122 protein-coding genes, 1 tRNA gene and 3 other annotated features (2 of these 126 cut by a window edge) are annotated in these 115,343 nt (G+C 36.0%); of the genes, 9 read left to right on the top strand and 114 right to left on the bottom strand.

The window, feature by feature from the left end:
- The 16 genes from infB to EKM66_RS01965 form a co-directional block, all read right to left on the bottom strand.
- On the bottom strand, positions 1–1,219 hold the start of the coding sequence (gene infB, locus EKM66_RS02040) for a translation initiation factor IF-2 (protein ID WP_125761177.1). The gene continues 1,751 nt to the left of window position 1, outside the view; the window shows 1,219 of its 2,970 coding nt (coding positions 1–1,219); its start codon is at positions 1,217–1,219; its stop codon lies off the left edge, out of view.
- 13 nt (positions 1,220–1,232) lie between these two features.
- Positions 1,233–1,532 carry a L7Ae/L30e/S12e/Gadd45 family ribosomal protein gene (locus EKM66_RS02035; protein ID WP_125761175.1) on the bottom strand — a complete coding sequence of 100 codons (300 nt, stop codon included), beginning with the start codon at positions 1,530–1,532 and terminating at the stop codon, positions 1,233–1,235.
- Complete coding sequence (gene rnpM / locus EKM66_RS02030; RefSeq protein WP_125761173.1) at positions 1,529–1,837, bottom strand: RNase P modulator RnpM; 309 nt, start codon at positions 1,835–1,837, stop codon at positions 1,529–1,531. Before rnpM ends, EKM66_RS02035 begins: the two co-directional genes overlap by 4 nt.
- Positions 1,838–1,850: 13 nt before the next feature.
- Positions 1,851–3,026 carry a transcription termination factor NusA gene (gene nusA / locus EKM66_RS02025; RefSeq protein WP_125761171.1) on the bottom strand — a complete coding sequence of 392 codons (1,176 nt, stop codon included), beginning with the start codon at positions 3,024–3,026 and terminating at the stop codon, positions 1,851–1,853.
- A gap of 23 nt (positions 3,027–3,049) precedes the next feature.
- On the bottom strand, positions 3,050–3,517 hold the full coding sequence (rimP, locus tag EKM66_RS02020; protein WP_125761169.1) for a ribosome maturation factor RimP: 468 nt from the start codon (positions 3,515–3,517) through the stop codon (positions 3,050–3,052).
- Positions 3,518–3,641: 124 nt separating this feature from the next.
- Positions 3,642–7,940, bottom strand: a complete 4,299-nt coding sequence (locus EKM66_RS02015; RefSeq protein WP_125761167.1) for a PolC-type DNA polymerase III — start codon at positions 7,938–7,940, stop codon at positions 3,642–3,644.
- A gap of 39 nt (positions 7,941–7,979) precedes the next feature.
- Entirely contained in the window at positions 7,980–9,686 is a 1,707-nt protein-coding gene (locus EKM66_RS02010) for a proline--tRNA ligase (protein WP_125761165.1), read from the bottom strand.
- A gap of 12 nt (positions 9,687–9,698) precedes the next feature.
- The gene (rseP, locus tag EKM66_RS02005) at positions 9,699–10,967 is read right to left on the bottom strand and encodes an RIP metalloprotease RseP (RefSeq protein WP_125761163.1); all 1,269 of its coding nucleotides are present in this window, start codon (positions 10,965–10,967) and stop codon (positions 9,699–9,701) included.
- Positions 10,968–10,986: 19 nt separating this feature from the next.
- Positions 10,987–11,781, bottom strand: a complete 795-nt coding sequence (locus EKM66_RS02000; RefSeq protein ID WP_125761161.1) for a phosphatidate cytidylyltransferase — start codon at positions 11,779–11,781, stop codon at positions 10,987–10,989.
- Between the two features lie 14 nt (positions 11,782–11,795).
- Entirely contained in the window at positions 11,796–12,539 is a 744-nt protein-coding gene (locus EKM66_RS01995; protein ID WP_125761159.1) for an isoprenyl transferase, read from the bottom strand.
- Positions 12,540–12,557: 18 nt separating this feature from the next.
- Positions 12,558–13,115 (bottom strand): ribosome recycling factor, encoded by a 558-nt coding sequence (gene frr, locus EKM66_RS01990; RefSeq protein ID WP_125761157.1) that lies wholly within the window; start codon positions 13,113–13,115, stop codon positions 12,558–12,560.
- Positions 13,108–13,839 carry a UMP kinase gene (gene pyrH / locus EKM66_RS01985; protein ID WP_125761155.1) on the bottom strand — a complete coding sequence of 244 codons (732 nt, stop codon included), beginning with the start codon at positions 13,837–13,839 and terminating at the stop codon, positions 13,108–13,110. The genes frr and pyrH overlap by 8 nt, the downstream gene beginning before the upstream one ends.
- Before the next feature lie 165 nt (positions 13,840–14,004).
- Complete coding sequence (gene tsf, locus EKM66_RS01980) at positions 14,005–14,880, bottom strand: translation elongation factor Ts (RefSeq protein ID WP_125761153.1); 876 nt, start codon at positions 14,878–14,880, stop codon at positions 14,005–14,007.
- Between the two features lie 69 nt (positions 14,881–14,949).
- Entirely contained in the window at positions 14,950–15,738 is a 789-nt protein-coding gene (rpsB, locus tag EKM66_RS01975; RefSeq protein WP_125761150.1) for a 30S ribosomal protein S2, read from the bottom strand.
- Between the two features lie 123 nt (positions 15,739–15,861).
- Positions 15,862–16,149, bottom strand: coding sequence for a GIY-YIG nuclease family protein (locus tag EKM66_RS01970; RefSeq protein ID WP_125761148.1), 288 nt, complete (start codon positions 16,147–16,149; stop codon positions 15,862–15,864).
- A complete protein-coding gene (locus EKM66_RS01965) occupies positions 16,136–16,861 on the bottom strand; it encodes a tRNA1(Val) (adenine(37)-N6)-methyltransferase (protein ID WP_125761146.1) in 726 nt (241 codons plus the stop codon). The genes EKM66_RS01970 and EKM66_RS01965 overlap by 14 nt, the downstream gene beginning before the upstream one ends.
- Before the next feature lie 61 nt (positions 16,862–16,922).
- On the opposite strand from EKM66_RS01965, the gene EKM66_RS01960 reads away from it, so the two are divergent.
- Complete coding sequence (locus EKM66_RS01960) at positions 16,923–17,549, top strand: lysophospholipid acyltransferase family protein (RefSeq protein WP_125761144.1); 627 nt, start codon at positions 16,923–16,925, stop codon at positions 17,547–17,549.
- Between the two features lie 62 nt (positions 17,550–17,611).
- Here EKM66_RS01960 and purD read toward each other — a convergent pair whose 3' ends face one another.
- From purD to EKM66_RS01895, 13 genes are all read right to left on the bottom strand, one after another.
- Positions 17,612–18,868 (bottom strand): phosphoribosylamine--glycine ligase, encoded by a 1,257-nt coding sequence (gene purD, locus EKM66_RS01955; RefSeq protein ID WP_125761142.1) that lies wholly within the window; start codon positions 18,866–18,868, stop codon positions 17,612–17,614.
- 11 nt (positions 18,869–18,879) lie between these two features.
- Positions 18,880–20,418 (bottom strand): bifunctional phosphoribosylaminoimidazolecarboxamide formyltransferase/IMP cyclohydrolase, encoded by a 1,539-nt coding sequence (purH, locus tag EKM66_RS01950; RefSeq protein WP_125761140.1) that lies wholly within the window; start codon positions 20,416–20,418, stop codon positions 18,880–18,882.
- Positions 20,399–20,998, bottom strand: coding sequence for a phosphoribosylglycinamide formyltransferase (purN, locus tag EKM66_RS01945; RefSeq protein WP_125761138.1), 600 nt, complete (start codon positions 20,996–20,998; stop codon positions 20,399–20,401). The genes purH and purN overlap by 20 nt, the downstream gene beginning before the upstream one ends.
- Positions 20,998–22,020: a phosphoribosylformylglycinamidine cyclo-ligase gene (gene purM / locus EKM66_RS01940; RefSeq protein WP_125761136.1), complete on the bottom strand. Its 1,023-nt coding sequence runs from the start codon at positions 22,018–22,020 to the stop codon at positions 20,998–21,000. The genes purN and purM overlap by 1 nt, the downstream gene beginning before the upstream one ends.
- 11 nt (positions 22,021–22,031) lie before the next feature.
- Positions 22,032–23,441 (bottom strand): amidophosphoribosyltransferase, encoded by a 1,410-nt coding sequence (gene purF / locus EKM66_RS01935; protein WP_125761134.1) that lies wholly within the window; start codon positions 23,439–23,441, stop codon positions 22,032–22,034.
- Positions 23,426–25,633: a phosphoribosylformylglycinamidine synthase subunit PurL gene (gene purL / locus EKM66_RS01930; RefSeq protein ID WP_125761132.1), complete on the bottom strand. Its 2,208-nt coding sequence runs from the start codon at positions 25,631–25,633 to the stop codon at positions 23,426–23,428. The genes purF and purL overlap by 16 nt, the downstream gene beginning before the upstream one ends.
- Positions 25,634–26,311: a phosphoribosylformylglycinamidine synthase subunit PurQ gene (gene purQ, locus EKM66_RS01925; protein WP_125761130.1), complete on the bottom strand. Its 678-nt coding sequence runs from the start codon at positions 26,309–26,311 to the stop codon at positions 25,634–25,636.
- Entirely contained in the window at positions 26,311–26,559 is a 249-nt protein-coding gene (gene purS, locus EKM66_RS01920) for a phosphoribosylformylglycinamidine synthase subunit PurS (protein WP_125761128.1), read from the bottom strand. The genes purQ and purS overlap by 1 nt, the downstream gene beginning before the upstream one ends.
- Before the next feature lie 9 nt (positions 26,560–26,568).
- On the bottom strand, positions 26,569–27,273 hold the full coding sequence (purC, locus tag EKM66_RS01915; RefSeq protein WP_125761126.1) for a phosphoribosylaminoimidazolesuccinocarboxamide synthase: 705 nt from the start codon (positions 27,271–27,273) through the stop codon (positions 26,569–26,571).
- Positions 27,274–27,281: 8 nt separating this feature from the next.
- Positions 27,282–28,403 carry a 5-(carboxyamino)imidazole ribonucleotide synthase gene (gene purK / locus EKM66_RS01910; protein ID WP_125761124.1) on the bottom strand — a complete coding sequence of 374 codons (1,122 nt, stop codon included), beginning with the start codon at positions 28,401–28,403 and terminating at the stop codon, positions 27,282–27,284.
- The gene (gene purE / locus EKM66_RS01905) at positions 28,396–28,884 is read right to left on the bottom strand and encodes a 5-(carboxyamino)imidazole ribonucleotide mutase (protein WP_164505008.1); all 489 of its coding nucleotides are present in this window, start codon (positions 28,882–28,884) and stop codon (positions 28,396–28,398) included. The genes purK and purE overlap by 8 nt, the downstream gene beginning before the upstream one ends.
- Positions 28,885–29,127: 243 nt before the next feature.
- Positions 29,128–29,355 (bottom strand): YneF family protein, encoded by a 228-nt coding sequence (locus tag EKM66_RS01900; protein WP_125761122.1) that lies wholly within the window; start codon positions 29,353–29,355, stop codon positions 29,128–29,130.
- A gap of 64 nt (positions 29,356–29,419) precedes the next feature.
- A complete protein-coding gene (locus tag EKM66_RS01895) occupies positions 29,420–29,662 on the bottom strand; it encodes a DUF896 domain-containing protein (RefSeq protein WP_125761120.1) in 243 nt (80 codons plus the stop codon).
- A gap of 89 nt (positions 29,663–29,751) precedes the next feature.
- Here EKM66_RS01895 and lexA point away from each other — a divergent pair, with 89 nt between their 5' ends.
- Complete coding sequence (gene lexA / locus EKM66_RS01890) at positions 29,752–30,375, top strand: transcriptional repressor LexA (RefSeq protein ID WP_125761118.1); 624 nt, start codon at positions 29,752–29,754, stop codon at positions 30,373–30,375.
- An 89-nt stretch (positions 30,376–30,464) separates the two neighbouring features.
- On the opposite strand, the gene rplS is transcribed toward lexA, so the two are convergent.
- The 14 genes from rplS to EKM66_RS01820 all read right to left on the bottom strand — a co-directional run bounded on the left by rplS (position 30,465) and on the right by EKM66_RS01820 (position 45,739).
- Entirely contained in the window at positions 30,465–30,818 is a 354-nt protein-coding gene (gene rplS / locus EKM66_RS01885; RefSeq protein ID WP_125761116.1) for a 50S ribosomal protein L19, read from the bottom strand.
- Positions 30,819–30,934: 116 nt separating this feature from the next.
- On the bottom strand, positions 30,935–31,663 hold the full coding sequence (gene trmD / locus EKM66_RS01880; protein ID WP_125761114.1) for a tRNA (guanosine(37)-N1)-methyltransferase TrmD: 729 nt from the start codon (positions 31,661–31,663) through the stop codon (positions 30,935–30,937).
- Positions 31,663–32,181: a ribosome maturation factor RimM gene (gene rimM, locus EKM66_RS01875; RefSeq protein ID WP_125761112.1), complete on the bottom strand. Its 519-nt coding sequence runs from the start codon at positions 32,179–32,181 to the stop codon at positions 31,663–31,665. The genes trmD and rimM overlap by 1 nt, the downstream gene beginning before the upstream one ends.
- 70 nt (positions 32,182–32,251) lie before the next feature.
- Entirely contained in the window at positions 32,252–32,524 is a 273-nt protein-coding gene (rpsP, locus tag EKM66_RS01870) for a 30S ribosomal protein S16 (protein WP_076616149.1), read from the bottom strand.
- A gap of 89 nt (positions 32,525–32,613) precedes the next feature.
- Positions 32,614–34,056: a signal recognition particle protein gene (ffh, locus tag EKM66_RS01865; protein WP_125761110.1), complete on the bottom strand. Its 1,443-nt coding sequence runs from the start codon at positions 34,054–34,056 to the stop codon at positions 32,614–32,616.
- Between the two features lie 12 nt (positions 34,057–34,068).
- Positions 34,069–34,410, bottom strand: a complete 342-nt coding sequence (gene ylxM, locus EKM66_RS01860; protein ID WP_125761109.1) for a YlxM family DNA-binding protein — start codon at positions 34,408–34,410, stop codon at positions 34,069–34,071.
- Positions 34,411–34,412: 2 nt separating this feature from the next.
- Positions 34,413–35,876 carry a signal recognition particle-docking protein FtsY gene (gene ftsY, locus EKM66_RS01855; RefSeq protein WP_125761106.1) on the bottom strand — a complete coding sequence of 488 codons (1,464 nt, stop codon included), beginning with the start codon at positions 35,874–35,876 and terminating at the stop codon, positions 34,413–34,415.
- A 32-nt stretch (positions 35,877–35,908) separates the two neighbouring features.
- On the bottom strand, positions 35,909–39,469 hold the full coding sequence (gene smc / locus EKM66_RS01850) for a chromosome segregation protein SMC (RefSeq protein WP_125761104.1): 3,561 nt from the start codon (positions 39,467–39,469) through the stop codon (positions 35,909–35,911).
- Positions 39,470–39,496: 27 nt separating this feature from the next.
- On the bottom strand, positions 39,497–40,189 hold the full coding sequence (gene rnc, locus EKM66_RS01845; protein WP_125761102.1) for a ribonuclease III: 693 nt from the start codon (positions 40,187–40,189) through the stop codon (positions 39,497–39,499).
- Positions 40,190–40,274: 85 nt separating this feature from the next.
- Entirely contained in the window at positions 40,275–40,517 is a 243-nt protein-coding gene (acpP, locus tag EKM66_RS01840; RefSeq protein ID WP_125761100.1) for an acyl carrier protein, read from the bottom strand.
- A gap of 14 nt (positions 40,518–40,531) precedes the next feature.
- Positions 40,532–41,533 carry a phosphate acyltransferase PlsX gene (gene plsX, locus EKM66_RS01835; RefSeq protein ID WP_125761098.1) on the bottom strand — a complete coding sequence of 334 codons (1,002 nt, stop codon included), beginning with the start codon at positions 41,531–41,533 and terminating at the stop codon, positions 40,532–40,534.
- 26 nt (positions 41,534–41,559) lie between these two features.
- Complete coding sequence (gene recG / locus EKM66_RS01830) at positions 41,560–43,596, bottom strand: ATP-dependent DNA helicase RecG (protein WP_125761096.1); 2,037 nt, start codon at positions 43,594–43,596, stop codon at positions 41,560–41,562.
- Positions 43,597–43,666: 70 nt separating this feature from the next.
- The gene (locus tag EKM66_RS01825) at positions 43,667–45,304 is read right to left on the bottom strand and encodes a DAK2 domain-containing protein (protein WP_164505019.1); all 1,638 of its coding nucleotides are present in this window, start codon (positions 45,302–45,304) and stop codon (positions 43,667–43,669) included.
- A 66-nt stretch (positions 45,305–45,370) separates the two neighbouring features.
- Positions 45,371–45,739: an Asp23/Gls24 family envelope stress response protein gene (locus EKM66_RS01820; RefSeq protein ID WP_125761092.1), complete on the bottom strand. Its 369-nt coding sequence runs from the start codon at positions 45,737–45,739 to the stop codon at positions 45,371–45,373.
- Between the two features lie 177 nt (positions 45,740–45,916).
- Between EKM66_RS01820 and rpmB the strand changes: the two genes are divergently transcribed.
- Entirely contained in the window at positions 45,917–46,102 is a 186-nt protein-coding gene (rpmB, locus tag EKM66_RS01815) for a 50S ribosomal protein L28 (RefSeq protein ID WP_010019437.1), read from the top strand.
- A 107-nt stretch (positions 46,103–46,209) separates the two neighbouring features.
- On the opposite strand, the gene EKM66_RS01810 is transcribed toward rpmB, so the two are convergent.
- The 10 genes from EKM66_RS01810 to gmk all read right to left on the bottom strand — a co-directional run bounded on the left by EKM66_RS01810 (position 46,210) and on the right by gmk (position 56,822).
- A complete protein-coding gene (locus EKM66_RS01810; RefSeq protein WP_125761090.1) occupies positions 46,210–46,869 on the bottom strand; it encodes a thiamine diphosphokinase in 660 nt (219 codons plus the stop codon).
- Positions 46,870–46,871: 2 nt separating this feature from the next.
- The gene (gene rpe, locus EKM66_RS01805) at positions 46,872–47,540 is read right to left on the bottom strand and encodes a ribulose-phosphate 3-epimerase (protein WP_125761088.1); all 669 of its coding nucleotides are present in this window, start codon (positions 47,538–47,540) and stop codon (positions 46,872–46,874) included.
- A 12-nt stretch (positions 47,541–47,552) separates the two neighbouring features.
- Positions 47,553–48,443, bottom strand: a complete 891-nt coding sequence (gene rsgA, locus EKM66_RS01800; protein ID WP_125761086.1) for a ribosome small subunit-dependent GTPase A — start codon at positions 48,441–48,443, stop codon at positions 47,553–47,555.
- A gap of 1 nt (position 48,444) precedes the next feature.
- Positions 48,445–50,412 (bottom strand): Stk1 family PASTA domain-containing Ser/Thr kinase, encoded by a 1,968-nt coding sequence (pknB, locus tag EKM66_RS01795; RefSeq protein ID WP_125761084.1) that lies wholly within the window; start codon positions 50,410–50,412, stop codon positions 48,445–48,447.
- Complete coding sequence (locus EKM66_RS01790) at positions 50,413–51,156, bottom strand: Stp1/IreP family PP2C-type Ser/Thr phosphatase (RefSeq protein ID WP_125761082.1); 744 nt, start codon at positions 51,154–51,156, stop codon at positions 50,413–50,415.
- Positions 51,157–51,175: 19 nt separating this feature from the next.
- Complete coding sequence (gene rsmB, locus EKM66_RS01785; protein ID WP_125761080.1) at positions 51,176–52,498, bottom strand: 16S rRNA (cytosine(967)-C(5))-methyltransferase RsmB; 1,323 nt, start codon at positions 52,496–52,498, stop codon at positions 51,176–51,178.
- A complete protein-coding gene (fmt, locus tag EKM66_RS01780; protein WP_125761078.1) occupies positions 52,491–53,444 on the bottom strand; it encodes a methionyl-tRNA formyltransferase in 954 nt (317 codons plus the stop codon). Before fmt ends, rsmB begins: the two co-directional genes overlap by 8 nt.
- A 16-nt stretch (positions 53,445–53,460) precedes the next feature.
- Positions 53,461–55,875 carry a primosomal protein N' gene (gene priA / locus EKM66_RS01775; protein ID WP_125761076.1) on the bottom strand — a complete coding sequence of 805 codons (2,415 nt, stop codon included), beginning with the start codon at positions 55,873–55,875 and terminating at the stop codon, positions 53,461–53,463.
- A 76-nt stretch (positions 55,876–55,951) separates the two neighbouring features.
- Positions 55,952–56,206, bottom strand: a complete 255-nt coding sequence (rpoZ, locus tag EKM66_RS01770; RefSeq protein ID WP_076616101.1) for a DNA-directed RNA polymerase subunit omega — start codon at positions 56,204–56,206, stop codon at positions 55,952–55,954.
- Between the two features lie 4 nt (positions 56,207–56,210).
- Positions 56,211–56,822, bottom strand: a complete 612-nt coding sequence (gmk, locus tag EKM66_RS01765; RefSeq protein ID WP_125761074.1) for a guanylate kinase — start codon at positions 56,820–56,822, stop codon at positions 56,211–56,213.
- Between the two features lie 177 nt (positions 56,823–56,999).
- Here gmk and EKM66_RS01760 point away from each other — a divergent pair, with 177 nt between their 5' ends.
- Positions 57,000–57,326, top strand: coding sequence for a hypothetical protein (locus EKM66_RS01760; RefSeq protein ID WP_125761072.1), 327 nt, complete (start codon positions 57,000–57,002; stop codon positions 57,324–57,326).
- Here the strand turns inward: EKM66_RS01760 and recN are convergent.
- The 15 genes from recN to EKM66_RS01685 all read right to left on the bottom strand — a co-directional run bounded on the left by recN (position 57,318) and on the right by EKM66_RS01685 (position 69,310).
- Entirely contained in the window at positions 57,318–59,015 is a 1,698-nt protein-coding gene (recN, locus tag EKM66_RS01755) for a DNA repair protein RecN (RefSeq protein WP_125761070.1), read from the bottom strand. The genes EKM66_RS01760 and recN overlap by 9 nt on opposite strands.
- Positions 59,016–59,027: 12 nt before the next feature.
- Entirely contained in the window at positions 59,028–59,861 is an 834-nt protein-coding gene (locus EKM66_RS01750) for a TlyA family RNA methyltransferase (RefSeq protein ID WP_191988024.1), read from the bottom strand.
- 21 nt (positions 59,862–59,882) lie between these two features.
- Positions 59,883–60,728 carry a polyprenyl synthetase family protein gene (locus EKM66_RS01745; protein WP_125761065.1) on the bottom strand — a complete coding sequence of 282 codons (846 nt, stop codon included), beginning with the start codon at positions 60,726–60,728 and terminating at the stop codon, positions 59,883–59,885.
- Between the two features lie 2 nt (positions 60,729–60,730).
- On the bottom strand, positions 60,731–60,970 hold the full coding sequence (locus EKM66_RS01740) for an exodeoxyribonuclease VII small subunit (RefSeq protein WP_125761063.1): 240 nt from the start codon (positions 60,968–60,970) through the stop codon (positions 60,731–60,733).
- Positions 60,970–62,322, bottom strand: coding sequence for an exodeoxyribonuclease VII large subunit (gene xseA / locus EKM66_RS01735; protein WP_125761061.1), 1,353 nt, complete (start codon positions 62,320–62,322; stop codon positions 60,970–60,972). The genes EKM66_RS01740 and xseA overlap by 1 nt, the downstream gene beginning before the upstream one ends.
- Positions 62,306–63,172, bottom strand: coding sequence for a bifunctional 5,10-methylenetetrahydrofolate dehydrogenase/5,10-methenyltetrahydrofolate cyclohydrolase (locus EKM66_RS01730; protein WP_125761059.1), 867 nt, complete (start codon positions 63,170–63,172; stop codon positions 62,306–62,308). Before EKM66_RS01730 ends, xseA begins: the two co-directional genes overlap by 17 nt.
- 43 nt (positions 63,173–63,215) lie before the next feature.
- Complete coding sequence (nusB, locus tag EKM66_RS01725; RefSeq protein ID WP_225426543.1) at positions 63,216–63,623, bottom strand: transcription antitermination factor NusB; 408 nt, start codon at positions 63,621–63,623, stop codon at positions 63,216–63,218.
- 5 nt (positions 63,624–63,628) lie between these two features.
- Positions 63,629–64,048 (bottom strand): Asp23/Gls24 family envelope stress response protein, encoded by a 420-nt coding sequence (locus tag EKM66_RS01720; RefSeq protein ID WP_125761057.1) that lies wholly within the window; start codon positions 64,046–64,048, stop codon positions 63,629–63,631.
- A gap of 23 nt (positions 64,049–64,071) precedes the next feature.
- Positions 64,072–64,635, bottom strand: coding sequence for an elongation factor P (gene efp, locus EKM66_RS01715; RefSeq protein ID WP_125761055.1), 564 nt, complete (start codon positions 64,633–64,635; stop codon positions 64,072–64,074).
- A 137-nt stretch (positions 64,636–64,772) separates the two neighbouring features.
- The gene (gene rpmA, locus EKM66_RS01710; protein ID WP_125761053.1) at positions 64,773–65,045 is read right to left on the bottom strand and encodes a 50S ribosomal protein L27; all 273 of its coding nucleotides are present in this window, start codon (positions 65,043–65,045) and stop codon (positions 64,773–64,775) included.
- A gap of 13 nt (positions 65,046–65,058) precedes the next feature.
- Entirely contained in the window at positions 65,059–65,403 is a 345-nt protein-coding gene (locus EKM66_RS01705) for a ribosomal-processing cysteine protease Prp (RefSeq protein ID WP_125761051.1), read from the bottom strand.
- A gap of 2 nt (positions 65,404–65,405) precedes the next feature.
- Positions 65,406–65,717: a 50S ribosomal protein L21 gene (gene rplU, locus EKM66_RS01700; protein ID WP_025024022.1), complete on the bottom strand. Its 312-nt coding sequence runs from the start codon at positions 65,715–65,717 to the stop codon at positions 65,406–65,408.
- Between the two features lie 10 nt (positions 65,718–65,727).
- Positions 65,728–65,794: a sequence feature (ribosomal protein L21 leader region), on the bottom strand.
- A gap of 44 nt (positions 65,795–65,838) precedes the next feature.
- Positions 65,839–66,939, bottom strand: coding sequence for a hypothetical protein (locus EKM66_RS01695; protein WP_164505007.1), 1,101 nt, complete (start codon positions 66,937–66,939; stop codon positions 65,839–65,841).
- Positions 66,940–67,510: 571 nt separating this feature from the next.
- Positions 67,511–67,774 carry a hypothetical protein gene (locus EKM66_RS01690; RefSeq protein ID WP_125761047.1) on the bottom strand — a complete coding sequence of 88 codons (264 nt, stop codon included), beginning with the start codon at positions 67,772–67,774 and terminating at the stop codon, positions 67,511–67,513.
- Between the two features lie 156 nt (positions 67,775–67,930).
- Positions 67,931–69,310 carry a carboxylesterase family protein gene (locus EKM66_RS01685; RefSeq protein WP_125761045.1) on the bottom strand — a complete coding sequence of 460 codons (1,380 nt, stop codon included), beginning with the start codon at positions 69,308–69,310 and terminating at the stop codon, positions 67,931–67,933.
- Positions 69,311–69,686: 376 nt separating this feature from the next.
- On the opposite strand from EKM66_RS01685, the gene EKM66_RS12825 reads away from it, so the two are divergent.
- Positions 69,687–69,815, top strand: a complete 129-nt coding sequence (locus EKM66_RS12825) for a hypothetical protein (RefSeq protein WP_263854120.1) — start codon at positions 69,687–69,689, stop codon at positions 69,813–69,815.
- 194 nt (positions 69,816–70,009) lie between these two features.
- Here the strand turns inward: EKM66_RS12825 and EKM66_RS01680 are convergent, their stop codons facing one another.
- The 5 genes from EKM66_RS01680 to miaA all read right to left on the bottom strand — a co-directional run bounded on the left by EKM66_RS01680 (position 70,010) and on the right by miaA (position 73,829).
- Positions 70,010–71,068, bottom strand: a complete 1,059-nt coding sequence (locus EKM66_RS01680; RefSeq protein ID WP_125761044.1) for a peptidoglycan recognition protein family protein — start codon at positions 71,066–71,068, stop codon at positions 70,010–70,012.
- Positions 71,069–71,117: 49 nt separating this feature from the next.
- Positions 71,118–71,191 (bottom strand) — tRNA-Arg (locus EKM66_RS01675).
- A 131-nt stretch (positions 71,192–71,322) separates the two neighbouring features.
- On the bottom strand, positions 71,323–71,592 hold the full coding sequence (locus EKM66_RS01670) for a hypothetical protein (protein ID WP_125761042.1): 270 nt from the start codon (positions 71,590–71,592) through the stop codon (positions 71,323–71,325).
- Between the two features lie 64 nt (positions 71,593–71,656).
- The gene (locus tag EKM66_RS01665; protein ID WP_125761040.1) at positions 71,657–72,910 is read right to left on the bottom strand and encodes a methionine gamma-lyase family protein; all 1,254 of its coding nucleotides are present in this window, start codon (positions 72,908–72,910) and stop codon (positions 71,657–71,659) included.
- Positions 72,903–73,829 (bottom strand): tRNA (adenosine(37)-N6)-dimethylallyltransferase MiaA, encoded by a 927-nt coding sequence (gene miaA, locus EKM66_RS01660; RefSeq protein WP_125761038.1) that lies wholly within the window; start codon positions 73,827–73,829, stop codon positions 72,903–72,905. The genes EKM66_RS01665 and miaA overlap by 8 nt, the downstream gene beginning before the upstream one ends.
- 87 nt (positions 73,830–73,916) lie before the next feature.
- On the opposite strand from miaA, the gene EKM66_RS01655 reads away from it, so the two are divergent.
- Positions 73,917–74,111 carry a DUF3042 family protein gene (locus EKM66_RS01655; protein ID WP_076616047.1) on the top strand — a complete coding sequence of 65 codons (195 nt, stop codon included), beginning with the start codon at positions 73,917–73,919 and terminating at the stop codon, positions 74,109–74,111.
- A 72-nt stretch (positions 74,112–74,183) separates the two neighbouring features.
- Here the strand turns inward: EKM66_RS01655 and EKM66_RS01650 are convergent, their stop codons facing one another.
- The 13 genes from EKM66_RS01650 to EKM66_RS01590 form a co-directional block, all read right to left on the bottom strand.
- Positions 74,184–74,588, bottom strand: coding sequence for a rhodanese-like domain-containing protein (locus tag EKM66_RS01650; RefSeq protein WP_125761036.1), 405 nt, complete (start codon positions 74,586–74,588; stop codon positions 74,184–74,186).
- Between the two features lie 11 nt (positions 74,589–74,599).
- On the bottom strand, positions 74,600–75,562 hold the full coding sequence (locus tag EKM66_RS01645) for an ROK family glucokinase (RefSeq protein ID WP_125761034.1): 963 nt from the start codon (positions 75,560–75,562) through the stop codon (positions 74,600–74,602).
- Positions 75,559–75,789, bottom strand: coding sequence for a YqgQ family protein (locus tag EKM66_RS01640; RefSeq protein WP_125761032.1), 231 nt, complete (start codon positions 75,787–75,789; stop codon positions 75,559–75,561). Before EKM66_RS01640 ends, EKM66_RS01645 begins: the two co-directional genes overlap by 4 nt.
- On the bottom strand, positions 75,782–76,456 hold the full coding sequence (locus tag EKM66_RS01635; RefSeq protein ID WP_125761030.1) for a rhomboid family intramembrane serine protease: 675 nt from the start codon (positions 76,454–76,456) through the stop codon (positions 75,782–75,784). The genes EKM66_RS01640 and EKM66_RS01635 overlap by 8 nt, the downstream gene beginning before the upstream one ends.
- 1 nt (position 76,457) lies before the next feature.
- A complete protein-coding gene (locus tag EKM66_RS01630) occupies positions 76,458–77,015 on the bottom strand; it encodes a 5-formyltetrahydrofolate cyclo-ligase (RefSeq protein WP_125761027.1) in 558 nt (185 codons plus the stop codon).
- Between the two features lie 48 nt (positions 77,016–77,063).
- Entirely contained in the window at positions 77,064–77,213 is a 150-nt protein-coding gene (gene rpmG, locus EKM66_RS01625; RefSeq protein ID WP_081776111.1) for a 50S ribosomal protein L33, read from the bottom strand.
- Positions 77,214–77,303: 90 nt separating this feature from the next.
- On the bottom strand, positions 77,304–79,403 hold the full coding sequence (locus tag EKM66_RS01620; RefSeq protein ID WP_404811448.1) for a peptidoglycan D,D-transpeptidase FtsI family protein: 2,100 nt from the start codon (positions 79,401–79,403) through the stop codon (positions 77,304–77,306).
- Between the two features lie 40 nt (positions 79,404–79,443).
- Complete coding sequence (locus tag EKM66_RS01615; protein ID WP_125761023.1) at positions 79,444–79,740, bottom strand: HesB/YadR/YfhF family protein; 297 nt, start codon at positions 79,738–79,740, stop codon at positions 79,444–79,446.
- A 52-nt stretch (positions 79,741–79,792) separates the two neighbouring features.
- Positions 79,793–80,269, bottom strand: a complete 477-nt coding sequence (greA, locus tag EKM66_RS01610) for a transcription elongation factor GreA (RefSeq protein ID WP_125761021.1) — start codon at positions 80,267–80,269, stop codon at positions 79,793–79,795.
- A gap of 100 nt (positions 80,270–80,369) precedes the next feature.
- Positions 80,370–81,521, bottom strand: a complete 1,152-nt coding sequence (mltG, locus tag EKM66_RS01605) for an endolytic transglycosylase MltG (RefSeq protein ID WP_125761019.1) — start codon at positions 81,519–81,521, stop codon at positions 80,370–80,372.
- A gap of 54 nt (positions 81,522–81,575) precedes the next feature.
- A complete protein-coding gene (pheT, locus tag EKM66_RS01600) occupies positions 81,576–83,984 on the bottom strand; it encodes a phenylalanine--tRNA ligase subunit beta (protein WP_125761017.1) in 2,409 nt (802 codons plus the stop codon).
- Positions 83,985–83,988: 4 nt separating this feature from the next.
- Positions 83,989–85,035: a phenylalanine--tRNA ligase subunit alpha gene (gene pheS / locus EKM66_RS01595; protein WP_125761015.1), complete on the bottom strand. Its 1,047-nt coding sequence runs from the start codon at positions 85,033–85,035 to the stop codon at positions 83,989–83,991.
- Between the two features lie 45 nt (positions 85,036–85,080).
- Positions 85,081–85,266: a binding site (T-box leader), on the bottom strand.
- 47 nt (positions 85,267–85,313) lie between these two features.
- Entirely contained in the window at positions 85,314–86,075 is a 762-nt protein-coding gene (locus tag EKM66_RS01590) for a TrmH family RNA methyltransferase (RefSeq protein WP_125761013.1), read from the bottom strand.
- A gap of 120 nt (positions 86,076–86,195) precedes the next feature.
- Here EKM66_RS01590 and EKM66_RS01585 point away from each other — a divergent pair, with 120 nt between their 5' ends.
- Both EKM66_RS01585 and yidC read left to right on the top strand, forming a co-directional pair.
- Positions 86,196–86,471: an acylphosphatase gene (locus EKM66_RS01585; protein WP_125761010.1), complete on the top strand. Its 276-nt coding sequence runs from the start codon at positions 86,196–86,198 to the stop codon at positions 86,469–86,471.
- Positions 86,472–86,531: 60 nt separating this feature from the next.
- A complete protein-coding gene (yidC, locus tag EKM66_RS01580; RefSeq protein WP_125761008.1) occupies positions 86,532–87,554 on the top strand; it encodes a membrane protein insertase YidC in 1,023 nt (340 codons plus the stop codon).
- Positions 87,555–87,601: 47 nt separating this feature from the next.
- Here yidC and EKM66_RS01575 read toward each other — a convergent pair whose 3' ends face one another.
- The 24 genes from EKM66_RS01575 to EKM66_RS01460 form a co-directional block, all read right to left on the bottom strand.
- Positions 87,602–88,717, bottom strand: a complete 1,116-nt coding sequence (locus tag EKM66_RS01575; protein WP_125761006.1) for a sensor histidine kinase — start codon at positions 88,715–88,717, stop codon at positions 87,602–87,604.
- Entirely contained in the window at positions 88,714–89,400 is a 687-nt protein-coding gene (locus EKM66_RS01570) for a response regulator transcription factor (RefSeq protein ID WP_125761004.1), read from the bottom strand. The genes EKM66_RS01575 and EKM66_RS01570 overlap by 4 nt, the downstream gene beginning before the upstream one ends.
- Before the next feature lie 342 nt (positions 89,401–89,742).
- The gene (gene gndA, locus EKM66_RS01565) at positions 89,743–91,164 is read right to left on the bottom strand and encodes an NADP-dependent phosphogluconate dehydrogenase (RefSeq protein WP_125761002.1); all 1,422 of its coding nucleotides are present in this window, start codon (positions 91,162–91,164) and stop codon (positions 89,743–89,745) included.
- A 71-nt stretch (positions 91,165–91,235) separates the two neighbouring features.
- The gene (locus EKM66_RS01560; protein ID WP_125761000.1) at positions 91,236–91,793 is read right to left on the bottom strand and encodes a YceD family protein; all 558 of its coding nucleotides are present in this window, start codon (positions 91,791–91,793) and stop codon (positions 91,236–91,238) included.
- On the bottom strand, positions 91,793–92,896 hold the full coding sequence (locus tag EKM66_RS01555) for a nucleotidyltransferase (RefSeq protein ID WP_125760998.1): 1,104 nt from the start codon (positions 92,894–92,896) through the stop codon (positions 91,793–91,795). Before EKM66_RS01555 ends, EKM66_RS01560 begins: the two co-directional genes overlap by 1 nt.
- Positions 92,897–92,904: 8 nt before the next feature.
- Positions 92,905–93,633: a class I SAM-dependent methyltransferase gene (locus EKM66_RS01550; RefSeq protein WP_125760996.1), complete on the bottom strand. Its 729-nt coding sequence runs from the start codon at positions 93,631–93,633 to the stop codon at positions 92,905–92,907.
- Positions 93,623–93,988: a ribosome silencing factor gene (gene rsfS / locus EKM66_RS01545; RefSeq protein ID WP_125760994.1), complete on the bottom strand. Its 366-nt coding sequence runs from the start codon at positions 93,986–93,988 to the stop codon at positions 93,623–93,625. Before rsfS ends, EKM66_RS01550 begins: the two co-directional genes overlap by 11 nt.
- Before the next feature lie 12 nt (positions 93,989–94,000).
- Positions 94,001–94,534 carry a bis(5'-nucleosyl)-tetraphosphatase (symmetrical) YqeK gene (gene yqeK, locus EKM66_RS01540; RefSeq protein WP_125761302.1) on the bottom strand — a complete coding sequence of 178 codons (534 nt, stop codon included), beginning with the start codon at positions 94,532–94,534 and terminating at the stop codon, positions 94,001–94,003.
- A gap of 55 nt (positions 94,535–94,589) precedes the next feature.
- Positions 94,590–95,228, bottom strand: a complete 639-nt coding sequence (locus tag EKM66_RS01535; RefSeq protein WP_125760992.1) for a nicotinate-nucleotide adenylyltransferase — start codon at positions 95,226–95,228, stop codon at positions 94,590–94,592.
- 28 nt (positions 95,229–95,256) lie between these two features.
- Complete coding sequence (locus EKM66_RS01530; RefSeq protein ID WP_125760989.1) at positions 95,257–95,571, bottom strand: YhbY family RNA-binding protein; 315 nt, start codon at positions 95,569–95,571, stop codon at positions 95,257–95,259.
- A 9-nt stretch (positions 95,572–95,580) separates the two neighbouring features.
- A complete protein-coding gene (yqeH, locus tag EKM66_RS01525) occupies positions 95,581–96,702 on the bottom strand; it encodes a ribosome biogenesis GTPase YqeH (protein ID WP_125760987.1) in 1,122 nt (373 codons plus the stop codon).
- Positions 96,689–97,216 (bottom strand): YqeG family HAD IIIA-type phosphatase, encoded by a 528-nt coding sequence (locus EKM66_RS01520; RefSeq protein ID WP_125760985.1) that lies wholly within the window; start codon positions 97,214–97,216, stop codon positions 96,689–96,691. The genes yqeH and EKM66_RS01520 overlap by 14 nt, the downstream gene beginning before the upstream one ends.
- 69 nt (positions 97,217–97,285) lie before the next feature.
- The gene (gene rplT, locus EKM66_RS01515) at positions 97,286–97,642 is read right to left on the bottom strand and encodes a 50S ribosomal protein L20 (protein WP_125760983.1); all 357 of its coding nucleotides are present in this window, start codon (positions 97,640–97,642) and stop codon (positions 97,286–97,288) included.
- A gap of 32 nt (positions 97,643–97,674) precedes the next feature.
- Positions 97,675–97,872, bottom strand: a complete 198-nt coding sequence (gene rpmI / locus EKM66_RS01510; RefSeq protein WP_025024860.1) for a 50S ribosomal protein L35 — start codon at positions 97,870–97,872, stop codon at positions 97,675–97,677.
- Between the two features lie 14 nt (positions 97,873–97,886).
- Positions 97,887–98,417, bottom strand: a complete 531-nt coding sequence (gene infC / locus EKM66_RS01505) for a translation initiation factor IF-3 (RefSeq protein ID WP_125760980.1) — start codon at positions 98,415–98,417, stop codon at positions 97,887–97,889.
- Between the two features lie 25 nt (positions 98,418–98,442).
- Positions 98,443–98,550: a sequence feature (ribosomal protein L20 leader region), on the bottom strand.
- Between the two features lie 54 nt (positions 98,551–98,604).
- A complete protein-coding gene (gene thrS, locus EKM66_RS01500) occupies positions 98,605–100,551 on the bottom strand; it encodes a threonine--tRNA ligase (RefSeq protein WP_125760978.1) in 1,947 nt (648 codons plus the stop codon).
- A 292-nt stretch (positions 100,552–100,843) separates the two neighbouring features.
- The gene (gene dnaI, locus EKM66_RS01495) at positions 100,844–101,755 is read right to left on the bottom strand and encodes a primosomal protein DnaI (RefSeq protein WP_125760976.1); all 912 of its coding nucleotides are present in this window, start codon (positions 101,753–101,755) and stop codon (positions 100,844–100,846) included.
- Positions 101,756–101,757: 2 nt separating this feature from the next.
- Positions 101,758–103,152 carry a DnaD domain protein gene (locus tag EKM66_RS01490; protein WP_125760974.1) on the bottom strand — a complete coding sequence of 465 codons (1,395 nt, stop codon included), beginning with the start codon at positions 103,150–103,152 and terminating at the stop codon, positions 101,758–101,760.
- A gap of 11 nt (positions 103,153–103,163) precedes the next feature.
- Positions 103,164–103,649 carry a transcriptional regulator NrdR gene (gene nrdR, locus EKM66_RS01485; protein WP_125760972.1) on the bottom strand — a complete coding sequence of 162 codons (486 nt, stop codon included), beginning with the start codon at positions 103,647–103,649 and terminating at the stop codon, positions 103,164–103,166.
- A 21-nt stretch (positions 103,650–103,670) separates the two neighbouring features.
- The gene (gene coaE / locus EKM66_RS01480) at positions 103,671–104,264 is read right to left on the bottom strand and encodes a dephospho-CoA kinase (RefSeq protein WP_125760970.1); all 594 of its coding nucleotides are present in this window, start codon (positions 104,262–104,264) and stop codon (positions 103,671–103,673) included.
- A complete protein-coding gene (gene mutM / locus EKM66_RS01475; protein ID WP_125761300.1) occupies positions 104,261–105,088 on the bottom strand; it encodes a bifunctional DNA-formamidopyrimidine glycosylase/DNA-(apurinic or apyrimidinic site) lyase in 828 nt (275 codons plus the stop codon). Before mutM ends, coaE begins: the two co-directional genes overlap by 4 nt.
- A 38-nt stretch (positions 105,089–105,126) precedes the next feature.
- Positions 105,127–107,784, bottom strand: a complete 2,658-nt coding sequence (gene polA / locus EKM66_RS01470; RefSeq protein ID WP_125760967.1) for a DNA polymerase I — start codon at positions 107,782–107,784, stop codon at positions 105,127–105,129.
- A gap of 217 nt (positions 107,785–108,001) precedes the next feature.
- Positions 108,002–109,201 (bottom strand): metal-dependent hydrolase family protein, encoded by a 1,200-nt coding sequence (locus EKM66_RS01465; protein WP_125760965.1) that lies wholly within the window; start codon positions 109,199–109,201, stop codon positions 108,002–108,004.
- 22 nt (positions 109,202–109,223) lie between these two features.
- On the bottom strand, positions 109,224–110,429 hold the full coding sequence (locus EKM66_RS01460) for a metal-dependent hydrolase family protein (protein WP_125760963.1): 1,206 nt from the start codon (positions 110,427–110,429) through the stop codon (positions 109,224–109,226).
- A gap of 236 nt (positions 110,430–110,665) precedes the next feature.
- Here EKM66_RS01460 and EKM66_RS01455 point away from each other — a divergent pair, with 236 nt between their 5' ends.
- The gene (locus tag EKM66_RS01455) at positions 110,666–111,853 is read left to right on the top strand and encodes a hypothetical protein (RefSeq protein WP_125760961.1); all 1,188 of its coding nucleotides are present in this window, start codon (positions 110,666–110,668) and stop codon (positions 111,851–111,853) included.
- 49 nt (positions 111,854–111,902) lie between these two features.
- Here EKM66_RS01455 and EKM66_RS01450 read toward each other — a convergent pair whose 3' ends face one another.
- The 4 genes from EKM66_RS01450 to EKM66_RS01435 form a co-directional block, all read right to left on the bottom strand.
- On the bottom strand, positions 111,903–113,096 hold the full coding sequence (locus EKM66_RS01450; protein ID WP_125760959.1) for a multidrug effflux MFS transporter: 1,194 nt from the start codon (positions 113,094–113,096) through the stop codon (positions 111,903–111,905).
- 204 nt (positions 113,097–113,300) lie between these two features.
- Positions 113,301–114,635, bottom strand: coding sequence for a UDP-N-acetylmuramate--L-alanine ligase (gene murC, locus EKM66_RS01445; RefSeq protein WP_125760956.1), 1,335 nt, complete (start codon positions 114,633–114,635; stop codon positions 113,301–113,303).
- A gap of 8 nt (positions 114,636–114,643) precedes the next feature.
- Positions 114,644–115,276, bottom strand: a complete 633-nt coding sequence (gene ytpR, locus EKM66_RS01440) for a YtpR family tRNA-binding protein (protein WP_125760954.1) — start codon at positions 115,274–115,276, stop codon at positions 114,644–114,646.
- Between the two features lie 17 nt (positions 115,277–115,293).
- Positions 115,294–115,343, bottom strand: the end of a protein-coding gene (locus EKM66_RS01435) for a thioredoxin family protein (protein WP_125760952.1). The gene runs 277 nt beyond the window's last position; the window shows 50 of its 327 coding nt (coding positions 278–327); its start codon lies beyond the right edge, outside the window — the gene reads right to left on this strand; the stop codon is at positions 115,294–115,296.

The following is a 115,343-nucleotide window of genomic DNA, read 5'->3' as shown; positions in this document are numbered from 1 at the left end:
TCTTTGGTAATGGACGATCTTTTCTTTGTGGCATTGGCTTCTTTGGTTCAGTTCTTTGACGTTGTTGTCTCTTTCTTTCCTTCTTCTTCTTACGACTACCGAAAGGATTAGCTAGATTTTGCTTGTGGCCAAAGTCACGATTGTTATTCGTTGGCTTTGTCTTCTTGTATTCTGGCTTTGGAACTTCAACGCTTGCTGGAGAAACATTTACCTTTGCAGTTTCCTTAGCAGTGTTTTGTGCTGCTGGTCTTCTGCTTGGGTTGTTATTGTTTCTGTTATTAGCATTATTATTGTTATTACTATTGTGGTTATTGTTATTGTAACGACCGTTACTATTATTGTTATTAGGACGGTTATTACTATTACGGTTTGCGCTAGAATGGTTGCTATTGTTGTTACGGTTTTCGTTTGGACGACTACCGTTACTTGCATTATGGTTATTACGATTGTTTCTAGGACGGGAAGGCGTACGACTAGCCTCTTGGATATTTGTCTTAAATTGCTCTAGATACTTATTACCAGCGCTTTGTCTAGGTCTTGGTGCTTGTGATGTTTGTGGACGATCACGTCTAACACTGCCATTGTTACGACGATCACGGTTTTGAGAACTGTTATTTCTATTGTCATTACGATTGTTGTTGCTACGATTATCGTTTGGACGATTGTTCCCATTATTGCTATTACCAGGACGGTTACCGTTGTTAGTAGTATTACTACTATTGTTGTTGCCTCTGTAATTACTGTTTCCATTTGGACGGTTTGCAGTGTTTGATGCAGAGCTGTTGTTACGGTTTCCATTGTGGTTATTATTATTGTTTCCACGATAGTTACTGTTTCCGTTACCATTACCGTTACTATTGTTACGATTATGGTTATTACGATCAAAGTGACCCTTATTCTTGTTTGGATCTCTTCTTACAGCAGTAATTTTGATCTTAGTTTTGTGATCACCACTTTGTTGATGATTCTCACTAGTATTTCCTTTTGGAGCAGTATTACTTGATGTATTATTTGAAGCTGGTTTGGCAGCAGGTTTTGAAACTGGCTTTGCAGCTGGTTTACCACCCTTTAGACTACCTACAATCTTCTTTTCACTTGTCTCATCAACTGATGACATGTGATTTTTAACATCGATACCTAATTTGGCAGCGGCATCTAATACAACCTGGTTTTCAACACTATTTTCTTTTGCAATAGTATAGATTCGTTTTTTGGCCATCCTATCACTCTCCTTAATTTTCCATAATTTCAATTAACCTTCTAGCAATTCCAAGATCCGTAATACCGATAACCTTACGTTCTTTACCGATTGATCTTTTTAGTTCTTGACTTGTGAAGTTATCAATTAACGGCACATTATAAGAATCAGTCTTATTAGTCAAATCCTTTTTTGTACGATCACTGCAATCACTTGCCATTATTACTAATTTAACGCTCTGATTTCGAATCCCCTGCAAGGTTAATTCTGTACCACTAATCATTTTTCCAGCACGCAGAGCTATACCCAAAAAATTTAGAAATGCATCTTTCAATGTTTCTTACCCAAATCTCCGAATAGATCCATTCTGGCTTTTTGATGGTCTACGAATTCGAATAATTCATCATAAAAATCTTCTGAAACTGAGTGTGAGAAAACTTTATCCAATACTTTCTTGGATTTTGCTTCTTTCACGGCATCAGGATCTAGCCCTACATAAGCACCACGTCCAGACTTCTTGCCAGTTGGGTCAATGGAAATAGTACCTTCTTTATCTTTTACAATTCTAACCATTTCTCTTTTAGGGTACATCTTGTTAGTTAGAACATCTTTTCTCATGGGTATCTTACGCGTTGCCAAACCCATCACCCCCTTAATCTTGTGAATCTGAATCTGTATCTGAGTCAGTTTCTGGAGTTGTATCTGTCTTAGGTGTATCTTCTTTAGACTTTTCTTCATCTAATTTTTTCTCAATATCATCTACAGGTACATCTTGGTCGTTATCATCAACAAATTCAACCTGTGATTCAGGTTTAATATCAATTTTATATCCAGTTAATTTAGCAGCTAAACGTGCATTTTGACCCTTTTTACCAATTGCCAATGACAAGTGATAATCAGGAACAATAACAATACATTGTTTTTTATCAGTATCGTCGAATTGAACAGCAATAACTTCTGCTGGGTTCAATGCATTAGCGATAAAGTCGATTGGATCATCAACATAAGGCACAACATCAATGTTTTCACCGTTTAATTCATCAACAACAGCTTGAACACGTGAACCCTTAGGTCCAACACATGTACCAACTGGGTCAATATCTGGATTATCTGATTTAACAGCAATCTTAGTTCTGTCACCCGCTTCACGAGCAATAGAAACGATTTCGACAGTTCCATCATATATTTCTGGAACCTCTTGTTCAAATAATCTCTTAACCAAACCTGGATCGGTTCTTGATACGAAGACTTGAGGACCCTTAGTAGCGTTCTCAACCTTTGTAACATACACACGAATTCTATCACGAGAATTGTATGTTTCTCCTGGCATTTGGTCAGACTTAGCCATAACAGCTTCAATCTTACCAAAGTTGATGTATACAAATCTACTATCACTTCGTTCAACGATACCTTGAATGATTTCGTGTTCATATTGACTGTACTCATTATAAATGATATCACGTTCGGCTTCACGAACACGTTGCATAATTACTTGTTTAGCAGTTTGTGCCGCAATTCTACCGAAGTCTTTAGGTGTTACTTCTTCACGAACATGGTCACCAAGTTCATAACCTTTGCTCTTCTTAGAAGCATCATCAAGAGTAATTTCTAGTCTGTCATCAACGACTTCGTCAACAACTTCTTTAACTGCATAAACATGTATATTACCCTTTTTTGCGTCAAATTCAACCTCAACGTTTTGAGCTTGATTGTAATTACGCTTATAGGCTGCAACAAGAGCTGCCTCCAATGATTCAATAACATATTCTTTTTTGATACCTTTTTCAGTTTCTAACGCATCAAGTGCGTCAACCATTTCTTTACTCATGTTATTCTCCTTCGACGAATTCTCTAGAATTCTATGGCTAAACGAATCTTAGCAATTTTATCTCTATCAATAACGATTGTCTTTTTAAGATTCTTAACTTTTATGTTTAAAGTGATTTGTGCATCGGTTACTTCAGTCATTGTTCCTTCGAAAACTTTGTCACCGTCTTGTTTTTGGTATAAGGAAACATTTACGTATGCACCCTCGTAGTTTGAAAGACTTTCATCATTCTCAATTGGTCTCTCAGCACCTGGCGAAGATACCTCTAAGTAATATGCTGGCTCGATTGGATCAAGTTCATCCAACTTTTCACCATATTCTTCACTGATAACAGCACAATCATCAATACTGATGCCGCCTTTTTTATCAGCATATACACGTAAATACCAATCTCCACGTTCATGAACAAATTCTAGGTCGACTAGAAAGAAATCATGCTTATCCAAAACAGGCTGTAAGATGGCTTTTAATTCATCAATTTTTGTATTCAAAAATTCTCCTCCAAAGTAATCGGCAATAAAAAGAGTGAGCATCTCTGCTCACTCATTAATCAATAATTAACTAGTAGTTAATTTAACATATATTGACATTTAAAGCAACCTCTAACGCTTGAGGCTAAAAGAGAGAGAGCTGATTTTCATCAGGCATCCCATCCAAAACATGATTTTCAGTCATATATTCGACAATAGTTTTGGAAACTTTACCACGAGTTGACAAGTCTTCTTTTGATAAGAAAGGCTGTTCTTCACGGGCGGCAACGATTTGCTTGGCAACATTATCACCCAAACCAGGGATAGCGTTGAATGGTGCCAACAACGTTTTGTCATCGATGATCTTAAATTCAAACGCATCTGATTTTTCAAGGTCAACCATTTTTATTTTGAAATCACGTTCTAGACATTCATTAGCTAATTCCAAAACAGTTAATAAATTCTTTTCTTTAGTAGAAGCATCCATACCTTTATCATTAATTTCTTTCATTGCATTCTTAACGGCATCTTTACCAGTTGTCATTGCAACAAGATCAAAATCATCAGCACGAACAGAGAAGTAAGCACTGTAATAGTATAACGGATAATGAACTTTGAAGTAAGCAATTCGCAACGCCATAAGAATATAGGCAGTGGCATGCGCCTTAGGGAACATGTACTTGATCTTCAAACAAGATTCAATATACCATTGCGGAACATCAGCATCCTTCATTTCTTGTTTCCATTCATCAGGAATACCACGTCCCTTACGAACATGCTCCATAATTTGGAAGGCAGTCTGTGATTTCATACCCCAGTGGATCAAATCCATCATGATATTATCACGACAACCGATAACTTCCTTAAGAGTAACAACGCCCTGATCAATTAATTCCTCGGCATTGCCTAGCCATACATCAGTACCATGTGACAGTCCTGAGATCTGTAGCAATTCAGCAAATGTCGTTGGATGTGTTTTCTCTAACATTCCACGAACAAATCTCGTACCAAATTCTGGAACTCCTAAAGTACCAGTTTTAGAGAAGATTTGTTCAGGTGTTACACCTAATGACTTCGTACTACGGAATAATTCCATAACTTCAGGATCATCAACTGGGATAGTCAATGGATCAATTCCTGACAAATCCTGTAATGTACGAATCATAGTTGGATCATCATGACCCAGAATATCCAATTTCAAGATATTGTCATGGATAGAATGGAAATCAAAATGAGTCGTTTTCCATGCAGCATTTTGATCGTCAGCCGGATATTGAATCGGCGTGAAATCAAAAATATCCATATAATCTGGAACAACGATAATACCAGCCGGGTGTTGACCGGTGGTTCTTTTGACACCAGTCGAACCCATTGCAAGTCGTTCTTCTTCGGCATTACGAATCTGCTGTCCAGTTAGTTCCTCATAATTCTTAACATATCCGAAAGCTGTTCTATCAGCAATTGTACCAATAGTACCGGCACGGAAAACATGGTCTTCACCAAAAAGTACCTTTGTATAATTATGTGCTACTGGTTGATAATCACCTGAGAAGTTCAAATCAATATCAGGAACTTTGTCCCCTTTGAAACCTAAGAAAGTCTCAAAAGGAATATCCTGTCCATCTTTTTTCAACTCAGTTCCACACTTTGGACACTTTTTGTCAGGTAAGTCAAAACCAGAACCAACTTCACCTTTAGTAAAGAATTCAGAATATTTACATTTAGGACAACGATAATGTGGTGGCAATGGATTAACTTCAGTAATACCAGTCATTGTAGCAACGAAACTTGAACCAACGGAACCACGGGAGCCAACCAAATATCCATCTTTATTAGATTTATAAACCAAACGTTGAGAAATTAAATAAATAACGGAGAACCCATTACCAATAATACTCTTGAGCTCCTTATCCATACGTTCTTGAACAATTTCAGGGAGCTTCTCACCATACAATTCATGTGCCTTGTTCATAGTCAAACTACGAATTTCATCTTCGGCACCCTCCATTTTAGGAGTATAGAGTTTATCTTTAACAGGAGAAATCTCATCAATTTCATCCATGATCTTCTTAGGATTATCAACAATAATCTCTTGTTCAGTATCTTTATCCAAGAAATCAAATTCATCAAACATCTCGTCAGTAGTTCTAAATTGCACATCAGGTAATTCCTGACGCGCTAATGGATTACTCTTAACAGCCTTGATAACTATTTCTCGGTAAATCTTATCATGAGGGTCAAGATAATGAACATCACCAGTTGCAACAACTGGCTTATTCAATTCCTTACCTAATTTAATAATATTTTTAAGAATCTCTTCAAGACCTGCTTCATCTTTTATCAACTTGGCATCAAGCAAATGTTGATACACAGGTTTAGGCATAACTTCAAGATAATCATAGTATTGAGCAAGTTCACGAGTATCTTCATACCCCTTTTGCATCATAGTATTGAAGACTTCTCCATCCTTACATGCAGAACCTACCAAGATTCCTTCACGATACTTGTTCAATAATCTTCTCGGAACACGTGCTGTTCGATAATAATATTCAGTCATTCCATAGGAAACGATTTTGAACATATTCTTCAATCCAGCTTGTGTCTTAGCAATCAAAATGGCATGGCTTGGACGTGCCTGCTTATAGGCCTCTTCACCACCAACATGATCATTTAATTGCTCAACATTAGTAATTTGGAACTTATCTTCCATCTCATCGAACAACTTATACATCAAATATCCAGTTGTTTCAGCATCGGCGTTAGCACGGTGATGGTGTTCCAAAACAATATTGTATCGTTTTGCTAATGAATCTAGTTTGTGATTGCGATACTCTGAATGCAATGTACGAGACATTTCTAGAGTATCGATAACTGGTACCGAGATCCTATCTCTACCCATTCTAGTCAAAGCAGAATTCAAAAATCCAATATCAAAAGTAACGTTATGTCCAGCTAGAATATCATTTCCAACAAAATACATAAATTTTTGAATAATTGTTTTTTCATCAGGAGCATTTTGAACCATATCATCTGTAATGCTTGTCAAACTAGTCGTAAACTCAGATAAAGGATGACCAGGATTAATGAACTCATCAAAAGAATCCACTACTTCCCCATCCTTCATCTTGGTTGCGGCAAGTTCAATAATACTGTCATAAACGGCTGACAACCCAGTTGTTTCAACATCAAAAATAACGTATTCCGCAGGATTCAATTCTTCGTCTCGCAAATTATATGCAATTGGATTTCCTTCATCAACTAGATCAATTTCAACGCCATAACCGATTTTGACACCATACTTTTGCCCAGCACTATATGCTTCTGGGAAAGCCTGAAGTGCACGATGATCAGTAATTGCAATTGCAGGTTGTCCCCATTCACTAGCACGCTTGATCAAATCAGTTGCACTTGGAATAGCATCCATTTGACTCATATTCGTATGAGCATGAAGTTCGATACGTTTATTGTCTTCTTCAGCATTATCCTTGCGTCCAGCGTGTTTGATGACCATGATATCATTTGCCATAATTGATAATTCACGTGAGAAGTTGTCTTCTTGAACACTACCACGAGCACGAATCCATGCTCCACTGTCTAAATTATCAAAGAAAGCCTCATCATCTTCACCATTCGAGAATTTTTTAACACTGAATGAAGAAGTATAATCTGTAACCTTCAATAATAATAATGAACGACCAGATTTGAGCTTTTTAACATCCTTATCAAAGATATGACCTTCAACAACTTTGTTTCTATCTTCTTCAGTAATATCAACCATTTGAGTTATTTCTGCATCATCAGGAATTTTACGTCCAATTTTTACAACATTCCCGGCGGGTTTCTTAGCACGCTTTTGACTAACTTCCTGTGCTTGAGCTTGAAAATGTTTTGTTTCTTCTTGCTTAGCAGCTTCAAGTGCTTGTGCTTTTTCTTGCCCTTTAGCTTCATCAACATCGACACGAATCTTAAATGATGGAAAACCCAAGGATGTATACGCATCTTGTAAACTAGAAATTAATTTTCCATCCATAAAGTCAGCAATAAATCCGTTTGAAACAGTTAGAAAGACTTGACCGTTTTCAGATTTTGGCGGATTTTGACTCATAAGTTGCGAAACAACCGGGGAGCGCTCTTCACAGTTTTCCAATACATAATTCCAATATTCACGTATGTTCTTCTCATCCAATTGAGGGGATTCTGTATGAATATTGAAATCCACAGTTGCAATTCCGTCAAATCCTTCTTTCAACGATGCAACAAATACTTGAAAGTCATTGAACGGAATAACATCATCAAAATCAAAGAAAAAGGTCCAACGACGTGACTTCTTATGTACTTCTAGTTTGTCTAATTTTGCATTAGCGAATAACTCATCAGATTCCAATAAATTATCCAGTTTGATTTGTTTAATTAAAATTTTAAAAAGTTGATTTTTATCAGACATAACTTACCCTTCAACAAATAAAAAAAGGCTTAAGCCTCATTACTGATTCTTAAGCAATATTTTTACTGAATTTACCAATTCATCTTTACTTACTTCAATTGTTTCTCCAGTACTTCTGATCTTCAATTCAACTATACCATCAGCAGCCTTCTTACCAACTGTAATTCTGATAGGCATACCCATAAGATCTGAATCTGCGAATTTAACACCAGGACGTTCTTTACGATCATCAAGTAGAACATCGTATCCTTCGTCTTGTAATAATTCAACAATTTCATCACTTAACTTACCTTGAACATCATTGTTGTACTTAATAGGAACAACATGCACTTGATATGGAGCTAATGCAACTGGCCAAATAATACCGTTCTCATCGTTATGTTGTTCAATAATTGCTGACAACAGACGTGAAATACCAATTCCATAACAACCCATGATCAATGGATTGGACTTACCATTTTCATCCAAGAAGTTTGCACCAAGTGCCTTTGAGAACTTAGTACCAAGTTTGAAAATATGTCCGATTTCAATACCACGAGTAAACTTGATCGTGCCATGTCCATCTGGTGACATTTCTCCCTCTTTAACAACACGGAAGTCTCTAAACGTTGGTGTTTCATCTGTAATATCTTCAAAGTTAGCATTGATCAGATGTTTGTCAGCTTGATTAGGACCAACAACAAAGTTAGTTAATCCTTCAAGTGAACTATCAAATAATACTTGAACATCATCAGCAACACCCTTTGGTCCGATGAATCCTGGAACACTCTTAAAGATATTTACAACTTCTTCAGGGGTAGCTTCATTTAAAAAGTCTACTCCTAAGTAGTTCTTAACTTTAACGTCATTAACTTCATAATCTCCACGAATCATTACTAATACAGGCTTTTCATCAGCCATATATGCAACAGCCTTCATGATTGTTGAAGATTCGACCTTCAACAATGAAGCCAAGGTATCAATAGTATGAACATCTGGAGTATCAACTAATTCAGCTGTCTTGTGTTCTGCTTGTGGGTTATCTGGCAACTTACTTGCAGCCATTTCCAAGTTAGCAGAATAATCACTACCATCTGAATAAGCAATAGTATCTTCACCAATATCAGCAATGGCAGAGAATTCCTTAGAATCTGTTCCACCCATGGCACCAGCATCACCGATAATTGAGCGATAGTCTAATCCACAAAGATCAAAAATGTTTCTATATAGTTGTTCCATTTGATTAAAAATAACATCAAGTTGATCTTTATTTGCTGTAAATGAATATGCATCATACATATCGAATTCTCTACCACGTAATAGACCATAACGTGGACGATCTTCATCACGATATTTCATTTGCATTTGATACAAAATAATAGGAAGCTTCTTGTAACTATTTAAACTTTCTTTAACAACACTTGTAAATGTTTCTTCATGAGTAGGTCCTAAAATGAATTCTCTATCATGACGGTCATTAACCTTAAACAATGTTTGTCCATAAGGTTCATAACGACCACTGGCTTTCCATAAGTCAGCTGGAATAATGGCAGGCATGCGCATTTCAGCGGCATCGATCTTGTCATTTTCTTTACGGATCATATCTTCAATTTTACGAATTACAGACCATGCTAATGGTAAGTAACTGTAAATACCAGCAGAAACCTGTCTTACATAGCCAGCTCTCAACATCAACTGATGACTAATAGCCTCAGCATCTGAAGGAGTTTGCTTCAATGTTGGAATATACAGTTTTGATTGTTTCAAATTTTTATCCCCCTATTTTATGAAGAAACGTTGGATATCATTCCACGTTACAGCAACCATCAAAAGAACCAAAATGCCGACCCCAATTAATGTTATGACATTTTCGTATTCTTCCGGTAGTGGCTTTCTTCTTATTGCTTCAACAATATTCAACAAAATCTTACCACCATCAAGTGCCGGAATTGGAATTAAATTAACTATTCCCAAATTCATTGAAAGCATTGACATGAATAAGACGATACTCAACAATCCTTGCGAGGATACTTGAGACGTCATTGAATAAATACCAACTGGACCAGATAATTGATTAATACTAAATCCGCCAGTTACCATTTTACCTAATACGTGAAGAATTTGTACGGTTGTTTGCCAACTATACGTAAAACCAAATTTAATCTTAGCGCCTAAACTATAATCTCGTTTTTGAATAATACCAATTTGACCATATTTTTGACCAGAGGATTTAATTGTCTTCGGAATTAGTTTAACAGTTGAAACTTTATTTCCAGACTTCACTTTAAGTGTTATCTTCTTGCCTGGATTTTTTTGAATATTTTCTGACAAAGTTGTCCAAGAACTAGTTTTGTGATCATTTACTTCTAGAATTGTGTCATTTGCTTTTAATCCCGCCCTTGCAGCAGCACTACCACTCTGGATCTCACCAAGTTGATTAGATCCACTTCCAACTCCATTCATCATGAATGCAGCCAAAATAGCACAAACAATCGCCAATATAAAATTATTAAATGGTCCAGCAAAATTAGTGATCATACGCTTCCAAACAGATACTGATTGTAATTGGACATCTCGAGGTGCAATTTGTACCTCTGTACCGTCTTCTTCAACAATCGTTGCATCATGATCTACTGAGTAAGTTTTAATTTCTGATTCATCACCATTTTCGTATCCTTCAATAGTTAAATCATCAATCAAATCCGACTTAGATATTTGAACTGGAACACCATTAGGATCATACACCTTACTGGATGTAATAATTTTAACAACTTTTCTTGCGTCATTTAAAACCAAAGAGGCCATAGTACCAGGCTGAATATCAGAATCGTCTTCTTGTGCACCGGCCATTCTGACATAACCACCTAGTGGCAATAGTCTCAATGTGTAAGTAGTACTATTTTTACGGTAAGCAAAAATTTTAGGACCCATTCCGACAGAAAATTCACGAACTAAGATTCCAGATTTTTTTGCAGCATAGTAATGTCCAAACTCATGAACAATTACCAATATTCCAAAAACAATGATAAACGTTATTATCGCGGTCATTTTAACCTCCACGAATCGCCTAAACTAGGCCAAAAATGTGTAACAAAGGTAAGACAATTAACATACTGTCAAATCTGTCCAAAATTCCACCATGACCCGGTAAAATATTTCCAGAATCCTTTACTTTATAGAATCTCTTATAAGCTGATTCAATTAAATCTCCAAGTTGCCCGAATGCTGAAAGAACAAATGAAATCATGAGCATAGTGGTTAATGAATATGCCTGTGGTACAAAGTATACATAGATACCTGATAATACCAAGGCTGATACAACACCACCAATTGTACCTTCCCATGTCTTGTTAGGACTGATTGCAGGCCACAACTTATGTTTACCAATCTTACGACCGAATTGATAAGCAAATATATCTGTTGACCAAACAACTATTAAGGCATACATAAGCAATGCAAATCCGCCAGAAGAATTTCTAACAGAAGCCAGATAATGGAATCCGGTACCGATATAAATCATTGATACCACAGATACACCAACATCTTCAAAGTTAAATTTGTTCTTCGAAAATACGGTGATCAATAGCAATAACACGGCAAAAACGTAGAATACGTCTAAACGTGTGAAGCTATCTGGTAACCAACCCTTATAAAAGTTCAGTGGAACTGCAATAGCTAATGTTCCTAAAATTGTAATCAAAAAATCCATTGAAACAATAATTCTTTTTCGCATAATGTATATTTCAAATATACCAATTGATGCTAATACTGCCGCAGCAATTTCAAGCCAAACTCCACCAGCCAGCAGAATTGGAATGAAGATTGCCAATGCAATGACAGCCGTTATTACACGTTGTTTCATATTCTTCCCCCAAATTAAATCGCACCGAAGCGACGATCACGGTCATTATAAATTTTAATATCCTCAGCCAAATTATCCGCTGTAAAATCAGGCCAGTATGTTTTATCGAATACCATCTCTGAATATGCTAATTGCCATAATAAGAAATTAGAAATTCGTTCTTCACCACTAGTTCTGATCAACAAATCAGGATCAGCCAAACTTCCCAAAGGACTAGTTAAGAGTTGATCTGCGAATAATTTATCGTCGATGTCGTCTGGACTAATTGAACCATCAACTGCTTGTTTTGCCAAATTTTTTGCTGCATTAACAATTTCAGCACGTCCACCATAATTGAATGCAAAGTTCAATACCATACCGGTATTGTCCTTCGTGTCATCCATGGCCTTAAAGACAACTTTCTTTGTCTTATCAGGTAAATGTTCGGTAAAACCAGTCACTAATACTTTGATATTTTCTTTAATTAAATCTGGCATAAATGTTCCAAAAAAGTCAACAGGTAAGCGCATAAGGAAGTTGACTTCCTTACTAGGTCTACTCCAATTTTCAGTTGAAAATGCATAAAGGCTAAGAACTTTAACCCCCATGTGGCTTGCAGAAGTAGCTATCCGTTTGACATTGTTCATACCTTCTTTATGTCCAGCAATACGAGGTTGACCACTACGTTTGGCCCATCTACCATTACCATCCATAATAATTGCGATATGTTCTGGAACCCTTAAGTCAGAGCTTAAGTTACTATTTTTAGTCTCTGTCATAAATCATTACTCCAAAGGTTACCCTTCAGTGATTTCCTTTTCTTTGGCTGCTGCAATTTCATTAATATCTGCAACTGCTTTATCAGTAACTTTTTGTACTTGTTTTTCTAAGTCATGCAAGTCGTCTTCAGTAATATCACTGTTCTTTTGTTGTTTCTTAATATCATCCATGGCATCACGTCTGACATTACGAACAGCAATACGTGTTTCTTCAGCTTCTTTACCAACTTGTTTGGCGATTTCTTGACGACGTTCACCAGTAAGTTGTGGGATAACCAATCTAATAACATTACCGTCATTAGCAGGGTTCAAGCCCAAATCAGAAGAATTGATTGAATGTTCAATTGCATCCAAAGATGATTTGTCATAAGGAGTAATCAATAAAACACGAGCTTCAGGAATGTTGATTGAAGCAACTTGATTCAATGGGACGTCTGTTCCATAATATTCAACTTTAACATTGCTCAAAATTGAGGCATTTGCCTTACCAGCACGAATATTAGCCAATTCTTTTCTCAAAACATCAATTGACTTAGTCATGTTCTCTTGAGCTTTAGAAATTGCACTATTAGTCATTACTACCACCCTTTATGATTGTTCCAATGTTTTCACCTTGAACAACCTTTTTAATATTTTCTGGTTCATTTAGATTGAACACAACCAATGGAATGTTGTTATCCATTGATAATGAAGAAGCAGTTGAGTCCATTACACCAAGGTTCTTATTGATAATATCAAGTTGTGATAACTCATCATATTTCTTAGCATTTGGATCCTTCTTAGGATCTGCTGAATAAACACCATCTACATTATTCTTAGCCATCAAAATTACATCAGCTTCTATTTCAGCAGCACGTAATACTGAAGTTGTATCTGTTGAGAAGTATGGATTACCAGTACCACCAGCAAAAATAACTACACGACCCTTTTCAAGATGTCTTACAGCCTTTCTTCTAATGTAAGGCTCTGCAACCTGTCTCATTTCAATTGAAGTCTGTACACGTGTTGGAACATCCAATTGTTCCAAACCATCTTGTAAAGCTAAACCGTTCATTACAGTGGCCATCATACCCATATAGTCAGCTTGTGCACGGTCCATTCCCATTTCAGCACCTGTTTCACCACGCCAGATGTTACCACCACCACAGACGATAGCAATTTGTACTCCAAGATCATGAACACTCTTGATCTGTTCAGCAATCTTTTTGATAACTGGAGGATTAATTCCAAATCCTTTTTCACCAGCTAATGCTTCACCGGAAACTTTTAATATAATTCTTTTATACTTGATATCAGGCATAAGTACTCTCCTTTAATTTTGCTACTAAACATTTTAACATAATCGTATACCATAGATTGTAATAATAGTTAATTTTACACAAAATTTGGTGCAAATTATCCTATATACAAGAAAAGATCGTTTAATTCAAATGAATTAAGCGATCCCCTCTAAAAAAATTAATAACTATTTGATTTGGTTCATAACTTCATCAACAAAGTTATCTTGAGCTTTTTCGATACCTTCGCCGACTTCAAAACGAACGTAAGATACAAGTGAGCTCTTCTTTGATTCAACATATTGTTGAACAGTCATATCTGAATCCTTAACAAACTCTTGATCAGCCAAACTAATTTCTGACAAGTATTTGTTTAGACGGCCTTCAACGATTCTTGGAATAATCTTTTCTGGCTTGCCTTCAGCTTTTGTTTCTTCAGTAAATACTTTCTTTTCGTGTTCCAAAACATCTGCAGGAACAGCATCACGGTTAAGGTATGTTGGGTTGATAGCAGCAACGTGCATAGCAACGTCCTTAGCAGCATCATTATCTGAACCATCAAGAACAGTAAGTGCAGCAATCAAACCACCATTGTGTAGGTATGAACCGAACACTTGTGAATCACTCTTTTCAACGATTTGGAAACGTCTCAAAGTGATCTTCTCACCAATAACAGCTGTCAAACCAGTGATAGCGTCGTTGATTGTTTCGTCACCAGCTTTAAGTGCCAATGCCTCGTCCATAGTCTTTGGTTCACCTTCAACAAGTGCTTTACCGATCTTAGCAACAAGATCTTTGAACTTATCATTTGATGAAACAAAGTCAGTTTCTGAGTTTACTTCGTAGATAGCAGCTTTGTTGCCATCAATAACGATCTCTGCTAAACCTTCAGCAGCAATACGACCATTCTTCTTGGCAGCCTTAGCAATACCTTTTTCACGAAGTTCGTCGATAGCCTTTTGCATATCACCATCAGCAGCAACCAATGCTTTTTTAGCATCCATCATACCAACGCTTGTCTTATCACGTAATTCTTTAACTTGAGCAGCAGTAATTTTAGCCATGAAATATCCTCCAGTCGTATAAATAAAGCCATCTTACTCAGATGACTCTATTCATAACTATTTTAATTTTTAGTTTTCGTTACCATTATCAGTAGATTCAGCAACATCTTCGATTGATTTGTCATCTGATGCAGCTTTGTCATCTTTAGCAAAATCATCAGCAGCAACTGATTCTTCACCTTGTTTACCTTCAACGATAGCATCAGCCATCTTAGAAACAATTAGGCGAACGGCACGGATAGCATCATCATTTGAAGGGATGATAACATCAATGTCATCAGGGTCTGTATTAGTATCAACCATAGCTACGATAGGAATGTTAAGCTTCTTAGCTTCGTTAACAGCAATGTTTTCCTTGTGAGGGTCAACAATGAACATAACATCAGGGATTCTTGGCATATCTTCGATACCACCAAGGAACTTCTCTAACTTAGCTTGTTGTTTTGTAAGCAAAGCAACTTCTTTCTTAGGAAGACGTTCGAAAGTACCGTCTTCTGCCATTGCTTTGATATCCTTTAATCTCTTAATACGTTTTTGGATAGTGTTCCAGTTAGTCAAAGTACCACCTAACCAACGGTGGTTAACGTAGTATTGACCAGCACGTGTAGCTTCTTCTTCAATAGCATCTTGTGCTTGTTTCTTAGTACCAACAAATAAGAAGATACCATCATCACCGGCAACAGCCTTCATATAGTTGTAGGCATCGTCGATCATGCGAACTGTTTTTTGTAAATCGATGATATAAATACCATTTCTTTGTGTAAAGATAAATGGCTTCATCTTAGGGTTCCAACGTCTTGTTTGGTGTCCAAAATGTACACCGGCTTCAAGTAGTTGTTTCATAGAAATAACTGACATAAAAAATTCCTCCTGGTTTTTACCTCCACTTAAGTCGTGTTCAATTGAGACGCGTTAGCGCACCAACAATTGAATCGTTAAGTGTGTGTATTCAATACAAGAAAATATTATAAGGGAATATCTCTACGAAATCAAGAAATCGCGCCAATTAATTCCCATACTTTGCAAAAAAGATTCTTTTTTTGCCCGACTATACTTTTTCAATTCAATCTCACGTCGCAACGCTTCGGACTTATCATGAAGATTTTCAAAGTACATCAGTTTAACGGGACGACGAGTCTTAGTATACTTTGCTCCCTTTCCTGCATTGTGTGTTGCGACTCTCTTTTCAACATCATTGCTTGTTCCAATGTAAAAAGTTTTATCGGAGCACAATAAAATATAAACGTAATAATCACTATAATCCTTCAATTATCTTTTTTGCCTCCGAACTTAGTTGATCTCCGTTATACATAACAAGATCTGGTTCAACTACCAACGATGCAGTTTTCACTGTTTTGATTGCATCAACCAATACTAAGTTAGCATTATCATCATTGTGCGACCGAACGAACTTAATTCGCTTAGGCTGTATTTTTTGTTCTGACATAACATTGAATAGTTCACTCAATCTATCTGGACGATACACAATGTATGCATGAGAATTTTCCTTGAGCAAAACTTTTATACTATAAATAACTTCACTCAAATCCGTTTTAATTTCGTGTCGTGCAATCGCCAATACCGGGTTATTTTTTATGTGTGTCGATTCTTTTGAAGTAAAATAAGGTGGATTGCAAACAATCATATCGATAGAATCATGATGAAGATGCCTCTGAACATTTTTTATACCATCATTGATACTTGTAACCTGATCAGTCAAATCATTGTCTAAGATGCTAGTTTCCGCTAAATGTGACAATTCCTTTTGTAGCTCAACAAGATAAATATGTGCTTTAGTTTTAGATGCTAAGCTTAATCCAATCGCACCGTTACCAGAGCACAAGTCAACTATTTTTCCTTTTTTTACAACTTTGGCAAAATTATACAGTAGAATAGTATCTAGGTTAAATGAATATAAATCTTTATTTTGATTAATCGTAATTCCACTATTGGAAATTACATCTTTGTAAATATTAGACATATGACACCTGCTTTATGGTATTTTAATAAAGTGAAAATTATTTTGGGGAGAATGATAATTAATGTTTTATAAATTTATCCGTGTCGTTGCTCGCTTCATAGTATGGGTATTAAACGGCAGATACAAAATAGTGGGTAAAGAAAACTTACCCGACAAACCCTTCATCATCGTTGCTCCACATAGGAATTGGTGGGAGCCAGTTTTCTTTGCGTTAGCAATTGCTCCACGTGAAGCAACTTTTATGGCAAAAATCGAATTATTTAAGAATCCCATTCTCAGATATATTCTAGTTCATTCACATGCATTTCCAGTTGATAGAAAACATCCCGGACCATCTGTAATCAAGACTCCTGTTAAGGCTCTTAAAAAGAAAGGACAAGTTTTGATTATGTTCCCATCAGGAACAAGATATTCCGAAGATCTCAAAGGTGGAGCATCTTTGATTGCTAAATTGTCAAAAGCACCACTGGTTCCCTTCGTATATCAAGGGCCATTGACTTTCGGTGGATTACTCAAGCATAAGCAAATAACAATTGGCGTGGGTCCAGAAATCGATTTTGACTTCAAAGCAAAATTGGATGAGAAACAAACTAAACAAGTTAATGATGATATGGAAATAGCTTGGAATCAAATAGATAAGAAAATTGATCCAGACTTCAAATATATTCCACCCGTTAAAAAGAAATAACTAATAGATTATTACACGAAAAAAGATGGTTGTGAACTTAATGTTCACAGCCATCTTTTAATTTAAATAGAATTTTTACCGATATCTTTACGATAAAAAACGTTCTCTGTATTTAATTTTTTAAATTCTGAATATAATTTTTCCTGTGCATCAATCAATGAATCAGCATGATCACTTAATAAATATAAGCGACCACCATTGCTGTATAATGACTCGTTTTGCTGAACCACACTAGCAAAATTTAATCTGCAATCAACATTTTCAAACGATTCTACCGTTCCCAAATCACTGTTGAGTATAGGTTTCTCAGGATATCCTTTACTAGAAACAAATACTCCTAAGTTGATGCCATCATCGTCCCATTCAATTTCTGGATCATCATCATTCAAAATTGAAAAGATAACTTCAGACAGATTGTTTTTAAGCCTAGGTAAAACAACCTCAGTTTCCGGATCGCCAAATCTAACATTAAATTCAATAACCTTTATTCCGTTAATAGTCTTAATTAAACCAGCGTAGAGAATACCGGTATATCTAATATTTTCTTCGGCTAATGTTTCAACAAACGGCTTGATAACCTTATCGACTGCCAATTGATATGTAGAGTCCGAAATATTTTGAACTGGACAAACCGCGCCCATACCACCAGTGTTAGGACCTTCATCATTCTCACAAAGTTTTTTATAATCCTGAGCAATAGGCATCGGATAATACTTGCCATTATTTACAAAAGCCATCAGAGAAAATTCTTCTCCATCCAAAAACTCTTCAATAACAACTTTATCAGTTTCAAATTTATGATCCTTTAATAAATTTGAAATTATTTTGTGTCCTTCAGAAAAGTCATGCACTATATAAACACCTTTACCACTAGCCAGACCATCAGCCTTTACAACAATTGGGTAATTTGTTTCTTTACTCTTCAAGAATTTGTTTGCCTCATTATAATCAAAGAATTCTTGATAATTGGCAGTTGGTATATTGGCCAATTTCAGCAATTTCTTTGTAAATGATTTAGAACCCTCAATTTGAGCAGCATTTTTATTAGGACCAAATATTTTCAACCCGTGAGCTTCAAAAAAATCTACAATTCCTGCAACTAAGGGTGCTTCAGGACCAACAATTGTATAGGCAATATTCTCAGCGATCGCAAAATTTACTAATTCATCAAATGCCATTTCTTCTATAGGAACGGTGTTTATGCCTGAAAGTTTCATCCCATCATTTCCGGGAGCACAAAAAATATTGTTTTTAATAGAAGACATCGCATTACAAATTGCGTGTTCACGTGCGCCAGAACCAACTACTAAAATTTTCATCTGACACCTCACTAGTGTTTAAAATGACGTCTGCCAGTACAGATCATCGAAATTCCATATTTATTTGCCATATCGATTGAATCCTGATCATGGATTGAACCACCTGGTTGAATAATTGCCGTTACTCCATGTTCAGCAGCAAATTCAACACAATCATCCATTGGGAAGAACGCATCTGATGCCATTACCAATGGTAGGCGTTTGTCACCAGTTTCTTCCTGCTCAATTGAAATTTTTACAGAACCAATACGATTCATTTGCCCTGCTCCAACACCAAGAGTTTGATCCGTTGTTGAAATAATAATTGCATTACTTTTTACGTGTTTAACCACTTTTTGACCGAATAACAAGGCCTTGATTTCATCTTCAGTAGGTTGTTTTTCAGTTACAACTTCAAAATCATCAATACTATCAACTACTGTATCTCGTTCTTGAACTAATAACCCACCCATTACTGAAACATATTCATGTTTATCAGCATTTTTTGCTTCAGTAAAGTCCAAGGTTAGCAGACGTATATTCTTCTTTGATTCCAAGATTTCTAAAGCTTCGTCTGTAAAACTAGGGGCAATAACAATTTCTAGGAATATTTTGTGTAGTTCTTCTGCAACCTTTGCAGTAACTTCACGATTAAATGCAATGATTCCACCAAAAATGGAAATCTTATCTGCACTGTAAGCTTTTTGCCAAGCCTTATAAATACACTCATCATCCACACCAACACCACATGGATTCATATGTTTCAGAGCTGCAACACAAGGTTCCTCAAAGTCAGCAACAATTCTTAGTGCGGCATCAGCATCTTTAATATTATTGAATGATAATTCCTTACCATGCAATTGTTTAGCTGAAGCTATTGAATATTTTGAAGGTAACGAACTACGATAAAACGCTGCTTTTTGATGTGAATTTTCACCATATCTTAGAGGTTGTTGGAAATCATACGATAATGTCTCTACATCAGGGAATTCTTCACCGTTAAGTCTTGATAAATATCCGGCAATAATACTGTCATATTGTGCTGTATGTCTAAAAGCTTTTGCAGCCAACAATTGGCGATAATTAGCATCTCCATTATTGGCAATGTGAGCTAATACATCTTCATAATCTTTCTGATCAACAACAACATAGACACTTTGGTAATTCTTCGATGCAGAACGAATCATTGATGGACCACCAATATCAATCTGTTCAATTGCTTCAGGGGTAGTAACATCTGGTTTTGAAATTGTTTCTTTGAATGGATATAAATTAACACAAACCAAATCAATAGTATCAATGTCTAATTCTTTTAAAGTCTTCATGTGTTCTGGATTATCACGTTTAGCTAGTAATCCAGCATGTACCTTAGGGTGTAATGTTTTTACTCTACCATCAAGAATTTCTGGAAAACCAGTAACTTCATCAATTTCAATTACTGGAACATCACTTTCTTGTAACTTTCTATATGTTCCACCAGTTGAAATAATTTCGAATCCGTTTTTAATCAATCCTTGTGCAAATTCAACGACTCCAGTTTTATCAGAAACACTAATCAATGCCTTTTTCAAAATTATTATTCTCGCTTTCGTTTTTAATTAAATCAAGAATTACTTTAAGGTACATTTTGTGCTCGTTTTCATGAACTCTCTGTTCCAAAGTATCAACAGTATCAGAACTCAAAATTGGTACTACTTCCTGTAAAATCACCGGACCAGTATCAACACCTTCATCAATATAATGAATTGTTACTCCAGTCTGATCATCTCCAGAATCAAAAGCACGTTCAATAGCATTTAATCCCGAAAACTTTGGTAATAGTGATGGGTGAATATTGATTATTTTGTTGGGGTATCTACTCAATAGAACATTTGTTACAACTCTCATATATCCTGCTAAAAAAATATAATCAAGATCAAGAGGTTCCAGTTTATCGACAATTCTCTGCTCATAATCTTCTCTAGTTGGAAAATCATTTAAATCATTAATAAATACTGGAATATCCAGCTTCTGTGCTTTAGAAATAACTGGTGCACCTGGTTTATCACAAACCAACACTTTTATATCTAAGCCAGCATTAGCCAACTGTTCAGATTGAGCTATCGCCTCAAAATTTGTTCCATTACCTGAAGCAAAAATTGCTACTTTCATTATTCAACCCCCAACAATTCAACAGGTTCGTCTGTACGTTCAATAATTTTTCCAATGCTATATGCTTGTTTCGTCTTGCCATTTAGAATTGACAATACCTCTTGTTCAACATCTGGTGAAACAGCAAGCACCAGGCCTAATCCCATATTGAAAATATGGTACATATCCGCCTTCGACAGATTTCCATATTTTTGAAGCGCATCAAATATTTCTGGCATCTTCCAATTTTGAACGTCTATCTGTGCAGCAATTTTATCAGTGAACATTCTTGGCACGTTCTCAAAGAATCCACCACCAGTAATATGGGAAATTCCATGAACCAAGTTTTTCTCTAGAAGTGGCAATATCTCATCGGAATAAATTCTAGTTGGTTCTAATAAATAGTCACCTAGATTTCCATGCGTTAATTCTGGCAACTGAGAATCCATTTTAAAATTATTATCTTTAAAAAAGATTTTTCGAACCAACGAATAACCATTTGAATGTAAACCGCTAGAAGCAATCCCGATTAGAGAATCTCCAGTTTTGACATTACTTGCCTGTAAAACCTGGCTCTTTTCTGCAATTCCTACAGAAAAACCAGCTATATCGTAGCTAATTTCGGAATAGACATCCGGCATTTCAGCTGTTTCTCCACCGATAAGATCAGCACCAGCCTGATGGCATCCCTCAATGACACCTTTCAGAATTTGCTCTACTTTACCATCAACTTTTCCGGTTGAAATATAATCTAGAAAATATAACGGTTTGGCTCCTTGAGCGAGAATATCATTTACACACATTGCTACACAATCAATACCAATAGTATCCAATTTATTATTTTCAAGCGTCAAAAGCAGCTTAGTTCCAACACCATCATTACTAGATATCAAAACCGGCTGCTTGTAGCCCTCTGGTATTTCATACATTCCACCAAAGTTTCCAATATTATCGGAATTACTGGAAATATTGTTTTTCACAAATTTTGATATTTTGTATCCAGATTCAACATTTACACCGGCGTCCTTATATGGATTCGACATTATATCCTCCTTTAAGCGTCAGTTTCTGCATAATCGTACAAATATGCTGGATAGTTCCCGTCAAAATATGACAGATCCAGGCCTGGGTCTTCACCTTCTGTTTTCAGTCCAATGGCATCGATTAACCCATCTTCACTTAAGAACTTCAATGAATCAGCATCAAACATTTGACGCATTTCTTCTACCGTCTTATGTGAAGCCAATAACTCACTCTTCTTTTGAATATCAATTCCGAAGAAACAAGGGAACTTAAACTGTGGTGAAGCAATTCTAAGATGAACTTCCTTAGCTCCAGCTTCTCGAAGCATATTAACGATATAGGCACAAGTTGTTCCACGAACGATTGAATCATCCACTAGAATCACTCTCTTGCCTTCTACCACACCTTTAACAGCTGCTAACTTCTGACGAACGGACTTTTCTCGAAGTTCTTGTGTTGGTTGAATGAACTCTCTTCCCATATATTGATTCTTGATAAGCCCCATCTCATATGGCAATCCACTCTCCTCAGCATATCCACTGGCTGCGGATAACGAAGAGTTTGGAACACCAACAACAATATCACCGTCAACTGGTTCCTCTTGAGCTAAATTACGTCCCATACGTTTACGTGCAGTATGAACATTGACTCCTAAGAGATTTGAGTCAGCTCTAGCGAAATATACAAATTCCATCGAGCAAAATGCTAATTTAGTGTTTTCAGTCCAATGATCAATTTTCATGCCTGCATCAGAAATAGTAATTAATTCACCAGGCAATACATCACGAACAAATTCCGCTTTAACAGCATCTAAAGCACAAGTCTCACTAGCAACTACATAAGCACCATTTTCCATTTTTCCAATAGATAAAGGTCGGAATCCATTGCTATCTAGAGCAACAATCATGGAATCCTTAGTTAGTAATAAATATGCAAATCCACCTTGAATCTTGTTCAATGCATCTTTGATTTTATCGATTTGCTTATTTTCTTTCGAAATCTTAATCAAATGCATCAAAACTTCAGAATCTGAACTTGATTTAAAGATATGTCCCTTATCTTCTAATTCCTTTTTCAAGGTAATCGAATTTGTGAGATTCCCATTATGTGCTAAAGCAAACTGATCATCAGTGAAATCGAAAACAAGTGGTTGTACATTTTCAATTCTGTTTTCACCTGCTGTTGAGTACCTGACATGTCCAATTGCAGCATTTCCAGTCAGATCATACAAACGTTGCTTGTCATCAAAGACTTGGGACAATAATCCCAAATTACGATAGCTATGAAGCTTACCATTATCATTTGTAACAATCCCTGCGCCTTCTTGACCACGGTGTTGCAAACTGTGAAGCCCTAAATATGTTAAATAATTTGCATTTTCAGCACCCCAGACACCAAAAACACCACATTCTTCATGTAAACTGCTTATTTCATTAAACATGGTATTGCCTCTTTCCAGCTATTAAGCGCCTCGTTTAATTCCAAATCTAATTCACCATCTCTTGCCTTAACAGTAAAGATCGAATCATTAGTTACAAAGCCTAAACATTCGAAGTTATTACCAAACAATGATTCAATTTGGTTCTTGTTTTTACTATCCACAGTTATCAAATATCTAGACTGTGTTTCTGAAAACATTTCAACCGTTGAAATGTTGGTTTGAATATTGAAACCTAATTTATTTTCAAAGGCTGATTCTGAAAGTGCAACTGCAAGTCCACCTTCTGATAAATCATGACAGCTTTTGAGTAATCCTTGTTTAATAGCACTTAAAATTAAGTTTTGATTCTTCTTTTCAATGTCCAAATCAATATCATTTAAGGCTCCTTCAACTTTTCCAAGTTGAAGATTTTGAATTTCAGAACCATTGAAATCACTACTTGTCGAACCTAAAACGTAAATCAAATCTCCAGAATTCTTGAAACAAGAAGTTGTAATATGATCAATATTTTCAATCAAACCAACCATTCCAATCATGGGACTTGGATAAATTGCTTCTTTATTGAATTCGTTATAGAGTGAAACATTTCCAGAAATAACTGGCACATCAAATTTTCGACATACGTCAGCAATCCCTTGAACGCTTCGTTCTAATTCCCAGAATATTTCAGGATCTTCCGGATTACCATAGTTTAGACAATCAGTAATACCAACTGGAATCCCACCAGATGAAACAATATTTCTAGCAGCTTCCAATACTGTGATCTGTCCGCCAATATATGGATCAACATAGACATATCTAGAATTACTATCGTTAGTAGATGTAATTGCCTTTCGTGTACCACGTATTCTGACAACTCCTGCATCTGAACCAGGTTTTACAACAGTATTACTCTTTACCTGTGCATCATATGTTTGATATAAATACGCTTTTGAAGCAATTGTCGGACTTGATAGAACTGACAACCATGTATCTCTGAATGATTCCATCTCAGGAATATATTGTTCTTTACTCTCAATGATTCGCTCAGGCATAATTCCTTGATGATCATATTCAGGAACATCTTCAACCAAACTATCTACTGGAATGTCTACTACAAGTTCGTCATTATGATAAATTCTGTATTGCTTATCAGAAGTGACCTTTCCAATTACAACCGCATCCAAATTGTAGCTTTCAAAGAATCCTAATACTTGTTTTTTAAATTCTGGCTTAATACACAGAACCATACGTTCTTGCGATTCAGAAAGCATCATTTCATAAGCACTCATATTCGTCTCACGTTGCGGAACATTGTCCAAATTCAGCATCAAGCCACTATCTGCCTTAGATGCCATTTCAGCAGTTGACGAAACTAATCCTGCTGCTCCCATATCTTGAACACCAAGAATCCATTCAGAATGTTCATGAATAATTTCTACACAAGCATCCATTAATAGTTTTTCCATAAATGGATTCCCAACTTGAACTGCTGAACGTTGCTTTTTCTTCTTATTTGAGAATTCGTCTGAAGCAAAAGTTGCTCCATGAATACCATCTCTACCTGTTTTGGCACCAACATAAACAATCAGATTATCATTTCCACTTGCCTGACCATGTTTAAATTGTGTGTTGTCCAATAATCCAATACACATGGCATTAACTAATGGATTCTTCTCATAACATTTCTCAAATGCTATTTCTCCACCAATCGTAGGAATACCAATACAATTTCCGTATCCACCAATACCGGCGACAACCTCTTTAACTAGATGCTTTGTTTGATCATTATCAATCGGACCAAACTTCAAACTATTAAGTAACGCAATTGGTGTTGCTCCCATCGAAAAAATATCCCTGATTATACCGCCGACACCTGTCGCTGCACCTTGATATGGTTCAACAGCTGACGGATGATTGTGACTTTCAGCTTTGAAAACAACCGCTTGATTATCACCAATATCAATAATTCCGGCATCTTCACCAGGACCAGCCAATACTCTTGAACTATCATTTGGAAGTTTTCTCAAAACCTTTTTGGAGTTTTTATAAGAACAGTGTTCACTCCACATAACGGAGAATAGCCCTGTCTCAGTATAATTGGGCAAACGACCAAGAATTTTTTCACTGATCAATTCATATTCGGAGTCACTTAGTCCCCATGATCTATAAATTTTTTCTTCTTGCACTTGCTTTGGAGTGGGCTCAATCATTTATAGCTGCACCTCATCTTTTTGTTTTTTTACCATTGATTGGAATAATTTAAGTCCGTCATCAGAACCTAAAATAGTTTCAATTGCACGCTCGGGGTGAGGCATCATCCCTAGTACATTTTTTTGTTTATTGGTAATTCCAGCGATCTCTTCGATACTGCCGTTTACATCATGTGTATATTTAAAAACAATTTGATGATTGTCTTTCAACATCTGCAAAGTTTCATCATCACAATAATATCTACCCTCACCATGAGCAATGGGAACGGTTATTTGTTCGTTCAATTCATATTCACTTGTAAATTGCGTTTGATTATTCTCAACAATCAACTGTACATCTTCACAAATAAATCTATTTTGGCGATTATTGGTAAGAGTTCCCGGTAATAGACCAATCTCAGTTAAAATTTGGAATCCATTGCATATTCCCAAAACTGGTTTACCTAATTCAGCTAATCTCTTTACTTCATTAATTATCGGAGCGTGACTTGCAATAGCACCACTTCTCAGATAGTCACCATACGAAAATCCTCCGGGAATCAAAATCCCATCAAATCCATCAAGTGATGTTTCTTTGTAACTAACTAGTTCGACCTGTTCGTTTACACCATCCTTAATGGCATAATACAAATCCATATCACAGTTTGAACCGGGAAAAACTATAACAGCAAATTTCATTAGTTATCCTCCACAATTTCGTATCGATAACTTTCAATATTGGGGTTTGCTAATAAATCGTCACAAATGGAATCAATATCGTTTTCGAAATCGTCAGTTCTCTTATCAAACTTAATTTCAAAATATTTACCCATTCTTACATCCAACACATTTTTGTAACCCATACTATGAGTAGCATCCTTAATAGTTTCACCTTGAACATCAACAACAGAATCCTTTAAAGTAACATAAACTTTTGCAAGTAACATAGCTCTCTCCTATTCAGCAATTATTCTTTCTAATACTTTTTCGTAAGTGTCGACTAAATCACCTTTTTGCTGTCTAAAAATATCCTTATCCAGCGAATTGTGACTAGTTTGATCCCATAAACGACAATTATCTGGTGAAAATTCATCAACCAAAATAATTTTGTCGTCGATACGTCCAAACTCTAATTTGAAATCAATCAAATCTAGATTGGCTTTACTAAAAAATGGAATTAATAATTTATTGATTTTCAATGTCTGTTGTTTGACAAAATCAATCTCAGACTGTGTCGCAATATGAAGTGACAAAACTTGTGAATCATTGATAAATGGATCGCCTAACTTATCACTCTTGAAATAAAATTCGATAACAGGTTCTTCGAGCGTTTCACCATCTATCAAATCAAATTTTTTAGCAAAACTTCCTGAAACACGATTTCTCAAAACAACTTCTAAAGGAATAACCTCTGTTTTTTTAATCAACTGTTCATGATCAGAAATATTTTGAATAACATGTGTTTCGATACCGTTATCAATCAAATAATCAAAAACTAAAGTTGAAATGCGACAGTTTAAAACACCTTTTCCAGGAATAATTTCTTTCCTTTTTCCATTAAAAGCAGTCGCTTGATCTTTGTACACGACCAATAATTCATTTTCATTCTCAGTTTTAAATAAATCCTTAGCTTTACCTGAATAAATTAAGTTGTTGTCCATAATTGCTCCTATATATCCCAGATTGGATTATTTTTAATTTCGTTAGCCGTTTTTTCAAGATCTTTAGTCAAAATTGTAATATGACCCATTTTTCGATTATGTTTTATTTCATCTTTACCATAGTCATGCAGGTACCATTCTGAATGATTGAACACATCATCCCTAACATTCTCCAAATGCTGTCCGAGGACATTGACCATGATTGCTGGTTTGAACTGTTCTACCTCTGGCATAGGTAAATTACAGATTCCCAAAATATGTGCATCGAACTGAGAAATATTACAAGATTCAATTGTTAAATGACCTGAATTATGTGGTCTTGGAGCAATTTCATTAACAAAAAGTTCGTCATCGTTTGAAATAAAAAATTCTACACACATTGTTCCAACCAATTCTAGTTTTTCAGAAATGCCTTCAGCAATTGAATGGATTCTTTTACTCATATCAGAACTGATTCTTGCTGGGCAAATACTCAAGTGAAGAATATTTTCTCGATGAATATTCTCGATTACCGGAAATAATGAAGTCTGCCCATCAATATTTCTCGAAATTATAACTGAAACTTCTTTTTTTAATGAAATGGTTTTTTCTAGAATACACTCACCCGTAGCAATCAAATTTTGAATCCCGATAACCTTTGTTGAATCAATTCTAATTTGTCCTTTGCCATCATAACCACCACGAATAGTTTTTAAAATCGAAGGTGCTTTAATTTCATCAATTGCTTTCGTAAAGTCTTCGATGCTATTGACAATGGCATGTGGAACAACTGGAAAGTTGTTTTCGGATAAAAAGTTCTTCTCAAGAATTCGGTTTTGCGTGACCGTCAATGCCTTTGTACCTTGAGGAACATGTGTATACTTTGAAACTTCATTAATGGTTTCAGCATCAACATTTTCAAATTCATATGTTAGAACATCAACTTTCTTAGCCAATTGAACCAACGAATCCAAATCGTCATACTCAGCAACAATTTGTTCATCTGAAACTTGCGCAGCTGAACAATTCTCTTGTGGATCTAAAATAATTACCTTATATCCTTTTTCTTTGGCAGATGCTGACATCATTTGTCCGAGTTGTCCCCCACCAATAATCCCAATTGTTGAACCGGATAAAATTTTATTACTCAAGATTCTTCCCACTTTCTACAGAGTTATCATGCATTTCAGCTTGATAACTGATCAGGTTTGCTTGGTATTCCTTGTTTTGCAATGCACATATCTTCGTAGCTAATATTGCAGCATTAGTGGCACCTGCATCTCCAATTGCAACTGTAGCAACCGGAACTCCACTAGGCATCTGTACTATTGAAAGTAATGAATCCAAACCATTAAGTGCTCTTGACTGAACGGGTACACCAATAACTGGGAGAACTGTCGAAGAAGCAATCATTCCCGGTAAATGAGCTGCTCCACCAGCACCAGCAATAATGACTTTAAAATCTCTTGAAAATGCCTGTGAGGCGAAGTCAAGCATCTCCTGAGGCATCCTGTGGGCAGAGATTACCTGCACATCATAACTAACTCCTAATTTTTTGAGCGTTTCAATGGTTTTATCCATTGTTTTCAAATCCGAGATTGATCCCATAACTATTGCAACGTCTTTCATCATTTGTTTACCCTTTCTTATTAGTAAACAAATAATATCAGTTATTTTTTTATCTTTCAACCAAAAGACGTACATTAATATTGATATTTGAAATTATTATTCGTGTATACGTTTTAAAAAAGAATATTTTAAATATAAGAAAATTAATTGTTCGAGATTAACCATACAATTTGTATTTAAAATAAAAAAATAGGTTGTACAAGATTATTAAATTAATCTTGTACAACCTATTTAGTTTAAAATGAATTATTTTTTGTTGCTTTTCTTTTGTTGAGTCTTCATGGAACTCATCAATTGATTTAACTTCTTTTGTGAAGGCTTTTGTCCCATTTGAGCCATCATTTGCTTGATCATATCAGCATTGATTGGTGGATTATCTTCAAAATATTTCTTCATATAATATCTTGCAGCGAAGAAGCCACCAACTGCACCGACTAGCAAAGCTATAATACCGACTGCGATTGTTATTCCCATATCTTTTGTTCACCCTTTCCATACATCTTATAATGATACAAAAAATTTAATGTAATTAAAAGAACTAATCGTTACGTAATCCCTTTTTACGTTGAATTTCTCTAACTTTATTAGGTGTAACTTCTTTTCCTTCTTTATCAAATACACGCATAGTTTCGATCTGTTGTCTAAAACCTGCACGGAAGTTCTCCAAATACTTCTTCCGAAGTACTTCTTGCTGATGTTCTTCCTCATGTGTAATAGTTCCAGCTTTTGCTTTGTGTGCCAACTCATTAATCTTAGCTATGAGTTCTTCTTGTTCCTTCATTACATTATCTCCTAATACCGAACACTTGTTTGAATTTATATCATCATTCTGATACAATCTAAATAAGATATTAACAATGAGGTGTTCTAATGTCAAAAACAGAGGGCTCTAAACAATCCCAAATTTTACAATGTATCCATGATTATTTAGACGAACATGGATATCCGCCTACAGTTAGAGAAATTTGTGAAGCAGTTGATCTTTCTTCAACCTCAACTGTCCACGGTCATTTATCTCGTCTGGAGAAGAAAGGATATTTACAACGTGATCCAACCAAACCAAGAGCTATCGAATTGACAGTTGCTGGTCTTAATTCTATCGGTGTAAAATCAAAGCAGATTCCAATTCTAGGTGCAGTTGCTGCTGGTCAACCAATTACGGCTGAGCGCAACCCTGAGGGTTACTTCCCTATCCCACCTGATTTGAATCGAGATTCCGGTGAATTATACATGCTCGAGATTCATGGTGAAAGTATGATAAATATCGGTATTTTGGATGGTGACCAAGTTATTGTTCACGAACAAAATACTGCAAATAATGGCGAAATAGTCATTGCAATGACTGAAGACATTGAAGCAACTTGTAAGAGGTTTTACAGCGAGGATGGACATTACCGTCTACAACCTGAGAACGATAATATGGATCCTATTATTCTGGATAACGTTGAAATTCTTGGAAAAGTTGTTGGCCTATACCGTTCAGAAATATTTTAACATAAATAAATATATTAAGGATGCCATCTGGCATCCTTTTTTCGTGCAACAAAAAAAGACGCCTCTCAGCATCTTCTTTAATAGAATTATTAGATATCGCGACGACGTTCCTTGATACGAGCAGCCTTACCTTTACGATCACGTAGATAGTAAAGTTTAGCACGACGTACACGACCATGTCTTACAACATCAATCTTTTCAACACGTGGTGTGTTTAGTGGGAATGTTCTTTCAACACCAACACCACTACTGATCTTACGAACAGTATAAGTAGCACTAACACCAGTACCATGTCTCTTGATTACAACACCTTCGAATAATTGGATACGTTCACGTGAGCCTTCAACAACCTTGGCGTGGACACGAACTGTGTCTCCAGGGCGGAAATCAGGAATATCTGAACGTAATTGTTCTGATGTAATATCTTGAATTAATTTTTTCATTTAAAACTTCTCCTCGTTCGACACTCTTATATATCTTTATGTAGTATACAGCGGAATATCGCTAATATGTGTTCAAACACTCTTACAATAATACATTAATTAGTTTTAACTGTAAACTAATTTTCTGATTTTATTTCTTTTAATAATTTTTTTTCTTCAGCACTTAGTTCTACGGTTTCCAACAAATCAGGACGACGTTCAAGCGTCTTCTTTAATGATTGCTTCAGTCTCCACACACGTATTTTCTCATGATTCCCACTAGTTAATACTTCAGGAACCTTTTTACCCCTAAAGTCTGCAGGACGTGAATATTGAGGATACTCTAACAGTCCGTTTGAAAATGACTCATCTTCTGCCGAAACTGAATTACCCAAAACACCTGGTACAAATCGCAATGTAGCGTCAATCATACTCATTGTTGGTAACTCTCCACCAGTTAAAATGTAATCACCAATTGATACTTCATCAGTAACCAAATCCTTAATACGTTCATCAAAACCCTCGTAATGTCCACAAATAAAAACTAATTGATCCTCTTTGGCAAAATCCCTTGCCATTTTAGTATCAAATCTCTTACCTGCAGGGTCTAGTAAAATAATCCGCTTTTTACCAGGCTTTTGAGTTTCAACATAATCCATCGCATCATAGATAGGCTGGGCTTGAAGAAGCATCCCTGCTCCTCCGCCATAAATAGTATCATCAACGTGATTCTGCTTATTTGTTGTAAAATCCCTAAAATCTACAACATCAATATTAACTAGTTCTTTTTCTTGAGCTTTACCAATCAATGATTCATCCAATGATTGAAACATTCTTGGAAAAATACTTAAAATCGTAATATCCATTAGTCTATCAATCCATCCGGAATCTCAACATCAACTCTTTTGGCATCGAGATCCACTTTTTTAACAACATCATTAATATAAGGAACCAATACTTCCTTATACTTTGGCCCTTTTACAACCCACACATCGTTAGGTCCAAGTTCCATTATTTCTTTAATCTTACCAATTTCACCCAAATTAGGATCAACAACGGTTAATCCGATTATTTGACTGTAAAAGAATTCACCGTCATTCAGTTCGGGCTTAACTTCATTATCAGAGAACAATTCTGATTTAACGTATTGTTCAACATCATTAATATTGTCGTAACCCTCAAATTTAATCAAAATAAAGTTTTTGTGTTTTCTTGATGATTCAACAACAAACTTTTTATCTTTTTTCCCAGATTGACGTAAGAATAATTTAGCACCCTTCTTAAATCTTTCTTCTGGAAAATCAGTAATCGGAATAATTCTTAGTTCACCTTTAATACCATGAGTATTAACAATAGTACCCACTCTGTAAAATTCTTCGGCCATTGGCTCCTCCATGATAAATAAATAGGACCTGACAAAACAAAGTTTTATCTGATCCTTATTTAATTATTCATTATTTTGAATATTTGCTTTCATGATACTTTTGCATAATACCATGTGTCTTAAGCAAGTTACGAACTGTATCTGAAGGTTGTGCACCTTTTTGTAACCAGTCCATGATCTTGTCATCATCTAACTTGATTTCTTCTGGTTGTGAGATTGGGTTGTAGTAACCAACTTGTTCGATGAAGCGGCCATCACGTGGTGCACGTGAATCAGCAACAACAATTCTGTAAAATGGTCTTAACTTACTACCCATACGTTTCATTCTAATTTTAACTGACATTTTATGTCCTCCTAAATACTTAACTTTGTTAGTATACACAAAAAAAATAGAAGTGTAAAGTTTTTTTCTTTACACCTCTGCTTTTTAAATTATTTTTTTGACTTGAAACGTTTAATTTTCTTTAAACGCTTCTTTTTATTCTTCTTTTGTTTCTTGACCATGGAATTCATTGCCATCTTACCTAGTTTGCCTTTCATTCCACCACCCATCATTTGTTCCATTCCGGACATATTGCCTTTGCTCATTTGCTTCATCATGTCACGTGATTGCTTAAATTGTTTGATCATACGATTAACTTCTTGAATGTTACGACCAGAACCACTCGCAATTCTACGTCTTCTAGATGGATTCAAAAGATCAGGGTTCTCACGTTCTTTTGGAGTCATTGAATAAACAATGGCTTTCAAATGAGCGATATCCTTTTCACCAATATTAATATTAGCTAATTGTGGATTATTTGCCATTCCTGGAATCATCTTCATGATTTCATCAAGCGGACCCATTTTTTGAACTTGATCCATTTGATCAATAAAATCATTGAAATCAAAACTGTTTTCTCTGATTTTTTCAGCCATTTCTTCGGCTTGTTTAGAATCATAATCAGTTTGAGCTTTTTCGATCAAAGTAAGCATGTCACCCATGCCTAGGATACGGTCAGCCATACGATCAGGATGGAAAACATCTAATTGATCAAGCTTTTCACCTTGTCCAATGAACTTAATAGTTTTACCGGTAACTGCACGAATAGAAAGTGCAGCACCACCACGGGTATCACCATCAAGCTTAGTCAATACAACACCGGTAATGTCTAACTGTTCATCAAAACCATGTGCAACCTTAGCTGCAACTTGACCAGTCATTGAATCAGCAACAAATAAGATTTCATTTGGATGTGCTAGTTCTTTGATACGTGAAAGTTCATCCATCAATTTATCATCAATTTCCAAACGTCCAGCAGTATCGATAATTACATAATCATTCTTATTTTCTTCGGCTTGTTTCAAACCATTTCGAACAATATCAACTGGATCTTTATCGGTACCTTCGTCGTACACTGGCGCACCAACTTGTTCACCAACGACCTTCAACTGTTCAATAGCAGCTGGACGATAAACATCTCCTGCAATAAACATTGGACGGGCCTTATCATTAGCCATCAGATACTTAGCTAATTTACCAGCTGTTGTAGTTTTACCAGCACCTTGTAAACCAACCATCATGATAATTGTTGGAATATGTGGTGATTTGTTCAGTGGAACAGCTTCTTCACCCATTAACTTAGTTAATTCTTCATCAACAATTTTGATAACTTGTTGTGAAGGTGTCAAACTGTCCATTACTTCGGCACCCAAAGCACGTTCCCTTACTTGTTTAACGAAACTCTTTACAACGTCAAAGTTAACATCGGCTTCAAGCAAAGCCATACGAACTTCACGCATTACTGTACGAACATCTTCTTCAGAAAGTTTTCCTTTACCTCTCAGTGAAGAAAAAACTTTTTGTAGTCGTTCACTTAATCCTTCAAAGGCCATCTTCTACTCCCATTATTTTTCATTTATTTTTGAAATACGTTTAACTAATTCTGATAATTCTTTATCGTCTGGATATCTTGTCGTAACAATATTCTCCAACTTACTAGCAATATCATCGATCTCTTGAGTTTTCTTGATCAAACCCAACTCAGATTCAAATGATTCCAGCAAACTAACTGAACGGTGTAAATTATCCATAACCGCTTGTCGAGAAACTTGCAGTTGTTCAGCAATTTCACTTAACGAAAAATCTTCAACATAATACAAATCTACATATTGATTTTGTTTCTTCGTAAGTAATGACTGATAAAAATTATACAACAAATTAATTTTGGTGTTCTCATCAATATTCATAATTATTTCCCAGAACCGATAATTAATTCCTTAAATAATCCATAAATAAATTTCTCTGGGTCAAAGTCACGCAAGTCGTCCATCTGTTCACCTAAACCAACAAGTTTAACTGGTAAATGTAACTCGTTTCTAATTGCCAAAACAATCCCACCTTGGGAACTACCATCAATTTTAGTCAAAACAATTCCTGAGACATTAGTTGTCTCGTTGAATTGTTTAGCTTGACTCAAGGCATTTTGACCAGTTGAACCATCCAAAACTAATAATACCTCTTGAGGTGATTCAGGTAATTCACGGGTAATAACACGTTTGATTTTTTCTAATTCGCGCATTAGTCCTTCTTTGTTCTGAAGACGTCCGGCAGTATCAACTAAAAGAATGTCAAAATCTTCATTGATTGCACGCTGAACAGCATCATAAACAACCGATGCTGGATCAGTTTGAGGTTTACTTGCTTCAACAGGGACATTTACACGACGTCCCCACTCTTGAAGTTGTTCGATTGCTCCAGCTCTAAATGTATCACCAGCGGCCAAAAGAACTTTTTTACCTTCTTGTTGATATCTGTGTGCCAATTTACCAATAGTTGTAGTCTTACCAGCACCATTGACTCCAACAAATAAGAAGACAGTCGGTGTTTTATCAGTACTGAATTTCAAAGAATTATCTTCTTCTTTTCCCTCTTCATCGTACATATCAACTAACTTACGTACAATAACATCAGAAACATCTGAACGTTTCTTAACGTTCTCGAGTTTAACTTCTTCACGTAGTTCGTCAGAAATACGCATAGCAGTCTCATATCCAACATCGGATTCAATTAATAATTCTTCCAGATCATCGAAGAAATCTTCATCAACACTTCTAAAGTTAGCAAGGAAACGATTAAAACGGGCACTAAATGAGTTACGGCTCTTTTTTAGACCTTCATCATATTCCTTAACATCTTTTTCTTCTGATTCTTCCTCATCAGATTTTTCTGAATCAGTATCAGTCTCAGATTCTTCATCAGAAGTCTCTTCAGTAGGTTCAGTAGATTCAGAGCCTTCAACCTCTGGATTTTTTTCAGAAGAAGAATCATTTGTGGATTCATCAGTAACTGTCTCATCTTCGGCTGATTTTTCTTCGGCCTTCTCTGAAACTTCCGGTTCCACATTTGATTCTGGTTCTTTAATAGACTCATCCTCAGATTCTTGTTTCTCTTCAACAGTATCATCTGTCGAAGCATCTTCATTAGAAGATTCAGATTGACTATCTGATTCGTTACCTGCTTCAGAGTCACCGCTTTGTTCATCTTCAGTAGCTTTATCAGTTGAAGCGTCCTCAGTTTTTGATTCTTGCTGATCAGAGCTTACTTCACCGGTATCTTCAGTCGATTCTCCGGTTGCTTTTTCTGCTTCTTGTTTCTTTTCTTCTTCGTCATCTTTACCAGTAAAAGCTTTTTTAATTCGATCAAAAAGTCCCATATACTAATCTCCTTTTTAATTGTTAAATTAAGCTAATCGTTTTTATTCAAATCTTGTACCTTAACTGAAAGCATTCTCGAAACGCCTGACTCTTCCATTGTCACTCCGTACAAACGATTTACCTTCATCATTGTACCCTTACGATGAGTAATAACAATAAATTCAGTATTATAATCATAACGATTTAAATAATTTGCAAATCGATAAACGTTAGCATCATCCAATGAAGCCTCAACTTCGTCCAAAATACAGAATGGAACTGGATTTACTTTAATGATAGCAAACAACAGTGTAATTGCAGTTAACGCCTTTTCACCACCAGATAATAAGCTCAAACGTTGGAACTTCTTCCCAGGTGGCTGTGCAATAATCTCAATGCCTGTTTCTAATAAGTCATTAGGATCAGTTAATACCAGTTTTGCTCTACCACCAGCAAACATTTCGGGGAATATTGCTTCAAATGCAGCCGAAACTTCATCAAATGTCTTTTTGAATCTTGTTGTAACTTCACGATCCATCTCGGACATCGTATCTAACAATTGTTGTCTAGCTTTAAGAAGGTCATTTTGTTGAGTAGTTAAAAACTCGTAACGATCCTTAACCTTATCATAATCGTCAATTGCAGAGAGATTTACTGTACCCAATTCATCGATTCCCATTTTTAGCAATTTAGCTTCACGTTTTAAAGTATCTGGATCTGCATCTTGTGCTTTCAAATTCTTCATCGCTGCTTCGTACGTTAATTGATACTCTTCGGACAAAGTATCCAAGCGACTATCAATTTTATTAGCAATCTTAGTTACAGTAATTGCCAAATTCTCCTGTTCATCCGAGGCAGATGTTTGAAGATCAAAATTACGTTGTGCCGCATCGTTTAACTTAAGCGCAATTGAGTCTTTTTGACTACGTTGTGATTGCAGATCAGTTAATTCAGATTTCAGTGACTTGATATCGTTATCTAATTCAACAATTTTATCTTTTATTTCTGAATTGCTCATATTTAACTGGTCACGCTCTGAATTGAGCTGATCTAGTCGAATCTTTAATTCCTTAATTTGTTCATCATCAGACGCTATTTCTGTATCCAAACGTCGTTTCTGTTCCAGTTCGTTATCACGATTACTTTTGACCACTGCCAAATTTGTTTGATTTGTTTGAATCTCATCATTGATTTGACTTAATTCAGAATCAAAATCCTTCAACATTTTTTGTTTAGATTCTATTTCAGATTGAAGCTTATCAACTTGCTCTTGCAACTTTTTAGCTGTTTCACTTTGATTCTTCAAGTCCTTCTCTAACTGAACACGTTCATCATTATTCTTACTGCTACTATACTGAATTGCATTCTTTTGTTCTTGAAGATGATCTGCTTCATTACGATTGTTTGAAAGTTGATTACTTAATTGACTACGTTCTTGATTAAAGCTTGATAGTTTTTCTCCGACTATCTTCTTCTCATCACGCAAATCAACTAATTTCTTACGCAAATCAACAACCATCTGTTGCTTTTGATCCAAACTTAATTGTTGCTTAGACAATTGTGAATTCAACTGAACCAATTCATCTTTGCGTGTCAGAATACTTGAGTTAACACGTCGTTGCTGTCCACCAGTCATGGAACCTCCGGCGTTAACAACATTACCATCTAGGGTTACAACACGATACTTACGTCCCACTGCTGCAGACACTTTAGTTGCAGCATCAATATTTTCAGCAACTAATAGATTACCCAAAATATTCTTGACGATATTATCAACCTTGGAGTCGAATTGTACCAAATCACTAGCAACTCCGACGAATCCCACAACTTGTTTTGCAGAGTTTAAATCACTTGCGTAAATAGTTCTGGCACGAATAATATTGATCGGCAAAAAAGTAGCACGTCCACCATTACGCTTACGCAAATACGCAATTGCATTCTTAGCCGCAGACTCATCCCTAGTAACGATTGATTGTAATTGATTACTTACTACGGTCTCAATTGCCAATTGATACTTCTGAGGAACCTTGATTAATTCCGCAACCGCACCAATAATTCCACCAATTTCATCCTGATTATTTAAAATATTTTTAGCACCTTCAAAAAAGCCGGCATGTTCCTGTTGCATATTCTCTAATACAGTTTTCCGTGCTTTGATTTCTTGAAGATTCTCCAAAGATTTCAAATATTCCTGATTCTCTTTTTGACCAGTTTCAGTGACTTTTTGAATATTAGTATCCAATTCATCATTCTTCTTGATCAAATCTTGATTATCATCTATTAGCTTTTGAAGTTTCTCACTGGTTTCAGTAACCGCTTGATTGGCAGATGCTAGTTTATTCTTAACATCAGTCAACTGCGTATCGACATCTTCATCAGACAATTTAATCCTATCAAGTTGTCTTTGAGTAAACTTCTGTTCATTACCTGTTGAAACTTGTTCTTGAAGAGTATTGACATACTTGTCTCGAAGTTCAGAAATGTTATTCTGAATTTCCTCAGGTGTTTTTTTCTGTAATTGCTTGATTTCTTTAAGCTTGGCTGTACATTTATCAATTTGTTGTTGATAATCAGCAATTTTAGAATTACACTCTGACAACTTTTTCTCTCGTTGCAATTTATCCGCTGTAACACTTTGTAATTGTTCGTTCAAAGAAGTTTGATTAGTTGTATTGAAGCCATTTCTCTCATCGGAAACAGCTACTTTACCATTCAATATTTCTAATGATTGCGTTTTTCTAACTAGTTCTGACTGATTATCATCAATTTTTTTAGCAATTTCACTAATTTCATTACGATTATCAGCGACTTGTTTATTAGAAATCTTTACCTGATTCTCAATATTCTTCAAGCTAAGTTTTACTTCACGCAATTTTGATTCTGTTTCACGTTTTTCTTTTGATAAATCTTTGATCTCAATAGTTAAAATCTGCTGATAAATATTATCGTATTTACTCTTTTGTTCTTTGTAATCACGAGCAATACTTGCTTGTTCTTTCAACGGTTCAACTTGCTTAGATAACTCTGAAACAATGTCTGAAACACGATGTAAATTATCGGTCGTTTCTGATAAACGACTGTCTGCTTGCGTCTTTTTTTGTTTAAAAAGAGCCACTCCAGCAGATTCCTCAATAATTGAACGTCTCTCAATTGGTTTACTATTGAAGATTGCTTCAACACGTCCCTGAGAAATGATTGAGAAAGATTGTTTGCCCATACCAGAATCCATGAACAATTCTGTAATATCACGCAAACGACATGATTTATTATTAATCGAGAATTCAGTATCACCGTTTCTAAAAAGCTTACGTTTAATTGTGATATTGTCCTGATCTGATTTTAATTCTCTATTTGAATTATCAAATTCTAAGATAACTTCAGCATGATTCATTTGTGCTCTGGTTGCACTTCCGGCAAAGATAACATCTACCATCTTGTCACCACGCAGGCTCTTAGCTGATTGCTCACCCATTACCCAACGAATTGCTTCAGTAATATTTGATTTTCCACTTCCATTGGGTCCTACAATTCCGGTGATTCCACTTGTAAAATCAATCTTTGTTTTATCAGCAAAGGATTTAAACCCATTGATCGTTAATGATTTTAATGGCATAAAATAATAACTCCTATAATTCTTCTACTACTTCAATTGTTGCAATGCTTCTTTAGCTGCCATTTGTTCGGCATGTTTCTTACTGTAGCCGAATCCCTTCGACAAAACATCTCCATTGACAATCAATTCAATTTCGAACTTCTTATCATGATCAGGTCCTTCTTCATCGATAACCTTGTAATCGATCTCAACTTCACCTGATTGTTGTAGCTTTTCTTGCAAGTGTGTCTTGAAGTCAGTATCTTCTGAGAATTCTCCTGAATCAATATGAGGATAAACTACACTTTCAAGGAATTCTTCTACCTTTGTGTTTCCTTGATCCAAATATAATGCACCGTTAAAGGCCTCAAAAATATCTTCAAGTAAAGTATGACGTTGACGAGCACCTTGTTTTTCTTCACCTTTACCAATCAACAAATACTTGTCGATTTGGATTTCTTTAGCAAATCTGGCGAAGCTGTCGGTTCTTACAATGTCTGACCTTAAGCGAGTTAGCTTACCTTCTGGTAATTGAGGATATTTTTCAAACAGATATCTTGAAATATTGATTTCCAGTACTGCATCTCCTAAAAATTCCAATCTTTCATAGTTACCTATTCCTAATTCTTTGTGTTCATTGTCAAAAGATGAATGAGTCATAGCTCGTTCAACTAATTTTCTATTATTAAAAGTAATTTCGTAATTCTGTTGTAAATAATCTAAGAATTTCTGATCTAGCATAACGCGTCCCCTTTCCAATAACTTTAATTATACTAAACTTTCGCACTAAATAATTAAATGGCTAAAAAAATAAGACCAACAGGTCTTATTTTTGATGATCTTTAATATAATCAACTGCTTCACCAACAGTCGTGATCTTTTCAGCATCTTCGTCTGGAATCTCAGCATCGAATTCTTCTTCAAGCTCCAATACAAATTCAACTAAATCGATTGAATCAGCATCCAAATCGTCTGAAAATGAAGTGGCCTTGCTGATTGAATCTGCTTCAACTTCAAACTTATCTGTAATTAAACCAACAATTTTATCGTAAATTTCTTGTTCTGACATTAATAGTTCTCTCCCTAATCCTTTGACATCTGCTCAAAGTATTTATTAGCCTTGTTCACTGTATCGTTAAGCAACATATCATAAATTTGTTTAACTGTATAGAAAACTGTTTCGCTATCAGCTGCACCATGAGCCTTAACTACAGGTGACTTCAATCCAAGCAAAACAGCTCCTCCAGCTTTGGACGTATCAAACATATCTCGAAGACCACGTAACGAAGGAGCAACAATAGCTGCACCCATTTTAGTAAAAATACCGTTATCTAGCAAGGCATGTTTCATTTGCTTCAGCAAAATAGTAGCTGTTCCTTCAATTGCTTTCAAAGCAGCATTACCCGTGAAACCATCAGTAACGATAATATCTGCTTCACCAGCAAGGATATTATTTGATTCAATATTACCAATAAAGTTAATACCTTCAGTATTTTCAAGAAGCTTGTATGCATCCTTATGAGTTGGATCACCCTTATCCTCTTCGGTACCATTGTTCAATAATGCCACACGAGGATTCTTAATTTTTTTGACATCTCGTGCATAAATCGATCCCATTACTGCCCATTGTTGTAAGTAAGCTGGCTTAGCTTCAGCATTAGCACCAACATCAAGCATGTTTACACCTAATGATGAATTGATCACAGGCAAGGTTGGCATCAAAGCAGGTCTATCAACTTGCTTAATTCGTCCAACAATAAAAATACCAGATGCTAATAACGCACCAGTGTTACCCAATGAAAATAATGCGTCAGCTTCTTTGTTCTTAACTGCCTTTGCGGCAAGCACCATCGAAGAGTTTTTCTTGGATCTGATGGCCTTTACTGGTTCATCAGTTCCAAGTATTTCCTCATCAGTATGAACAATTTCGATTCGATCACTGTTTTTTAGATATTTTTTTATTTTACTTTGGTCGCCATAAAGAACAAATTCCAAATCTGTCCATTCATCACGTGCTTTTTCAATTCCCTCAACAACAACTTGAGGTGCATTGTCGCCACCCATGGCATCTACTGCAATTTTCATTAATTAACTCCTCACAAAATTCATTTTTAGTCAAAATTATTTAATTGTTCAAATTCATCATTTAGGAATAATTTTAACACTTTATTTTCTAGATTATCCATCGCTTGTGGATCCTTAAAAATTTGTTCTGCTTCAATCTGTGCCGTTTGTAAAATATTAAAGTCTGCAATTGGATTACCCACTTTGAAATCTGGAAGTCCTGACTGCTTGCTCCCCAATAAATCACCTGAGCCACGCATCTTTAAGTCTTCTTCAGCTAAAACAAAACCATCATTGGTCGAAGTCAATATTTTCATTCGTTCCAATGCGACATCGTTCTTCGGATCAGCAATCAGAATACAATATGATTGCTTCTTCCCACGACCAACACGACCACGCAACTGATGCAGCTGCGACAATCCAAATCTGTTGGCATCATATATTACCATTACTGTAGCGTTAGGAACATCAACACCAACTTCAATAACCGTGGTTGAAACCAATACATCAATCTCTTGATGACTGAATTTGCCCATTATATCTTCTTTTTCGTCATTACTCATTTGACCATGAAGAATACCAATTTTATATTTTGGAGCATATAATTCATTGAATTTGTCATAAATCAATTCAGCATTCTTCAAATCAATTTTTTCTGATTCAGAAATCAATGGTGTAACTACATAAACTTGAGCCTTTTCAGCCAATTGTTTTGAAACAAATTTATACATCTGCTCAACCTTTTGACTGCGAATCCAATAAGTTTCAATTTTTTTACGTCCGGCAGGCAATTCGTCAATTCTAGAAACTTCCATATCACCATAAGTAGTTATTGCCAAAGTTCTTGGAATAGGAGTTGCGGTCATAGCCAATACATCTGGATTATTTCCCTTTTCACGCAACGCCTTACGCTGATTTACCCCAAACCTATGTTGCTCATCAATAACTATTAAACCAAGATTATTGAAATCTACACTATCCTGAATCAGTGCATGTGTTCCCACAATTACATTTGTTCTGCCTTCGCGGATATTTTCAGCGATCGTATCATGTTCTTTTTTTGTTTGCGATCCCGTCAGAATTGCGGTCCTAATTTGTAGCTTTTCAAGTAAGTTAATTATTTTTTCAAAGTGCTGTTGTGCCAATATCTCTGTTGGAGCCATAATAGCAGTTTGAAAACCAGCTGTAACTGAGGCTAACATCGCTATTACAGCCACAATAGTCTTACCAGAACCAACATCCCCTTGCAGCAATCTATTCATATGATGATCTGACTTCATATCATTCAATATTTCATCGACTACACGTGATTGTGCCTTGGTTAATTCAAATGGTAGTGAGGTTCTGAATTGACTAATATATTGTTCATCGTAATCTTCAACTAAACCATCGTTTTCCTGTTCATCTTTAGCTTTGACACTCTGTATTCCACATTCAAACAAGAAGAATTCACGGAACTTAGCACTTCGGCGAGCAGATTCATTCTCATCCTCATTATCAGGAAAATGCATCCCTTTTACCATCGCTTCATCATTCATCAATTGATACTTTTCAGCAATATGTTCAGGAATAATTGAATCAATCTGATCATGATATTTATCAAACGCCAATTTTATCAAATTTACCAAGGTTTTTTGGTGAATATTTTTATTTACGGAATAGACTGAATCAATTGAGCCTTGTTCATTTCCACCAATAACCTTCATTCCGGTTATTGCTCGACGAGCTTCATTCCATTTCCCATAAACAGCAACATCATTTCCAGTTTCAAACTTATCCTTCAACCAAGGTTGATTAAAAAATGTAACCATAATTGATTCATTCTCTACCAAAATTCTGACATTTAAACGATTTTTCTTATAGCCAAAACGTACTACAACTGGCTCACTAGCAACAACGCCTTTAAGTAGAATCTTTTCTTGATCAACCGCATCGTCTAATGACTTAACTTCCATATCTTCATAACGAAAAGGAAAATAGAACAACAAGTCATAAATACTATTGATACCAAGAGACTTGATAGCATCCAAACGCTTAGGACCTACTCCTGGCAATTCAGCAACCGATACTTCTCTTAAATTCATTTTCCCCTCCTTGTACAAAAAAGAGACTAGAAATAAGTTCCAGCCTCATTTTGATTATTCACAATAAAAATTATTCAACAGCAATCAAATATGGATATACTGGTTGATCACCTTGATGAATCTCTGTTTCTAAGTCAGCATACTTATCATCTAAGTAATCTGCAAACTTCTGAGCATCCTCAAGATTACCATCTTCACCAACAAGAATAGTGATAACTTCGCTATCGTCATCGATCATTTTGTCGAGCATTTGTTCAGTACCAGAAACGATATCTGGATCATCAACTAAGATATTTCCATCAACAATTCCCATGTAGTGACCCTTGGTGATCTTCAAACCATCGATTTCGGTATCACGGATAGCCTGAGTAATTTGACCACTCTTAACAGTATCCAATGAATCTTCCATATTTTCTTTATTTTCATCCAAATCAGCTTCTGGATTGAATGATAACATCGCTGTCATTCCTTGAGAAACCGTCTTTGAAGCAACAATTGCGACTGGAATATCAGCTAGTTCAGCGGCTTGTTTAGCGGCCATAATGATATTCCCATTATTTGGCAAAATAAGTGCACGTTTTGCATTAGCATTGTTAATTGCGTCAACAATATCATTTGTAGATGGATTCATTGTTTGACCACCACTAATAACATTCGTAACACCAAGACTCATGAATAGTTTAGACAGACCATCACCAGAAGATACAGTAATTACTGCATAATCAACAGGCTTGTTACTTGTAGGTTCAGCTACAGTCTCTTCGTCATCATCAACAATTGTTTCATGTTGAATCTTCATATTATCAATTTTAACTTTCGTTAAAGCACCAAATTTTCTACCTTCAGCCCAAACTTTTCTTGGGAAGTTAGTATGAACATGGACTTTAACAACTTCATCATCTGAAACAACGATTAATGAATCACCGATTTTACTTAGGTATTCACGCATCTTATCATTATCAAATGTTTCGTCTGAAGTTGGATCTTGGCCTAGTTGCACCATCATTTCAGTACAATAGCCATTGGCAATTTCATCAGTGTTGAATTGACCTTGAGCTGATTGGTGATGAGTGGCGTTGACCATCTCGACCATTTCAGTTTCATCAGGTGTGTATGATTCATCACTTGCTTCACCTGACAATCCTTCAAGGAATCCTTCGTAAATGAATACAAGACCTTGTCCACCAGAATCAACTACACCGACTTCTTTAAGAACAGGAAGTAATGATGGAGTTTTTTCTAGACCAACTTTAGAACCTTTAACAACAGCCTTCATAACTTCAACTGCATCTTTTGTTTCTTTAGCACGTTCAACACCTGCCTCAGCACCAAAACGAGCAACAGTTAAAATAGTACCTTCAACTGGTTTCATAACCGCTTTATAGGCAGTTTTTACACCATCGTCAAAAGCTTTAGCCAAATCATCGGAAGTCAAAGTTTCCTTACTTTCGATACTCTTTGAAAAGCCTCTAAATAATTGAGATGTAATAACACCTGAGTTACCACGAGCCCCCATTAACAGGCCCTTAGCGAGAGCTTTACCTAATGTTCCTACGTGGCTACTTTCTGATTCATTTACGGCCTTAAAACCGCTTTGTACAGTCAAGCTCATGTTTGTTCCTGTGTCTCCATCAGGTACTGGAAAGACATTTAGTGAATTAACAAATTTTGCATTTTTCTCAAGACGGTGTGAAGCCACACGAATCATATCGGAAAATTCAGTTTTTGTGATAAGTTCTTTGCTCAAAAGTTTCCCCTCCAACTAGCGTAATACCTATTTAATGTCATCTAGAACTTTTATTCCTTGAACATATACATTAACAGTGCCAGCTGGTGTTCCAAGCATTGTTTCTAGGTTATATTTTACTTTTTCTTTTAAATTCTTAGCAACTTCGGATATTTTAATTCCGTATCCCACAATTATATAGACATCAACGGCAATCTTTTCATCCTCTTGATGAATAACTACTCCGCGTGAGAAATCTTCACGATTCAAAATTGTGTTCATCCCGTCGCGTAATTGGTTCTTGCTTGCCATACCTACTATTCCGTAGATATCCAATGCAGCTCCGCCAACGATCGTTGAAACGGTATTGGTTGATACATTAATTTCACCATGTTTTGTTTTTATTGTAACTGCCATTTGGGATCCTCCTATCTTGGATCTAACTATCATAAACATTAAAATTCTATCATAGCAAGATTTTGAATTAAAGATTTATGACACATTATTATTCAACTATTGTTTTTATTTTTAGTTTATGGTAAATTAGTCAGGTGATATTTTAAAGAAAACATGTAGCCAAAGGAGGTCGGTCCCATGGCAAAAGATATTATTACAGGCCGTAAGACAGTGTTTGGTAACAAACGTTCTCACGCTCTTAATCAATCAAAACGTTCTTGGAAGCCAAACTTGCAAAAAGTTCGTATTATGGTTGACGGTAAGCCTAAACGCGTTTGGGTTTCAGCTAGAGCTTTGAAGTCAGGAAAAGTTACTAGAGTATAATTATCATATAATTAACTAAAAAAGACTAGCAAATTTATTTTGCTAGTTTTTTTTGTTGCTAAATTAAAAGAGGAAATTCCATTTTAGGAATTTCCTCTTTTTGTGTCTTACTTTTTATCTCTTGATTGAATAACAGCGATAATTCCACTTTCAAATCCGAAATTAATAGTGTCTTTAACGAATTCGTTACTTGCCCAACTAACCGGCTTCATAGCGGTGAAATCGTCAAGCTTATACTTTGCATCTAAAATGTTCAAATGTGTCACAGGACCCAAGTTTACGAACCCTACGTACTTCATTCCCTCTTTATGATAAATTGTATATCTTCCTGGTCGAAAGAATCTGATCGTATTAGTTGCCGATTTAAAATACAACTTATCATAAAAACTCAAAAATCTTTGATCGTAGGGCAAGAACAGATTGACTAAGAAATGATCTATCCTACCACCTGTTCCACCATAAATATAATATTCAGCCGCATTAAATTTTTCTTTTGCTGCCAAAATACAAAGTTCAGAATCAGTATCATCTTTTTCTGGTGGAAATTTTTGGAAATCATGAACATTGTCACGAAGAAGTTTCTGCTCTTTTTTATTAATTGAATCAAAGTCACCAATTGCAATTTCTGGCAATATACCGTGGGAAATCAAATACAGACTACCACGGTCGGCACCGATCCAAGGTCCCGGAATTCCCTTAATACTTTTCGAAAGCTCATCAGGATATTCACTCTTGGGTCCGCCTAATAAAATATTTACTCGTTTCATTATTAGTCTTCCACTAGCTTTTTAAGTGTATCGACACGTTCCTTGAATCCATCTTGACCATTATATAGATATGATCCGGCAACAAAGATATCGGCACCAGCTTTAGCACATTGAACGATAGTTTCATCATTGATTCCGCCATCTACTTCAATTTGAAAATCATCATCAGCTGATGTTTGACGGAGTTGATCCAATCTTTGAATCTTCTTAGTCATACCTGGAATAAACTTCTGACCACCGAAGCCTGGATTAACAGTCATAACCAAAATTTGATCTATAACTGGGAACAATTCTTTGACCTCTTCGAGTGGTGTTCCAGGGTTAACAACGACCCCAGCTTTAGCACCAAGGCTCTTAACCAAATCAATGGAACGATAAATATGTTGTGTGCTTTCAGCATGAACAAGGATCGTATCGGCCCCAGCATCAACAAATGGTTTGATATAGTCATCTGGATTATCCATCATCAAGTGAATATCCAAAGGTTTGTCAGTAACACGTCTCATCCCTGCAACGACGCTAGGACTGAAAGACATGTTAGGCACAAAGTGACCATCCATAATATCGATGTGGAATAGGTCAGCTCCACCCTCTTCGGCGATTTTTACATCACGTTCCAAATTCATAATATCGGCTGATAAAATTGATGGTGCGATTTTCTTTGTTGTCATATAACCACTCTCCTAATATCTTTTTTTATATGAATTAATTTCATTTAAGAAATAAAGATAGTTATCGTATCTGCTTTGCATGATCTTGCCTTCAGCAAGCATCTCTTTGACCTTGCATCCCGGTTCATTCACATGATTACAACCCCTGAACTGACATTCTGAACTGTACTCAACAAATTCCGGAAACAAAGTTGGTAATTCTTCCTTATCAATATTAATCAATTCTAGTGAAGAAAAACCTGGCGTGTCAGCAACTAGTCCGTCAGCGATTTCAAATAATGAAACTTGGCGAGTAGTGTGCTTACCACGATTCAACGTTTGAGAAATTGCAGCTGTAGCAAGCCCCAATTCCGGATTGATGTGATTAAGTAAAGTTGATTTGCCGGCACCTGATTGTCCTGTGAAAACAGTCACTTTGTTGGCAAAAGTTGATTCCAAACGATCAATTTGTTCTTGACCATAACTATCCTCATCATCAAAAACAATGTAACCAGCTTGATGATATCCGGCCATTATCTTTTTTAATTCTTGATACTTATTCTCATCAAGCAAATCCGTCTTTGTTAGATAAATCAAAGGCTGAATATCATTATGTTCAATATTAACCAAGATCTTATCTAACAAATTACTAGAAAAATTAGGTTCAACTGATGAAGTCACAACAATCGCCTGATCAATATTAGCTATTGGTGGGCGAACTAGACTATTTTCCCTAGGAAGTATTTCTAACAAATAACCCAAGTCACCAGTTGCATCGTATTCAACAAAATCTCCAACAATTGGCTTAATACCACGTTTTCTAAAGTTTCCACGTGCTCTAGTACGCACCAATTCATGACTTTCATCATCCAATACGTCATAAAATCCACTAATTGATTTTATAATTCTACCTTTTTTCTCCATTTTACCCACTTACCGAGCCGGACAATACGGTTTTTCCATCACGTTCAATGTTATAACTACCAGTTTGTCCACTCTTTAAATTAAATACTAAAGTTTGTGTTGTGTCTTGTGAAATGCTCATTGTTTTGTAAACAGTATTGATATTGTGTGTTGCATCACCAAGATAAATCGTAATCGTGTTGCTACTATCACTAGAATCATATGGAATGGTTACATCCTTAGTGACAGGATTAGTTGTAGCTGACGAATCATTATTGCTGTCATTGTCACTTTGATTCTTATCATCATCACTTGTATCAGGGTTTTTACCTTTAGAAATGACAACTGAAAGTGTATCACCTTGACTTATAACACTTCCTGGCTCAGGACTCTGACTGATCATAACTCCATCTTCAATGGTATCAGAATAATCATATGAAACATTTAATGTTGCACCAATTTCACTGGCATAATCTTGAATACTCTTCAAGTTATACCCAGATAAATCCCTTACCTTAGTTACTTTATGTTTGATTGTTGGCGTCTTGGCCAATGTCAAAGTGAGTGACTTATTCTTGGTTACAACTTTTTTACCAGCTTTAATGCTCTGATTCATAATAACGCCTGCTTCGTATTCGCTGCTGGATTTATACTTAACTTTTACGGTAAATCCACGTTTCTTAAGATTATCTGATACATCATCGTAATCTTTACCGATAAGCTTTGGCATCTTATAGTAAGTCGCTCCTAAACTAACGACTAGATTAACTTTGGCACCATTTTTAAGCTTCAAACTTTTAGCAGGAATCGACTTAATAACATGACCTGCTTCAACGTCATCGTTATTTTCTTTAGAGATATTTCCAACGTTCAAATTGGAACCCTTTAACATCACATCTGCTTGTTTGACCGTTAAATTGCGAAGATCTGGAACTGTTGTCTCTTCGTTACTCTTAACAACCATGAAAACCAACAACAGAATCAATGCAATTGGAATTAACGTTAATAAAATAATATTTCGTTTCTTATTACTTTTCTTCTTTTTCTTTGGTACTTCTTTTTCTTTATCTTCATTACCAGCAAGTGGTGCTTCACCAATTACCTTTGTTTCACCCAAATCATCTAATGGGATAGGAACAAACTTCGGCTCATTAGCACGTTCTGGTAATAAACATGTATCTAAATCTTCACACATCTCACGAACTGATTGATATCTCTGATCTGGATCCTTAGCTGTAGCCTTCAAAACTGCATTCTCAAGCGGTTGAGGAATATTAGGATCAATTGCTCTAAGGTCCGGTATATCTTCCTTAGAATGCTTAAGAGCAACTGACACAGCCGTATCTCCAGTGAAGGGTACATGTTGAGTCAACAGTTCGAATAAAATAATTCCCAACGCATAAATATCGGATAGAACTGTAGCAGACTTACCTCTGATTTGTTCTGGAGACATATAGTGAACTGAACCAAGCAGCGAGTTAGTTCTCGTTATTGATCTATCACTTAGCGCCAAAGCAATTCCAAAGTCCGAAACTTTTACTTGTATCGGACTTTTTGCCGTGTCCACCAAAATATTCTCTGGTTTCAAATCACGATGAATAATTCCGTGATCATGGGCATCAGCAACAGCCAGACAAATCTGTTCCATAATATCTACAACTTCATGATATGCAATTGGAAAATGTGTCTTAATATATTTTTTCAAGTTAGGGCCATCAACATATTCGATTACGATATATTGAATCCCGTTATCAGTGCCAACGTCCAAAACGTTAACAATATTCGGATTAGAGAGACCGCTAGTAGCCTTGGCTTCACGTCCAAATCTCCTTCTGACAGATTCATCATCTTGAAGATCATATCTTAAAGCTTTTACTGCAACTTTACGATTCAGTTTCGTGTCATTAGCTAAGTAAACATTAGCCATTCCACCTTCACCAAGAGTACCTAGAATCTCATATCGACCACCAACTAGGTAACCTTTGTCCATCTACTCTTGACCTCCATTCTTAGAGGCAAAAAGTAGAGCTGTGATATTATCACGACCACCAGCTTCATTGGCTTTATCAATCAAAATATGGCATTTGGACTCTAATCCAATTTTTTGAGAGAGAACTTCTTTGATTTCATCATCTGAAACCATATTAGTTAATCCATCTGTACACAACAAAATAATAGAATCGTCAATTACATCAAAATTCTTAACTCGTGGTTGTACCGTCTGAGATACACCCAAGGTTTGTGTAATGATATTCTTCTGTGGATGATTTTCAGCTTCTTCAGGACTAATTTGACCAGTTTCCAATAATTCATGAACAAGTGAATGATCCACGCTAAGTTGATCAAGCTCATCATCATGAAAGACATAACAACGTGAGTCACCAACGTTAACGACCATCATCTTATTTTCAACGAAGAAAACTCCAACCATAGTGGTTCCCATACCATTCAAATCGTCAAATTGGTTTGAGACTGAAACGATACGGTCATTTTCTTTACTGATTTCCTTAATGATCCATTCACGCAGATCTTCCAGATCAGTAATTTCTGATTCTTCAAAGTTATGTCCAAGATGAGAGACCGCCATATCAGAGGCAACATCACCACCACGGTGGCCACCCATCCCATCGGCAACAATACCGAAGACGATTCCCTTTTTGTTTTTAAAGACATTTACATAGTCTTGGTTGTTCTCTCGCAATTTTCCTACATCAGTTAATAACGCATAGTCCATATTTCTAAACCTTACCTCATTAGTTTTTTCGTTTAAATGCGGCTACAAAGAATCCGTCAGTAAAGTAGTCGCTAGGCAACAACTTTAAGACACCGTCATTTACATTTTTATCTAGAGATTCTTCATGTTTAACAGGAACTAATTCATAATTCTCGTGTGCATCCAAGAACTTCATTACAACATCTTCGTTCTCTTCAGCATCAAATGTACATGTACTAAATACCAGTTGTCCGCCAACTTTTAATAGCCCAGTGATACTATCCAAAATCTGAAGCTGAATTCTTTGAAGATTCAATAGATCCTCTGGTTCTCTGAAGTACTTCAATTCTGGTTTACGACGAATTAGACCTAACCCAGAACAAGGTGCATCTACTAAAATACGATCAAATTCTGAATCGAACTCATCTTTAGCTTTACGTGCATCGAGAGCTCTTGTTTGTATTATATCGCCGTAGCCTAATCTTTGCCCGTTTTCACGGATTAATTTTGTTTTTGGCTTGTGAATATCAAGTGCCATAACAGAACCAGTAGTTAAATAACTTGCAATGTGAGTCGTCTTACCACCTGGGGCTGCACAAGTATCAAGAACTGTACTATCTGGTTGAATATCCAAAGCGGGAGCAACTAGCATTGAACTTTCATCTTGAATAGTGAACAATCCCTCACGGAATTCTTCTGTGTCAACTAAATTACCACTATGACAAGTTAATCCCACTGGTGATATCAAGCTTGGCTTCATTTCAAAACCTTGTTCTGACAGTTTATCAGTTAATTCATCAGGTGTGATTTTATTAGTATTTACACGAATTGAAATATGTGATGGTTGATTAATTGTTTCAAGAACAGTTTTTGCTTTCTTTAGACCTTGTTGCTTGATCAACATATCAACTAACCATTCAGGAGTACTGAACTTAATACTCAACGCCTTAACTGAATCACCCTTTGGCATTGGACGAACTCCATGACGTTGATAATTTCTCAATACTGCAGTAACCAAGTTACCCAACCCTTGATTACCATTGAACTTGGCAATTTCTACTGACTCATTCAATACCGCGTGATCAGGAATTTTATCCAGATATTGCATCTGGTAAATGGCTGACATAAGTAACGATTTAACCCAATAATCCAAGTTCTTACCAGTAATATAAGGCTGTAATTGATATTCCAATGTCAACTTATGCTGAAGAACACCATAGACAATATTTGTCATTAATCGAGAATCAGCGTCTGACAAATCTGCTTTCTTCAAAATATTATTTATTTCAATATTTGAATATGCCTTATTTTTTAGAACTCTAGTTAATGCTTCTACGGCTAATGCACGTAAATTATTATTCATTTATGTTGACCACTTTCTGTCCTTTTTCTAGGTTCTTACCTAAACCATTCATATAACTTGCGATATCCATAATCTTTTTACCAGCAGGCTGAATATTCTTGATTGATAATCCTTTGCCGTCACCAGCTACAATCACAAGTTTTTTCTTTCCAGTCTCAAATACAGTTCCTGCATCCTGATCAGTCACTATATCAACAACTTCACTCTTGTAGAACTTAGTCCTTTGACCATTAAACATTGACCAGGCACCAGGGTCAGGACTTAAAGCACGTATCTGATTAAAGATTTGTTGTGCAGGTTCGTTAAAGTTCAATTCTTCTTGTTCCTTTGAAATAGTTGGTGAAAATACTACCTTATCTTCATCCTGCTTGATGGGGTGAATATCACCACTCAAGATCTTTGGAATTGTATCCAGCAATAATTCACGGCCAACAACGGAGAGCTTCTCAAATAACGAACCATTATCATCGCTATCTTCAATTGGCAATTTTTCTTGGCTAATAATATCTCCAGCATCCATTGCCTTCACCATGTACATAATTGTTACACCAGTTTCCTTGTCTCCATTCAATAGAGAATATTGGATTGGTGCCCCGCCACGATACTTAGGCAACAATGAACCATGAACATTAATTGCTGCGACCTTGGCTGATTCAAGAAATGATGTTGGTAAAAATTGTCCGTACGCTGCGGTGATGATCAAATCAGCCTGAATATCTTTTAATTCTGCCACTTCTGGACTCCCAGAAAGTTTGGCTGGCTGATACAATTTGATGTTTTCATCTTCGGCAATTAATTTGACTGGGCTTTTTTGCAACTTTTGCTTTCTTCCAACTGGCTTATCAGGTTGTGTAACAACAGCTACTACATTGTATTGTTCTTTGATTAGCCCCTTTAGAACTGTTGCAGCAAAATCAGGTGTTCCTAAAAATATAACATTCGTCATATATGCTTTCCCTCACTTAATCAATATGTTGCGGTTCATTATCAATCGCAATAGTAAATCCCTTTTTTGTATCCGCTTGAGTATCATTCAAAATATCCAATAATTTTTGATGAAGTTGCGGCTCATGTTTATATTTTACAATAACTTGATAATAATATTTGTTTTGTTTACGAGAAATCATTGTTGGACTTGGTCCTAACAAGATTGCGTGATCAGATAATGCCGCTTGTAATTGACGCTTAAGCCAGTATCCTTGCTTCAAAGCCTGACCCTCGTCTTTATGAGCAACACTTATTAAAGTCGTAAAATAATATGGCGTGTAATTAGATTGATGGCGAAGATACATTTCCTGATTATAAAAAGTTTCATAATCCTGTTTCGCAGCATCCTTAATCGCATAATGATCAGGATTATATGTCTGAATGATCACATGTCCCTCTTTATCGGCACGTCCGGCACGTCCACTAACTTGAGTTAACAACTGAAATGTACGTTCACTTGCACGATAATCGGCAATACTCAAAGTAGTATCAGCATTGATGACACCAACAAGTGTAACATCTGGAAAGTCTAATCCCTTAGCAATCATCTGCGTTCCCAGCAATATATCGGCCTTGTGTTGCCCAAATGCCTTAATTATTTTGGCATGTCCACCTTTACGTCTCGTGGTATCAACATCCATTCTCAAAACTCTAGCTTGTGGCAGGATTTCATTTAATTGATGTTCAATATTTTGTGTACCTGTACCATAAAAGCCAATTTTTTTACTTTTACAATTGGGACAAACCGTTGGTACTGGCTCTTCATGTCCACAATAATGACACTTCATTTTAGAAAGGTCCTTGTGATATGTAAGAGAAACATCACAGTTGGGGCACTTCAGAGTGAATCCACATTCACGACACATCATAAATGAGGAGTACCCACGACGATTGAGTAATACAATTGCCTGTTCGCCCCGTTTCACTGCACGATATAAATTATCTTGCAGTAATGGAGAAATATCTCCTTTAACAGCTGAATTTTCAGCATCCCTCATATCAATAATCTGCACATGTGGTAGTGGATGTTCATTAACACGCTTTTTCATATAGATTAAATGATAAACGCCTTTTTGTGCACGTGCACGAGATTCTAGACTTGGAGTCGCACTACCTAGTACAACTGGACACTTGTGATATTTTGCCCTCCAGAGAGCTACATCACGAGCATGATAGCGTGGATTATCGTCTTGTTTATAACTTGCTTCATGCTCTTCATCGATAATGATCAATCCAATATTCTTCAATGGTGCAAAGACAGCACTTCTGGCACCAACAACAACTTGAACGCTACCATTTTCAATTCTGGTCCACTCATCATACCGTTCGCCGCTGGACAATCCACTATGCAAAACAGCCACTTTATTACCGAATCTACCAGTAACACGATTGACCATCTGAGGGGTTAATGAGATCTCTGGAACAAGCATCAACGCTGATTTGCCTTGATTCAACGCCTGTTCAATTGCTTGTAAATAAACTTCAGTCTTACCACTGCCGGTAACACCTTCAATTAGGAATGTATCTGGTTGTGACTTGTCAATTGAATCATTTATTCGATCGACAGCTTTTTGTTGTTCATCAGTTAATTCAAGCTTAGTAGTTTTTTCAGGTGTAATTCCAACGGGTTTTCTACGTTTGGTGATTTCAATAGTTTCCAAAATTCCATTTTTTTCAGCTATCTTAATTGCAGCACGAGAGATACCCTCATTAGCTTCCAGCTCACTCATTTCAATCGGTAAATTATCTAGGTTATCAATTAAATAGTTTATTAGCTTAACTTGTGCTTTTGCATTACTACGTAACTCATTTTTCTTCTCATGAAGTTGAATATTATTCAAATTGGTAGTTACTGCTTGCCTTTTTAACTGTTTAGCTTGATTTTCTACTACATACTCAATTTCAATTTTATTCTGTCTTCTTAAACGATTTATCTTTTGAACTATCTCATCAGATAACTGTGATGAGATTTCCAATGTAATATCATCACCCAATAATTCTTTGACTTCTGGATCATTTTCATAATCAGGAGCTGCTTCAACAAATTGCTTATATTTGGCCCTCATGACACTCGGTAGCATGGTTTGCAAACATGAAATCTGGAATGAGTACGTTTGATCCGCCAACCAATACGACAGATCCAGCATTTCTGAAGTTAAAACCGGACGTAAATCAATAACTCTATCAATGGGTTTGAGTTTCCCGGAAAAACTGCTAGTATCCTTTACTTTCATAACAAAGCCTTGTATTTTTCGCTTTCCTCGTCCAAAAGGAACTTCGACACGCATGCCAGGTACGATAACATCTTCCAAGGTATCTGGTATTGCATACTCAAATGGACGGTTTGTTTGCATTGTTGGTACATCAACGACAACTTCAGCAACTGTCATAACTTCTCACACCACCTTTTAATAATAAAAAAACCTCCACCATCATCTTGCGACAATCAGTGAAGGATATATTGATCTAGTCTTCTTCTTTTTTCTCTTCTTCAATCTTTTCAGCTTCTTTTTCAAGAAGGATTGATTTAGGATCGATTTCAATTTTGTCATCGGCAATTTCTTCAAATGCTTTACCAATAGTTCTTGGTGATTCATACTTGCTCAACAACTCAATGTCACCATTCTCTAATTCATGTGCTCTCTTAGCTGCTAAAACTGCTAGTGAGTAACGTGAGTCCACTCTGTCTAATAACTTATCGATTGATGGATAAATAATCATATTATCATTCTCCTATTATTTTTTTGTATTTGTCAATTACTCGTGGCACTCTTAAGTGTTCACTTCTAATTATACCTTCAATTTTTTTGACCGCATTAGGTATTTTATCATTAACTACGGCATAGTCATAATTTGACATCATTTCGATTTCTCGCTTGGCTTGTTCCATACGTTTGTCGATTGTCTTAATATCATCGGTTCCACGGTGTGTAATACGGCGACGCAAACTAGGAAGATCAGGTGGAGTTAAGAAAATAAATACTCCATCCGGCATCTTTTCACGTACTTGCATTGCACCATTGACTTCGATTTCTAGTAAAACATCGATCCCAGCATCTAACTTCTCATTAACATACTTCAATGGAGTTCCATAATAATGATCAACATACTTTGCATACTCTAGCATACCATCATTGGCAATTTCTTCTTCAAATTCCTCATTTGTTCGGAAATAATAATCGACCCCATCCACTTCACCAGGTCTCATATTACGAGTAGTCATTGAAACTGAGTAATCAAATCTAATTGATGATTTCTTTAACATCGCTTTTCTAACAGTTCCTTTTCCTACTCCAGATGGACCTGATAATACGATTAACATTCCCCTTGCTGACATTTAGCTATCCCTACTTATCTAATTATTATGATATCTATAATGCAATAAATTCATTGTGTTTTCAAGGCTTTGCGCGTGTTCACCAAAAAAATAGTTAAGAAAAATTAAAATATAGTTGCTTAAACGAACAAGGGTTCGTATAATAAAGACACAAACAAGCGTTCGGGGGTTTCTAAAATGCAAGTAAAACAATCACATCTAAACAATACCTTGGCTCAAACAATTATCAATAATACAGCAACGTTCATTGATCGTAATTTTGACTTCAAGTTAGGTACCATTAATAGCAACGACCTAATACAAATGCCTCATAAGCAACTGGATTTCTTCGCTGAACAAAGCTTCCAAAATCAATACTTTATTATTGTAACTATGGTAAACGATGAACAGTTTGATGGCAAGTTGATTAAACGGATTAATAAGAATAAATATGTCCTAAAATCCAGCAATTCTTTCTACAAAATTATTGAATTAGCTCAAATCAAATCCATTAATCTAGTCTAATCTCTTCTGCTCACCTTGTGCCAGCTCAAGCAATTCTTGAGCATGTTCCTTGGTCAAGTCAGTAACCTTAGTACCTGCCAGCATCAATGAAATAGCATCGATTCTCTCATGATCATCAAGTAACGAAACTGAAGTTTGAGTTTTGTTCTTGATGGTCTTTTTTTCGATTTGAAATTGAAGGTCACTCATTGCAGCAACCTGTGGTAAATGAGTAATACATAAAACCTGCACTGCTTGAGCAACTTTATATATTTTATCACCAATCGCTTGAGCAACACGTCCACTAACACCTGTGTCTATCTCATCAAAGATTATTGTTTCAACATTCATCTTTTCAGCAATTATAGCCTCAAAGGCAAGGATAACACGTGATAACTCACCACCAGATGCAACTTTTGCCAATGGTTTGAAGTCTTCCCCGACATTGGTTTTTAAGTTAAATCTAATTTGATCAATACCTTTTTCGGTTATGGAATCTTCATTTAAAGTTTTAAAGCCAACATCAAAACGGGCATTTTTCATATACAATTCTTTTAACTGATAATTAATGGATTTCTCCAAAGTTGCAGCAACTAGATGGCGCTCATCAGATAGCTGTTTACCAAGATCCATTAATTGACTAAGATCTTTTTGAATATTTTCTTGTAGCTTTTCTTCTGTCGAATCGTCTATATCAATCTTTGATAATTCATCATGAGCATCGATACCAAATTTGATAACCTCATCTAGTGAAGGACCATACTTCTTCTTCAAATTATCCAGTGTTATCAAGCGCTTCTGTATTTCATCCAAGCGTTCCTCATCAAAGTCTAATCCGTCTAACTGATCTGAAATAGTCGACATATCATCCTGAACTTGATAGTATGCTCCGCTTATAGAATCATATAATTCTTTGTAAACCTTATCATACTCACTAATGTCATCTAGTTGTTCTCGAACGTTACCAAGTGTATCAACAACCCCAATACCACTCTCAGACAAAATCTGATAGCTTTCCTGTAGTGCAGTACTGATCTTTTCAAAATTGGCTAGATGATTTTTTTCTTCTTCAAGCGTATCATCTTCACCTTTTTTAATCTGGGCACTGTCAATTTCTTCTATTTGAAATTTCAGCATATCAATTCTTTGAGCTAGGTTCTGCGAATCTTTTTGAATCGCACGCAATCTAGCCTTTTTTGACTGATAATCTGCGAAAATAACTTGATATTGTTCCAACAGGTTTTCTAACTTTTCATCCGCATATCTATCCAAAATATCAATATGATTATCCTCATCGAGTAGTTCTTGTTGTTGATTTTGTCCATGTATCTCAACTAAATACTTCCCAATTTCCTTGAGAGTATTGGTATTTACTAATTCATCATTTAATCGGCAGACATTTCTGCCACGTCGATTAATTTCACGTTTGACAATAATGGACTTGTCAGAATGATTGATTCCATATTTATCCATTATAGCAAAAACAGGACTACCTGAATTGACTTCAAATAATCCTTGTACCTTTAAGCTATCTTTGCCGGTTCGAATAAAATCCACAGATGACCGACTACCAACCAAGAGACCTAAAGCATCGATGATAATCGATTTACCCGCACCAGTCTCACCAGTTAATGCAGTCATTCCACTTTTAAAATCAATTTGTAACTCGCTAATAATAGCAAAATTATTAATTATTAATTCTTTCAGCATTTATTTTTTCACCTATTTGTTCAAACTTGAATAAGCAGCTTCCATGGTATCACTAATTGAAACAGTGTCGAGGATTTCGCCTGCCTGTTCATTTTCGGGCTTTTGAATATGCATTAGGAATTCGATATTACCTTCTCCACCCTTAATCGGTGAAAAATCCAATCCACTAACAATAAATCCTGTTTCTTTGGCAAAATTTAAAATCTTTTCAAGAACCATCTTGTGTACTTTGTGATCTCTAACGATTCCATGCTTACCAACATTCTCGGGACCAGCTTCAAACTGCGGTTTAATCAAACAAGCAGCCTCAGAACCGGGAAGGATAATATTAAACATTGGTGGCAATATCAACTCCAGTGAAATAAATGAAACATCTGTCATAGCAAATTCAGGTAGACCTTCGTGAAAGTCCTCAGGCTTGCTGTAACGGAAATTAACTCGTTCCATAACAACTACACGATCATCACTACGAAGCTTCCATGCAAGCTGATTATATCCAACGTCGAGCGCATAAACCATCTTGGCACCATTTTGCAAAGCAACATCAGTAAATCCGCCGGTTGATGAACCAATATCAAGACAAATCTTATCTTTCAAATCAATATCAAATGATTCAACTGCCTTCTCTAATTTGTATCCACCACGACTTACATACTTACTATGTGCACCTTGAACAACGTGAAGAATCGTATCTGGATCAATCTTTTCGCCTGGTTTATCGTATCGTAAATTATCTTGATTATAGACTTCACCCGCCATGATCGAACGTTTAGCCTGCTCACGTGATTCAAATAGGTTTTGTTCAACTAATAAAACATCTACCCTTTTTTTTGCCAATCTTTTCACCCAATCCTTGCCTTTAAATCATTATTTAAAATAATTCAAAAAACTTACCATCAAATTTTTATCAAACTTTTGTTCTTTTAAAACCGCATTCAGTGCATCTTTAACCAAATTACGAAGTCTGTCCTCAGTTGCATCTTTACCAATCAAATTTGGGAATGTATTTTTGTCCTCATCTTCAGCAGTTCCATAATCGTCAAGGTCATCCTTAACTTGAAAAGCCAAACCGACTTTATTCGCATAATCAACCAAATTTTTAGATAAATCATGGTCAGCGCAAAAAGCTCCAATTGTAATAGAAACAACAATCAAATCCGCAGTTTTTTGGCGGTGCAATTCAGTTAACTCTGCTTCTGTTAATTGCCTGTCCTCTTTGGTAATGTCCGTCATTTGTCCCGCGACCATTCCCATTGGACCAGCATTATGAGCTAATATTCTAACCGCAGCCATTCGCTTGCTAGTATCAAGATTAGATTTTGCAATCCAATAAAACGCTTGTGTCAACAGACCATCGCCAGCTAAGACAGCTGGACCAGTTCCAAATTTCTTATGGTTCGACAATTTACCACGACGATAATCATCATTATCCATCTCTGGAAGATCATCGTGAATCAACGAATATGTATGAATTAATTCGATTGCTCCAGCAATGTCAAAATAATCGGATAAATTTTCACGTTTAACACCACACGAGTATACTACTGCCAGCATAAGCATAGGACGGACACGTTTACCGCCAGCATTAACTGAATAAAGCATCGCATCTCGCAAAGTTGGTTGCTTGATTTCTGAGGCTATTTTATCATTTAAAAATTTATTAAATTCGGGTAATAATTCTTCATGAAATTCAGTAAAGTCTTTTATATCCATGACTATTCCTTACCTTCGGTCTTATCATCCGTCAAATTTTCTTCACTGCCATCAGTTTGCATTATTTTTGTAACAGTATTTTCAGCATTACTCAATGTCTTTTCCAAACTCTTACTCAATGCAACACCCTTTTTAAACTTTTCCATGGCTTCTTCCAACGGAACATCACCAGTTTCGAGATTGGTTACTATTTGTTCCAAGTCCGCCAAATTTTCTTCAAAAGTTTTTTTCTTCTCAGCCATCATTTATCCTCGCTTATATCCTGAGTCACTAAGGTAACAGTACCATCAATGACTTTCAAACTGACTTCTTCGTTAATTTTATAATCACTAGTATTCTTCAATATTTTATGATTTTCATTAGTTGGAATTGCGTATCCTCGGCTCAAAGTTTTTAGTGGACTCAGAGAATCTAATGCCGAGACAGTACTTCCAAATTTGTTTTTCTTATAATTTATTATTTGTCTAACAGAAGTTAACATTTCCTGAGTCAGATTATTAACCGTTGTGTCGTAATAATGCAATTTCTCGCGTGGTGAACTTCTAACCAAACGATTTTCTTGATCATATAACAACTGCTTATTATTGTAGATCGTATTTTGCAAAGTTTGATGCAACTTACTAGTCAGCGTATCAACATTTTGCATATATACCTGATAAATTCGTTCAGGATGTTGCAACATCGCGTTTTGTGAATAATTGTTGACCTTATCACGATAATTCTGAATAATCTTATTCTCTGCATTATAAATTCTGGTATTCAAATCTTGCAAATGAAGCAATACATCACGCAATACCGGAGTTGCCAACTCCGCCGCAGCTGTTGGCGTTGCTGCACGTAAATCCGCAACCATATCCGCTATAGTGGTATCTGTTTCATGACCAACTGATGAGATTATTGGTATCTGACTAGAAACAATTGCTTGGGCTACTATTTCTTCATTAAATGGCCACAAGTCCTCAATCGATCCACCACCACGACCAATGATAATTGTATCAAAATTACCCATTTCATTGATCCGCTTCAATTGTTTAACAATAGTTGGTGCTGCTTCGTCGCCCTGAACCTGTGCTGGAAATAGTACCAACTGAGCAATCGGGTATCTTCTAGCAACGGTCGTCATAATATCGTGAATAACGGCTCCCGATTGACTAGTTACAACCGCAATCCTTTTTGGAAACTTAGGTATTTCCTTCTTAGGCAGGTCAAATACGCCTTGCTGAGCAAGCTTCTTCTTCAATTGTTCTAGCGCTAAATACAATGCACCTAAACCATCCGGTTCCATTGATTCAACATATATTTGATAAGTACCACTTGGCTCATACAGCGATATTCTGCCCCGTACAAGTACCTTCATACCCTCTTCAGGAACAAACTTCACTTTACTAAAAGCCGACTTGAACATAATTGCCGAAATTTTGGCTTTATTATCCTTTAAAGAAAAGTACTGATGTGAATTAGGTCGAGGGCGAAAATTGGAAATTTCACCCATCAAATAAACGTGTCCCAAATAAGGATCCACGTCAAATTTTCGTTTCAAATACTGTGTTAAAGCAGTTACTGTTAAATACTGAGAATTATCCTTTTGATCCATTTATTCTTTTTGCTCTTTCTTCGGCTAAAACAATCGTCATATCCATTAACGAAGTAATTGTCATTGGACCAACACCACCGGGAACAGGAGAGATCATGCTAACTTTGTCTTTTACATCATCAAAATCAACATCCCCACACAATTTACCATTTTCATCATGATTCATACCTACATCAACAACCACTGCACCTTGTTTGATGTAATTGGCCTTGATGAACTTGGGATCACCGATTGCTACAACTAAGACATCAGCTTTACTAGCAATCTCAGGTAAATTCTTGGTAAATATATGAGAAATGGTTACAGTGGCATTGCGTTCCAAAAGTAATGCTGCTACTGGTTTCCCTACAATATTGCTACGACCAATAACTACAGCATTCTTACCTTTCAATGGAACATTATAATAATCAAGCATCTTGATGATACCATCAGCGGTTGCTGGTTTGATTGTTGAATCACCGATCCACAAATTACCAACGTTGATTGGAGAGAATCCATCAACATCTTTTTTAGGATCAATCGCTTGAATGACTTTGTCTTCATCGATTTGATCTGGTAATGGTAATTGTACTATAAATCCATCTATAGTTTCATCATGATTTAATTCATCAATTTTATTTAGGATCTCTGTTTCTGTTACGGTTTCTTCATAATGAATCAGTTGAAAATTAAAGCCTAATTTTTCCGCACGGCGTTTCTTATTTCTAACGTATACAGAACTTGCACCGTTACTACCTACTAGTATAACAGCTAATCCTGGCGTAACATCCTGTTCCTTTAATGCTGCAACACGCTTTGACATTGATTCGTCTAATGCACTAGCTACTCTTTTTCCGTCTAATAATTTCATTTATAATTCACCATATAAAAAGACTGGTCAAAAAGACCAGCCTTTACCCTTCAACAAAGTTAGATAAAATTCCATTTATGAAAGCCTTTGAATCTTTATCGCCGTAATCACCGGCAAGTTCAATGGCTTCGTCGATCGCAACCTTTTTTGGAACCTCAAGACTATTTTGCATTTCAAACAAACTGACTCGTAAAATCACACGGTCAATTCGTGAAAGACGCCCAACAGTCCATTTATTCTTCAAATGCTCAGATATTTCTTTATCTAATTCATCTTGCTTTTCACTTGTTCCCGAAACTAAAAACTTCAAATAATCAGGCACATCTTGGTCTTCTAAGTCGGAAAGCTCCATTACTGACGCAATAGCTGTGTCTGGATCATCTTTGGTAGTCTCAATGGAAAAAAGTGTTTGAACAGCAAGTTCTCTAATATTATGTCTATTTATACTCACTAGTATTATTCCTTTTTATCCGTTGTTACACGTTCTAACTCGCCAGATTCCTTCTTAGCGATTAAACCTACAACATGCACGTTAATTTCTTTCAAAGCCAAATCGGTCATGAATTCAAGTTGTTCAATGGCTGATTTTTGTATTTCTAATGATACTTTAGGAATTGATACGCCGTATTCTAAATAGACGAATACATCTGCAGAAATCTTATCATCATCAAAAACCACGTCGACACCTTTCCCATGATTGATTATACCAAAAAGTGAATCAATCCTGTTGGAAAGGGTACCGCGCATTTCATAAACACCTTCTACTTGATTAGTAGCGATGCCTAGAAGGATCTCAATAACTTGATGTGAGATTTCAACATTACCTTTTACTTTTCCACTATCTTGTTGTAGAGAAACATACTTTTGTTCAGCCATAAACTTATCTCCATAATCAAAAATTAGTTAGCACGTGAAATATATGTACCATCTTGAGTGTTGATTGTTAGCATATCTCCTTCGTTAACGAAGAATGGTACTTGAACAACAACGCCAGTTTCCATAGTAGCTGGTTTTGAACCACCTGATTGTGTATCACCTTTAATAGATGCTTCAGTTGATGCAACTTTCAGGTCTACAGTATTAGGAAGATCAACACCAAGTGTTTCACCGCCATACATCAATACGTTAACTTCCATGTTTTCTTTCAAGAACTTCAATTGTTCAGTGATTTCTTCTTGAGGAAGTGAAAGTTGTTCATATGTAGTAGTATCCATGAACACGTAGTTTGTACCTTCAGCGTATAGATATTGCATCTTCTTGTTCTCAATATTAGCTTTTTCAACTTTAGCAGTTGATCTAAAAGTCATTTCTTGAACAGCACCAGTTCTCAAATTCTTTAACTTTGAACGTACGAATGCACTACCCTTACCAGGCTTAACATGTTGAAATTCAATAACACGCCAGATTCCGTCTTTAACTTCGATTGTCAAACCATTTTTAAATTCATTTACTGAAATTGACATTTTCATTCTCCTTGATATTAAACGTTAAAAATACTTCATTTATTATCTTACCAATATTTCACTATTAATGACAATATCTCTAGCTCATTATATAAAAAAAAGAGGACAATGTCCTCTTTTTAAGTAAGATATAAGAATTAGTAAACTGAAACTTTCTTTCTATCTCTGCCAAGTCTTTCAAACTTAACAACACCATCTTTAAGTGCGAACAATGTATCGTCGCCACCACGGCCAACGCCTTCACCAGGATGAATCTTAGTTCCACGTTGTCTGTAGATAATTGAGCCAGTTGATACGGCTTGTCCATCAGCGCGCTTTGCACCTAATCTACGACCAGCTGAATCACGGCCGTTAGAAGTTGATCCACCACCCTTATGGTGAGAGAAAAATTGTAAATTCATTTTAAGCATGAGATTTACCTCCTTAAGCAAGATCTATAATTTTATTTTTTGTTTGAACAGTAATGTTCTCTGGATAACTACCTTGGATATCCTTGAGGATATAAAATAAATTATCCAGTAGTAAAGCAGTATCATGCGATACAGCTTCATTAAAGCGACAGCCCAAATGGCCGCCGTTGACCTCATCAAGTACAACCTGAGGACTGGCCTTAGTAAGCTTCTCCAGATTGTTGATTGTTCCAATTGTTACTGCCGAAACAGCTGCACAAACTAAATCTTGACCATAAGGTCCTGAGTCAGCATGTCCTTTAATCAGAAATGAATCAATCTGTTGTTTGTCATTCTGGTGAAAACTTGCTCTAATCATAATTAACCTTTGATACTGTCGATAAGTACCTTAGTATATGGTTGGCGGTGACCTGTCTTAGTATGTGAATGCTTCTTAGGTTTGTATTTGTAAGTAACAACTTTCTTGTCCTTACCTTGTTTTTCAACTTTACCTGTAACAGAAGCACCCTTTACTACAGGGTCTCCAACTTTAACACTGTCTCCGTCAGAAACAAGAATTACATCGTCAAATGTAACAGCGTCCCCTTCTTTAACATCAAGTTTTTCAATAAAGATTGAGTCATTTTCTTCAACCTTATATTGCTTACCACCAGTTTTAATAATTGCGTACATAGTGTGTACACTCCTTTCTAAGACTCGCCAGTTAGGTGCCGAAGCTTTAACCTAATTTTGAGCGGTTGTAGATGCAATAGTGATTGCAACTAATAAAATATAGCAAATATTAAGATCTTTTTCAACTATTATTAATAAGTTTTCCTATAGACCACTTACCTTTATTGATGATTACCCACAATAATAGCAGCCAACCGAGCAGACTTAATCCCATCGCAACTTTCGCCAAAGTACTGTATTGATAACGTAGTTGGACTATATTGGCTCCAGGTTGTGATTTTATCTTGACCGTACCACGATCAGTATTCGTTGATTTAACATCTTCATTATTTATTTGAACATTCAAGCCGTGACTATAGATAACCGGCACATCAATAGTTGAAGATTTGGAATTATAATACTTAAATTCGAAGAAATTAGAGGTTGTGGTATACGATACTCGTTCTAATTTTCCATCAACCAAAAAGTCTTTTAAGTTATCTTGATGATCAAAACTTTTCTTTGGATAATGTACGATCATTGAATCATTTGATGAAATGGTATCATTCAACATATTTCCAGCTTGTTTTGGAAAATTAACATAAAATACTGCGCAACTTATTATTGTGGCCAATAATAATACAATCAATTTTAGTAGAGGCGACTTGTTTTCAGTCAATTGTGTCAGCAAATAGCTGATCAATAAACAAATCAGAAAACTAAAAATCAACCAAAAATAAACGGTTATTTTACTAAAATCAAAATGTTTGAATAGTTTCCATGGAACCAAATCAGTCGAAAGAATTCCTGAAACCATAATGCCAAATGCAGTAAGTTTATAAATCAGATAACTTCTAGGAATCCACAAAACAACCACAGCTAGCAATAATGCTACCGCTCCATAAATCAAATAAAGATTTTGTGTACCACCGTAATAATTGGATAAATTGAAATTGCTCAATTGAATCATTGGTTTAAAACTAGCTTGGAAAAACTCATTGCGTTGTATCAACGGTATCGTATATCCCAACGTAGATATAATAGTTAAGACTACTGATTCTAACATTGTGATAATCATGTTCTTCCAATATTTCCAACTATGAGTTTCTCTATAAACCGCCGCTAGTATTATCAAAATTAGGCTGACTAACATAATAGCAATCGACATCCACGGACTAGTTAATGCAATCAAAACTATTCCTAGAGTATAAAGTGGCCAATCTGAGAAAAAGCCTTCTAACATTCTAAATAATCCATAAAAAACTAATGGCATAAATATCATTAACAAATAATCTGATAATTTCCCGCTTAATACTATATTAAGCCTTGTCAATGAGAGTGTATAAATCATTGCAAATATAAAAGACTGCAGTGTATCATCGGACAATTTAAAAATGAAATAATACGCACTGAGCATTGTCATCAATGTAATCAGCCCAAATGACAATAAATATCCCAGCAATGGAGATTCAATTTGAAATAACGGCCAAAAGACAATTGATGTTACCCACGGGACGAATAGATTTACCTGACTGCCATTGTGACCCCAAAAATTAAAATTAGTCGGCGAGACAATTATATTGTTCAAGCTATTAATACGCTGGATATCAAAAATCAGATTCCAGCTTACCTTCCCATATACTGAGAGCATAACCGTATAAATAATGCTGATTAAAATAAAAGTTGTTCCTAAGATAGTTCTTTTCCAAGCTTTGCTCGACATTTTTAAAACCTCACAGAGAAGATTATCTCTAATTATACTAAAAAAGGATTGAGACTACACAACTGTCCCAATCCTAAATAATATTCAAATGTTATATGCCTACTGAAGATACTAGTAGGAGTGGACCAAAAATCAATAAAACGAATACTGCTGCTAGAAACGAAAATGCAGTTTTGCCTTTTTTCATATCTAGCTTAGTAAAAATTCTAGTTATTAAAACTAAAAGAGCAATTAACCCAATTCCAGTTGCAACTCCTACAAAAGTGCTAACAACATTAAGTTGAGTCAATACAGATACAATTAAATCAATGATTATAAAAGCAACTGTTATAAAAAACGAATACTCCCTTTTCAAGTACCCCACCTCTAAAATCCTAAGCATTACTAAATAATGCTTAAACTTTAAGCACAACGTGTTTATTGTAAAATGAAAACACGAACATTGCAATATTATTTTTTTCATGTGTTTTCAAAAGGCCTTTGTATAAGTAATTATATACAAAATCTTTTTTTACAACTTATAAGTTTGCCAAGGAAGATTTTTAACCCATTCATGATCGATCAATGAAACACTGCTTATATCATTTGAGTCCAATTTCATAACCAACTGATTATTATCAAAGAGCGGCCATTCAAACTTTATGTCATCATTGTATGGTTTTGAATTCAAAATATAATCCATAATCAATTGACCATAATATTGACGGTTCCTACGGTATTCAATATTCAGCTTATCCTTTTGAATAGATAAGTATCCGATATTACCACCGTGTCTGCCATCAAAGACTGAGAAATAATTTCCGTAAACATCCCCCTCATTATCTGAAAGAAGACGTTCAGTCTTAAATGATGGCAAACTATACATTGCTTCGCCGATCATTCTCACTAAAGCCGCCTTTTGATTCCCAGAATCCGGCAACTGCTCCAATAATATCTTGGCGTTAGATCCAAATAGGTCTTCACATACTTTTGTCTTTAAAGTAGCCAAATCATATTTATTTAATAATACCTGCTCGTTGGTACCGGCGCTGATAAGCGACTTAAAATCAGTCCTTTTAAGTCTATTGACTAGTGTATTAGACCAGTTGTCTGAAATTAAATCATTATCAATTACAGGCCCAAACCAGTTAGTTGGAATATGACCCTTAGTAGCATTAACCTGAACTGTCAACAGTCCATCATCGGTTAAATTAAAAAGCTCCTGATCATTAGAAATACTACTTACATCACAAAATCTTTTAGTAACTTTTTTAGCAGTACTTAAATCTCTAATTGTCTGAACGGATCCACTAAATAAAACAATTTTCTTTATATAATCCGGCAATTCAGAGTTAGAAGCCATCATGGCAGAGATAGATTTTGCACCGGCAGATAAACCTACCAGATTAATATTATCAACATCGCCACCAATTTTTTGAGCATTATCAATTACCCATTGAAGTGCCAATAGCTGATCAGATAACCCAACATTAGTATCGCCACCATCAACTACTGACCAACCAAATAATCCAATACGATAATTAGGCATCACGTGAACAATCGGTTCCTTATCCAGCCATGGCATATTCTTTGTGGCATTGCCACCATTTATGAAACCACCACCAAATAATTCAATAACTATTGGAAACTTTCCATCAACACTTGGAGTTGAGATATCCAAATTAAGACAATCTTCGCCATAAAAAATATCTGACTTTTCTAGAGCACTCTCTTGCATAGGTTGAGTTCCAGTGTGAATTGCAAAATTAACTTTTTTTAAATCATTAGAGATATACTTTTCTGCGCGTTTAAATCGTTTAGCATACCCAAATGGGACACCACGAAAATTAACATGACTGTTTTGTTCAAAGCCTTGAAAAGTGCCTGTAGTAGTTTCAATAACTTTCTTCATTCACAATCATCCCCTTTGCCTATAAATAATATCAATTCATTAATATTGTCTAACATTGTAGACTAATATTTTCTTCATAACAAGAATTGACTATATGTATATTTGTGATGAAATTTGTCATATTTGAGTTTTTGATTTTAGTATTTTAAGTTGATTTTTGTATATGCCTCATTCTTCCGCATAAAATCTCAAATTGAAGTATCAATAAAGTATTCCTTTTTGATCTAAGTAATTGTCGAAATTTCCACGTTTCATTTCTGCAATCATTATTTTTGTATAGATAATTAAATTTGTTATACTTCAAATAGTTAAGATATGTTTAAACATATACTAACTACTGACATAAATTTGACTGTTAATATTGGAGGTTACGATTATGACTTTAATCGAAGTTATCAAATCATTACTATCGCCCCGCAAGAATCAAGAATTATCAGTTCACGAAAAAGAAGTACTATCTGAATTACAGAACGAAAACAAAACACTGTTATTTGGAAATAAGTAACACTTATAAGAGAGTTGTGCCGTAACTACATAATTCACTAAAATTGCAGCGTCAAAGCGTGACACAACCTCTTTCATTTAATTACAAAAATCTGTGCATTTACTATGTAAATACGCAGATTTTTTAGGTTATATTCAGAAGTTAAACATGTTTTATCACGCTATCTTCCTATGATTAGTTTGATACTTGTATGATTACTTGTTCCCTCCACCGATAGTATAAAAAGCATCAATGTATTCATTAACTGAAATTTTGAAGTAATCCCGGTCGGCAATATGATATAGCTTATCGGTCGTTTCCCAGAGCGATAAATCCTTGAATTTGATTTCATCGCCATCGTTTTTTTCACCACTGGACTTAACTGAATTAATTCCACCAATACTATTAATCGTGACAATATTAGCTTGATCAGTATATTTCTTTGGTACGTATTCATTAGTGGCAATTTTGTACATAGGCAATCCATTAATTTGTTTTATTCCTGATGATTTCCAATTTGAGGTATTAACTAATTTAGAATTAGAACCAGGAACAATTTGTCCATCTGCTGTCCATCCGGCAATGCCGGATACAGGACCATCTTTAATAGTTATAACGTTTCTATTGGGCAATTGAGGCGTAGGATTTACTACTGTTTCTCCAATACCGTTAGCAATATCATTTGTTAATTGTTCTTGAGTAATTCCCCAAGTTGGTTTTAAATAACTTTGCACTGGATCCACATGATTGCCCCAAATATTGTTGGATATCCAAAGATGTGTTTTAATTCCGCGTTGATTGGATGTATCCAGTTCGACAGGAATGCCAAACTGTTTTGCCTTTGCACGGGCTAGATTGACAAATGTCGAATAATCTTTTTCAAAAGTTCCCTTGTCATAAGTTCTAGCAAGTTCAATCTGAACTGGTGAATTAGTATTTGCATAACTCCCTGCAGCCCACGCTACATAACCGTCAGATCCTACCTGGTAAATTTTCCCACCATCACCAACAACGTATTGAACATAAGTTTGAATCGTATTCACATTATTTTTAAAATAAATTGCGTTGTTCTTTGCACCAACATTAGTAGTCTCGTGAAGAACAATTAAATTATTAGCAGTTTTTTGATTAGAACCCTCATTCATGCTTAACATATATGTTTTATCTATATCAAATTCCATTATTTGAATTCCTCTGACATCATTATCATCTTTTGAACTCATTCGTGCAAAATAGAATACAAAAAAAGTCGACAAACGTTGTTTTACCAACATCTATCGACCCTTTTCAAATGTTTGCATACACCTTGGTATATGCACAAAATGTCGCAGGTGAGATTCGAACTCACGACCTACGGTTTAGAAGACCGTTGCTCTATCCAACTGAGCCACTGCGACATCACTCGTACTATTATAGGGAATATCCTATATCGTTGTCAACGGAAAAAATGAAAAATTTGATTTTTTTTATTTCCATAGCAATAACAACTTTTAGAACAAAAAAGAGACTGATTAACAGCCTCTAAATATTATACACTACGATATTGAATTCCGACATCATTAATTGGCAAAGATTCTTCCGCATCCTTAACAAGGTCTGTTAGTAAGTTAGAATTCATGGGTGAAATCCCAAATATTTGCTTCTCTATCGTCGTCTGCAAAGTTAAGTCAAAACTACGCATAACGATTGAAGATTGATCCAGCAGACTATTATTAACTACTACCAGGCTTCTATATGTGTTTTTATCATATCGTTTGTTAAACTCACCAATAAAGTTCTTGAGAATTACACTTTGCATAAACTCACCTCAAGAACTATTATACGAACATATGTTCTAATTAGCAAGAATGATTTTTATAAAATTAATAGAACAACTCTTTACATGCGTTGGAAATGGCTATCTTAACATGCTCATATGTCAATCCACCTTGGATATAAATAATATATGGAGCACGCATAGGCCCATCGGCTGAAAATTCAACACTAGCACCAGAAACAAATGTACCTGCAGCCATAACAACTTGGTCTTCATAACCAGACATTGGACTTGGTTCTGGAGAAACGTTTGAATCGATTGGTGAAAATTTCTGAACAAGTTTGGCAAATTTGACCATCTTATCAGGATCGTCAAAGTTAATGGTCTGAATCAAATCAGTTCTATCTTCATTCCATTTTGGTGAAACATTTAATCCCATTTTAGCAAACAATGCTGCTTCAAAGATAGCACCTTTTATGGCGTTACCCGTTACTCTTGGGGCAAGGAAAAATCCTTGGAATATTTCTGACAACCTACCAACAGTTGCTCCCTCAGCAGCACCTATACCAGGAGCCGTTAAGCGGTAACTAGCTAATTCAACCAAATCTTTTCTACCAACAATATATCCACCAGTTTTTGCGAGACCACCACCAGCATTCTTAATTAATGAGCCTGCCATAATATCGGCACCCACTTCTGTAGGTTCACTTGTTTCAGAAAACTCACCATAGCAATTATCAACAAAAATAATTGCATCTTTAGAAACTGATTTGATTTCTTTAATAATCTTGGCAATTTCATCAACGGTCAAACTCTTGCGTGTTGAATATCCACGAGAACGTTGGATAGCTACAACCTTAGGATTTTGTTCAATGATTTTCTTTTTCATTGTTTCAAAATCAACGCTGTCTCCATCCATTTCAACATAATCAAAACCAATTTGATAATCTATCAATGAACCACGTTTATTACCTGCAGTACCAATAACTTCTTGCATAGTGTCATATGGCTCTCCTGTAACGTACAGAAGATTATCTCCTGGTCTTAACATGCCAAATAATGCAACTGCCAAAGTATGTGTCCCAGAAACAAACTGTGGACGAACTAAAGCGGCCTCAGTGTGAAATACGTCGGCATATACTGCCTCTAGTTGATCTCTACCACGGTCGTCATCCCCATAACCAGTGGTTCCTAACAAACTACTCTCATCGATGCTTTCTTTTCTAAACGCTTTTAATACTTTATCTTGATTATCCAGAACACGATCATCAATTTCAGCAAGTTTGCCAGCTATTTGATTGTCGACCTGCTTAACTGCTTCTTTCAATTCAACTGGAAAATCATCATTCCACTTAGCCATTATGCCCTCCTAAAAATTTCATGATCCGTCTCTCAATTTTATCTTGATAGTCCGGCTCTTCACTAATATTATACCAATCCACATCCATCTGGTTACGAAAATACGTTAGTTGACGTTTGGCGAAATGCCTGGAGTTCTTCTTGATCTCATCAAGACATGATTCCAAACTGGCAGTACCCTCAAAATACGGAAATAACTCCTTGTAGCCGATTCCATTGTCTGCCTGCGGTATTTGGTCGCGATTATCATAAATCGGTCTCACTTCGTCTAACAAGCCCATATCGACCATTTTATCGACACGAGTGTTAATTCGATCATAAAGCTTAGTTCGATCATCGGTTAAACCTATCAAATAAAATTCAGCCCACTTATTGCCATTATCTTGTTCGGTAGCCGATTTTCCTGTAACACGATGTATCTCAATAGCACGGATCACCCTTCTAGCGTTTGAGGTATCAATAATATTCATCGCTGATGGGTCTTCATCTTTTAATATATCAAGTAATCCATCTATTCCAGACTCAGCTTCAACTTTTAATAACTTTTCTCTAAGTTCATCATCGCCTTCAGCGTTACCACCTAGATTTAAGTTCTTTATTAACGAATTCAAATAAAAGCCAGTCCCACCAACAACAAATGAATTCTTACCTTCATTTGATAATTCATTTATGACTTGTGTGGCTTTGACTTGAAAGTCTTTAACAGTATATCGATCCATTACATCACTTATATTTACCAAATGATGTGGCACCAATCTTAATTCTTCGGGCGAATCTTTAGCGGTACCAATATCCAATCCACGATAAATCTGCATTGAATCTCCAGAAATAATTTCACCATTAAATTTTTGTGCTAATTTTAACCCTAAAGCACTCTTACCAACAGCAGTTGGACCAACCACCGCAACAACTTTTTTCAAAAAATCGCCTCTCTACAATGTATTTTATAGATATTTTAAACGAAATAAGCCATAATGAGAATTAAAGATTAGGAGGTACATAATATTATGGCAAAGAAACAAAAACACTTACGTTTTGTTAAAGGATTCCTATTCGGTTCAATTACTACAGCTACTGCAGTATACGGCGCACTTCATGCATTTAAGAAGACTGTTATCGAACCTGAGGATGCTGAAAACGATCGTATTGAAGAAAACCGCCGCCGTGCAAACCGTAAAAGTTTACAAGCACACCAAGGCTAAATTTTACTAATTAAAAAGGAGACTTGACAGAATGTCTAAGTCTCCTTTTTTGTACTCTCAAATTCATCAATTTTAGAGTTTGTTAGTTTTCTTTGTTTTTCCTTCCCAATCTGAAAAACGTTCGTCTAACCATTTAACATTAGTAAAGCCCTTCTTTGAAAGCTTTACTGCCGCACGAATACTAACTGATTTACGATCTTCATAAAGATAAACTGGTAGATCTGGTCTAAGTTCATCTTCCTTATATTTAAGTTGAGTATAAGGCAAATTACGAGCACCTAAAATGTGTTTAGCATCAAAAGTATTCTTTTCTCTTAAATCAACGATTTGAGCTTTTCTCATTGTAGATTCAAACTCTTCTCCACTAATGCCGCCCTTGAGCTGTTTTGCTTTAACAAAGTAGTACAACCATGAACCGGCTAAGTAAACAAGATATCCGATAACAACGATGTACAAAATAGTATTAATAATTTGCATTAAAAAAACCCCTAATCAACTTTAATCAATGATGCTGCACCGATAACACCGGCACCGTTTCCAAGACTTGCAAGCTTAACTTCTGTTGAATCCTTGATAGTAGCGAATTCATTAGCACGCATAGCCTTTTCAACCTTTTTAAGTAAGAAATCACCAGCGGCTGAAACACCACCACCAATAACAACATACTTAGGATTCAATGAATTAGCAATGTTTCCAAGTGCAAATCCTAATGAATCACAAACATAATCGGCAACCATCAATGCAAGGTCGTCGTCTTTCTTAGCTAGATCAAATACGTCCTTAGCTGAAATATCTTGACCATCATCAAGCATTGCTTTTAACTCTGAATCACCAGCGTATTCAGAAGCACGATCTCTAGCAACGTGAACAATACCAGTAGCAGAAGCAATTGTCTCTAGACAACCTCTCTTACCACAAGTACACATGAAACCGTGTGGATCAACAGTAACATGTCCGATTTCACCGGCAGCCCCGTTAGCGCCATGAATTAATTGTCCACCAGCGATGATACCGCCACCAACACCAGTTCCTAATGTAACGAACACAACGTCGTCAGCATTATTACCAGCACCTTGCCATCTTTCACCAAGAGCAGCAACGTTAGCATCATTTTCAATAACTACAGGAATACCTGTACCAGCTTCAATATCACGTACAGGATAAACTTCGTTCTTCCAGTTCAAGTTGAAAGCACCTTTGATAGTACCTTCTTTGGCATTAATAGTACCAGGTGAACCTAGTCCAATACCACTGAATTGGTCAGCTTCCATACCGTACATTTTAATGTGATGGTTAATTGAATCGATAATGTCAGGGATAATTAATTGACCATCAGAAAGAATATTTGTTTCAATACTCCACTTTTGTTGAATTTCGCCTGCAGCAGTTAGGATTGCAAATTTAATTGTTGTACCACCAAGGTCAACACCGATTAATTTCTTTTCTGTCACTTTGATCTGTCCTTTTCTTTTTTTTCTTCTATTCTGTGCTCACGTTTTAAGACCAATTGAGCATTAATAAAAGTCTTTTTTTCTACCATTCCATTTTCATACAAGCGCTTAACCTCAATAGACATAAGCTCTATGTCCCACATCCTTTTACCGAGGTGAACATAGGTTCCATATCTTTTAAGGAGCTGTTGTACGTCATAGAGGGTTCTAAAGCTCATTTCATCCATAGACTATCATACCCTTTATATACATATAATAAGAAATAACAGCAATGATTACTAGAGCAAGTACACGAAAAATTAATTTTGGTCGTTTTATTCCAGGTAATCCAGCAGCTAATCCCACAAGGAATCCGCCAACTGCTCCACCTAAATGACCCCAAATATCGATTCCTGACATGGTTAAATCGAGCAACAAGTTAATGGCGATTAAACCCAAGAAGCTCTTACCAAGCTCGCCAAGAAAACGATTTTCTTTGTAAATAACAGCTAATGCCAAAAATGCCGCAAACATACCAAATAATGATGTACTAGCACCAGCGGAAATAGCATTATTAGATCCAAAGGCAAAACTTGCCAAATTCCCAGTTACTCCACTTATTAGGTAAATAACAAGAAATCTAACGTGTCCCACCATTGGTTCCAATATTTGACCAACATAATAAATAGTGAAGCCATTCATCAAAATGTGTAATACACCGATATGAACGAACATTGGCGTAATTAATCGCCACCATTGTCCTTCTTGAACTAAATTATTAGTTTTAGCACCAAATAAAACCAGTGTATTAACATTCTCAGAACCACCACTAATTGTTTCCGCCACAAAAACACCAAGTGTCAAAATTAGCAGAAACCAAGTAACATATGGTTTTTCTTGTTGATAACTCCTCATGTTACTTATCCTTAGAAACCGAAATAATCTGATCGATCGGCTTGTCTAAAACATAAACTGGCCATTGGGTCTTCAGATAATATTGACGCGATAAGGCTAAAGCAATTGTTTTAGTCGGATACTGAGATAAATAACGATCATAATATCCCGCTCCAAAACCAAGTCTGGCCTTTTGATCCTCTGAAAAGGCTAATCCCGGTGTAATTATAAGATCCGGTGGATTCAATGCATTATCTGTATAATCCTTAGGTTCTCTAACACCAAAAGAACTTGTCTTCAATTCAGTGTCTGCAGTATATTCTACGAAAGTCATGGAATAATCGCCAAAAGTCTTAGGAATATAGACTTTCTTGCCCATGTCCCAACATTTCTTAATAATTGGAAAAGTGGGAATTTCATTTTCAATACTCATTGTAATTCCAATTGTTTGAGCAGCTTTAAAACTAGGATCATCAAATAATTGAAGATATATCTCATTAATCTCTCGTTGAGCTTGATCAGATTTCATGAACTCATCCATAATATCGATCTGCTTTTTTCTGAAGCTGACTTTATCCAAAAGTTACCTCCCTAGTAAAAAAAAACAACAGGAATTTTAACCTGTTGTTTATTTTGTTTCGCGATGCAATGTAACAACACGCTCACGTGGGCAATATTTTTTAAGTTCTAGACGATCAGGGTTATTACGCTTGCTCTTGTTTGTTAGATATGTACGTTCATGGCATGATGTACATTCCATTGTTATATTTACTCTCATGTTTGGAACATCCTTTCATAAATAGTTCTCTAAAATTCAACTAGTCAAATATACCATTTTTATTGATATTTTTAAAGTACTAATTTTAGATTAGCTTTGACCAGTCATTTTATAGTAGTCCGTATAGATTTGTTTTGCAACTAATTGTGGATATGTACCACTTTCACTAGTTAAATTAGGGAATACAATGGCCATTGAAATATTAGGGTCATCATATGGTCCAAATGATACCAAACTAGTTGTAATTGTTTCTGGTGGATCTGGATTATTAGGGTCATTAGGATTGTAATAGAATGACTGAGCAGTACCAGTTTTAGCTGCGACTGCAGGTGTCAAGCCCTTCAATCTAGTGGCAGTTGTCCAATAATCAGACCCATGAACCGCATTGTACATACCTTTTCTTACAACGTTCAATTCAGCTTGTGTGAATCCAACTTTGTTCAAAATAGTTGGGCTTGTAACAGACTCTAAAGCACCTCTATCACCATTATTCTTTGTCTTTTGGATCGATTGTACAATATATGGTTTCAATCTATATCCACCGTTGGCGATAGTTGAAATATATTGCGCCATTTCAATCAAAGTATAAGAATCGTAGTTTCCGTATGACAAATCCAGTGCAGAACCAGTCTTCAGCTTACCTTCACTATTTAAAGTAGAACCTTCAATACCACCGGTTTCACCTGAAATATCAACACCAGTCTTAACTCCAAGACCAAATTGGTTGAAATAACCTCTTAACTTGGAGAAAATATCTGGATTCATAGACATATATTCCTTAGGAACATACTTAGCGTTACCCTCTTTCATAGCTAACGCCATCATATACTCATTGGAAGACACTTCTAGAGCTTTTTCAGCATTCATACTAGTATAAGTACCAACAGGGTAAACTGACTTCTTAACGGCACTACCAGGCAAATAAATAGGATTATCGGCCTGTACACTATTAGTTGGTGTAATTACTCCGTCCATTAAGGCACCTAAAACGGTGGCACCCTTAACAGCAGAACCCATAACAAAGGTTCTATTAATTACACCCAAAGCATCTTCAGAAGTTTTACCAGTCTGAGGGTCATTTCTAATACCAGCCATCGCTAAAATAGCACCGGTCTTAGGATTTGTGACAACTACATAAGCACCATCAGAATACTGCGTAATACCTGCAGCTTGTGCAGCGGAGAATTCTGTTGATAAGGCGCTTTGAACCTTCTTTTGGAACTTAGAATCAATAGTTAAGTTAAGGTTTCCACCTTTTTGACCACTGTAAACTAACTTACTCTTCTTGATCTGATTATTTGAACCTATTTGAACTTCACGTTCACTCTTTGTACCAGATAAAATCGACTCATAGCTCTTCTCTAGGTAACTCGTACCAACACGGTCATTACGTGAGTACCCATAGGCAAGCATTGTATTCAATTCATCATCCGGAATACCTTGTTGTTCGGTCGATACGCCACCAATGATACTGGCAATTGACTTACCTTGAGGATATTCACGATTCCAGTTAGTACCAATACTTACACCTGGTAGTTCAGTCAGATGTTCACTAACCTCGGCAATTTCTCTGGAACTTAAATCCTTATCCTTCAAGAACACAGTCGAAAGTGAATAAGCTGCGCTCATCTTCTTAAACAACGTTGCTTTAGAAAGTTCTGCATCATCAAGATGCATCCCTTCTTTTTTAAGGTACTTAATTTCATTATTGTAAATTTGTGTGTTACTTAGCGCATCACCATTAGAATCAACACGCCAAGATTTTGGCATCTGCTTTGAAACTTTAGCTTCTTTACCAGGAGCAGCTAAAATATAATCAGCCTTATCACGCTCAGATAAAGTTTCTTTTTCAATCGAAACGTACTTCGTCAGTCTATTAACAATCGTATAAATATCACTAGACTTAACGCCAGAACTCTTAGTGTAAGTAATTGCATTTTCTGTCGAGTTACCTACTAATAATCGCCCTTTAGAATCATAGATCATTCCTCTTGGTACGCTTCCTGTCATTACTGTCTTATCTGTTCTATCAACTTCAGCTTCAAACTTACCACCATAAACAATTTGTAAATATGCTAGCTGTCCAACTAAAAGTGCGAACAAGGCAAAGACAATAAAAAAAAGCAGGTTTAGTCTAAATGGAATAGTAGACTTTGCTTGACTACCTGTTCTTTTCTTTATTATATCCAGTACTCTTTTCATAGGTTTCCCTTCAAAATACTATAAAGCATTATTCGTTAGATTTAAAAATATACTTAGGTCCGTCTAGCTCTGGGTCATATTCAACCAACAGATCATAACGGGCAAAAAACCAGGTATCACTATCAGTAATATAGTAAGTAATTCCATCAATTACCGTGCTTGACTCTGGCTTCACAGGTTTCTCCTTGCGCATTGCAATAGAGAAACCATCATGTACCATTGTTTTACCGTATACCTTACCATAAAAATGTACACCATCGCCGGGTACTAAGTCCAATTCTGTTTTGAACCATTTTTGTGCTTCATCTGTTAATTCGATTTTCATTTTTGTTCACCTCATCCAATGTCTGAAATAAACATATCAGAAAACGATTACACTATGCAACTTCTACGGCTTTAATTGTAATATCATAACTACCAACAGGAGTTTCAACAGTTACAACGTCACCAACGTGTTTGCCCATTAATGCTTTGGCAATTGGTGAATCATTTGAAATTTTACCTGCGTCAGGATCTGATTCTGCTGATCCAACAATAGTATATTCATCAGGTTCTTCACCGTCTTCTTGAACTGTAACTTTTTTACCAACTGAAACTTCATCATGAGCAATATCATCAGTATCAACAACGTTAGCATATTGCAACATATCAATAACTTGAGAAATACGTGATTCTACAACACTTTGTTCATCCTTTGCAGATGTATATTCAGAATTTTCCGATAGGTCACCGAAGCCTCTAGCAATCTTGATACGGTTGATTACTTCTGGACGTTTAACCTTCTTCAAATCTTCCAATTCTTCTTCAAGCTTCTTTTTACCTTCTGCTGTCATTGGGTAACTTTTATCTGCCATTCTTACATTTCCTCACTTTTTAATATCTTTATTATTTTAATTTCAAAATGTCATCTAACCAGTCGATTAGATGACATTTGCTATTATATACAAATTTTAACTATTGTCCTAGAGAAGCACTAATTTTGTCATGCTCTTCACGAGTATGTGAATAATAAACTTTTCCAGTCTTCAAGTCAGCAACAAAGTACAAGTAATCTTGATCTCTTTCAGATGGATCAAGTACTGCCTCAATTGATTGTAAACTAGGTTGGTTAAATGGTCCAGGTCCGTAACCAGCATTCTTATACAAGTTATATGGTGATTTAACGGCGATATCCTTATAACTCAAATGAGTCTTATGTGTATTCAAAGCATACATTACTGAAATATCTGATTGAATAGGCATACTGATATCTACACGATTAAGGAATACACCAGCAATCTTCTTACGGTCCTTTTCCTTAACACCTTCACGTTCAACCAATGAAGATAGAGTCAACACTTGTTGGACGGTATAACCTTTTTCCTTGATGGTTGGATAGTAAGACTGCAACTCTTCGTCCTCTTTTTGAACCATCTGGTTAACTAATTCTTTCAAGGTTAATCCCTTATAAACGCCATATGTGGCAGGGAATAAGTAACCTTCAAGGTGATATCTAACGTTATCTTCCTTCATAGAAGAATCCAACAATTGAGGATACTTCTTTTGAAGTTGTTTTAGATATGTCTTGTTCTTCATCAATTTCAAAAAGTCTTTTTTCGTAAAGTTAGTACTCTTTTGAATCTGATCACCAATTTGATCAATCGTTACACCTTCACGAACCAGAACTGTATCAGTGGCTGCTCCTGTTGGTGGCTGAGCACTCCCACCTTTTTGCAACTGTTTAACAATTCGACTTAGTGACATTGATTGACTGAATCTATAGTAACCAGCTTGGAAATCAGTATAGTTCTGAGCCTTAATATAAAAGTTAAAGACCGTTGCGCTCTTAATGACTTTATCTGATTCTAACTTTTTGGCAATTTCTTTGCTAGAAGAACCTATAGGAATCTTTACTACGACATCCTCTTTACTACTTGAATCATATGGCTGTAGTGAACTATTAACATAATTAAATCCGATAATAGCAACTACAACAGCGAGTACCGCAATAACTCCAACGATCCAGTACGCAATATGGTTTGCAACTGAACGTTCTTCGGCACGAGTCGCAATTTTTTCTTCAGACTCTTGCTTTAATGCTTCTTTATTTCCATCCTTTTGGCTCAAGACACAGCCTCCCGAGTTAATTTAATTAGAATTATACCATTAGTTTGAACGCAATTATCTAATTTCTACATTAAATTTCTGAACCAAACTGTCCTTAATTATGTCGAAAGCCTTTTCAACTTGATCATCAGTCAATGTTGCCTCTGGGTTTAAGAATTCCAAGTGATAGCCAAGAGACTTGTGATTAGACTTGATATTCTTACCTTGATAGACATCGAAGATATTTACTTCTGACAAGTACTTGCCACCATTAGCAAAGATATCTTTAACAAGAGTTCCACTCTCAATATCCTTACCAACAAGAATTGCTAGATCACGGCTGACACTTGGGTACTTAGGAGCAGTTTGTGCTTGAACATTACGCTTCTCCATACCGAATAGTGTGTCGACATTTAATTCAAAAACAAATGTGTCATTAATACTATGTTCTTTTTGGTAGTCTGGATGTAGTTTACCAATAAAACCAACAGCTTGTCCATCTGCTATTATTTCAGCAGTTTGTCCTGGATGCAAGTTAGAAATTTTATCCGTTGCCACATAGTCAAAGTCTGCATCCAAATTGGCAAATGACAACAACTCTTCTACTATAGCCTTAACATTGTAGAAATCAACTGCTTTTGCGGTTGTATTCCAAGAATCCATAGCAATATTTCCACTTACTGCACCCGCAATATATTCAACTTCTTTAGGACGATCAACGCCATCTTTACGATCAAATATTCTAGCTTGTTCAAATATACTAATATCATTGTTATTTCTAGCTTGATTGTATGCAACATTGTTAATCAACCCAGGAATCAAACTTGTTCTCAATACTTCGTGGTCCTCAGTCATTGGGTGAAGTAATTTTGTATAGTTTGTGTTAATAACATTGAAGTCAGCAGCTTCTTGCTTATTCATTAAGGCAAAGTTGATAACTTCGTCCATACCTTGTCCAAGCAAAATGTTACGTAATCTATTACTGAACTCACGTTTTGGAGAATAGCCCCCAGCTGTTTCCATACCAGCTGGTAATGTTCCCTTCAAGTTCTCATAACCATAAATACGGATTACTTCTTCGACAACATCCGCTTCAATACTCATATCCCAACGTCTTGTTGGAACCGTGACAGTCAGGTCATCACCATCAAGCTTTGTTTCAAAGCCCAATCTATCAAGAATATTTAGTATTTCATCAGAAGATAATTCTAATCCCATCAAATGGTTGATATGTGAAATTTTACCTTGGATAACCGTTGGTTTAGCCTCTGTATATGAACCAACAATCTCTTGAGAAATTTCGTCAGCATTAGTATTTTCATCAACTAATTGAGTTGCACGTAATAATGCATCAGATACTGCACCATTGTCGACACCTTTTTCAAAACGATTTGAAGCATCCCCACGTAAATCATGTCTCTGAGCAGCTTTACGAACAACAGCACCATCGAATACTGCACTCTCTAAAACAACATTCTTAGTCTCAGCAGTAACACGTGCATTGATTCCACCAGCAACACCGGCAAGTCCCAGAATCTCATCACCAGATTTAACGATTAAATCATTGTTATTAAGCACTTTATTTGTACCATCATCAACAGTGAACTTATCGCCAGAGTGAGCATTCATAACTGTAATCGAATCATTCTCTAACTTATCTAGGTCGTAAGCCTGAATAGGTTGTCCATATTCGATCATTGTATAATTAGCGGCATCGATAACATTATTTACAGGTTGAATATTTTGATTCCACAACCTGCGTTGCATCCAAAGAGGACTTTCACCCACGGTAACATTTTTAAGAACACGGACCATAAAGTCAGGCACAAGTTCCTTATTTTCTACTTCAATAGTCAAATCTGAATTTTCTTTGACCTTTGACTCATCGATCTTAGCATCAGTAAATGATGGCTTTTCATCATAAGTAGCACCAATTTCCCAAGCAGCACCACGCATACCTAATGTATCAGCTCGATTAGGTGTGATGTCCATGTCGACCATGTCATCATCTAATCCTAGAGCTGTCAATGCATCTGTACCAGGTGTAACTGCTTCTGGGAAAACATAGATTCCATTGTGATATGCTTCTGGAACATATTTAACAGGAACACCGATTTCGTCCAAACCACAGATCATACCGTCTGATTCTTCTCCACGGATCTTGCCACGTTTAATACGCTTGCCTTCTGGTAAGTGAGCACCATGTAAAGCAACAATTACATATTGGTCGTTAGCTACATTAGGAGCACCACAAACAATCTGTTTGTCTTCATCTTCACCAACATCAACAGTTGTAATATTCAAATGGTCTGAATCTGGATGTGGCTTAATACTTGTAATATGACCAACAACTAATTTATCAAGTCCCTCACCATTGTGAACAGGAGCTGATTCTATACCTGTTAGAGAAATTTTATTAGCCATTTCATCAACCGTGTGAGTAACAGGAATATATTCTTTTAACCAATTAACGGAAATTTTCATTATTTTAATTTACTCCTTTGAATTGTTCTAGGAATCTGACATCGTTTAAATAGAAGTCACGAATATCATTAACACCATACTTGAGCATAGCAAATCTCTCAGGTCCAAGACCAAAGGCGAAACCACTGTAAACAGTTGAATCAATACCAGACATCTCCAGAACATTAGGATGACTTAATCCAGCTCCTAATACTTCGATCCAGCCAGTATACTTACAAATACGGCAACCTTTACCACCACAGTTGAAACAAGAAACATCAACCTCAACACTTGGCTCAGTAAATGGGAAGTAACTTGGACGGAAACGAATTTCACGTTCTGCACCAAAGACGTGACGGCATAATGCTTCCAAAGTACCCTTCAAATCAGCCATTGAGACATTCTTATCAACCACTAAACCTTCGATTTGGTGGAATTGGTGAGAATGAGTAGCGTCATCATCATCACGACGGTAAACAACACCTGGTGAGATAACTTTCAATGGACCCTTTGAAAAATCATGAGACTCCATATCACGACCTTCTTGAGCAGAAGTCTGTGTACGCATAAGTAATTCATCAGTCAAATAGAAAGTATCCTGCATATCACGCGCAGGGTGATTCTGAGGGATGTTTAAACGTTCGAAATTATAATGATCTTCTTCAACTTCATTACCAGCATCAACACGGTAACCTAATCCGATAAAGAATTCCTCAATATCTTCAATTGTTTGATTCAAAATATGTCTTGTTCCATATTTACTTGGTTGTGCAGGAAGAGTGACATCAATTGTTTCTTCTTCAAGTTTTTGTGCAACAATTTTACGATTCAATTCTTCCATCTTTTCTTCGATAGCAGATTGAATATCCTGTTTAACATTATTAGCAAGAGTACCAATTTCTGGACGTTCTTCAGCAGGAACATCCTTCATTCCACGAAGTGCTTTAGTAATTGGTCCCTTCTTACCTAATAAATTAACTCTTAAATCATTTAATTCTTGAATTCTCTCGGCACGTTTAGCTTCATCAATACCGTTAGCGCGTAAGTCTTTTAACTTATCGTTTAATGACATGTTTATTCCTCCTAATTCAGTGCATAAAAAAAGTCCTATCCCAAAATAAGGGACGAGGACTCGCGGTACCACCCTAGTTCATACAAATAGTATGCACTCAAGGGTTTTATATAGTAAACCAAGCTTTAAAACTCCGAAAGTGAATTCACCGTCTCATTCATTAGACCTTCTCAGCAATTGGTCTTTCCTGAAATAAACTCCACGGTTACTATTTTTCTTCAACGTTTTATAAATATCATATATACCGATTATACAAAATCTAAAAAGTTTCGCAAGTTTTAAATTGTTTTTAATCCATACATAAGAACACCAGCAGCAACTGCAACATTGAGTGATTCAGCCTTACCGAGGATAGGAATATAAATATTTTCATCCGTTTGAATTAAAACATTCTTGTTCAAACCATGTGCTTCATTACCCATGATCAATGCAAAATCATCAGTCTTTTCAAGTTTATTGTATGGTAAAGCTCTGTCATTTACTTCTGAACCATAAACTTTTAGGCCAGACTTTTTAGCAATCTTCAATGCTTCTTGCATATCCATACGATAAATTGGCAAATGGAATTGACTACCTTGCATTGATCTTTGAACCTTAGGTTGATAGAAGTCAGCTGAGTTCAAACTTGTTATCACACCAGCATATCCAGCAGCATCAGCTGTACGAACGATCGTACCAACATTACCAGGATCTTGAACATCATCTAAGATGACCCATTGACCCTTCATCTCTGTAAGTGGTTCAGTATTTTGAACTTTGATTACAGCGAATATTCCTTGAGGCGTCTTTGTCTCTGACAATGATTCAGCAATATCGTCAGAAATACCAACAGTAATATCACGATATTTTTTTGCAATACGATCTTCTTCATTCTTATCTGTTACCAACACCTTAACGAACTCTTGATTGTTAGCATCAGCCTCACGTACTAAATGAAAACCCTCGATCAAATAAGTTCCAGTCTTCTTAATATACTTAGTTGAAGACAATTTGTTAATTTGTTTGATATCTTCATTCTTTTTAGATTCAATATATTTCATAAATTTATTCCCCTCGTAATGAGTTACAAAAAACGGTTTTCCTTAACTTAGAAAACCATTTTGTTGCACTCTATCTTATACGTTATAATGGTAACATATTCGTTGATTGAGGTGATAAGTATGAAGCATCTTTCCATTAATGTTAGTGGATTAGTGCAAGGAGTTGGATTCCGTTATTCAGTATTACGTGTTGCACTCGAAATGGGAGTGGTTGGAACTGTACAAAATAACATGGACGGTTCGGTTACTATTGAAGCAGAAGCTGAAGAACGTGAATTATTGATATTCTTAAGTAAAATGAAAGCTTCCCCTGCACCCTTTGGTAGAGTTGACAATATAGACTATACTTTCTCTGACGACTTGAAATCTTACAGGAAATTCACTGTCATCGGTTGAAACGTCAATAAAGTTAACGTATATTACTTTTATATGAGTAAAAGGGTGGTTTGTTTATAATTGAATAAAAAATTGGTCAAATATATTTCAGTGTTGTCCCTTGTGACAGTGCTGGCCTTGGTTCTTACCGGATGTGCACAACGTACCGGTACTAACCTCCACGCTCCAACAAGCGGACCTTACGGAATTATTTACAAGTGGATCGGTACTCCGTTCCAGAATTTAATTCTAGCTACAGCCAAAGCAATCGGTGGAACGAATGCTTACGCTTGGGGAATTGTTATTATTTCCTTTATCGTCCGTTTAGTCTTACTGCCACTTTCCTTGAATCAACAATACAAGTCAACAGCACAACAAGAAAAAATGCGTGCTGTTCAACCACAATTGAAATTAATTCAAGAAAAGCAAAAGCAAGCAACAGATCCTGCAACACAACAAAAAATCAGTTCTTTGATGATGGAAGTTTACAAGAAGAACGACTTGAGTCTAACTGGTGGATTGGGATGTTTACCATTGCTTCTTCAAATGCCTGTTTTGATTGGTATTTATCAAGCCGTGCAATATTCTAAAGCAATTGGTAATGCTACATTCTGGTCACTTCCACTTGGTAAACCAAGTATGGTCATCACAATTGTTGCTACATTGTTCTACGTTGTACAAGGATACATGTCACTACAAATTGTTCCTCAAGAACAAAGAAAGCAAATGCAGACAATGTTATTGATGAGTCCTATGATGACATTCTTTATCTCAATGATTTCATCAGCTGCACTTGCACTTTACTTCTTAGTCGGTGGTGTCGTAATCGTAATTCAACAAGTTATTACTAATTACATCATCATGCCTAAGATCAAACGTGAAGCAGATGAACGATTGAAGAATCATCCAGTCAAAGTAGTTGTTACCGAAGAATCGCTAAATGAGATTCTTGGACAAGGAACAGCTACAAGTTCTGAATCTGGTGAAACATCTAATGGTACAAATGATCCAGATAATGCTCGTGGAAATGAAACACCTTCAGAGTTCCACAAGAGTTTACGCGAATTGAATAAAGGTAAGCAACAACATAAACCTAAAGAATAACAAAAAAGAATCCTGAAATTTTAATTTCAGGATTCTTTTTTAATACTCTATTTTGCTTCCACTCGTTTTTTCTTAGAACGTGATTTAGCTTTTTCTTCAGAATCATTTTCTTCATCGGGTTCTTGAACTAATGGCAATTCAATTCGGAAAACAGTTCCCGAACCAACGACACTTTCCACTTCCAATGTTCCATGATAGATTTCTATCAATCTTTTAGCGATAGAAAGGCCTAGTCCGTTCCCTCCACGCTTTCTAGAGCGTGCCTTGTCAACTCTGTAGAATCTGTTAAAAATGCGTTTAACGTCATTTTTGGAGATTCCAAGACCATAATCTTGCACAGCAATCTCTAAGACTTCTGAATTAGTAGATGCTGACAAACTTATCTCTTTGCGATCAGCAGAATATTTGAAGGCATTATCAAGAAGAATCACCAGAACTTGTTCCAAGTGATTGCGATAAATTTTAACCATGCTGCCATCACGAATATCGTCATCAAAATTGATAACGAAATCTGAATGCAACATTTTAAAATCATTATAAACTTGCGTAAATAAAGGTTTGATCTCAGTTGTCTGATCCAAATAGTCACTGTCGATCTGCTCGACTCTCGTAAGGTCTAGCATTTCTTGAATCAATGACTGCATACGTTTTAATTCTTGCAATGAAGAATTAATCGAATCATTTAAGACCTCTGGATCATCTTTACCCCAGCGTTGCAACATACTCAAATGTCCTTCAAGCACAGCAACTGGGGTCCTTAATTCATGTGACACATCTTCAACAAACTCTTTTTGTTGATTAGTATATGCCTGCATACGATCCAACATCTTATTGATGTTGACCGTTAAATCGTAAATCTCATCATTTCTTTTGCGAATCTTAATTCTCGAATCAGAATCAGGCTTCTTGTTCAAATCATCAATTGTATTATTTATAACCTTAATATTCTTCAATACTTGTGTAACTGCAAGGTAGCTAATAGCCACCCCTACGACAAATACAACAATACCTGCAACTATTAATTTGATTTCAAAGTTATGAATTACTTCTGGTGTGGCGATCTTGTCAACTGTACGCATCGCTAAAATGGCAACAACAATATAAGCCGCCAAAATAACGATTGAAATCATTGTAGTCCATTTAAATCGAATTGAAATTCTCATCGACGCATCACGTAACCTTTACCACGGACAGTTGAAATATAACTTGGTGCGCCACCACGATCGATCTTATTTCTAAGATACTTGATATAAACATCAACAACGTTAGTCTCTGTGCTGCTGCCTGATACCCATACACGCTCTAGTAAATCATCACGGCTAAGAACAGTGCCAACGTTCTCCATTAATGCACTCAATAAATCATATTCACGTCTAGTAAGATCAATAACCTCACCGTTACGCTTCAATGTTTGAGTAGTCTTATCGATTACCAAGTTCTTATATTTGAGAACTTGATCATTATTTCTAGTTACATCAATATCCAAATCAATACGTCTTAACAACGCACGAATTCTTGCAAGTAATTCCTCAATTGCAAAAGGTTTAACGATATAATCGTCAGCACCATGATCCAAACCTGATACACGATCAATGATTGAATCACGCGCAGTCATCATAATAATTGGTGTGTTCTTTTCTTGACGTACACGACGACAAACTTCAATTCCGTTCAATTCTGGAAGCATTAAATCTAGCAAAATCAAATCCCATTCTTCGCTTAAAGCAGCGTCAAGACCTGTTCGGCCGTCTTTTTCAACAGTAACTTCGTAATTCTCATGTTGAAGTTCCAATTGAACAAACTTGGCCATGTTCTCTTCGTCTTCAATAACAAGTATCTTAGCCATACTATTCTCCTGTATATTAAATTATTTTAATTATCACTTAATCATTAAGTGGATTGAGCCCTCTCAAGGCAATGCACTAATGATTTTAACATATAGCAAAAATTAAAAGAAGACAAGTTTTTTATTTTAAAGTAAAAATTACATTTTTTTCGGTTCATTTATCACTTTAATTAAGAATTATCTTACGAACTAAATCCATTACTAATGGTAGTCCAATAATGAATTGAAACTGCTTACTATGTATCAATTTTCTATTAGTACAATGTTAATTTTTGAGTAAATAAAAAAGTCATACTATTGATAATTTTCAATAGTACGACTTTATTTATTCTATATATTTAATTATTGTTCTTCATACCAAGTATAGTGGAAAATTCCTGGCTTATCAGTTCTCTCATAAGTATGAGCACCAAAGTAGTCTCTTTGTGCTTGTACTAAGTTAGCTGGTAATACTTCTGAACGATATTGATCGTAGTATGTTACGGCTGACATGAATCCTGAAACAGGAATTCCTGCTTGAACAGCATAGCTTACAACGTCACGAACAGCAGCTTGATACTTGTCAACGATATCCTTGAAGTAGTCGTTCAATAATAGATTATCAAGTTTAGCATCTTTGTCATATGCATCAGTGATCTTTTGTAGGAATTGTGCACGAATGATACAACCAGCACGCCAGATTTGTGCGATTTCACCATATTGTAGGTCCCAATCGTAGTGATCTGAAGCAGCCTTCATTTGAGCAAAGCCTTGAGCATAACTCATGATCTTACTGAAGTACAATGCCTTACGAATCTTCTCAACCAATTCATCAACATTAACATCAGGCTTGCTTGTTGGTCCAGCTAATACCTTGCTTGCCTTAACACGTTCGTCTTTATATGCAGAGATGTAACGTGAATAAACAGCCTCAGTAATTAGTGATTGTGGAACACCAAGTTCTAGAGCACTTTGTGAACTCCACTTACCAGTACCCTTGTTACCAGCCTTATCCATGATCTTATTAACGATGAAGTCATCACTGCCTTCGTCATCTTTTCTAGTTAGGATCGAAGCAGTAATTTCGATTAAGTAACTTGATAATTCACCCTTGTTCCAGTCCTTGAATACATCAGCAACTTTGTTCAAGTCGTTGTTGTACAAGTGCTTTAACAAGTTAAAACTTTCAGAGATTAATTCCATATCACCATATTCGATACCATTATGAACCATCTTTACATAGTGACCAGCACCATTAGGTCCAATATATGATACACATGGAGCACCGTCTTCGTCAGCTTTAGCAGAAATTTGTTCCAAAATAGGAGCAACTAAGTCATAAGCTTCCTTTTGACCACCTGGCATCAATGAAGGTCCTTGCAATGCGCCAAGTTCACCACCAGATACACCCATTCCGATGAAGTTAATACCTGATTCATCAAGACGCTTGTTTCTTGCAATTGTATCTTCAAAGAATGTATTACCACCATCAATAAGAACGTCACCCTTATCTAGTAAAGGAATAAGTTGGTTGATAACTGCATCTGTACCAGCTCCGGCCTTTACCATCATAAGAATACGACGAGGCTTTTCAAGTGAATCTACGAAATCCTCAATTGTATAACTTGGATATAATTTTTTCTCAGGATGTTCCTTAACAACAGCTTCTGTCTTTGAGCCAGTTCTGTTATAAATTGCAACATCGTAACCACGACTTTCAATATTTAGGGCTAAGTTCTTACCCATGACAGCCATACCAATAACACCAATTTGTGGTTTTGCCATACTTTTACCTCCAACTTTTATTACATAACATATTAATCATAACAAAAAAACAAAAAAGGAGTATATAAAAACTACTCCTTTTCCTTATTATCTTTAAATAAATTTTTTAATTTAGCAAATTCAGGATTAACTTGTTTATCTTCCTCTTTTTGCTTATTGTAATCCTCTTCAGAAATTACTTCCCAGTTCTTACCGGCAGGCATGTTCTTACCTGAAGCCTCTTCCTCAGTAAGAACTCTACTAGGAATATTAAGCAAAATATTATCCAATACAGATTCATAAACATCAATCGTTGGATGTTCATCATCAATTGGAATAATAATAGTATTCTCATCAAGTTCCTCAGTATCGATATCATCGATATTGTATGCTTCGTTAATTCTGAATTTAAGTGGTAATTCAACTGGTTCCAAACTTCTAGTAGACGGCATTGTAACCATTGTTTCTACTTTGATGTCTGAAATAACTAGACCATTATCATTGAATAATTGACCATCAACTTTGGCAATTCCAACATCAATGATGTCCTCTGAACGTTCCATCAATTCTTTCTTTAAATCTAATTCTTCATTAAAATCAAAGGGTTTGTCTTTGTACTTACGTACATCTTGAACATCCCAATTTAACATTAATTTTCCCCTTCCATGATCGGTATCTTACCAAAATCCTGCTCTTGACCATCAGCCAGTGCTCTAATTCTATCAACTTTTACTTCAAGAGACAAAAGTTTCGATTCCTTTTTCCCGACACGTGTTATTAGTGACGTTTCACATGATTGTTTCAATTCATTCAAATATTTTTGACCTACATCATCAAAACCTAAGATCCTCAAATACGGTGAGTCGAATACTTCATCGATATCTACTTGTTTAACATTCAAAAGCGTATATAAACAAAGTCTTTTCAATCTTGCTAAAGTGTATCGTTTTGATTTGATATTCATTAAAAAATCAGAAAAATTATCTGAATTACTAATTTCTTTTATAAACTTATATTCCAATCCCTCAACCATTTGATAAATTTGATGCAATTCATCTGGTGAACTACTTAAAATGCGATACTTCAGCAAATCAAAATAATCATTCCAATTTACTTTTTTCACTGCACTTAATTCATGCATGGTAATATCGGGAACTAATTTATTTATATTAGCAGAATCATTTATGTAATTTCTTACTTTAGTAGCACTATATTCATTATTCGAACGCAATATGGTATCAATACTCATCGAATAATTATTTTTGATTACTTCTTGAGCATAACTTAAGCCTAATAATTGATTCGGATGCTGTAGAACATCCAAACCAGTCGAGCTATATACAAAATTTAAATTGTCAGCGTACGACATACTATAATCCTGTTCAAATTCTGTATTTGTTTTTAGCATTTGTTTGGCCAAATTAACAAAATCCATGTCTGTTTCTGTTCCAAAGATTAAGTTATCAATGCCCAATTCATTTAGCAATTTAATGCTACCTTTAGCAAACAAATTGGCCGGCTGAACCGCATATGCAAACGGCAATTCAACCACTAGATCAACTCCGTTAGCAATAGCCATTCGAGTTCTACTCCATTTGTCGACAATGGCAAAATCACCCCGCTGTACATAATTGCCAGATACTACGGCAATTAAGACGTCAGGGTGATATTTATTTTTGATTGTATCAATAAAAATTTTATGACCATTGTGAAATGGATTAAATTCTGCAACAAATCCGTATACTCCTGCCATAAGAACCTCTATTTTTCTGCTGAAAAGAACCAGCGATTTGAATCTTCTTTAACTTCCGATTTACCAAAATCAGCAGTTACAGAAACATTCTTGAAACCAATATCTTCAAGAATAGAAACAAATGTCTCAATTGGATAAGTTCTTTCATGATGGATTTCTGTATTAGCATTGTATCCACCAATACTGTCATCCCAGTCAAAGAAAGTTAATTCATGTTCGATACTATGAGGAACTTCTCCCTCATAACTGCTCCACATAAACGCTGAGTCCTCTTCCTTATGATTGAACATATATCCTGGGAACAATTCGTCCATTTGATATAGAGAATGGGCATCAAATAGATACTTTCCACCCTCATTCAAATGTTGATAAACTTGATTAAACGTAATTGCTAATTCATCTTCATCCTTTAAGTAACAGATTGAATCATCAAAACAAGTAATTACATCGTAATTCTTCATTTCGAACAGATCCATCATATTACTCTGGACGAATGGAATTGAAACATTAGCACTGTCAGCCTTTTCTTCAGCAATCTTCAACATTTCCTCAGATAAATCAGTACCAGTAACCTGATACTTATCTGCCAACAAAATCGTCAAATCACCAGTTCCACAGGCAACATCTAACAACGTCTTGGCATCAGCAGAATGCTTTTCAACATACGCAGCCCAGTCGTTGTATAGATCATCGTCCATCAGCTCACTGTATACACGTGCGAATGAATTATAAATCATTCTCAGTTACCAAATTTGAAACATCAACAACTGGCGCATCTGACCAAAGTTTTTCCAAATTGTAGAATCCACGTTCTTCAGACATGAAGACGTGAACAATAACATCGTGTAAGTCAATTAAGACCCATTTAGAATCACGTTTACCTTCAACATGGCTGATGTCTACATCATTTTTACCCATTTGGTCTAAGATTTCTTGAACAATAGCATCTACTTGACGTTGTGAACTTGCGTCCATAATTACAAAGTAGTCTGCCATAATACTTACTTCACTAATATTCAATACACTAATATTATTAGCATGTTTACTATCAGCTGCTTTAACAGCAGTTTCCATAATTTCTTTTGAATTCAATTAAAGATCTCCCTATAGTTTATTGATCCAGTAATTATAACTTTCAAATGTTGCTGGATATATTTCGCGGTTTTTATCAATTAGATGTGCGATTGAATGCTTCAATTCAAATGCAACTGCAGAATCAAGCGACTTCTCTGCATATTCACGAGCTTCATCGATCCCAGGAAAATCACGTTCAGGTTCAATAAAATCGGCAACAAATACACACTTATCTACTTGAGTCATGTTGGTTGAACCAACAGTATGACGTCGGATGGCATTAAGAACGTCCTCGTCAGCAATTCCCAGTTCATCTTTAACAATTTCAGCACCAACGATCCCATGCCAAATTGCATTATTATAATTCAACAAATCAGGATCGAGATTCTTACTCTTAATAACTTGTTTGAACTCATCATCAGAACGCTCTTTAGCATAATCATGTAGCAATCCTGCTAGACCAGCCTTTTGGACATCAGCACCATATTCAGCTGCCAATCCACGAGAAACTCGTTCTACACGCAAACAATGTGTATAACGAAATTCGCTTAATTGTGTTTTCATACTATTTAACAAAGCATCACGATCAAAGTTATGCTTAACTTCTTCATAATTAAAATCAGTCAAGAAATAGCCCCCTATCTTTTATATACTCTTCCACTTCATTCGGAACCAAATATTTAATTGATTGGCCTTTTTTTACGCGGTCGCGGATCATGCTAGAACTGATTTCCAGTTCAGGAGTATTTACCCAAAGTATAGGATACTTTGACTTTTTCTCAAACCCTTTTCGGCAGACTCCAACAAAGTGGACCATATTGATAAGTTCATCAATGTGAGCCCAATCTGGCAGATTCTCAACCATATCTCCACCTATTATAAAGTAATATTCAGTATCAGGGTTGTACTGCTTAAGCAACTTGATAGTGTCATAAGTATAACTAACACCACCACGATTAATATCAGTCAAATCCAGATCAAAATGAATATTATCTCTAATTGCCATCTTGATCATTTCAATTCGATCATTACTGCTTATAGATGGCTTTTCTTTTTTTACATTTTTATGTGGCGGAATTTTATCTGGCAAGAATAATACCTTGTTCAGGCATAATTGTTCATATACTTGCTCAGCAATGACCAAGTGTCCCAAATGTATCGGATTAAAAGTACCACCTAGAATTCCAACATGCCTTCTAGGGCGATTAGTATTAAATTGTGGTTTTACTTTAGTTAATAATTGACTTTTTGCATTCATTTTTCATCACTGTATCCAATAAAAAATTTTAAAACTTTTCTAATTCTAATGAATATTTACGATTCTTGATCTTAGGTGCTTTCTTATAAATAATCACCTTTGAACCAATCGTTTGAACGGGCACAATTTGATCATCCAAATCAGTTAATGCCTCGATTAAATCTTGAGGACCAACCATTGTATTCTGTAACAATGAGATTTTAAGCAACTCATTTTTATTAACCAATGTTTCAATTTGTTGTAAAAGATTATCGCTAATTCCTTCACGTCCAACTTGAATCAACGGCTTGATTGTCTGAGCTTGTCCTCTTAAATAACTATTCTTTTTTCCTTTAATTATCATCTGTTCTCCTTAAATGATGGCATCACGTATAGAAACGTTGACACCCTCTGGTACGTATACACGTACTTTAGTATGTTCAGGGATAGTTACCCAACCCAAACCATATACAACGATGTCTGATCTTCTATGAGCTGTGAATTCATGTTTCTTTAACTCAGGGAAATCTTCTACATCTGTTGGTGGAGTCAAGTCTTTACCAACGTGCTTCTCATAATATTCAGAAGCATTAATTGTTTTAGTACGGTGCAATAATAAACCTTGATTAACATAGAATACAACATTTGTTTTTTCATCCAAGAAGTCGAATCTTGCTAATCCAGAAACAAAGATTGTTTGTCCATCACGTAATTGGAAAGTTGATGGACGTAATGGTTTCTTAGGTGTGATTGTCTTTAAGTCTTGGTCATTCAAATAGTGAGCAAGCTGGTACTTGTGAATGATACCCGGTGTATCAACCATATTGTGTCCATCATCCAACGGAATATCAATACGATCTAGTGTTGTTCCGGGGAAACGTGATGTTGTAATTAAATTCTTAACATCAGAACTTTGGGCAATAATACGGTTGATCAATGTTGATTTACCGGTATTAGTTGTACCAACAACATAGACATCTCTACCCTTACGATATTTATCGATCATACGCATCAACTTATCAACGTTAATACCTTTTTCAGCAGATACCATAATTTGGTCAATTGACTTGATACCATTTTCTTTGCTCTTTTGTTGCAACCAATTCAATAAGCGGTTTTGATTTACTGATTTTGGAAGTAAATCAACCTTGTTACCAACAACAAGAATATCCTTATCGCCAACGAATCTTTGCAATCCAGGAATTACACTACCTTCGTAATCAAAGATATCAACAACATTAACGATCAATCCATCTTCTTGAGCAATTGAATCTAACAACTTCAAGAATTCATCGTCCTCAATATTTACATCCATAATTTCATTGTAGTTACGTAAGCGGAAACATCTCTTGCATAATAATTCTCGAGAATCATCATCAGTTTCCATATACTTTTTCAAAGTTGAGCTTTGAATAAAACCTGGCTTTGTATCATCCTCAGTCTGAAGCTCTGCTCCACAACCAATACAATACAATTTTTCATTAGTCTCTGTCATTTAATGAGTCCTTCCAATACATATTCGTATCATGTTTCTGTATAAAGTGTAAAATAGGACGCTCAAAAAATCTATTAACACGGGTTTTCTTTGCATCAGTTTTAACCAATGGTTTAACTAATACAGTTTTAAGACCAGACATATTACCTGCTAAAACATCAGTCATAACTTGATCACCCACAAATAATACACTTGAAGGTGAAATATGTTCCATCTGAAGATGGTGCATTATGACGAACGGTAATGGTTTGACTGCACGAGCAACAATAGAAACTGGCAAGTCCACAACGGCCTTCTCAACTCGTTCATAACTGTTGTTAGAAACAATCATAACCTCTATATCGGCTGCGTTCATTTGATTGAGCCATTTACGGAGTGTCAAGTCATAATCATTACTATTCCAAGGTAATAAAGTATTATCAAGGTCAGTCATAATAGTAGTAATATTCATTTCTTTTAAATCACTAACTTCAAGATCAGTAATTTTATTGAGCATAACATATGGTTTAAACATTATTAGTCCTCATCTCTATACTTAGTAAAAAAACGCAATTTGGAGAATATCCAAATTACGTTTTCATCATTAAGCTAAAGCTTTTTTAGCTGTATCTACTAAACTTGTGAATGCTTTTGGATCTTCAATAGCAAGTTGTGCCAACATCTTACGGTTGATATCAACATTAGCTAATTTCAAACCATGCATTAATTTGCTGTAACTGATTTCGTTCATTCTTGCAGCAGCATTGATTCTGGCAATCCATAACTTACGGAAATCACGTTTTCTTTGACGACGATCACGGAATGCATAACGATATGAAACCATGATTTGTGTGTGAGCAGCTTTAAAGGTGATGTGTTTTGAACCACGATATCCCTTAGCTAATTTTAATACTTTCTTACGACGTTTACGAGTTACTGTTCCACCTTTTACACGTGGCATAATGACTCCTCCTTTAAATTACAAATAAATAATTAGTATGTAGCTAACATTTGTTTAATACGTTTCATATCACTTGCATTAACCATTCCTGGTTTAGCTAATTGACGACGTTGCTTCTTTGTCTTACCGTGGAAACGGTGACTTGTATAAGCATGGCTTCTTTTCCAACCGCCATTAGCAGTTTTCTTGAATCTCTTAGCTGATGCACGGTGTGTTTTTTGTTTAGGCATTAGAAACCCCTCCACTATTTTTTCTTATTGTCTTTGGAACCAATTGGATCAAGCATCAAGAACATACTACGGCCGTCCATCTTAGGCTTAGTTGTCACATTTGCAACATCCTTAGTCTCTTCAGCTACACGGTCTAACACTTTCTTACCTATCTCTTTATGAGTAATTGCTCTACCCTTAAAACGAAGAGATACTTTGACCTTATCACCTTTAGCCAAGAACTTTCGAGCATTATTAAGCTTAGTATTAAAGTCGTTTGCTTCAATAGTAGGACTTAGTCGAACTTCTTTTAAACTAATGGTTTTTTGTTTCTTACGTGCTTCACGATCTTTCTTTTGAAGCTCAAACTTATATTTACCATAATCCATAATTCTGGCTACAGGTGGTTTTGCACCTGGGGACATAAGGACAAGGTCCATATTTGCTGCATCGGCCAAACGTTGGGCCTCTGCTGCTGGCTTAACACCAACTTGATCTCCTGTTTCAGAAATTAATCGTACTTCTTTAGCACGGATTTGATCGTTTATTAACAGATCTCTTGCTATGAGTAGTCACCTCCGGAAAATTCTGATCCCACAAAAAAAGTGGGCGCATACGCACGCCCACTATTATCTACATAATCGTATTAACCTAGCGGCATATAGCTTAGGTGAGAAGCGGGCGCTTCTGCTTAATCTCAACAGTTAATAATGATACTGTAGATTGATATCATTGTCAACAATTATTTAATAATTAACCATTACTTCTACTAAAGTTGTTAATATCAGCAACAACACTGTTTACAAACATTGGTAGGATTTCTGAAGCTGAATCGTCTTCTCCATACTTTCTTACTGAAACTGTAGCGTCGGCCATTTCTTGGTCACCAACAACAGCTGTGTATGGAACCTTCATTGTTTGAGCATCACGAATCTTGTAATTCATCTTCTCATCACGATCATCGATTTCAGCACGGATATTCTTAGCACGTAGTTCTTTGAGCAAGTTTTCAGCGTATTCACCATGTAATTTTTGGTTAACAGGGATAATACGTACTTGTGTTGGAGCCAACCATGTTGGGAAAGCACCCTTGTAAATTTCGATCAAGTAAGCAATGAATCTTTCCATAGTAGAAACGATACCACGGTGAATCATAACTGGTCTGTGTTCTTGACCATCTGAACCAACATATGTCAACTTGAATTGTTCTGGTTGCATGAAGTCAAGTTGGATTGTTGATAATGTTTCGTCGTTACCTAGAGCAGTCTTTGTTTGAACATCTAGTTTAGGACCGTAGAATGCGGCTTCACCTTCGGCCTCGTAGTATTTAAGACCAAGATCATCCATAGCTGCTTTAAGCATTGATTGTGATCTGTTCCACATTTCATCATCATCAAAGTACTTTTCAGTATTAGCTGGATCTCTGTAACTTAGACGGAATGTGTAATCAGTAATATCGAAGTCTTTGTAAACTTCTACCATTAATTGAAGTGTACGTTTGAATTCTTCCTCAATTTGGTCAAGGGCAACGAATGTGTGTCCATCGTTCAATGTCATTTCACGAACACGTTGCAAACCACTTAAGGCACCTGATTTTTCGTATCTGTGCATCATACCTAATTCAGCGATACGAACTGGTAATTCACGATATGAACGAATGTGGTGCTTGTAAATTTGAATATGTGAAGGACAGTTCATTGGACGTAGTTCAAGCATTTCGCCATCACCCATATCCATTGGTGGGAACATGTCTTCACGATAGTGTTGCCAGTGACCTGAAGTCTTATAGGCATTTAAGTTCATAAGGATTGGTGTGTAAACGTGTTGGTAACCCCATGCAACTTCCTTATCGATGATATATCTTTCAATTACACGACGGATAGTAGCACCATTTGGCATCCAATATGGAAGTCCTGCACCAACTTCTGGATCAACGAAGAATAGGTCAAGGTCACGACCAATTGTTCTGTGGTCACGTTCTTTGATCTCAGCACGACGTTTTGCATCAGCTTCAAGATCAGCTTCCTTATAAAAGGCTGTACCATAAATTCTTTGTAGCATTGGGTTACTTGACTTACCTTGCCAATAAGCACCAGCAACTGATAATAGACTGAAGTGTTTCAAGTCTTTCATGCTTGGAAGAACTGCATCATAACCAAAATCAACAAATCCATCTAATTTGTAAACTGGGATTTGAACTGATTCAATGGCATCAATCAATGATGACTTGTAAGGATCGTCCTTGAACATTTCAACAAGTTCTGACTTGTCCATCATGACACGTTCGATATTGTTATTGTCCTTAACGATTTTGTGCATGATTGTTGAAATCTTTTCCAACTCATCAACACTAATTTGGCCTTGTTTGTCATCAGTATCAACATAGAAACCGTCATCGTTAGAAGCTTTTTCACCAAAGTGAAGTCCCTTCTTGAATTCGCTAGCAGCAGCACCGAAAACTAAACTTGCAGTATTTCTCAATACCTTAAGTGAATCTTCGTCGTCTTGTCCAGCAATGATTTCAATCTTACCGTCTTGCTTCAATTCACGTTTGATATCAATCAAAGTGCCATTTAACTTACCGGCAACAGCTTTCTTTCCAAGTGATGTACTAATTGATTTGGCAACATCTAGAACAGTAGTGCCTTCGTCAAATTCCTTAACAGAATCATCTGGAAATGTTAATTTGATTTTTGACATATGTTTTCCTCCTAATTTTTGACAACAAAAAAATACGTCCCTGAAGTATATACACACACTGTGTATACATACTTCAGGGACGTATTTCTACGCGGTTCCACCCACATTAAAACTGTACAAAAAAACAGTTTTCACTCTTTTGGTTATAAAGTAACCGACACTTATACAGTTGTTAATAAAAGTGGTAACTCCAGTAATGGGTAAGCTTTCAGTAATCGTACCCTCCCTGAATAGAACCGAAGTGTTGTCTTTCATGAGTTCATTGAAACATTTATGAAATCATTTTGCAAGACTATTTTGAAAATCTTTTGTTTGGTCCGCTGACAATAACTTCTTTTGAAAGATATCTAACACGCTCCATAATTCGCTGTGCCTTTACTGGCTCTTCTTCTCCACGCTGATTTATAGACAAGTGTTTCTCCAGCTCAGACATAGAAAAGTTAGATGAGAAAAATGTTGGCATATTTTCTTGCATACGATATTGCAATATTACTCCAAGTACTTCATCTCTGATCCAACTAGACATTGAGTCGGCACCAATATCGTCCAACATTAGAACCTCATCCGTTTTGACTTTATTTACTTGCTCAAGAACATTATTTTGCCCAATTGAATTCTTCATTTCAATGGCAAAAGTTGGGAAATGCATAATTGTCGTCTTGATGTCATCTTTGATCAATTCATTTGCAATCGCTCCTAAGAGATATGTTTTACCAACTCCAAAATCACCAGCCAAATACAAGCCAGGAACAAAGTTATCCTGTTTGTGCTCATAATTATCTATAAAGTCTATAGCTGATGCCAAGGCTTCTTGTCTGCCTGCACCATCGTAATCATCAAGAGTTGCTTTTCTAATATCACTAGGCATATTCAATAGAACAAATTTTGACTCATAGCTGCTCTTTTTCTCTTTATTGATTGTCTGTCTATTGGGAGCATATACAACTTCAATATTGTGATTGCTAACCACTAACTGAGGTACATAGCCCTTAGATAATTCGCTAGGGTGCACTTTATGATTGTAGAATTCATAAATACTAGCTGCACTTACCTCAATTGCATCAGGATTGATTTTATCTTTATTTTTATTAATAAAGTTCTGAACATCTTCGTCTTTAAAAGCTTGTTCCATAAGCTGACTATACTTTTTGTCTGAATCTCTAGACTTCAAAAACTCAGATATACTGTTTCCTAATTTTTCCATAGCTAGTTATCCTTACTTCTCATTTTTCTGAGTCTTTCCTGTAATTCTTGTTGTTTTCTTTGGGCCTCATTATTATTAACGGGCTTGGAAGTGACCTTGCTCCAATCTGTACTTTGTTCAACTCGACGGTTATTACGATTATTATTATAACGGCGTTTTGGATTACGTGGCTTGTTTTGAAAATCATGCAATCTTTGTAACGCTTGTTCTGGTGACTCAACGTGATTCTGTTGCCAATCATTAGCCACTGTTTCCATTAATGCAACGGTCAACGTTGGTGAATTCTTCAGAATATAATCAACCATTATATTGAGTACCGCTGGTGACAGATATGTTTTCATTGCCATATCACGCAAAGCCCTTGATTCTGCAGCACCAGTAAATCCACCGCTTTTTTGCTTTTCAGCGGCTAGAAAGTCAGCTGGAGCTAATGACTTTGCTTGTTGTATCAACAAATTATCAGCACGATTGAAATTATGATTGACGGCACCCGTATCTTCAGACTTATTCGCCGAATCGTCTTTATGTTCAGTATTTTTGATTGAAATATTAGCATTTCGTTCAAATCTATCTTGGACAGTCTTTTTTAATCTCACTGGATCAATTTTGTTATTAACGATATCGCAAGTTTGACCAATCAAATTGATCAAAGCAATTTCATCTACACCATAAAAAGCATGCAGATTAATAATCAACTGTTGATTCTCAAGCAGATTGTCCTCACTGATTTTGAATAATTGTTCAATACGTTCGCCGATAAGCTCCCAGTCTAACTGTGAAACCTCAGACTCTTTGATCTCGGGTTGCTTTTTATCTTTAACCTTGGCAAATGCGCCTTGAGCATCATTTACCTCTGATGGAGTATTGATCAAATCTTCATTGCTCAATTGAAATACTTCAAGAAAATCTTTACTGATTTCTTCTGAATCATCCAAAATATCACTTGACTGAGAATACTTCTTTACCAGTTTTTGATAGCTTTGAGCACCAATTTGTTCATACAAAAAGATACTCATTAAATCATCCTTAAAAAATTCAGCTGGAGATAGTGGCTCATACAATTGATAAACAACGTAATCTCCAATATCATCTTTCTTTTCATATGTTCTGATCAATCCCAAAGCTTCTGCTTTAATTCGCTCATTATAAAAAGTTTTGAGGTCAATATCTAATAAACTCATTAATTCAGCATGACTTTGTCGTTCACTAACAAGTTCTTTATTAGGAACTTTTTCCCATAATAACAAATAAATACTGAATGCCCTTGTTCCAAGCAATGGCAAATAAAGATCCGTCAAAACATGACGTTCATAATCGTTTATTTGACCATGCGGAAGGCACCAGTATCCCGTTAGTGGTGTGAACTTTGCTGGGTCATAATTAAACTCTTTGGCCAATTCAACACTTCCTAGTCTTTCTTATCTGTTTTGCTCTCGTTGCCATCATTGGCCATCATTTCTTGAACTTCTTTCATGAACCCATTCATGTCCTTGAATTCACGATAAACACTAGCAAAACGAATATAAGTAACATCATCAACATCAGCAAGTATCTTCATTACATACTCACCGATTGTCTGTGAACCTACCTCGTTTTCGCCTGTGGCCCTTATTTGATTCTCTACCTTATCAACGATTGCATTCATTTGATCAATTGTAACTGGGCGTTTTTCAGCAGCACGCACCAAACCACGCAATAATTTTTCACGACTAAATTCTTCGCGATTACCATTTTTCTTAATTACCAATAACGGCGATTTTTCGATTCTTTCAAAAGTTGTGAAACGTGTTCCACAGTATTCGCATTCTCGTCTACGTCTGATTGCACGACCTTCGTCACTCGGGCGACTGTCGACAACTTTTGATGAATCATGATGACAATGTGGACAAATCATATCATCAGCCTCTTTTCTGTATCATAATTTTTTTAGTAATTCATTGATTTCATTTTTTAAGAAGTTTAAGTCCTTTGAATTATCAATAACATAATCAGATCGACGACGTTTTTCCTCCATCGACATTTGTGAATTGATTTTATTCATTGCAGCTTCTCTATTAATTTTATCACGTTGCATCAAGCGTTCTAATTGAACATCTTGTGGTAAGTAAATGCTAATAACTCCAGAAAAGTATTTTTGATAGTCAGATTCGAATAACAATTGAATTTCAAATATTGTTATTTTATTATCGTGCGATTTACGAACTTGTTTTATTGTATGTAGAATTCGTTTACGAATCAATGGTCCAGTGATATTTGTTAATCTTTTTAGCTGATTTTTATCAGAAAAAACTATTGAACCCAACTTTTTTCGGTTCAAAGAACCATCTGGCAACAATATATTGGAACCAAACTCAGCAACTATTCTCGATAAGCCAACAGTGCCTGGTTCTACGACATCCCTAGCAACCTGATCTGCATCATAAACAACGCAATCATTGTCTCTCAGCAAACCTAGAACAGTAGACTTCCCAGCAGCAATACCACCAGTCAGTCCATAAATCTTACTCATTTCACTACCTGACAATGTGGACAGAAGTGGGTTCCACGTCCGCCAACTTTGATTTTTTCAATATTAGTTCCACACCTTGCACAAGGTGTGCCTTCTTTACCATATGCGTGTAAGAAGTCCTGCATATGACCAGAATGACCAGTTGAATCCAGATATGAACGGACAGTGGAACCACCTTCAGCGATTCCCATTCTCATCTCTTCATCCGAATACTTCATGATGTTTTTAATATCTTCATCACTCATATGATTTGCCGGAGTTTCAGGATGGATCATGGCATTCCACAATACTTCATCAACATAGATATTTCCAAGCCCACTCATAACTGATTGATCCAACAAAACTGTCTTAATATCCTTGCGATGACGCATAATACGAGGTTTCAAATTATCGAAGGTAAATTCATCAGATAGCGGTTCAGGCCCCAACTTAGCAATGGACTTATTCTCAGCTAGATCCGCAGTCCTCCACAATTGCATTCTCCCGAATTTACGAACATCGTTGTAAATCAATTTTTGACCATTATCAAGTGTAAATATAGCATGTGAATGCTTATCAATCATTGCTGGATCACTAGAAACACGATATTTACCTTCCATACGCAAATGGCTAATAATCGTATATCCATTATCCAAATGTATTAACAAAAACTTAGCAAGACGTCCGATATCTTCAATCGTTGTACCAGTAACTATATCGATAAATTGTGATACATCACCAGTAATTAAATTCTGATATCTTATTTCAACACTTGTAATTTTACAACCCTTGATTTGTGAGACTAGTCCTCGTCTGACTGTTTCTACTTCTGGCATTTCAGGCATATTTTTCACCCATTTCATATAAAATTAATTTTTTGAATCTACTTAGCTTCGTACCAGCTCTCACCATGTGCGAATCCAACTTTCAAAGGAACATCAAGTTTAACAGCTGAATCCATGACACTTGGTACTAACTTCTCCAATATTGGAATCTCTGACTTAGGTGCCTCAAAGATCATTTCATCATGTACCTGTAATAGAAGATTTGTTTGTAAATTCTCTTTTTTGATCATCTTCTGCATATTGATCATAGCAACCTTAATAATATCTGCAGCACTACCTTGAATTGGCGTATTCATCGCTGTACGTTGCGCAAAGTTTCTAATATTGAAGTTCTTAGAATGAATATCTGGTAAGTATCTACGACGGTGCATAATTGTTTCAACATAGCCATTTTCACGTGCAAATTTCACAATATCATCCATATATTGCTTAACACCAGGATATTGTTCAAAGTATGAATCAATAAATTGTGCTGCTTCTTTACGAGTTATTCCGATATTTTGGGATAATCCATAATCACTAATTCCGTATACAATACCAAAGTTAGTAGCTTTAGCCTTACGTCTCATATCTGGTGTAACTTCGTCAGTGCTATCGAGTCCAAAAATCCTCATAGCTGTATGTGCATGAATATCGTAATCTTCTTTAAAAGCCTCTTGCATATTCTCATCACCCGAAATATGGGCTAGAACACGCAATTCAACTTGAGAATAATCAGCTGAGAACATTTCCCAATCTTCATTTTGCGGTACAAAAGCCTTACGAATCTGACGTCCTTCATCAATTCTAATAGGAATATTTTGTAGATTAGGTTCAATTGAAGACAATCTTCCTGTCTGGGTTAACGTCTGCTGATAAATCGTGTGAATACGATTATCTGGTTGAATGAACTTCTGTAATCCGACTGCATAAGTAGAATTGATCTTAGAAATTTGGCGATAATCGAGTATCTTTTGTACAACTGGTGATTTGTCCTTAAGCTTTTCAAGTACATCTACCGCTGTTGAATAGCCTGTTTTAGTCTTCTTAATAACAGGTAACTTCAAATCTTCAAACAAGACGACACCCAATTGTTTTGGTGAATTTATGTTGAATTCTTGTCCTGCTTCAGCATAAATTTGTTTTTCAATGTCACTTAATCGTTTTGCAAAATCATTCTGCATTTCTTTTAATCGTGTAGCATCGACTTTGACACCCTTGATCTCCATACTTGCTAAAACAATCGATAATGGTAACTCAATCTCATCATACAAACTATCCTGATCGTTTTTCTTCAATTCAGCCATCATTTTGTCATGTAAAACATCAATAACTTGAGCTTTTTGACATAGGAAGTTCATTAACACTTGTTCGTCCTCAGGAATAACACGTTTTACACCTTTACCATAGAATTCTTCATCATTAGGTAAGTTGTGTCCATAATTCTGAGCAACGATACCGATATCAGTTTTATTGTCATTCGTATCAAGCAAATATGAAACCAATAGCATATCAAAGCTTACACCCGCAAACTCACATCCATAGCGATGTAGTAACGCAATTGTCCTCTTGTTATCGAATACATATTTTTCTTTAGAATCATCCGCTAGCCAATTTTTCAATGTTTCATTTTCTAAAACCGAAATATCAGTTGTTGCATAGTAATTACCTTCACTAGCAATTGCCAATCCAATAATTGATGAAATATGATAATTCTCACCAAAGCTTTCGACAATAACTGTTTGAGGCTTATCTGAAGCAGCAATCTTGTTAATCGCCTCATCATTTAATTCTGAGAATTTAATCTCAGGCAATGCTTCAGCAGTCTCTTCAGGTGCAAAATCCATTTTTTCCAAGAATGAATTGAATCCCATCTTTTGATAGAACTGAATTAATTGTTCTTGATTATCACCACGATATTCGAGATCATCAATTTTCAACTCTACAGGTGCGTCACAATTGATCGTTGCCAATTTCTTACTTAAGAATGCTTGGTCTTTGTCATTGATCAAATGTTCTTTGAGCTTGCTCTTCTTCATTTCATCAACATGTTCATATAGACCTTCCATAGTTCCATATTGAGTCAAAAGTTTGATTGCCGTCTTCTCACCAACTTTTTCAACACCTGGATAGTGATCAGAAGTATCCCCCATCAAACCTTTCATATCAATGATTTGATCTGGTGTAATACCGAGCTTTTCTTTAACATGCTCTGGTGTATAAGCTTCAGTCTCAGTAACACCTTTAACGTTAACTCGAACAGTAACCTTGTCAGTCGTCAATTGTGTTAAGTCTCGATCACCAGTGATAATAGAAACGTCCATGCCCTCAGCTTCACCCTTACGAGACATTGTTCCGATAATGTCATCTGCTTCATAATTCTTCAAGTCATAAGTCTTGATACCACGAAGATTAAGCATTTCTTGGATCAATGGCAATTGTTCCATTAATTCAGGCGGAGTCTTTGCGCGGGTTCCCTTGTAGTCTGAAAACATCTCAGTTCTAAAAGTCGTCTTACCCGCATCAAAAGCTACCAATGCGTGTGTTGGCTTCTCATCCTTCAATATAATATCAAGCATGTTGTTAAAGGCGTACATGGCATTTGTATGGATACCATCCCCTGAAACAAATTTATCTAATACATTGTGCATGGCAAAAAATGCTCTAAATGAAACACTATTTCCATCAATTAAAAGTAACTTTTTGTTTTCCGTCATTTTTTCTCCCATTTTGAACGAAATTATTCTATTCTATTTTAACAAATACTAGAACTTAGTAACAGTTGTTGTAACTATTGATGCTATTAGAACAGCAAAAAAGATACCGTTTAATCGACGATATCTTCATTACAGTTTATTAAAATTTGAATTGAAACTATTATTTCTTAATCAAATACGATTTTTACGAGTTTATCAAGGTATTACATAGTAACAATCACTTAACTAAAACGCCCTTCTTGTAAATCTTTTTATCAGTTTGTGCCACCGCTTCAACACTCTCTAATGGGTTCTCATCTAAAACTAAGAAGTCAGCAAATTTACCTGTATCAAGACTTCCATATTCATCAGAGATTCTCAACAATTCCGCAGCATATTTTGTAGTACCCAATAGTGCCTTATATGGACTGATTCCCAAACCAGTAAATAATGATAATTCATCAGTAGTTCCGTGAACGAATCCATTGAACGGTGTACCGGCGTCAGTACCAACAACAACTTTAACTCCTTTATCGAATGCCATCTTCACGTTCTTAAAGAAATCGCCTTTAACAATATCATTCTTCTTGATCATGTAATCTGGAATTTTACCAACTCCGTACTTATCAATGCTTGCACAAGCGTTCAGAGTTGGAACTAAAAAGACATTGTTTTTCTTCATAAATTCAGCTTGTTTCTCATCAACATAAATACCGTGTTCAATTGAATCTACACCCGCTTCAAGTGAAATCTGAATACCACGATTACCTTGGGCATGAGAAGCAACAGTCATATGTTTAGTGTGAGCTTCTTCAACTGCAACAGCCATCTCACCTTCAGTTAATTCAGTATCATCAACTTGATCAGTTGAAGACATAACACCATCGGTTGCCATAACCTTGATATTTTTGGCACCAAGCTTGAAATTCTCACGGACAGCTTTTCTCATTTCATCCTGTGAATCAATCAAATGTCCCATAGTGCTTTCGCCGTTAAGTCCCTCAGTAAAGTCACCATGTCCACCAGTCATTGTCATTGGACGACCTGAAGGTAGAATCTCTGTCCCCTTCAGCTGACCTTCCTGTTGCAGTTTGGCAAGTTTAATATCGACGTTAAATGCACAGCCACAATCTCTAATATATGTGACACCAGCATGTAGCAGTGTATCTAGATTCTTGAGTGCAGTAAATGTGATTTCTGCTTCTGACAAATATTCAAGTTTGTTAGAAACGGGATTCATCATCAAGTGGGTATGGGCGTTAATCAATCCAGGCATAACGTATTTTCCTTGAAGATCAACTACCTCATCGTCAGAATTTGCAGGAGTACCGACACCAACATCTGTGAGTTTTCCTTTCTCATCAACAGTCATGTAACTGTTATCAATAATTTTGTCATCAGTACCATTAAATAATTTCAAATTTACAAATGTTGTCATCTTAAACGAACTCCTCAATTTTTTAGAATACTTTTACACCTTTTTTGTATACTGACTTATCAACTTGTTGAACTGCTTTTACGTCAGCAACTGGATCATTATCCAATACTAAGAAATCAGCAACCTTACCTTCTTGCAAAGTTCCATATTTATCATCGATGCCCAATAATTTGGCACTGTTTTGTGATGAAGCAAATAGTGCTTGAGTATTTGTTGCTCCAACTTTTGTTAACAATTCAAGTTCATATGGAACGTCCTTGAATCCATTAAATGGAGTTCCAGCATCAGTGCCTAACGCAATTTTTACTCCTGCTTTAATAGCAACTCCAATACGTTTGAAGAATGTATCAATGAACGAATTAGCCTTATCAAGCATGTATTGTGGAAGTTTACCTTCACCATATTCTGGAATCGTATAGGCGGCAATCAACGTTGGAGTTAGATATGTACCTTGTTTTAACATAAGCTGAATATCTTCGTCCGTAATATATGAGCCGTGTTCAACTGAATCAACACCAGCAACAATTGCATTATGAATACCATTTGCACCCTCCGCATGGGCGGCAACTGTCATATGCTTTGAATGTGCCTCCTCAACAGCAACAGCCATTTCAGCTTCAGTCAACTCTGTATCATCGATTTGATCGGTAGCTGACATAACACCACCGGTTGCCATGACTTTGATATTCTTGGCACCCAATTTAAATTCTTGACGAACGGCCTTCCTCATTTCATCTTTGGAATCGACCAAGTTACCCCAAGTTGTCTCGCCATTAAGTCCTTCAGTGAAATCACCATGTCCACCAGTCATACTCATTGGACGCCCAGATGGAAGAATCTCTGTTCCACCTAATTGACCCTCAGCTTGTAATTTAGCAAGTTTAATATCTACATCAAATGCACAACCACAGTCTCTAATATAAGTAACTCCCGTCTTAAGTAATTCCTTCAAATTTTGTAATGCAGTGAATGTAACTTCCGCTTCGGAAAGATAATTCAACTTATTAGAAATAGGGTTCATCATAATATGTGTATGTGCGTTGATCAGTCCAGGCATCACGTATTTATCATCTAAGTCGACAGTTTCATCAGCATCCGGTGCATCGGCTCCAAAGCCAAGATTTGTAATTTCTCCTTTTTCACTATCTACAACGAACCAAGCGTCATCTTGAATCTCCGGCTTATCACCATCAAAAAGTTTAAAGTTCTTATACAATGTATCTGTCATAATCATGCCTCCTGAATTATTGATTAAAATTCTAAGATTCTTTCTAATTATTGTCAATAATAAATTAAAATTTCTATATATTGTTGTGAACAGTGATTTTATATATTTGACGGCATTTCTGCCACATATAAAGGTAAAATTCACATTAATTATTGACACAAAGATTAGAAAAGATTAAGTTTATTTCTAATCTTTATCTAAGATTTAGTTATAAACACACAGGGGGCATTTCATTTATGGAATACATTATTGCTTTTACTATTGTTATGGTATTCATGCTAATTGGTGACTGGATCTCAGCCGCTACCAAAGCATTTATCCCATCTATCTTCATCACAGCGGTCCTATTCACCATTGGATTCTGGACCATTCTTCCAAAGGATATTGTTGCTAAAGCATCATTCAACACATCATTCATTGGAATTGGTATTTCATTGTTGCTTGTCCACCTTGGAACACTTATGAGTCTTAAAGAACTATTGAATCAGTGGAAGGCAGTGTGCATTGCCATCTTAGGGGTTATTGGTACATTGGTTCTCACACTTACAGTTGGAACTTTAATCTTTGACTGGCATACAGTAGTTGCCGCAATTCCACCACTTACCGGAGGACTAGTTGCCGCCTTACTTATGACCAACGGATTAAAGACCGCCGGAATAACATCGCTAGTAGCATTACCAGTATCAATGTTTATTCTGCATTCATTCATCGGTTATCCATTAACATCCCTACTTCTCAGAAAAGAAGGCCACAGATTAGCTGAAGAATTCCGTAGTGGCAAAGGAAAACTCGATCCAAATGCTCCAAAAATGACTGGTGTCGGCGCATCACTTGATACCAATAAACGTATATTGAATTTACCAGAGCAATATCAATCACCAATTTTCATCATCGTTAGAGTCGCCTTAGTGGCTCTACTTGGCAATTGGTTGGCAGGATTAATGAACGGTGCAGTCAACGCCAACGTTATCTGTTTGATTCTAGGAGTTATCGCCCATCAAATTGGATTTTTGGAAGATAACGCTTTGACACGTGCTGGAGTATTCAACTGGTTAATGTATGGTTTACTTGCATACATCTTTGCTCAACTGAGCCTTACCACACCAGATATCATTGCAGGAATCATCGTCCAAATCCTTACATTGATCGTACTTGGGATTCTTGGAATGTTCTTAGCATCATTTGTGTTGGCTAAACCATTTGGTATGAATAGAGCAATGGCATTTGCCTGCTCATTAACCGCCCTATTTGGATTCCCAGCCGACTTCATTTTAACAACCGAAGTTTGTCATACAGTTGCTGAAAATGAAAAGGAAGAAGAGTATCTCACACAAAATATGTTACCTAAGATGTTAGTTGGTGGGTTTGCCACCGTATCAATGGCATCTGTCATTATTGCATCTGTATTTTTAAAATTAATTTAAATTTGAAAATAAAAATAGGGAATACCGCATTTAACGGTATTCCCTATTTTTAATCGTCTAAAACTTTTTCATCAACCCTTCTCAAATAAACAAATATATAACTTATTAACATTATCAAACAAGTACCTAGAACAAACAGCGGTAGGCTCTTAATCGTTCCATTATGCATAATACTAATGATGTACGTTAATAAACTGACAATTAAATAATATCCAAAGCTGAATATTCCACTAGCACTTCCAATGACATCTTCATAACCTTTTAAAGCCAAATTAAGTGCAATTGGTAAAGTTGTGTTCAACCCAACGAATATCATAAAAAATCCAATTATGACAAATATTGATTTATCAAATTGTAAACTGGCTATCAATAACAAACTAGCTAAAGTACTGAATATCAAGCCACTCAATGCTATCGTTTCAGATCTTAAAAAATTGACCAAATAGTTAACCAGTACAGCTCCAATGATACTTGCCAGAGCAAGAGTCATCCCCAAACTGCCATATTGAATAGAAGTATACCCAAAATGCTTGATAAATATAAACGGTGCTTCTGAATAGTAACCGAATAAAATACCATTTATCCCGCCTATTAAAATTCCATATGACCATACCACAGGATCTTTGATGAGAATGATAGTAACCTTGATCAAGGGAATATTCTCTTTCACACTAATATCTTGTGTTTCGGGTAGCCTGTAGAACGAATACAACAATACAAGGACAGCCATAACAATCAGCGTACTGAATACATTTTTATATCCCAGATATGTTTGCACTACCCCGCCAATAAGTGGACCAAAAGCTGGGGACAGTGCCATTGCGGCTTCAACCTTTGAGAACACCTTGGCACCAGTGATTCCCTCAAAACTTTCTCTCATAATTGTTTGAGTTACAACTGAACCAACACTTGCACCAAAAGCTTCGATAAATCTGGATGCCAACAACAAACCAAAACTAGGACTAATCAATAGACCAATATTCCCAATTAAGTATACGGCGATTCCCCAAAGCATGGCTGGTCTTCTACCGACGCAATCAGATAATCTTCCCCAAAACAAAACACCTATAGCAAATGCAACGAAATATATACTCATAGTGAGTTGTGACGATGATGCGCTTATATTCATATTCTTACTAATGCTAGGTAATACTGGTGTAAATATGGATTCACTTATTTGAGGAAATCCTACTAATACAATAATTAATAATAATGATGGTACATTTTTACGGACGTTTTTCATTTTTTTCTCCTAAATATATTACTCTGCTGAAAAACGTCCTTTTCCGTTTGCTGGGACACAAACCATGATGTTACACATGTCCACAGTTTTCACCTAATTTCTTTACAATATGAGTTGTATGATACGTGAAATTTTACTTGTTGGCAAATTAGATCAAAAAAAATAGCGGCTATCATTAATGACAGTCGCTATATAATCTTTATTTTATTGTTGATTAGGATTTAAGTTACTCAAAACTTGTTCATAAGCAGTTTCATACTTTTGAACATCTCCAGCACCCATGAAGATAATAACAGCATTATGGTAATCCAATAATGGTGACATATCTTCAAGTTTTAGAACTTGTCCACCCTTATGAATCTTGTCACCTAAGTCTTTACTTGTAATATCTCCGTGCTTTTCACGGATTGAACCGAAGATACTTGTTAAGTAAACCTCATCAGCAAGATCCAATGACTTAGCAAAGTCATCCATTAAGGCAAGTGTTCTTGTGTAAGTATGTGGTTGGAATACAGCTACTACTTCGCGGTCAGGATACTTTTGTCTTGCGGCATCGATTGTTGCCTTAATTTCCTGTGGATGATGAGCATAGTCATCAATGATAACCATGTCAGCAACTTTTTTCTCACTGAAACGTCTCTTAACACCACTGAATGTTTGTAATTCCTTGTTGATCAAGGCATGGTCAAGATGTTCCATGTGACCAACACCGATTACAGCAAGTGAATTAAGAACATTGTGTTCACCATATAGAGGAATCTCGAAATTACCGATATTCTCACCCTTAATAGTTACATCAAATGATGAACCCTTAACGGTTCTATTGATGTTTGTGGCACGGATATCATCTGATTCATCTAATCCATAATAATAGATTGGAACATCAGCCTTGATAGACTTAGCATGCTTATCTTCACCCCAGATGAAGATACCCTTCTTAGTCTTACGAGATTCTGACTCAAAGGCATCAACAACATCATTAATGCCACCAAAGAAGTAATCTGGGTGATCAAAGTCAATATTTGTGATGATCAAGTAATCTGGTGAGTAGTCTAAGAAGTGACGACGATATTCATCAGCTTCAAAAACGAAGAACTTAGCGTCCTTAACACCCTTACCTGTACCATCACCAATTAAGTATGATGTCTTGGCAATACCACTTAAAGTATGTGCTAAAAGACCAGTTGTACTTGTTTTACCGTGAGATCCAGCAATACCAATTGAAGTATATTCAGAAACTAATTTACCAACCATTTGTGGATATGTAACAACAGGCAAATGCATGTCATTAGCTTTTTTGATTTCAACTTGATCGTCATCAAAAGCATTACCCTTAATAATTGTTAAACCTTCATGAATATTTTCTTCATCAAAAGGCATGATCTTGATGCCAGCTTGTTCAAGTCCTCTTTGTGTAAATGTGTATTTATCAATATCTGAACCTTGAACTTCATATCCTAAATCTTTTAAGATAAGTGCCAATGCGCTCATCCCTGTACCTTTAATACCAACGAAATGATAGACTGTATTTTCTTTCATGATTACTCCTAATCGAACATTTTTTCTGCTTTATCAAAATCAAATGCTTGTCCAGCAACGCCTTGTTCAAGCACCAAAATACCACGCTTCTTAGGTGCATTAGGAATTCCAAGTTCTTTAGCAGAACAAATCATTCCATAACTATCTACTCCACGTAGTTCACCTGGCCAAATTTCACTACCAGTAGGCATAACTGCACCTGGTAATGCTACTACAACTAATTGGCCTTGTTCAATGTTTGGTGCACCACAGACGATTTGAACTGGCTTATCTAAGCCAACATCAGTTTGTGTAATGTGCAAGTGATCTGAATCGGGATGTTCCTTCATCTCATCAACATGACCGATAACAAACTTAGGCTTGTCATCAGCTTCTAATTTGTTGGAAAAACCGGCTGCAGAAAGTTTTTGGTTAAGCACTGCAACTTGATCGGCATTAAGGAATACTTGTCCCTTAGTGTCCAATCCTAGTTCCTTGGCTAGACCAAAAAAATTGAAACCAATGGCTTCATTAGTTTCATCATTATAAATTCTTACAATGCTGTCTTTTTTTTCTACTGCTTGTGTAACACCAGCATCATCTGCTAGCTCAACGATTAAAATGTCGCCTAGGACATCTGGATTATAAAAACTTAATAGCATTATTTCCTCACTCAAATTTATTTGTTAACTACAGAGTTAATAAAGGTCTCAACTTCTTCTTTAGTTT

Source organism: Companilactobacillus hulinensis, from assembly GCF_003946555.1.
Taxonomy (GTDB): domain Bacteria; phylum Bacillota; class Bacilli; order Lactobacillales; family Lactobacillaceae; genus Companilactobacillus; species Companilactobacillus hulinensis.
This window is presented reverse-complemented; position numbering and strand designations above follow the sequence as displayed.

Coding starts and splice junctions, on each gene's coding strand:
- nusA (WP_125761171.1), bottom strand. CDS start 3,026: ATGAGTAAAGAAATGGTTGACGCACTTGATGCGTTAGAAACTGAAAAA.
- EKM66_RS02015 (WP_125761167.1), bottom strand. CDS start 7,940: ATGTCTGATAAAAATCAACTTTTTAAAATTTTAATTAAACAAATCAAA.
- rseP (WP_125761163.1), bottom strand. CDS start 10,967: ATGACCGCGATAATAACGTTTATCATTGTTTTTGGAATATTGGTAATT.
- EKM66_RS02000 (WP_125761161.1), bottom strand. CDS start 11,781: ATGAAACAACGTGTAATAACGGCTGTCATTGCATTGGCAATCTTCATT.
- EKM66_RS01995 (WP_125761159.1), bottom strand. CDS start 12,539: ATGACAGAGACTAAAAATAGTAACTTAAGCTCTGACTTAAGGGTTCCA.
- frr (WP_125761157.1), bottom strand. CDS start 13,115: ATGACTAATAGTGCAATTTCTAAAGCTCAAGAGAACATGACTAAGTCA.
- pyrH (WP_125761155.1), bottom strand. CDS start 13,839: ATGCCTGATATCAAGTATAAAAGAATTATATTAAAAGTTTCCGGTGAA.
- tsf (WP_125761153.1), bottom strand. CDS start 14,880: ATGGCTAAAATTACTGCTGCTCAAGTTAAAGAATTACGTGATAAGACA.
- rpsB (WP_125761150.1), bottom strand. CDS start 15,738: ATGTCAGTTATTTCTATGAAACAACTACTTGAAGCCGGTGTACATTTT.
- EKM66_RS01965 (WP_125761146.1), bottom strand. CDS start 16,861: ATGTCTAATATTTACAAAGATGTAATTTCCAATAGTGGAATTACGATT.
- EKM66_RS01960 (WP_125761144.1), top strand. CDS start 16,923: ATGTTTTATAAATTTATCCGTGTCGTTGCTCGCTTCATAGTATGGGTA.
- purD (WP_125761142.1), bottom strand. CDS start 18,868: ATGAAAATTTTAGTAGTTGGTTCTGGCGCACGTGAACACGCAATTTGT.
- purN (WP_125761138.1), bottom strand. CDS start 20,998: ATGAAAGTAGCAATTTTTGCTTCAGGTAATGGAACAAATTTTGAGGCG.
- purM (WP_125761136.1), bottom strand. CDS start 22,020: ATGTCGAATCCATATAAGGACGCCGGTGTAAATGTTGAATCTGGATAC.
- purF (WP_125761134.1), bottom strand. CDS start 23,441: ATGTTTAATGAAATAAGCAGTTTACATGAAGAATGTGGTGTTTTTGGT.
- purL (WP_125761132.1), bottom strand. CDS start 25,633: ATGATTGAGCCCACTCCAAAGCAAGTGCAAGAAGAAAAAATTTATAGA.
- purQ (WP_125761130.1), bottom strand. CDS start 26,311: ATGAAATTTGCTGTTATAGTTTTTCCCGGTTCAAACTGTGATATGGAT.
- purS (WP_125761128.1), bottom strand. CDS start 26,559: ATGTTACTTGCAAAAGTTTATGTTACTTTAAAGGATTCTGTTGTTGAT.
- purC (WP_125761126.1), bottom strand. CDS start 27,273: ATGGACAACAACTTAATTTATTCAGGTAAAGCTAAGGATTTATTTAAA.
- purE (WP_164505008.1), bottom strand. CDS start 28,884: ATGATGAAAGACGTTGCAATAGTTATGGGATCAATCTCGGATTTGAAA.
- EKM66_RS01900 (WP_125761122.1), bottom strand. CDS start 29,355: ATGGGAATAACAATCGCAGTCGGTATTATAGCTTTGCTAGTCGGTGCA.
- EKM66_RS01895 (WP_125761120.1), bottom strand. CDS start 29,662: ATGAAGGAACAAGAAGAACTCATAGCTAAGATTAATGAGTTGGCACAC.
- lexA (WP_125761118.1), top strand. CDS start 29,752: ATGTCAAAAACAGAGGGCTCTAAACAATCCCAAATTTTACAATGTATC.
- rplS (WP_125761116.1), bottom strand. CDS start 30,818: ATGAAAAAATTAATTCAAGATATTACATCAGAACAATTACGTTCAGAT.
- trmD (WP_125761114.1), bottom strand. CDS start 31,663: ATGGATATTACGATTTTAAGTATTTTTCCAAGAATGTTTCAATCATTG.
- rimM (WP_125761112.1), bottom strand. CDS start 32,181: ATGGCCGAAGAATTTTACAGAGTGGGTACTATTGTTAATACTCATGGT.
- rpsP (WP_076616149.1), bottom strand. CDS start 32,524: ATGTCAGTTAAAATTAGAATGAAACGTATGGGTAGTAAGTTAAGACCA.
- ffh (WP_125761110.1), bottom strand. CDS start 34,056: ATGGCCTTTGAAGGATTAAGTGAACGACTACAAAAAGTTTTTTCTTCA.
- ylxM (WP_125761109.1), bottom strand. CDS start 34,410: ATGAATATTGATGAGAACACCAAAATTAATTTGTTGTATAATTTTTAT.
- ftsY (WP_125761106.1), bottom strand. CDS start 35,876: ATGGGACTTTTTGATCGAATTAAAAAAGCTTTTACTGGTAAAGATGAC.
- smc (WP_125761104.1), bottom strand. CDS start 39,469: ATGCCATTAAAATCATTAACGATCAATGGGTTTAAATCCTTTGCTGAT.
- rnc (WP_125761102.1), bottom strand. CDS start 40,189: ATGCTAGATCAGAAATTCTTAGATTATTTACAACAGAATTACGAAATT.
- acpP (WP_125761100.1), bottom strand. CDS start 40,517: ATGTCAGAACAAGAAATTTACGATAAAATTGTTGGTTTAATTACAGAT.
- plsX (WP_125761098.1), bottom strand. CDS start 41,533: ATGAAAATTGCAGTAGATGCCATGGGTGGCGACAATGCACCTCAAGTT.
- recG (WP_125761096.1), bottom strand. CDS start 43,596: ATGAATTTAAGAGAAGTATCGGTTGCTGAATTGCCAGGAGTAGGTCCT.
- EKM66_RS01825 (WP_164505019.1), bottom strand. CDS start 45,304: ATGATTCGTGTGGCTTCACACCGTCTTGAGAAAAATGCAAAATTTGTT.
- EKM66_RS01820 (WP_125761092.1), bottom strand. CDS start 45,739: ATGGCAGTTACAATAAAAACAAAACATGGTGAAATTAATGTATCAACC.
- rpmB (WP_010019437.1), top strand. CDS start 45,917: ATGGCAAAAGATATTATTACAGGCCGTAAGACAGTGTTTGGTAACAAA.
- EKM66_RS01810 (WP_125761090.1), bottom strand. CDS start 46,869: ATGAAACGAGTAAATATTTTATTAGGCGGACCCAAGAGTGAATATCCT.
- rpe (WP_125761088.1), bottom strand. CDS start 47,540: ATGACAACAAAGAAAATCGCACCATCAATTTTATCAGCCGATATTATG.
- rsgA (WP_125761086.1), bottom strand. CDS start 48,443: ATGGAGAAAAAAGGTAGAATTATAAAATCAATTAGTGGATTTTATGAC.
- pknB (WP_125761084.1), bottom strand. CDS start 50,412: ATGGACAAAGGTTACCTAGTTGGTGGTCGATATGAGATTCTAGGTACT.
- EKM66_RS01790 (WP_125761082.1), bottom strand. CDS start 51,156: ATGGACTATGCGTTATTAACTGATGTAGGAAAATTGCGAGAGAACAAC.
- rsmB (WP_125761080.1), bottom strand. CDS start 52,498: ATGAATAATAATTTACGTGCATTAGCCGTAGAAGCATTAACTAGAGTT.
- fmt (WP_125761078.1), bottom strand. CDS start 53,444: ATGACGAATGTTATATTTTTAGGAACACCTGATTTTGCTGCAACAGTT.
- priA (WP_125761076.1), bottom strand. CDS start 55,875: ATGACAGTTGCTGAAGTTGTCGTTGATGTACCAACAATGCAAACAAAC.
- rpoZ (WP_076616101.1), bottom strand. CDS start 56,206: ATGATTATTTATCCATCAATCGATAAGTTATTAGACAGAGTGGACTCA.
- gmk (WP_125761074.1), bottom strand. CDS start 56,822: ATGTCAGCAAGGGGAATGTTAATCGTATTATCAGGTCCATCTGGAGTA.
- EKM66_RS01760 (WP_125761072.1), top strand. CDS start 57,000: ATGCAAGTAAAACAATCACATCTAAACAATACCTTGGCTCAAACAATT.
- recN (WP_125761070.1), bottom strand. CDS start 59,015: ATGCTGAAAGAATTAATAATTAATAATTTTGCTATTATTAGCGAGTTA.
- EKM66_RS01745 (WP_125761065.1), bottom strand. CDS start 60,728: ATGGATATAAAAGACTTTACTGAATTTCATGAAGAATTATTACCCGAA.
- EKM66_RS01740 (WP_125761063.1), bottom strand. CDS start 60,970: ATGGCTGAGAAGAAAAAAACTTTTGAAGAAAATTTGGCGGACTTGGAA.
- xseA (WP_125761061.1), bottom strand. CDS start 62,322: ATGGATCAAAAGGATAATTCTCAGTATTTAACAGTAACTGCTTTAACA.
- EKM66_RS01730 (WP_125761059.1), bottom strand. CDS start 63,172: ATGAAATTATTAGACGGAAAAAGAGTAGCTAGTGCATTAGACGAATCA.
- EKM66_RS01720 (WP_125761057.1), bottom strand. CDS start 64,048: ATGGCTGAACAAAAGTATGTTTCTCTACAACAAGATAGTGGAAAAGTA.
- efp (WP_125761055.1), bottom strand. CDS start 64,635: ATGTCAATTTCAGTAAATGAATTTAAAAATGGTTTGACAATCGAAGTT.
- rpmA (WP_125761053.1), bottom strand. CDS start 65,045: ATGCTTAAAATGAATTTACAATTTTTCTCTCACCATAAGGGTGGTGGA.
- EKM66_RS01705 (WP_125761051.1), bottom strand. CDS start 65,403: ATGATTAGAGCAAGTTTTCACCAGAATGACAAACAACAGATTGATTCA.
- rplU (WP_025024022.1), bottom strand. CDS start 65,717: ATGTACGCAATTATTAAAACTGGTGGTAAGCAATATAAGGTTGAAGAA.
- EKM66_RS01695 (WP_164505007.1), bottom strand. CDS start 66,939: ATGTTAGAAGGCTTTTTCTCAGATTGGCCACTTTATACTCTAGGAATA.
- EKM66_RS01685 (WP_125761045.1), bottom strand. CDS start 69,310: ATGAAGAAAGTTATTGAAACTACTACAGGCACTTTTCAAGGCTTTGAA.
- EKM66_RS12825 (WP_263854120.1), top strand. CDS start 69,687: ATGACTTTAATCGAAGTTATCAAATCATTACTATCGCCCCGCAAGAAT.
- EKM66_RS01680 (WP_125761044.1), bottom strand. CDS start 71,068: ATGTTGGTAAAACAACGTTTGTCGACTTTTTTTGTATTCTATTTTGCA.
- EKM66_RS01670 (WP_125761042.1), bottom strand. CDS start 71,592: ATGCAAAGTGTAATTCTCAAGAACTTTATTGGTGAGTTTAACAAACGA.
- EKM66_RS01665 (WP_125761040.1), bottom strand. CDS start 72,910: ATGGCTAAGTGGAATGATGATTTTCCAGTTGAATTGAAAGAAGCAGTT.
- EKM66_RS01655 (WP_076616047.1), top strand. CDS start 73,917: ATGGCAAAGAAACAAAAACACTTACGTTTTGTTAAAGGATTCCTATTC.
- EKM66_RS01650 (WP_125761036.1), bottom strand. CDS start 74,588: ATGCAAATTATTAATACTATTTTGTACATCGTTGTTATCGGATATCTT.
- EKM66_RS01640 (WP_125761032.1), bottom strand. CDS start 75,789: ATGGATGAAATGAGCTTTAGAACCCTCTATGACGTACAACAGCTCCTT.
- EKM66_RS01635 (WP_125761030.1), bottom strand. CDS start 76,456: ATGAGGAGTTATCAACAAGAAAAACCATATGTTACTTGGTTTCTGCTA.
- rpmG (WP_081776111.1), bottom strand. CDS start 77,213: ATGAGAGTAAATATAACAATGGAATGTACATCATGCCATGAACGTACA.
- EKM66_RS01615 (WP_125761023.1), bottom strand. CDS start 79,740: ATGAAAATCGAATTAACAGATGAAGCACAAAAATGGTTCAAAACAGAA.
- greA (WP_125761021.1), bottom strand. CDS start 80,269: ATGGCAGATAAAAGTTACCCAATGACAGCAGAAGGTAAAAAGAAGCTT.
- pheT (WP_125761017.1), bottom strand. CDS start 83,984: ATGAAAATTTCCGTTAATTGGTTAAAAGAATATATTCCTGTTACTCAC.
- pheS (WP_125761015.1), bottom strand. CDS start 85,035: ATGTCATTAAACGATAAGTTAAAAGACTTACGCGCTAACGGTATTGAT.
- EKM66_RS01590 (WP_125761013.1), bottom strand. CDS start 86,075: ATGAAATATATTGAATCTAAAAAGAATGAAGATATCAAACAAATTAAC.
- EKM66_RS01585 (WP_125761010.1), top strand. CDS start 86,196: ATGAAGCATCTTTCCATTAATGTTAGTGGATTAGTGCAAGGAGTTGGA.
- EKM66_RS01575 (WP_125761006.1), bottom strand. CDS start 88,717: ATGAGAATTTCAATTCGATTTAAATGGACTACAATGATTTCAATCGTT.
- EKM66_RS01570 (WP_125761004.1), bottom strand. CDS start 89,400: ATGGCTAAGATACTTGTTATTGAAGACGAAGAGAACATGGCCAAGTTT.
- gndA (WP_125761002.1), bottom strand. CDS start 91,164: ATGGCAAAACCACAAATTGGTGTTATTGGTATGGCTGTCATGGGTAAG.
- EKM66_RS01560 (WP_125761000.1), bottom strand. CDS start 91,793: ATGTTAAATTGGGATGTTCAAGATGTACGTAAGTACAAAGACAAACCC.
- EKM66_RS01555 (WP_125760998.1), bottom strand. CDS start 92,896: ATGGCAGGAGTATACGGATTTGTTGCAGAATTTAATCCATTTCACAAT.
- EKM66_RS01550 (WP_125760996.1), bottom strand. CDS start 93,633: ATGATTTATAATTCATTCGCACGTGTATACAGTGAGCTGATGGACGAT.
- yqeK (WP_125761302.1), bottom strand. CDS start 94,534: ATGAAAACACAATTAAGCGAATTTCGTTATACACATTGTTTGCGTGTA.
- EKM66_RS01535 (WP_125760992.1), bottom strand. CDS start 95,228: ATGAATGCAAAAAGTCAATTATTAACTAAAGTAAAACCACAATTTAAT.
- EKM66_RS01530 (WP_125760989.1), bottom strand. CDS start 95,571: ATGATAATTAAAGGAAAAAAGAATAGTTATTTAAGAGGACAAGCTCAG.
- yqeH (WP_125760987.1), bottom strand. CDS start 96,702: ATGACAGAGACTAATGAAAAATTGTATTGTATTGGTTGTGGAGCAGAG.
- EKM66_RS01520 (WP_125760985.1), bottom strand. CDS start 97,216: ATGTTTAAACCATATGTTATGCTCAATAAAATTACTGATCTTGAAGTT.
- rplT (WP_125760983.1), bottom strand. CDS start 97,642: ATGCCACGTGTAAAAGGTGGAACAGTAACTCGTAAACGTCGTAAGAAA.
- rpmI (WP_025024860.1), bottom strand. CDS start 97,872: ATGCCTAAACAAAAAACACACCGTGCATCAGCTAAGAGATTCAAGAAA.
- thrS (WP_125760978.1), bottom strand. CDS start 100,551: ATGTCAAAAATCAAATTAACATTTCCAGATGATTCTGTTAAGGAATTT.
- dnaI (WP_125760976.1), bottom strand. CDS start 101,755: ATGGAAAAATTAGGAAACAGTATATCTGAGTTTTTGAAGTCTAGAGAT.
- nrdR (WP_125760972.1), bottom strand. CDS start 103,649: ATGATTTGTCCACATTGTCATCATGATTCATCAAAAGTTGTCGACAGT.
- coaE (WP_125760970.1), bottom strand. CDS start 104,264: ATGAGTAAGATTTATGGACTGACTGGTGGTATTGCTGCTGGGAAGTCT.
- mutM (WP_125761300.1), bottom strand. CDS start 105,088: ATGCCTGAAATGCCAGAAGTAGAAACAGTCAGACGAGGACTAGTCTCA.
- polA (WP_125760967.1), bottom strand. CDS start 107,784: ATGACGGAAAACAAAAAGTTACTTTTAATTGATGGAAATAGTGTTTCA.
- EKM66_RS01465 (WP_125760965.1), bottom strand. CDS start 109,201: ATGACAACATTTGTAAATTTGAAATTATTTAATGGTACTGATGACAAA.
- EKM66_RS01460 (WP_125760963.1), bottom strand. CDS start 110,429: ATGACAGATACATTGTATAAGAACTTTAAACTTTTTGATGGTGATAAG.
- EKM66_RS01455 (WP_125760961.1), top strand. CDS start 110,666: ATGGAATACATTATTGCTTTTACTATTGTTATGGTATTCATGCTAATT.
- EKM66_RS01450 (WP_125760959.1), bottom strand. CDS start 113,096: ATGAAAAACGTCCGTAAAAATGTACCATCATTATTATTAATTATTGTA.
- murC (WP_125760956.1), bottom strand. CDS start 114,635: ATGAAAGAAAATACAGTCTATCATTTCGTTGGTATTAAAGGTACAGGG.
- ytpR (WP_125760954.1), bottom strand. CDS start 115,276: ATGCTATTAAGTTTTTATAATCCAGATGTCCTAGGCGACATTTTAATC.